103 protein-coding genes, 12 pseudogenes and 1 other annotated feature (2 of these 116 running past the window's edge) are annotated in these 112,619 nt (G+C 66.4%); of the genes and pseudogenes, 33 read left to right on the plus strand and 82 right to left on the minus strand.

Features of this window, described 5'->3' with window-relative positions:
* Positions 1-429: pseudogene (locus tag JL101_RS29410) on the minus strand (IS256 family transposase) (its annotated part extends 600 nt beyond the left edge of the window); the annotation flags it as partial.
* An 88-nt stretch (positions 430-517) separates the two neighbouring features.
* Positions 518-1,749, minus strand: a protein-coding gene (locus tag JL101_RS29415) for an IS3 family transposase (RefSeq protein ID WP_228435572.1) whose coding sequence is annotated in 2 segments (ribosomal slippage) — positions 518-1,458 and positions 1,458-1,749 — 1,233 coding nt in all. Because the reading frame shifts where the segments join, the coding sequence is not laid out codon by codon here.
* Positions 1,349-1,465 (minus strand) — a sequence feature (AL1L pseudoknot). Its footprint overlaps the gene before it by 117 nt.
* 350 nt (positions 1,750-2,099) lie before the next feature.
* On the opposite strand from JL101_RS29415, the pseudogene JL101_RS29420 reads away from it, so the two are divergent.
* Positions 2,100-2,504, plus strand: a pseudogene (locus tag JL101_RS29420) (transposase); the annotation flags it as partial.
* Positions 2,505-2,594: 90 nt separating this feature from the next.
* On the opposite strand, the gene JL101_RS29425 reads toward JL101_RS29420, so the two are convergent.
* The 7 genes from JL101_RS29425 to JL101_RS29455 all read right to left on the minus strand — a co-directional run bounded on the left by JL101_RS29425 (position 2,595) and on the right by JL101_RS29455 (position 11,365).
* Positions 2,595-4,373, minus strand: coding sequence for a family 16 glycosylhydrolase (locus JL101_RS29425; RefSeq protein ID WP_203103181.1), 1,779 nt, complete (start codon positions 4,371-4,373; stop codon positions 2,595-2,597).
* Between the two features lie 746 nt (positions 4,374-5,119).
* Entirely contained in the window at positions 5,120-6,007 is an 888-nt protein-coding gene (locus tag JL101_RS29430; protein ID WP_203103182.1) for an IS3 family transposase, read from the minus strand.
* Positions 6,004-6,303: a transposase gene (locus JL101_RS29435; protein WP_203103183.1), complete on the minus strand. Its 300-nt coding sequence runs from the start codon at positions 6,301-6,303 to the stop codon at positions 6,004-6,006. Before JL101_RS29435 ends, JL101_RS29430 begins: the two co-directional genes overlap by 4 nt.
* A 57-nt stretch (positions 6,304-6,360) precedes the next feature.
* A complete protein-coding gene (locus tag JL101_RS29440; RefSeq protein ID WP_203103184.1) occupies positions 6,361-7,881 on the minus strand; it encodes a nuclease domain-containing protein in 1,521 nt (506 codons plus the stop codon).
* Positions 7,859-9,301 (minus strand): AAA family ATPase, encoded by a 1,443-nt coding sequence (locus tag JL101_RS29445; protein WP_203103185.1) that lies wholly within the window; start codon positions 9,299-9,301, stop codon positions 7,859-7,861. The genes JL101_RS29440 and JL101_RS29445 overlap by 23 nt, the downstream gene beginning before the upstream one ends.
* A gap of 229 nt (positions 9,302-9,530) precedes the next feature.
* Entirely contained in the window at positions 9,531-10,154 is a 624-nt protein-coding gene (prfH, locus tag JL101_RS29450; RefSeq protein WP_228435575.1) for a peptide chain release factor H, read from the minus strand.
* Positions 10,151-11,365, minus strand: coding sequence for an RNA ligase RtcB family protein (locus tag JL101_RS29455; protein ID WP_228435576.1), 1,215 nt, complete (start codon positions 11,363-11,365; stop codon positions 10,151-10,153). Before JL101_RS29455 ends, prfH begins: the two co-directional genes overlap by 4 nt.
* 323 nt (positions 11,366-11,688) lie before the next feature.
* Here JL101_RS29455 and JL101_RS29460 point away from each other — a divergent pair, with 323 nt between their 5' ends.
* Entirely contained in the window at positions 11,689-12,006 is a 318-nt protein-coding gene (locus JL101_RS29460; protein ID WP_203103187.1) for a hypothetical protein, read from the plus strand.
* A gap of 287 nt (positions 12,007-12,293) precedes the next feature.
* Here JL101_RS29460 and JL101_RS29465 read toward each other — a convergent pair whose 3' ends face one another.
* Genes JL101_RS29465 through JL101_RS29480 form a run of 4 tightly spaced genes read right to left on the minus strand, consistent with a single transcriptional unit; the run spans position 12,294 to position 17,439 of the window.
* The gene (locus tag JL101_RS29465; RefSeq protein ID WP_203103189.1) at positions 12,294-13,175 is read right to left on the minus strand and encodes a hypothetical protein; all 882 of its coding nucleotides are present in this window, start codon (positions 13,173-13,175) and stop codon (positions 12,294-12,296) included.
* Complete coding sequence (locus JL101_RS29470) at positions 13,168-13,563, minus strand: hypothetical protein (protein WP_203103191.1); 396 nt, start codon at positions 13,561-13,563, stop codon at positions 13,168-13,170. The genes JL101_RS29465 and JL101_RS29470 overlap by 8 nt, the downstream gene beginning before the upstream one ends.
* Positions 13,564-13,573: 10 nt before the next feature.
* Positions 13,574-16,093 (minus strand): polynucleotide kinase-phosphatase, encoded by a 2,520-nt coding sequence (locus JL101_RS29475; RefSeq protein WP_203103193.1) that lies wholly within the window; start codon positions 16,091-16,093, stop codon positions 13,574-13,576.
* On the minus strand, positions 16,084-17,439 hold the full coding sequence (locus tag JL101_RS29480; protein WP_203103195.1) for a 3' terminal RNA ribose 2'-O-methyltransferase Hen1: 1,356 nt from the start codon (positions 17,437-17,439) through the stop codon (positions 16,084-16,086). The genes JL101_RS29475 and JL101_RS29480 overlap by 10 nt, the downstream gene beginning before the upstream one ends.
* Before the next feature lie 351 nt (positions 17,440-17,790).
* On the opposite strand from JL101_RS29480, the gene JL101_RS29485 reads away from it, so the two are divergent.
* Positions 17,791-18,072: an antitoxin MazE-like protein gene (locus JL101_RS29485; protein ID WP_228435577.1), complete on the plus strand. Its 282-nt coding sequence runs from the start codon at positions 17,791-17,793 to the stop codon at positions 18,070-18,072.
* A gap of 1,105 nt (positions 18,073-19,177) precedes the next feature.
* Positions 19,178-19,594, plus strand: a complete 417-nt coding sequence (locus JL101_RS29490) for a hypothetical protein (protein ID WP_203103197.1) — start codon at positions 19,178-19,180, stop codon at positions 19,592-19,594.
* Positions 19,595-20,389: 795 nt separating this feature from the next.
* Here JL101_RS29490 and JL101_RS29495 read toward each other — a convergent pair.
* Complete coding sequence (locus tag JL101_RS29495) at positions 20,390-20,575, minus strand: hypothetical protein (protein ID WP_203103198.1); 186 nt, start codon at positions 20,573-20,575, stop codon at positions 20,390-20,392.
* A 3-nt stretch (positions 20,576-20,578) separates the two neighbouring features.
* The gene (locus JL101_RS29500; RefSeq protein WP_203103199.1) at positions 20,579-21,271 is read right to left on the minus strand and encodes a hypothetical protein; all 693 of its coding nucleotides are present in this window, start codon (positions 21,269-21,271) and stop codon (positions 20,579-20,581) included.
* An 848-nt stretch (positions 21,272-22,119) separates the two neighbouring features.
* Here JL101_RS29500 and JL101_RS29505 point away from each other — a divergent pair.
* Together JL101_RS29505 and JL101_RS29510 are read left to right on the plus strand one after the other, a co-directional pair.
* Complete coding sequence (locus JL101_RS29505; protein WP_203103200.1) at positions 22,120-22,566, plus strand: hypothetical protein; 447 nt, start codon at positions 22,120-22,122, stop codon at positions 22,564-22,566.
* A 421-nt stretch (positions 22,567-22,987) separates the two neighbouring features.
* Positions 22,988-23,395 (plus strand): hypothetical protein, encoded by a 408-nt coding sequence (locus JL101_RS29510; protein ID WP_203103201.1) that lies wholly within the window; start codon positions 22,988-22,990, stop codon positions 23,393-23,395.
* Positions 23,396-23,594: 199 nt separating this feature from the next.
* Here the strand turns inward: JL101_RS29510 and JL101_RS29515 are convergent, their stop codons facing one another.
* Together JL101_RS29515 and JL101_RS29520 are read right to left on the minus strand one after the other, a co-directional pair.
* A complete protein-coding gene (locus tag JL101_RS29515) occupies positions 23,595-25,001 on the minus strand; it encodes a DUF6745 domain-containing protein (protein ID WP_203103203.1) in 1,407 nt (468 codons plus the stop codon).
* 6 nt (positions 25,002-25,007) lie between these two features.
* Positions 25,008-25,343, minus strand: a complete 336-nt coding sequence (locus tag JL101_RS29520) for a hypothetical protein (RefSeq protein ID WP_203103205.1) — start codon at positions 25,341-25,343, stop codon at positions 25,008-25,010.
* Positions 25,344-25,792: 449 nt separating this feature from the next.
* On the opposite strand from JL101_RS29520, the gene JL101_RS29525 reads away from it, so the two are divergent.
* Both JL101_RS29525 and JL101_RS29530 read left to right on the plus strand, forming a co-directional pair.
* Positions 25,793-26,698, plus strand: a complete 906-nt coding sequence (locus tag JL101_RS29525; RefSeq protein ID WP_203103207.1) for a 3'-5' exonuclease — start codon at positions 25,793-25,795, stop codon at positions 26,696-26,698.
* A 305-nt stretch (positions 26,699-27,003) separates the two neighbouring features.
* The gene (locus JL101_RS29530; protein WP_203103209.1) at positions 27,004-27,417 is read left to right on the plus strand and encodes a hypothetical protein; all 414 of its coding nucleotides are present in this window, start codon (positions 27,004-27,006) and stop codon (positions 27,415-27,417) included.
* Positions 27,418-27,616: 199 nt separating this feature from the next.
* Here the strand turns inward: JL101_RS29530 and JL101_RS29535 are convergent, their stop codons facing one another.
* The 9 genes from JL101_RS29535 to JL101_RS29575 form a co-directional block, all read right to left on the minus strand.
* Positions 27,617-28,420, minus strand: a complete 804-nt coding sequence (locus JL101_RS29535) for an SDR family NAD(P)-dependent oxidoreductase (protein ID WP_203103211.1) — start codon at positions 28,418-28,420, stop codon at positions 27,617-27,619.
* Positions 28,421-28,454: 34 nt separating this feature from the next.
* On the minus strand, positions 28,455-29,990 hold the full coding sequence (locus JL101_RS29540) for an FAD-dependent oxidoreductase (RefSeq protein ID WP_203103213.1): 1,536 nt from the start codon (positions 29,988-29,990) through the stop codon (positions 28,455-28,457).
* A 98-nt stretch (positions 29,991-30,088) separates the two neighbouring features.
* Positions 30,089-31,375, minus strand: coding sequence for an NAD(P)/FAD-dependent oxidoreductase (locus JL101_RS29545; RefSeq protein WP_203103215.1), 1,287 nt, complete (start codon positions 31,373-31,375; stop codon positions 30,089-30,091).
* 35 nt (positions 31,376-31,410) lie between these two features.
* Positions 31,411-32,142, minus strand: coding sequence for an HAD-IA family hydrolase (locus tag JL101_RS29550; RefSeq protein WP_203103240.1), 732 nt, complete (start codon positions 32,140-32,142; stop codon positions 31,411-31,413).
* A 154-nt stretch (positions 32,143-32,296) separates the two neighbouring features.
* Positions 32,297-33,019: an amino acid ABC transporter ATP-binding protein gene (locus JL101_RS29555; protein ID WP_203103217.1), complete on the minus strand. Its 723-nt coding sequence runs from the start codon at positions 33,017-33,019 to the stop codon at positions 32,297-32,299.
* A gap of 49 nt (positions 33,020-33,068) precedes the next feature.
* The gene (locus tag JL101_RS29560; protein ID WP_203103219.1) at positions 33,069-33,938 is read right to left on the minus strand and encodes an amino acid ABC transporter permease; all 870 of its coding nucleotides are present in this window, start codon (positions 33,936-33,938) and stop codon (positions 33,069-33,071) included.
* Positions 33,935-34,681 (minus strand): amino acid ABC transporter permease, encoded by a 747-nt coding sequence (locus tag JL101_RS29565; protein ID WP_211111302.1) that lies wholly within the window; start codon positions 34,679-34,681, stop codon positions 33,935-33,937. The genes JL101_RS29560 and JL101_RS29565 overlap by 4 nt, the downstream gene beginning before the upstream one ends.
* Positions 34,682-34,757: 76 nt before the next feature.
* Positions 34,758-35,621, minus strand: a complete 864-nt coding sequence (locus tag JL101_RS29570) for a transporter substrate-binding domain-containing protein (protein WP_203103221.1) — start codon at positions 35,619-35,621, stop codon at positions 34,758-34,760.
* 87 nt (positions 35,622-35,708) lie between these two features.
* Positions 35,709-37,775, minus strand: a complete 2,067-nt coding sequence (locus JL101_RS29575) for an oxidoreductase (protein WP_203103223.1) — start codon at positions 37,773-37,775, stop codon at positions 35,709-35,711.
* 144 nt (positions 37,776-37,919) lie between these two features.
* Between JL101_RS29575 and JL101_RS29580 the strand changes: the two genes are divergently transcribed.
* Both JL101_RS29580 and JL101_RS29585 read left to right on the plus strand, forming a co-directional pair.
* Complete coding sequence (locus JL101_RS29580; RefSeq protein ID WP_203103225.1) at positions 37,920-38,816, plus strand: LysR substrate-binding domain-containing protein; 897 nt, start codon at positions 37,920-37,922, stop codon at positions 38,814-38,816.
* A 251-nt stretch (positions 38,817-39,067) separates the two neighbouring features.
* Positions 39,068-39,391 (plus strand): annotated as a pseudogene (locus tag JL101_RS29585) (IS5/IS1182 family transposase); the annotation flags it as partial.
* A 417-nt stretch (positions 39,392-39,808) separates the two neighbouring features.
* Here the strand turns inward: JL101_RS29585 and JL101_RS29590 are convergent.
* The 4 genes from JL101_RS29590 to JL101_RS29605 are packed head-to-tail and all read right to left on the minus strand — an operon-like array spanning position 39,809 to position 44,578.
* Positions 39,809-41,233: a class I adenylate-forming enzyme family protein gene (locus JL101_RS29590; RefSeq protein WP_203103227.1), complete on the minus strand. Its 1,425-nt coding sequence runs from the start codon at positions 41,231-41,233 to the stop codon at positions 39,809-39,811.
* A complete protein-coding gene (locus tag JL101_RS29595) occupies positions 41,230-42,054 on the minus strand; it encodes an enoyl-CoA hydratase/isomerase family protein (protein ID WP_203103229.1) in 825 nt (274 codons plus the stop codon). Before JL101_RS29595 ends, JL101_RS29590 begins: the two co-directional genes overlap by 4 nt.
* A 37-nt stretch (positions 42,055-42,091) precedes the next feature.
* A complete protein-coding gene (locus tag JL101_RS29600; RefSeq protein ID WP_203103231.1) occupies positions 42,092-43,330 on the minus strand; it encodes an MFS transporter in 1,239 nt (412 codons plus the stop codon).
* 6 nt (positions 43,331-43,336) lie between these two features.
* A complete protein-coding gene (locus tag JL101_RS29605) occupies positions 43,337-44,578 on the minus strand; it encodes an ABC transporter substrate-binding protein (RefSeq protein ID WP_203103233.1) in 1,242 nt (413 codons plus the stop codon).
* A 243-nt stretch (positions 44,579-44,821) separates the two neighbouring features.
* On the opposite strand from JL101_RS29605, the gene JL101_RS29610 reads away from it, so the two are divergent.
* Together JL101_RS29610 and acuI are read left to right on the plus strand one after the other, a co-directional pair.
* The gene (locus JL101_RS29610; protein WP_407697454.1) at positions 44,822-45,556 is read left to right on the plus strand and encodes a FadR/GntR family transcriptional regulator; all 735 of its coding nucleotides are present in this window, start codon (positions 44,822-44,824) and stop codon (positions 45,554-45,556) included.
* Positions 45,557-45,595: 39 nt separating this feature from the next.
* The gene (gene acuI / locus JL101_RS29615) at positions 45,596-46,588 is read left to right on the plus strand and encodes an acrylyl-CoA reductase (NADPH) (protein WP_203103237.1); all 993 of its coding nucleotides are present in this window, start codon (positions 45,596-45,598) and stop codon (positions 46,586-46,588) included.
* A 949-nt stretch (positions 46,589-47,537) separates the two neighbouring features.
* Here the strand turns inward: acuI and JL101_RS29620 are convergent.
* The 4 genes from JL101_RS29620 to JL101_RS29635 all read right to left on the minus strand — a co-directional run bounded on the left by JL101_RS29620 (position 47,538) and on the right by JL101_RS29635 (position 51,969).
* A complete protein-coding gene (locus tag JL101_RS29620; RefSeq protein WP_203103239.1) occupies positions 47,538-48,479 on the minus strand; it encodes a TRAP transporter substrate-binding protein in 942 nt (313 codons plus the stop codon).
* A gap of 217 nt (positions 48,480-48,696) precedes the next feature.
* Positions 48,697-49,428: an IS21-like element helper ATPase IstB gene (gene istB, locus JL101_RS29625; RefSeq protein WP_202681535.1), complete on the minus strand. Its 732-nt coding sequence runs from the start codon at positions 49,426-49,428 to the stop codon at positions 48,697-48,699.
* Complete coding sequence (gene istA, locus JL101_RS29630) at positions 49,415-50,932, minus strand: IS21 family transposase (RefSeq protein WP_203104602.1); 1,518 nt, start codon at positions 50,930-50,932, stop codon at positions 49,415-49,417. The genes istB and istA overlap by 14 nt, the downstream gene beginning before the upstream one ends.
* Positions 50,933-51,126: 194 nt before the next feature.
* Positions 51,127-51,969 (minus strand): Ldh family oxidoreductase, encoded by an 843-nt coding sequence (locus JL101_RS29635; RefSeq protein ID WP_228435585.1) that lies wholly within the window; start codon positions 51,967-51,969, stop codon positions 51,127-51,129.
* A 104-nt stretch (positions 51,970-52,073) separates the two neighbouring features.
* On the opposite strand from JL101_RS29635, the gene JL101_RS29640 reads away from it, so the two are divergent.
* Positions 52,074-53,051 (plus strand): IS1595 family transposase, encoded by a 978-nt coding sequence (locus JL101_RS29640; RefSeq protein ID WP_203104508.1) that lies wholly within the window; start codon positions 52,074-52,076, stop codon positions 53,049-53,051.
* Here JL101_RS29640 and JL101_RS29645 read toward each other — a convergent pair whose 3' ends face one another.
* The 3 genes from JL101_RS29645 to JL101_RS29655 form a co-directional block, all read right to left on the minus strand.
* Positions 53,052-53,570, minus strand: a complete 519-nt coding sequence (locus JL101_RS29645) for a hypothetical protein (RefSeq protein WP_203104506.1) — start codon at positions 53,568-53,570, stop codon at positions 53,052-53,054. It lies immediately after the preceding gene.
* 17 nt (positions 53,571-53,587) lie between these two features.
* Positions 53,588-53,881 carry an Ldh family oxidoreductase gene (locus JL101_RS29650; RefSeq protein ID WP_203104504.1) on the minus strand — a complete coding sequence of 98 codons (294 nt, stop codon included), beginning with the start codon at positions 53,879-53,881 and terminating at the stop codon, positions 53,588-53,590.
* A 117-nt stretch (positions 53,882-53,998) separates the two neighbouring features.
* Entirely contained in the window at positions 53,999-54,550 is a 552-nt protein-coding gene (locus tag JL101_RS29655; protein ID WP_203104502.1) for a hypothetical protein, read from the minus strand.
* A 638-nt stretch (positions 54,551-55,188) separates the two neighbouring features.
* Between JL101_RS29655 and JL101_RS29660 the strand changes: the two genes are divergently transcribed.
* Entirely contained in the window at positions 55,189-56,310 is a 1,122-nt protein-coding gene (locus tag JL101_RS29660) for a Kelch repeat-containing protein (RefSeq protein WP_203104500.1), read from the plus strand.
* Positions 56,311-56,522: 212 nt separating this feature from the next.
* On the opposite strand, the gene JL101_RS29665 is transcribed toward JL101_RS29660, so the two are convergent.
* Positions 56,523-57,128 (minus strand): GNAT family N-acetyltransferase, encoded by a 606-nt coding sequence (locus tag JL101_RS29665; protein ID WP_203104498.1) that lies wholly within the window; start codon positions 57,126-57,128, stop codon positions 56,523-56,525.
* A gap of 199 nt (positions 57,129-57,327) precedes the next feature.
* Here JL101_RS29665 and maoP point away from each other — a divergent pair, with 199 nt between their 5' ends.
* Positions 57,328-57,582 (plus strand): DUF413 domain-containing protein, encoded by a 255-nt coding sequence (gene maoP, locus JL101_RS29670; RefSeq protein WP_203104496.1) that lies wholly within the window; start codon positions 57,328-57,330, stop codon positions 57,580-57,582.
* Positions 57,583-57,820: 238 nt separating this feature from the next.
* Positions 57,821-58,243 carry a VOC family protein gene (locus JL101_RS29675; RefSeq protein ID WP_228435578.1) on the plus strand — a complete coding sequence of 141 codons (423 nt, stop codon included), beginning with the start codon at positions 57,821-57,823 and terminating at the stop codon, positions 58,241-58,243.
* Between the two features lie 27 nt (positions 58,244-58,270).
* Here JL101_RS29675 and JL101_RS29680 read toward each other — a convergent pair whose 3' ends face one another.
* On the minus strand, positions 58,271-59,404 hold the full coding sequence (locus JL101_RS29680; protein WP_203104623.1) for an IS630 family transposase: 1,134 nt from the start codon (positions 59,402-59,404) through the stop codon (positions 58,271-58,273).
* 35 nt (positions 59,405-59,439) lie between these two features.
* On the opposite strand from JL101_RS29680, the gene JL101_RS29685 reads away from it, so the two are divergent.
* Positions 59,440-59,727, plus strand: a complete 288-nt coding sequence (locus JL101_RS29685) for a LexA family protein (protein WP_203104621.1) — start codon at positions 59,440-59,442, stop codon at positions 59,725-59,727.
* A 45-nt stretch (positions 59,728-59,772) separates the two neighbouring features.
* On the plus strand, positions 59,773-60,951 hold the full coding sequence (locus JL101_RS29690) for a DJ-1/PfpI family protein (RefSeq protein ID WP_203104204.1): 1,179 nt from the start codon (positions 59,773-59,775) through the stop codon (positions 60,949-60,951).
* A 52-nt stretch (positions 60,952-61,003) separates the two neighbouring features.
* On the opposite strand, the pseudogene JL101_RS29695 reads toward JL101_RS29690, so the two are convergent.
* The 16 genes and pseudogenes from JL101_RS29695 to JL101_RS29770 all read right to left on the minus strand — a co-directional run.
* Positions 61,004-61,249, minus strand: a pseudogene (locus JL101_RS29695) (BBE domain-containing protein); the annotation flags it as partial.
* Between the two features lie 153 nt (positions 61,250-61,402).
* Complete coding sequence (locus JL101_RS29700; RefSeq protein WP_203104200.1) at positions 61,403-62,749, minus strand: HupE/UreJ family protein; 1,347 nt, start codon at positions 62,747-62,749, stop codon at positions 61,403-61,405.
* 128 nt (positions 62,750-62,877) lie between these two features.
* Positions 62,878-64,350, minus strand: a complete 1,473-nt coding sequence (locus tag JL101_RS29705) for an NHL repeat-containing protein (protein ID WP_203104197.1) — start codon at positions 64,348-64,350, stop codon at positions 62,878-62,880.
* A 479-nt stretch (positions 64,351-64,829) separates the two neighbouring features.
* The gene (gene gspD, locus JL101_RS29710; protein ID WP_228435579.1) at positions 64,830-66,929 is read right to left on the minus strand and encodes a type II secretion system secretin GspD; all 2,100 of its coding nucleotides are present in this window, start codon (positions 66,927-66,929) and stop codon (positions 64,830-64,832) included.
* A 435-nt stretch (positions 66,930-67,364) separates the two neighbouring features.
* Positions 67,365-67,856 (minus strand): hypothetical protein, encoded by a 492-nt coding sequence (locus tag JL101_RS29715; protein ID WP_203104191.1) that lies wholly within the window; start codon positions 67,854-67,856, stop codon positions 67,365-67,367.
* 80 nt (positions 67,857-67,936) lie between these two features.
* Positions 67,937-68,635: a type II secretion system protein GspM gene (gene gspM, locus JL101_RS29720; RefSeq protein ID WP_323374750.1), complete on the minus strand. Its 699-nt coding sequence runs from the start codon at positions 68,633-68,635 to the stop codon at positions 67,937-67,939.
* The gene (locus JL101_RS29725) at positions 68,523-69,734 is read right to left on the minus strand and encodes a PilN domain-containing protein (RefSeq protein WP_203104186.1); all 1,212 of its coding nucleotides are present in this window, start codon (positions 69,732-69,734) and stop codon (positions 68,523-68,525) included. Before JL101_RS29725 ends, gspM begins: the two co-directional genes overlap by 113 nt.
* Positions 69,735-69,841: 107 nt before the next feature.
* Positions 69,842-70,492 carry a prepilin-type N-terminal cleavage/methylation domain-containing protein gene (locus JL101_RS29730; RefSeq protein ID WP_203104184.1) on the minus strand — a complete coding sequence of 217 codons (651 nt, stop codon included), beginning with the start codon at positions 70,490-70,492 and terminating at the stop codon, positions 69,842-69,844.
* Positions 70,489-70,929, minus strand: a complete 441-nt coding sequence (locus tag JL101_RS29735; RefSeq protein WP_203104181.1) for a type IV pilus modification PilV family protein — start codon at positions 70,927-70,929, stop codon at positions 70,489-70,491. The genes JL101_RS29730 and JL101_RS29735 overlap by 4 nt, the downstream gene beginning before the upstream one ends.
* Positions 70,910-71,371 (minus strand): GspH/FimT family pseudopilin, encoded by a 462-nt coding sequence (locus JL101_RS29740; RefSeq protein ID WP_203104179.1) that lies wholly within the window; start codon positions 71,369-71,371, stop codon positions 70,910-70,912. The genes JL101_RS29735 and JL101_RS29740 overlap by 20 nt, the downstream gene beginning before the upstream one ends.
* Positions 71,358-72,563, minus strand: coding sequence for a type II secretion system F family protein (locus tag JL101_RS29745; protein ID WP_203104177.1), 1,206 nt, complete (start codon positions 72,561-72,563; stop codon positions 71,358-71,360). The genes JL101_RS29740 and JL101_RS29745 overlap by 14 nt, the downstream gene beginning before the upstream one ends.
* Positions 72,564-72,565: 2 nt before the next feature.
* A complete protein-coding gene (locus JL101_RS29750) occupies positions 72,566-74,224 on the minus strand; it encodes a GspE/PulE family protein (RefSeq protein ID WP_202685574.1) in 1,659 nt (552 codons plus the stop codon).
* A gap of 226 nt (positions 74,225-74,450) precedes the next feature.
* A complete protein-coding gene (locus JL101_RS29755; RefSeq protein WP_203104175.1) occupies positions 74,451-75,101 on the minus strand; it encodes a prepilin peptidase in 651 nt (216 codons plus the stop codon).
* A 25-nt stretch (positions 75,102-75,126) separates the two neighbouring features.
* Positions 75,127-76,110, minus strand: coding sequence for a type II secretion system minor pseudopilin (locus tag JL101_RS29760; RefSeq protein WP_203104173.1), 984 nt, complete (start codon positions 76,108-76,110; stop codon positions 75,127-75,129).
* Between the two features lie 60 nt (positions 76,111-76,170).
* Positions 76,171-76,308: pseudogene (locus JL101_RS29765) on the minus strand (IS6 family transposase); the annotation flags it as partial.
* Positions 76,309-76,370: 62 nt separating this feature from the next.
* A pseudogene (locus JL101_RS29770) lies at positions 76,371-76,856 on the minus strand (IS6 family transposase); the annotation flags it as partial.
* 50 nt (positions 76,857-76,906) lie between these two features.
* Here JL101_RS29770 and JL101_RS29775 point away from each other — a divergent pair.
* The 4 genes and pseudogenes from JL101_RS29775 to tnpC form a co-directional block, all read left to right on the plus strand.
* Positions 76,907-77,902, plus strand: coding sequence for a hypothetical protein (locus JL101_RS29775; protein WP_203104206.1), 996 nt, complete (start codon positions 76,907-76,909; stop codon positions 77,900-77,902).
* Positions 77,903-78,333: 431 nt separating this feature from the next.
* A complete protein-coding gene (gene tnpA, locus JL101_RS29780; RefSeq protein ID WP_228435581.1) occupies positions 78,334-78,708 on the plus strand; it encodes an IS66-like element accessory protein TnpA in 375 nt (124 codons plus the stop codon).
* Positions 78,705-79,052: an IS66 family insertion sequence element accessory protein TnpB gene (gene tnpB / locus JL101_RS29785; protein ID WP_203104169.1), complete on the plus strand. Its 348-nt coding sequence runs from the start codon at positions 78,705-78,707 to the stop codon at positions 79,050-79,052. The genes tnpA and tnpB overlap by 4 nt, the downstream gene beginning before the upstream one ends.
* Before the next feature lie 63 nt (positions 79,053-79,115).
* A pseudogene (gene tnpC, locus JL101_RS29790) lies at positions 79,116-80,537 on the plus strand (IS66 family transposase); the annotation flags it as partial.
* Between the two features lie 90 nt (positions 80,538-80,627).
* Here tnpC and JL101_RS29795 read toward each other — a convergent pair.
* From JL101_RS29795 to JL101_RS29810, 4 genes are all read right to left on the minus strand, one after another.
* Positions 80,628-81,638, minus strand: a complete 1,011-nt coding sequence (locus JL101_RS29795; protein WP_203104167.1) for a tyrosine-type recombinase/integrase — start codon at positions 81,636-81,638, stop codon at positions 80,628-80,630.
* Positions 81,631-82,593 carry a tyrosine-type recombinase/integrase gene (locus JL101_RS29800; RefSeq protein ID WP_203104165.1) on the minus strand — a complete coding sequence of 321 codons (963 nt, stop codon included), beginning with the start codon at positions 82,591-82,593 and terminating at the stop codon, positions 81,631-81,633. The genes JL101_RS29795 and JL101_RS29800 overlap by 8 nt, the downstream gene beginning before the upstream one ends.
* Positions 82,590-83,840, minus strand: a complete 1,251-nt coding sequence (locus JL101_RS29805) for a tyrosine-type recombinase/integrase (RefSeq protein ID WP_203104163.1) — start codon at positions 83,838-83,840, stop codon at positions 82,590-82,592. The genes JL101_RS29800 and JL101_RS29805 overlap by 4 nt, the downstream gene beginning before the upstream one ends.
* A gap of 77 nt (positions 83,841-83,917) precedes the next feature.
* Positions 83,918-84,984, minus strand: a protein-coding gene (locus JL101_RS29810) for an IS630 family transposase (protein WP_203104661.1) whose coding sequence is annotated in 2 segments (ribosomal slippage) — positions 83,918-84,498 and positions 84,498-84,984 — 1,068 coding nt in all. Because the reading frame shifts where the segments join, the coding sequence is not laid out codon by codon here.
* A gap of 308 nt (positions 84,985-85,292) precedes the next feature.
* On the opposite strand from JL101_RS29810, the gene JL101_RS29815 reads away from it, so the two are divergent.
* Entirely contained in the window at positions 85,293-85,724 is a 432-nt protein-coding gene (locus JL101_RS29815) for a hypothetical protein (RefSeq protein ID WP_203104613.1), read from the plus strand.
* On the opposite strand, the gene JL101_RS29820 is transcribed toward JL101_RS29815, so the two are convergent.
* Positions 85,702-86,721, minus strand: a complete 1,020-nt coding sequence (locus tag JL101_RS29820; RefSeq protein WP_203104615.1) for an IS1595 family transposase — start codon at positions 86,719-86,721, stop codon at positions 85,702-85,704. The genes JL101_RS29815 and JL101_RS29820 overlap by 23 nt on opposite strands.
* Positions 86,722-86,906: 185 nt before the next feature.
* Between JL101_RS29820 and JL101_RS29825 the strand changes: the two are divergent.
* Both JL101_RS29825 and JL101_RS29830 read left to right on the plus strand, forming a co-directional pair.
* A pseudogene (locus tag JL101_RS29825) lies at positions 86,907-87,122 on the plus strand (transposase domain-containing protein); the annotation flags it as partial.
* A 1-nt stretch (position 87,123) separates the two neighbouring features.
* Complete coding sequence (locus tag JL101_RS29830) at positions 87,124-87,345, plus strand: hypothetical protein (RefSeq protein WP_203104643.1); 222 nt, start codon at positions 87,124-87,126, stop codon at positions 87,343-87,345.
* 13 nt (positions 87,346-87,358) lie between these two features.
* Here JL101_RS29830 and JL101_RS29835 read toward each other — a convergent pair.
* From JL101_RS29835 to JL101_RS29855, 5 genes and pseudogenes are all read right to left on the minus strand, one after another.
* Positions 87,359-88,562, minus strand: a pseudogene (locus JL101_RS29835) (ISNCY family transposase); the annotation flags it as partial.
* A 122-nt stretch (positions 88,563-88,684) separates the two neighbouring features.
* Positions 88,685-89,674, minus strand: a complete 990-nt coding sequence (locus tag JL101_RS29840) for a transposase (protein WP_407697456.1) — start codon at positions 89,672-89,674, stop codon at positions 88,685-88,687.
* A 200-nt stretch (positions 89,675-89,874) separates the two neighbouring features.
* The gene (locus JL101_RS29845) at positions 89,875-90,123 is read right to left on the minus strand and encodes a hypothetical protein (protein WP_203103798.1); all 249 of its coding nucleotides are present in this window, start codon (positions 90,121-90,123) and stop codon (positions 89,875-89,877) included.
* A 155-nt stretch (positions 90,124-90,278) separates the two neighbouring features.
* On the minus strand, positions 90,279-90,680 hold the full coding sequence (locus JL101_RS29850; protein WP_203103796.1) for a response regulator: 402 nt from the start codon (positions 90,678-90,680) through the stop codon (positions 90,279-90,281).
* 256 nt (positions 90,681-90,936) lie between these two features.
* A complete protein-coding gene (locus JL101_RS29855; protein WP_203103794.1) occupies positions 90,937-91,650 on the minus strand; it encodes an IS6 family transposase in 714 nt (237 codons plus the stop codon).
* A gap of 79 nt (positions 91,651-91,729) precedes the next feature.
* Here JL101_RS29855 and JL101_RS29860 point away from each other — a divergent pair.
* The 5 genes and pseudogenes from JL101_RS29860 to JL101_RS29880 form a co-directional block, all read left to right on the plus strand.
* Positions 91,730-91,882, plus strand: a pseudogene (locus JL101_RS29860) (IS481 family transposase); the annotation flags it as partial.
* Positions 91,883-92,258: 376 nt separating this feature from the next.
* Complete coding sequence (locus JL101_RS29865) at positions 92,259-93,707, plus strand: DUF6880 family protein (RefSeq protein ID WP_203103790.1); 1,449 nt, start codon at positions 92,259-92,261, stop codon at positions 93,705-93,707.
* Between the two features lie 196 nt (positions 93,708-93,903).
* Positions 93,904-94,584 (plus strand): LuxR C-terminal-related transcriptional regulator, encoded by a 681-nt coding sequence (locus JL101_RS29870; RefSeq protein WP_228435582.1) that lies wholly within the window; start codon positions 93,904-93,906, stop codon positions 94,582-94,584.
* An 89-nt stretch (positions 94,585-94,673) separates the two neighbouring features.
* A complete protein-coding gene (locus tag JL101_RS29875) occupies positions 94,674-94,859 on the plus strand; it encodes a hypothetical protein (protein WP_203103788.1) in 186 nt (61 codons plus the stop codon).
* A gap of 52 nt (positions 94,860-94,911) precedes the next feature.
* Positions 94,912-95,145 (plus strand): hypothetical protein, encoded by a 234-nt coding sequence (locus JL101_RS29880; RefSeq protein WP_203103786.1) that lies wholly within the window; start codon positions 94,912-94,914, stop codon positions 95,143-95,145.
* 268 nt (positions 95,146-95,413) lie between these two features.
* Here JL101_RS29880 and JL101_RS29885 read toward each other — a convergent pair whose 3' ends face one another.
* On the minus strand, positions 95,414-95,749 hold the full coding sequence (locus JL101_RS29885; RefSeq protein ID WP_203103784.1) for a hypothetical protein: 336 nt from the start codon (positions 95,747-95,749) through the stop codon (positions 95,414-95,416).
* A gap of 104 nt (positions 95,750-95,853) precedes the next feature.
* On the opposite strand from JL101_RS29885, the gene JL101_RS29890 reads away from it, so the two are divergent.
* Both JL101_RS29890 and JL101_RS37020 read left to right on the plus strand, forming a co-directional pair.
* Entirely contained in the window at positions 95,854-96,795 is a 942-nt protein-coding gene (locus JL101_RS29890) for a LysR family transcriptional regulator (RefSeq protein WP_211111312.1), read from the plus strand.
* A 1,070-nt stretch (positions 96,796-97,865) separates the two neighbouring features.
* Positions 97,866-97,994 (plus strand): annotated as a pseudogene (locus JL101_RS37020) (hypothetical protein); the annotation flags it as partial.
* Between the two features lie 34 nt (positions 97,995-98,028).
* Here the strand turns inward: JL101_RS37020 and JL101_RS29900 are convergent.
* The 11 genes from JL101_RS29900 to JL101_RS29950 form a co-directional block, all read right to left on the minus strand.
* Entirely contained in the window at positions 98,029-99,363 is a 1,335-nt protein-coding gene (locus tag JL101_RS29900) for an ISL3 family transposase (RefSeq protein WP_203103782.1), read from the minus strand.
* A gap of 167 nt (positions 99,364-99,530) precedes the next feature.
* The gene (locus JL101_RS29905; RefSeq protein ID WP_203103780.1) at positions 99,531-100,979 is read right to left on the minus strand and encodes a sensor histidine kinase; all 1,449 of its coding nucleotides are present in this window, start codon (positions 100,977-100,979) and stop codon (positions 99,531-99,533) included.
* Positions 100,980-101,156: 177 nt separating this feature from the next.
* On the minus strand, positions 101,157-101,828 hold the full coding sequence (locus JL101_RS29910; RefSeq protein WP_203103778.1) for a LuxR C-terminal-related transcriptional regulator: 672 nt from the start codon (positions 101,826-101,828) through the stop codon (positions 101,157-101,159).
* A gap of 1,042 nt (positions 101,829-102,870) precedes the next feature.
* On the minus strand, positions 102,871-103,539 hold the full coding sequence (locus JL101_RS29915; protein ID WP_203103776.1) for a hypothetical protein: 669 nt from the start codon (positions 103,537-103,539) through the stop codon (positions 102,871-102,873).
* A gap of 4 nt (positions 103,540-103,543) precedes the next feature.
* On the minus strand, positions 103,544-104,581 hold the full coding sequence (locus tag JL101_RS29920; RefSeq protein ID WP_203103774.1) for a hypothetical protein: 1,038 nt from the start codon (positions 104,579-104,581) through the stop codon (positions 103,544-103,546).
* 62 nt (positions 104,582-104,643) lie between these two features.
* Positions 104,644-104,889 carry a hypothetical protein gene (locus JL101_RS29925; RefSeq protein ID WP_203103772.1) on the minus strand — a complete coding sequence of 82 codons (246 nt, stop codon included), beginning with the start codon at positions 104,887-104,889 and terminating at the stop codon, positions 104,644-104,646.
* Positions 104,890-104,894: 5 nt separating this feature from the next.
* Positions 104,895-105,395, minus strand: coding sequence for a hypothetical protein (locus JL101_RS29930; RefSeq protein ID WP_203103770.1), 501 nt, complete (start codon positions 105,393-105,395; stop codon positions 104,895-104,897).
* 546 nt (positions 105,396-105,941) lie between these two features.
* Positions 105,942-106,154 (minus strand): hypothetical protein, encoded by a 213-nt coding sequence (locus JL101_RS29935; RefSeq protein WP_203103768.1) that lies wholly within the window; start codon positions 106,152-106,154, stop codon positions 105,942-105,944.
* 116 nt (positions 106,155-106,270) lie between these two features.
* On the minus strand, positions 106,271-106,678 hold the full coding sequence (locus JL101_RS29940) for a hypothetical protein (protein WP_203103766.1): 408 nt from the start codon (positions 106,676-106,678) through the stop codon (positions 106,271-106,273).
* 156 nt (positions 106,679-106,834) lie between these two features.
* Positions 106,835-107,734, minus strand: coding sequence for a hypothetical protein (locus tag JL101_RS29945; RefSeq protein WP_203103764.1), 900 nt, complete (start codon positions 107,732-107,734; stop codon positions 106,835-106,837).
* Positions 107,735-107,805: 71 nt separating this feature from the next.
* Complete coding sequence (locus tag JL101_RS29950) at positions 107,806-108,159, minus strand: P-loop NTPase family protein (protein ID WP_203103762.1); 354 nt, start codon at positions 108,157-108,159, stop codon at positions 107,806-107,808.
* A 100-nt stretch (positions 108,160-108,259) separates the two neighbouring features.
* Between JL101_RS29950 and JL101_RS29955 the strand changes: the two genes are divergently transcribed.
* Positions 108,260-108,427 carry a hypothetical protein gene (locus JL101_RS29955; protein WP_201076663.1) on the plus strand — a complete coding sequence of 56 codons (168 nt, stop codon included), beginning with the start codon at positions 108,260-108,262 and terminating at the stop codon, positions 108,425-108,427.
* A gap of 103 nt (positions 108,428-108,530) precedes the next feature.
* On the opposite strand, the gene JL101_RS29960 is transcribed toward JL101_RS29955, so the two are convergent.
* The 5 genes and pseudogenes from JL101_RS29960 to JL101_RS29980 all read right to left on the minus strand — a co-directional run.
* A complete protein-coding gene (locus JL101_RS29960) occupies positions 108,531-109,061 on the minus strand; it encodes a hypothetical protein (protein ID WP_203103760.1) in 531 nt (176 codons plus the stop codon).
* A complete protein-coding gene (locus tag JL101_RS29965; protein WP_203103758.1) occupies positions 109,058-109,819 on the minus strand; it encodes a hypothetical protein in 762 nt (253 codons plus the stop codon). Before JL101_RS29965 ends, JL101_RS29960 begins: the two co-directional genes overlap by 4 nt.
* Positions 109,820-110,083 carry a hypothetical protein gene (locus JL101_RS29970; protein ID WP_203103756.1) on the minus strand — a complete coding sequence of 88 codons (264 nt, stop codon included), beginning with the start codon at positions 110,081-110,083 and terminating at the stop codon, positions 109,820-109,822.
* 698 nt (positions 110,084-110,781) lie between these two features.
* On the minus strand, positions 110,782-111,318 hold the full coding sequence (locus JL101_RS29975) for a dihydrofolate reductase family protein (protein WP_203103754.1): 537 nt from the start codon (positions 111,316-111,318) through the stop codon (positions 110,782-110,784).
* 100 nt (positions 111,319-111,418) lie between these two features.
* A pseudogene (locus tag JL101_RS29980) lies at positions 111,419-112,619 on the minus strand (IS256 family transposase) (it continues 45 nt past the right edge of the window).

Here is a 112,619-nt window from a genome sequence, read left to right on the forward strand (position 1 = left end):
CGACACCGCCGACTTCGAGGTGCCGTCGCCCCGGGCCGAGGCGACATCGCCATCGGGCAGGCGAACCGAGCGCCGGAACCGCCGGGTCGAGACGTTGATCAGCATCTGGTTCATCGCCCAGCGGCCCAGCCAGTCCTCGCGCTGGCCCGCGGCGAGGCTGGGAAGCTCCAGCTCCTGCTGGCCATCCGGCGTCCGAACCCGCGGCCGGTCGATGTCGACCCGGCCGCCATGAAAAGCCACCGGGCTCCTGGCCTTTCCCCAGCGGCGACCCTGCCGGTCCTCATGGCGCTGGTGGCGCTCGCCGCACAGATCGGCGGCCTCTTCCTCCAGAAGATCCTGGAACGCTTCGATCCCCGCCAGCAGACAGAAATTCTCAAAGCTGCTCCGAACCTCCTGGAAGGCCGCCTTGGCAGCGTGACAGGATGACATGGCTAGCCTCGGGCTTCTGTGACGGCGAGGTCGGTGTCGTCGGTCGCCTTGAACCGCACCGGGATTCCCGGAGGCCGATTTGGTTGATTCACGCCGCCCTGGCGCCGTCCTCGGTTTGAGCATAGTAGCGTGCTTCGGCCTCGGCGGGTGGAATGTTGCCGATGGGTTCGAGCAGGCGCCGGTGGTTGAACCAGTTGACCCATTCCAAGGTGGCGAACTCGACGGCTTCCAAGTTGCGCCATGGCCCTCGGCGTCGGATCACCTCGGTCTTGTAGAGGCCGTTGATCGTCTCGGCCAAGGCGTTGTCATAGGAATCGCCGACGCTGCCGACCGACGGCTCGACACCGGCCTCGGCCAAGTGCTCGGTGTAGCGAATGCTGACATATTGCGACCCGCGGTCGGAATGGTGGATGAGGCCGCTGCCTTTGGCCGGACGGCGGTCGTGAAGCGCCTGCTCCAGGGCATCCAGGACAAATCCGGCGTGTGCGGTGCGCGAGACCCGCCAGCCGACAATCCGCCGGGCAAACGTGTCGATGACGAAGGCCACGTAAACGAAGCCTTGCCATGTCGCCACAAACGTGAAATCCGCGACCCACAAGGCGTTCGGGCAGGACGCCTGGAACTGGCGGTTCACCCGGTCGAGCGGACACGGTGCCGCCCGGTCGCTGATCGTCGTCCGCACCGTCTTGCCGCGTGTCACCCCCTTCAGCCCCATACGCCGCATCAGCCGGGCCACTGTGCAACGCGCCACGTCAAGGCCTTCCCGCCGCAACTGCCGCCAGACCTTCCTGACCCCGTAGACCTGGAAGTTCCCGTCCCAGATCCGCCGGATAGCCACGCTGAGTTCCGCATCGCTTCGCCAGCGGGCCGGCGCCTTTGACGGGTCAGTCCGCAGGGCGGCATGGGCGTGATAAGTTGACGGGGCGATCGGCAGCACTTTGCAGATCGGCTCGACCCCGTGGACGGCGCGCTGCTCGTCGATGAAGGCGATCATTTCCTGAACGGGCGGTCGAGCTCCGCCTGGGCAAAATACGCCGATGCCTTGCGAAGGATCTCGTTCGCCTGGCGCAGTTCCCGGACCTCGCGCTCCAGCGCCTTGATCCGCTCCTGCTCGTCCGTCGTCGGGCCGGGCCGTTTCCCCTGGTCGCGCTCGGCCTGCCGGACCCAGCCCCGCAGCGTCTCCGCCGTGCAGCCGATCTTCGCCGCGATCGAGCTGATCGCCGCCCACTGCGACGCGTGCTCGCCTTCGTGATCGAACACCATCCGAACCGCGCGTTCGCGGATTTCAGGGGCGTACTTGGGTGATGCCTGTTTCGTCATGATGACCCCAGTCTCTCAAGAAATGGGGCCTCCGGTAAACCCGGCGCGGTTCACCTCATCCGGTGCGCAGGAGATCGGTTGGCGGCGTTGCTGCCGGATCGGTGTCACGTATTCGTAGGACTGAGCCAACACGCAGCCACTCAGCCGGGTCGTCTCGAAATGCACCCGGATCCTGACTTGGGGGCGATCTTGCGCGCGGCGTCCCATCGGCGCCTCCGCTCCTCGGCCATCTGACGGCGGACAGCCGATCCCATATTAACGGCGCCGCCGCGTAACCGTCACCCTCCTCCGCGCGGAAGAGGGCGATCAAATACGACAAAGGGCTCAAAGGGCAGTTTTGCAATTCTGTCCGGGGCGCGCTGGCCTGGCGGTTGTCGATCACGATGGAGGCCGGGTTCTGCGTCGAGGCGGTTAAGGAAGCCATGGCCCGCCATGGTAAACCGGAGATCTTCAACACCGATCAGGGCGGCCAGTTCACCAGCACGGTGTTCACCGGCCTGCTGACCGACAACGCTATCGCCATCAGCATGGATGGTCGTGGCGCATGGCGCGACAATGTGTTCGTGGAGCGACTCTGGCGCTCCGTAAAATATGAAGAAATATACTTGCGCGCCTACGACACAGTAGCCGAGGCGCGAAATTCGCTCGCCAGTTACTTCAGCTTTTATAACGCCCGCAGACCACATTCCAGCCTTGGCCGGCAAACACCCGATCAGGCCTATTTCACCCCGCTTCCGCAGATCGCGGCAGCCTGAACCCGGCAGGCGCTCAATTTATCCGCCGAAAAACCCGTTCAGACAAACGGAGCCACCTCACTGCTCACTGATCGCTTGGATCCGCCCACCTCACATGATGTCGTACTGTCCGACGGCGGAAAAGTAGGACGCATCACTGTCCACACTCAGAGTGCCGTTCCAATACATGGCGGACTGGCCAGCGATGACGTCACGATCGTCCAGAGCCCCTCTGTCATAGCTAACATTGTCATCGCCGGGCGCGACGAGGTGACCATTTATTGTGATGTCATGGATATAGAGATTGCGGTCCTGACCATTGATCATGATATCGTTAACGAACTGCACCTGTACCTTGTGGGGATGCTCCGTGCTCACTTTAGCGGTGTAGGTGTAAACATTGGCCGATGCTCCAGCGGTGCCTTCGCCCATTTCCTTTCCATCGATCAATAATTTGAAGTGAGCGTTACAATCGTCAACAGAGGTGCCATAGGCATTAATTGTAATCACCACAGGTATATGGGACGGAACAGTTGCCGTGCCTGGTTCGGATGTGACTGGCACCCATTGGGAATGGAATTGTTTAGCGGTTAGTGAGGAAGACTGAACATTAAGAAACTTCAGCGTTTCGCCATCAATTGTGAGCAGGGTGTCCGAGCCTTCTTGGGTCATCTGCGCCTCTAAAGCAGCGAAGCCAGCCAATTCATAGCCTTCGAGTCGCACAACGTCGTTCAAGCGAAAATCACGGATAACGTCGCCCGCTTGCCCCTTCCTAACAATGAAGGTGTCCGCACCGCCGCCGCCTATGAGGATATCACTTCCAGGGCCTCCATCGATTACATTAGCTTGGGCGTTGCCCTTGATGCGATCACTGAAGACAGACCCCGTCACGTTCTCTATGCTGACAAAAAAATCACCTTCGGCATGCCCTCCCATCGCCACCTTGGCCTGCAGATCCACTGAAACGGCTCCTGTAGATCCAGTGTAGCTGACAGTATCTATGCCGACTCCACCATCAAGGATATCGCCGCCCATGCCTCCAATCAACAAATCGTTGCCGGCCTTACCTGACAGCCGATCAGCGCCCGTACTGCCGACGAGCGTGTTGCTTCCCGCTGTGCCGATGCGGGTGACGGGCTCGACGAGAATGCTCTCATAGGCGCGCACATAATCGATCCTCATTTCCGCAGGGAATACCGTGGATTGGTCTGGATTACCTCCCCAGTTGCCTCCAACAGCCAGATTGAGGAGCATGTACATTGGAACATCTACAAAATTGGGCTGTCGGAAGGTCGTCGCACCATCGACATACCAAACGATCTCGTCGGGCGTCCATTCAAGACCATAGGTATGAAAGCCCTTTGCCGTGTCGATTCCATAGTAGCTGGTTCCTACCTTCGGCGAATTGGGGCGATGAACCGTTTGATAGATGCGCGTTGTATCATCGCCGAGAACTTCGAAAACGTCGATCTCCCTGTTCCCGTAGTTACCGTCACCGACGAGCCAGAATGCAGGCCATAATCCCTTACCAACCGGAAGTTCTGCTCGAATTTCAAAGTAGCCATAGGTCTGGATATGAGAGCTGGTGAGTAATCCAGAAGTGTAGGGCATCCCATTCAGATCCATCTTCAACGCCGCCGACGTCGGCTTAGCTTCAATGGTCAAAATGCCGCCTGATACGTTAAATGGGTTTACCCCCAACAGCTGCCCAGAGCTCCCTCTATACGTCGGGTCTACGTAGATCTGACGTTCCTGGTTTCCTTGTAATGTTCGCAATCCCCCCCACTGAAAAAAATTAGTATTCCAAGAAATGCTTGGGAAGCTTGCATTTTTATTGTTGAATTCGTCGGAGAAAGCAATTCTATAGCCATCTAGACTCTTGATAATCATCAAGCTTCTCTTTGCGCTTGTGGGTCAATACAATAATGATTGACTACAACTGACTACTAAAAGGTAAAAAAGGGCAATTATCTAAAAAAGCTCTATGTTTGCGGTGCGGCACTGCGAGTGCGGCTTGGTCAATGTGCCGTCGCTATGCCAGTCTCCCTTGATTTGGCGTAATTGCTTGTATGGGGTTTTTGGTGTCAAGCCGGTAATCGTTGTCGGGCTCCGTCAGTTCGGTTGCGCTACAGGGCTGGTCGCCGGGTCAAGAGCGCGCCCGGTCGGCGCGTCAGCGCCGAGTGGTGCGGCGCGCTCTTGAGGCGGACGCCGGCCCGGAACACGCTGCTGTCTGCTCCGAAAGCCCATCGGCTTTCGGAGCTGCCTCGCGGCGAGCAGTTTTTTTACTGTCGGTCCGAGGGGAGCCCGCCATCGGGCGCGGATCATCGCGCCGCAACCTTGTATCCGGTGGGCCTCGATGGACCCGAACCATGATGCAGCCATGCGCATCGGGGCGAAGCTCCGGGGCGGCGGACCCATTCTCAACGGTCGGCACTATGGCCATGCAGTTACGCGGGACCCCGCCACCTCGGATCCTGACCAGCGCTCCGTCACGTCAGGCCGACGGAACGCTGAACTTCTCCGGTCCGCTCGACATCGACGGTCATGCTGCCGGACGCAGGACAACGCCCTCCGGCACCGTCCCGGTCGTGGCAAACTGACCTTGCCCCGCCAGACCGGACCAGTGGCAACGTTTGTCATGCAGCCGCTTGGATCAGCATTTCCGCATGAGCCTGGGCCGGCGTCCTGTAGTCGATCCCGGAATGGCGGCGTTTCCTGTTGTAGAAGATTTCGATGTATTCGAACAGCGCCGCCTTGGCCTCGGCACGGGTGCGGAACTGCGTTCGATGAACCAGCTCGGTCTTGATCGAGCTGAAGAACGATTCCATCGGTGCATTGTCGTAGCAGTCGCCCTTGCGGCTCATGGATGCCTTGATGCCGTAGCGGTCGAGGATCTTCCGGTACGGTCCACAGGCGTATTGGACGCCGCGGTCGGAATGATGAATGAGGTCTCGGGGCGGTGTGCGATGCTGGATCGCCATCATCAGGGCATTCTCGCACAGCGAACTCCTCAGGTGATCGGCCATACTCCAGCCGACGATCTCGCGGGTCGCCATGTCCTTGACGGCGGCCAGGTACAGCCAACCCTCGTCAGTCGGAATGTAGGTCACGTCGGCCAGCCAGATCGTGTTTGGGCGATCAGCCTCGAAGGCACGCTGGAGCAGGTTCGGGGCGATGCCATAGCCATGCCGGCTGTCGGTCGTGATCGGCGGCCGCTTCCTGCGCCGGGGTGGCCGAATGGCGTTCTCCCGCATCAGCCGGGCGACCCGCTTGCGGGCGATGCGGACGCCGTTGGCTTGCAGTTCGGCATGGACGCGCGGAGCCCCATAGCGCTCGCCGCTGTCCTGGAAAATGCCGCGGATTTGGCCGACGAGGTCGGCTTCGGTGCGGCTCTTCGCCGCTCTGGCCTGATCGCCGGCCTGCCAGTCATGGAACCAGCTGCGCGCCACGCCCAGAACAGCGCACAGCAGGCGGATCGAATAGGTGGCGCCGTGGGCGGAGATGAAGGCGAGCTTCGCTTTCATGCTTTCTCCGCCCACCTGGCGAAAAAAGCTGAGGCTTTCCGCAGGATCTCGTTCTCTTCCTGGAGCCGCTTGTTGTCGCGGCGCAGCTGCTGCAGTTCGGACGTTTCCGCCCGGCGTCGCGCGACCGCCTCCGCCGATCCGGCGGCCTGCTGTTCCAGACGCCAGGTCTTCACCTGTGTCGCCGCGACACCGAGTGCCTGGGCAACACTGCTGAGCGTCTCGCCGGGTTCATCCAGCCGGGCAACCGCCGCTGCCTTGAACTCCGCCGTGTACCGGCGACGCGTCTTCTTCGTCATAACCTTCCTCCAGGTGGTTCGTAAGCTTACCACCTGGTCCGGTCTGGCGGGGCAAGGTCACCCGTCGCCGAACCATTCATCCGGACCGGGATAGAGGATCGCCGCCAGCTGCACGGGCCGCGTCCCGTCGGGGCTTCGGATCGCGTCCCTGTAAGCGTGCATCTTGTCGATGTCCTCCTTCTTGGGACGGCCATCCCCGCAGGGAGTCCCGGCGTCACCGGACAGCTTGTATTTCGGATCGAAGATGAACAGGGACCGCTTTCCCTGCTTCTGGACTTCAATGGTGATGTCGGGAATTTGATCATAGCTGACGCTGCGGAACCCGGAAGCACCCCGGCGCGGGAACGTCCGCTGCGGCGTCAGTGTCACAATTCGCCCATCGGTAGCCTGGAGGACCAAAGCCGGCTCGCCGTTCGGCAGGAGCTTGACCAGCCCACTTTCCAAAGGAGAGTGGAGCCTCTGCCTTGTCACGTGCATGCCCTCCTGACCTGCGGCGTCAAGCAGGGCGGCAATCAGGGTAAGGATGCCCCATGCCTCGTACAGGAAAGGAACGCTCTCCACAGGGGCGTCGAGAGCGGGATGGGACACCTGAACGCCGGCGGATCGCCGGAATGCCAGGAAGCCCTCCAGCCCGGCCCTGTATACCGGCCTTCTGAGAAGGACCATTGTCAGGCGCGTGGGTGGGGAGGTCAGGCGACCCGCGCCGTTCAGGAACGATGCGGCATGACGGGCCCGCGCGAAGCCTGCCGCCAGCGTATCCAGGTGCTCGGAGATCCCGGGATCGATCGACGGGGACGCTGCGATCCAGCGACTGACTCTCCGCAGGCGCAGGTGGACCTGGTCCCGGAAAGTCCGCAGGAGTCGGTTCTCAAAGGTGTTGAAGTCGTACTCGACCCGGGAATCTACGACTTTCAGCGGACGCCGGTCCGCCGAGATGTTGGCGGCTCTGCGGAAAGCTGCCGGCAGGTCCGCCGGCGACGGTCGGCGGGCTCGCTCCGCGGGCACCCAGGGCCGGAAATCGGCCAGCACCGCATGGGGATCACGGGCTGCCTCATGGAGGATCCTGATGATGCCGGGGCGTTCGCCGTCACCTTCAAGAGCCCGGCGCACATGCTCGATCTCCTGAGCCAGGGTGACCATCCGCGGCGGGCGCCATGCCAGCCCTGCGTAGGCGCCGAGCCGGTCGAGGGAGAGGGCGATGGAGGCCGGCAGACCGCATTCCAGATCATCGAGCATCGCAGCGAACGAGGCGCCGTCGATTTTGGCGGGTCTTATCCGGAGCAGGCGCGACCAGTGTTCAGCCCTCAGGCGGATTTCCAGAAGCCAGCAGCCGGAGGGAGCACGATCCCAGGATGCGGCGATCCGCTCCTCGCCCCCGGACAGTTCCAGGCGGACCGGCATCGGGCGGCCATTCAGAGTTACCCGGACCGAATGCCATTCCGCTGCTGCGATTCCCTGCAGGAGAATAGTCGCCGGCTCCCATTCCCGCGGTTCATCCGCTGAAACGCCTGCAAAGGTGCGGAACCGAATGTCGGGGGCGAACGCAGCCGCATGCTCAGAAGAAGGATACGAAGCCATGTGCCTGGTATCCTTCATATATCAGGCGCGCCCGATCCCTGCTCAGCGGAAGGTCGTCACCGCATGCTTCCATCAGCCGCATGAGGGCATCGCCGACCCGGCTGTCGTTGCCCTTGATCTTCGGGAGAATCTTCTGGAGCACCTGTTCGTCAAGCGCCTCGGGCCAGGCGACACCGAGTTCCGATGATCTCCTGATGTAAGCGCCGATGTCATCGAGCACTCGGAAGGCGAAAGGAGCGACATGGGCAACGGCGTCCCACACGGCCATGAGCCTGGCGCTGTGGGCGGAGTTTCCCAGGTGCTGCACAAGCGCCTCCCGCGGACTGCCCAATTCTATCAGTTGTGCGCGGTCGAAGACCTTATCCGCGAATCCATGTGTGGTTTCATCGACGTTGACGGTCCCCACGAACAGCAGGTTAGGAGGGAGCATCACTGACCTTCCGGGAGCGACCTCGATTTCCACTTCACCGCTGCTGCTGCGCTTTCGCAGTTCCATAGCCGACAGAAACCGGGCGAAGTAGTGCTCGACCCTTGCCAGGTTCATTTCGTCGAGGATCAGGTGGAAGGGGCGTCCAGTCCGTCCCTGTTCCCGTGCCTCGCGCCAGTCGCGTGCAGCTTCATCGAGGAAGAGGGAGAACGCCGTGGCATGGAACGCGCCGTCCAGCGGGTTCAGATAGCCGAGCAGATCCTCATTGGATGTCCAGTTCGGGGCGACGGGAACCACGAGGTGCCGTGCGCCGGAATGGTGAGCATACAGTTCGGCCAGCCAAGTCTTCCCCGTACCGCTGACACCGGCAAGGATGACAAACCCGCGGGACTTGAGAGCAATGTGGTATCGCCTGACCACTGCTTCGGGAAGGCGCAGGCCAGCGCTCGTGATACGGGCGAAAAGGTCAGGGAACGAGGGTTCCGGCAGCGTTTCTGTGCGGCTCTCCTCCATCATCAGGCTTTCGATGATGTCCCTGCGGACTTCGCATATTTCCTGAAACCGCCAGCCGGGGGATCCGCCCGACTTCTTCGGCAGGGTTCCGGTCCACCAGCGGACGCCGATGCGGTGGCGGAACTTGGCTGTGGGCTCGGCCGTGTAGCCGCTCTCGACCAGGCCGACCGCAAACACGACGCCCGCATCATCGCCGGCAACTACGACGTCCCCCGGCCGCAAGGAAGAGAAAAGTCGCAGTTCGCGAATGCGGGAGTTCCACTGATGTCCGCCTTGTGTCGTCAGGGCATTGGCCAGCCCATCGAGCCCTGCATGAGCGGAAATGTCGGCCAGGGGAGCAGCAATGGCGGCGACGGATCCAGCAAGCCACTCATTCATGCCGGTCGTGGGCGGCCTAATCCGGACCACGAGGCATCGGGAAGCGGGATCGACCGCCGACAGAAGTTCGGCAGCGATCGACGGATGGTTGGTTTGCAGCATTGAGGTTCTTGAGAAGCATTCCGGGATAAGTTTTCGGCGCATGGGCATCCGCGATGCGCCTGCTGAAGTTCCAGGAAGCATAAAGAGCAATGGATGACCAACAGCTTAATTTCCTTAGGCGAATACCGCCCGATCGTTTCTCAGCCACGAAAATAGACCGTAGAAACAAAATGTAGTACATTTTAGGGGCATTTCGGGTGAATGATAAATTGTACCGGTTGCAGCCAACTCACGGCGCCCGCCGCGTGAAGCGCTCGCCCACGTAGATCCGCACCGGGTTGCCGCGTTCCAGCGCGTCGTGGCGGGACCAGCGCTCGCGCCCGGCGGCCCGGTCGGCCTCGCGTTTCAGCCCGTCCAGCGCCGCGGCCAGCCGCGCCGATGCCAGCGCGCGGTTGCGGTGCTGGCTGCGCTCCTCGCGGGCGAGCGCCACCGTCCCGGTCGGCAGGTGCGTGATCCGGACCGCCGACTCGGTCGTGTTCACGTGCTGGCCGCCGGGACCGGACGATCGCAGGGTCTCGATCCGGAGATCCCGGTCGCTGAGATCCGGGGACGGGGGCGGCGGCGAGAGCCTGGAGACTCCGACGAACCAGTTCTTGCGTCCCCAGCCCGGCCGGAGCGGGCTCGGACAGATCCACTGGACGGTGCCCTCCCAGGAGCGCGCCAGGGTCTCGGCGCCGTCTCCCCGCAGCGCGACGAGCGCCGACATCAGGCCGTGCGGCGCCGTCTCCGCCCCGATCACCTCGGCCGCGACGCCGGCCTCGGCGGCCTCGGCGAGCAGGATCCTGGACAGGCCCGCCACCGCCATCCGGCACTCGGCCGGCCCCCGCCCGGCCGTCAGCAGCAGCCAGGTCATCGCCGCCGCCCGGCGTCGCGGGCCTCCCGGCGCTCCCGCTTCCAGCCGCCGCGGTTCCCGCGGGTCTCGTCGCTGGCACCCTGCGAGGTCTTGAACGTGACCACCGGCCGGAACGCAGCGATGACGGAGACCAGGCCCGCCGCCTCGAGGTCGCCGACCACCGAGGAAGCGTCCTTGTAGCATTCCGGGGCCTCCTCCCAGAGCAGCAGCTCGTCGCCGCAGACGACGCGCCCGCCGAACGGGTTGCGCTCCAGGTCCTCGCGCCGGTAGAGGCCCTTGAGCTTGCCTTTCGCCTCGTGGCGGGCGAGCTTGCGGCCCGCCCCGTGCGCCAGCGACCGCAGCGCATCCTCCCGGCCCGGGTCCGGCCGGACCAGGAAGCTGAGGTCGCCGCGCGAGCCCGGGATGACCACCGGCCCCCGGTCCGCCGGGGCGGCTCCCTTGCGGTGAAGCCAGCACGCGCAGCCGTCGATCAGCGCCGCCGTCACGCTGTTGTGGCAGACGTCGAGGACGTGGACTCCCCCGGCGCCGATCGCGTCCAGCGCCCGGCGGGCGCACAGGTCGCGGTTCGCCTCGGCCCAGCGGACGGCGCGGTCGTGCGCCGCCAGGTACTCCGCGCCCTCGGGCGAGCCGGGCGCAGCACCCGCCGCCCCGAAGCGGGCGGCATGGCGGCGCAGGACGGCCTCGCCGAGGCCGCGCGAGCCCGAGTGGGCGATCACGCACAGCCGGTCCTCCGCGAGGCCGAGCGCCGCCAGGGCGTCGCGGTCGCGGGTCTCATGGACCTGCTGGATCTCGATGAAGTGGTTGCCGCGGCCGGGCGTGCCGAGTGCCGCGTCGTGCTCGGTCGGCTCCAGCCCGCGCTCGGCGAGCCAGGCGGCGGTGTCGCCCTCCCAGGGCCGGTCGATGCCGTCGAGCCGGCCGGCCAGGCGCTCCGGCCGGGCCTTGCGGGCGGGCAGGTCGGTCGCCCACAGCGACATGCCGCAGCCGATGTCGGAGCCGACCAGCGACGGGTAGACGGCGCCCTCCGACAGGAACGCGGCCCCGACCGGCGATCCCTTGCCGGGATGGAGGTCGGGCATGCCGACGCTGAGGCGCATGCCGGGGAACTTCGCGACCTCGTCCAGCTGGCGCAGGGCTTCGCCCTCGATCCAGGTGGACGGGGACGCGATCACGCGGACCGCAGGTCCGCGCTCGGTGATGACCGGATTATTCATGCTTCCCCTCCAGGCAGGGATTGGTGCTGCCGGCGGCCAGGCGCGATGCCCGCTTCGCCGGTGCTGCGGTTGACGACGGCCCCTCTTGCCAGGCTCGATGCGAGGCTACGCAGTTCCGGCTCCGAGCCGGCGGGACGGGCGCCGCGAGGTGCCTGCCCCGGCTGACCGCCCTGGTCCTGCGGCTGCCGCGGCCGGGGCTGAGGGAACTGGGCCTTCACTGGGGGTGACCAGGGCGCCCGCTTTACCCGGAGCAGCCCGCGCGTCATGATGACAGCCGGGCGTTCCCGGCGTCGGGGAGCGGCCGGCGTGAACAGCAGGGGCGAATGACGACGGATGCTGGACGCGACGGCATACGGGATACCGAGTCCGCTCCCCGGACGCCGGAGATTGCCGGCGATGTGATCCTGCGTCTCGGCGGCGAGGTTCCCGAACCGGTCACCCTGATCAGGACGCTGTCCGGCTGGGGCCTCGGGCTGCGGGCGGCGCATGAAACCGCCGGTCGCCTCAGCCGGGGCGAAACCGTCCCGCTCGGCCTGACAGGTGCGCCGGCCCGCGACGACCAGAGGCGCATCCTGAACGGGCCGGGCATCGGCGCCTCGTTTCCCGAAGCGTCCGCAGGTCCGGGCGGGAACACTCCCTGAAACCGGCAGCGTGCCGCGCGCCCGGTGCCCGGGCGAGGCCCCGGGCCGGCATGTCACGGGCAGCCGAGGGGCCGCACCGCGACGGCATGCGGCATCGGCCGGCCGTCGGAGACGATGTCGTTCGCCCCGGCTCATCACCGGGCGGACCGCAGCACCGGCTGCGGTTCGGAACCGGACCGCCACGGCGTTCCTGAGGCCGGGACCGGAATCGTCGCCGGCGCTTTCCGGGATTGCCGGGCGCATCCGTCCGGCAGCGGGGCATGGGGTGTCCAAATGCTCTCCGCCTGTCATCGGTCGACGAACGCCAGCAGCGTCGCTGCCAGCCGGGAGTGCGCGTGGGTGAGGAACTGTGCGGAGCAGGCGACGGAGATGTCCTCGCGACCGGCAACGTCCCCGATGACGTCCCGGACCGATCCGATGGCGGCATCGAGGTGCCGGAGGGTGCAGTCCTCCGTCATGACGGCGCTGATCAGGGCGCGGCTCGTTCTTCCAAGCCCGATGCCGAGTGCTTGCGCCTGCTCCGCGATCAGCCCGCCGGCATCCCCCGCCAGGCCGGGAGCCACGGTGGCGCCGAGCGCGAAGCCGTCTCCTCCCGGGAACACGACGTCATCGAGGTCGGCCATGTCGATCCCGATGCAGCCGACGCCGCGCGCGGGCCCGATGAGGGCGAGCATGGCGACCGCCAGGGCGGCCTCGTCGCCTCCTGCCTGGCAGGGAACGCAGATCCGGGCAAGCCGGGGCGCCGCCGGCCCCGGCCAGGACAGGCCGTCCCGGTCCGACGCGGCGAAGACGGCGGCACGCGCACCGGCTGCCGCCGCTGCCCGGGCGCGGTCGATGACTTCGGGCAGGGCGTACCAGCCGGTGCTGTCGACCGCGAACACCGCAAGGGCCGGCCGCACCCACTCTTCATCGCGGTCGTCCAGGACAAAGCCCGGAGTCTTGCTGATTTCCTCCCACGGGACGGCGAGCGGCGAGGCCGCGACGGCGCGGGCGGCACGGGACGCGGCCTCGCCGAAGCCGGACAGCGGGATGCGCTGCAGCCATTCGGTCGCCTCCAGGAAGTGACGGTCCCCAGGGAATGGCCGGGGCAGGGTGCCCGCACCAAGGCTGGCAGCACCGCCGCCCGCCGCCAGCCATCCAAGGACCGTCCGGCGGCCGAGTTCAGTCATCAATCGCACCCGGTGCGCCTATGGTATCGCGGAGGATCGGCCTGGGCACGAGATTGTACAGCTCGATTACCTCCTCCGTGACAATATGGCGGCAGCGCATGAGGTCGAGGAACTCCGTCCCGGTCTCGCCGACGATGGCCTGGGCGTCGAACTCGAGGTGAAGCGTGTGCCTCAGGTCGTTGAAGCCGCGGATGCCGATGCCGGTGAGCGGCCGGTCCGGCTCCGCGCCGGCGCCGTCCGCCAGTTGCTTCATGCCATGCATCAGGACGGCCAGATCCTCCTCGTCCATGTCGGCGTCCGGACGCCCCAGCGCGTCACGGCGCCGGTAGGTTTCCGGGCCGACCGCGACGTAGCGGCGCGCCTTGACCTGCAGATAGACGAAACCCACTCTCTCCTCCTCAAAGCCGCGGGTCGACCGGCTCGCTCTCCAGCGCGAGCACGCCGAAGACGCATTCATGGACGCGCGCGGGCGGCTCACCGGCGACGAAGCGCTCCAGTCCCTCGACGCCCAGCGCGAACTCCCGCAGCGCCAGCGAGCGCTTGGCGCCCAGGCCGCGGGCGCGCAGCCGCTCCAGGTTCTCCGGGAAGTCGTATTCCGGCCCGTAGATCAGGCGCAGGTACTCGCGGCCCCGGCATTTCAGCGCCGGCTGCACCGGCCCCCGCGCACCCGCGGCGACGAAGGCGGCGGGCTTGACCACCATGCCCTCGCCGCCGGCGGCCGTCAGCGCCTCCCACCAGGACACCGCGGCGGCGCAGGACGCCGCGTCATCGAGGTCAACCGAACGCCAGGCGGTCGGCGCGAACGGCGCGCCGGTCGCGGCGATGTCGCCGAGCGTCTCCATGTGCCAGGCATGGTCCCGGTCGACATGGGTTCGGCCCTCGGTCGCCAGCAGGTGGAAGGGCGCCAGCCGGAGATCCTCCACCGACCCGACCGGCCAGCAGTAGCGGCGGTAGGCGTCGGTGAAGGCCCGCGCCGCCGCCGCCCGCCGTCCGGTCCGGTCGGCCAGCGCCGCGACGTCCACGCCGCGGGCCGCCGTCCGGGCGAGCAGCGCTTCGGCCTCCCTGAGGCCGGCCCGGGCGGCGGCGCCGACCGGGGCGTACTGCCCGGCGAGCAGCGCCTGCGCCTTGGCGGACCACGGCATCAGCTCGGCGTCCAGGCACACCCAGTCGGTCCCGAACCGGTCCCAGAACCCGGTACGCCCGAGGGCTGCGCGCACCCGGTCGAGCAGCGCCTCCTGGAGGGACGCATCGGCGAAGAACGGCCGGCCGGTGCGGGTGTGGACGATCCCGGCGGCGCCGCCGGCGCCGAAGCGCCGCCGCGCGGCATCGGCGTCGCGGCAGGCGATCACGACGGCGCGCGAGCCCATGTGCTTCTCCTCGCAGACCACGTGGCCGATGCCGGTGCTTCGGTAGTACGCGAAGGCCTCGGCCGGGTGCTCGAGCAGCGCCGTGTCCCGGGAGGTCTCGGAGGGCGACATGGTCGGCGGCAGGTAGATCAGCCACCGGGGGTCGGCCGCGAACCGGCTCATGGTCTCCAGCGCCGCCGCGGCGTTGTCCTCGCGGATCGTGACGGTCCGGTGCAGGCGGGTCCCGATGATGCGCTTTCCCAGCACGTCGCCGATGTCGAGCGTGCCACCGTCGGCATCGCCGTCCCGGAGCGGCCGGACGGGCTCGCACCAGGTCCGGGCCGCCGGCACCGAGACCAGCTGGCGCTCGGGCCAGCGCAGCGCCGTCAGGCGACCGCCGAAGACGCAGCCGGTGTCGATGCAGATCGTGCGGTTGACCCAGCGCGCCTCCGCCACGGGGGTGTGGCCGTAGACCACCGATGCCGCACCCCGGTAGTCCCGCGCCCAGTCGTGGCGCACCGGCAGGCCGAACTCGTCGCTCTCGCCACTGGTCTCGCCGAACAGGGCGAAGGCGCGGACGGCGCCCGACGCCCGGTTCTGCATCGACTCCTTCATCCCGGCATGGGCGACCACCAGCCGGCCGCCGTCGAGCACGTAGTGGCTGACCAGGCCGTCGATGAAGGCCGCGGCCCGGCTCGCGAACTCCGGCGGCTCCGCCGCGAGCTGCGCCAGGGTCTCGGCCAGCCCGAGGGTCGGCTTGACATTGCCGCCCTTGAGGGCGCGCAGCAGCTTGGCCTCGTGGTTGCCGGGCACGCACAGCGCGTCGCCGGCCCCGACCATGCCCATCACGAGGCGCAGCACCGCGGGTGCCGCGGGGCCGCGGTCGACCAGGTCGCCGAGGAACACGGCCTTGCGCCCGGACGGCGGCACCACCCGGGGCTCGGGTCCGTCCTCGACCGCGTAGCCGAGGTCGCGCAGCAGCCGGACCAGCTCGTCGTGGCAGCCGTGGACGTCGCCGATGATGTCGAAGGGCCCGGTCTCGGAGCGCCGGTCGGTCCACAGCGGCCGGCGCTCGATGTCGGCCGCGTCGGCCTCCTGCGCGGACGCCAGGCGGTGGACGAAGCGGAATCCTTCCCGTCCAAGGCCCTTGAGCGACCGGCGCAGTGCCGCCGCCTGGTTGCGCACGACGTGCGGGCCGAACTGGCGGTCCGGCCGGCTGAGGTTGCGCGCATGGCAGACCTCCTCGCCGACGTCGAACACGATCGCGACGGCGAGCGCGTAGTGGGCCCTGGCCAGCTCGACCAGGCCCCGCCGGTCCTCGGCACGGACATTGGTGGCGTCGATCACGGTCAGGCGGCGCGCCGCGAGGCGATTGGCCGCGATCAGGCGGAGAACCTCGAACGCGGCGGGCGTGGCCGCCTGGTCGGTCTCGTCGTCGGAGACCAGGGCGCGGCAGGCGTCGGAGGAGACGACCTCGGTCGGCTGGAAGCAACGGCGCGCGAAGGTCGACTTGCCCGAGCCCGACGGCCCGACCAGGAGCACCAGGGAGAAGTCCGGGATGCTCAGCTGCATCGGGTGAAGACTCCCATCTGGGTCGGCGGCCCGAGCACCGGATCGGGCTCGCCGACCGGACTGAGCCGCACGGTGTAGCCGAAGCGGGCGCAAACCCCGTCCGCCCAGGCGTGGAACTCGTCCCGGCTCCACTCGAAGCGGTGGTCCGGGTGCCGCATCGTGCCGGCGGCCAAGGTCGCGAACCGGCCGTTGTAGTCCCGGTTCGGCGTCGTCAGGACGATCGTGCCGGGGCGGGCGGTGCGGAAGACGGCCTCCTCGAACGCGGGCAGCCTCTCCGGGTCGATGTGCTCGACGACCTCGACCACCGCCGCCGCGTCGAAGCCGGCGAGGCGGCGGTCCCGGTAGGTCAGCGCACCCTGCTGGAGCCTCACCCCGGTCCGCGCGCCGAGCCGGCGGCCGGCGCGCTCGAGGGCGACCGGCGAGGCGTCGACGCCGACGAGCGAGGCATACCGGCCCTGGTCCGCGAGACGCCGGAGCAGCCGGCCCTCGCCGCAGCCGAGGTCGAGCACGGTGGCGGCGCCGCAGGCCTCCAGTTCGGCGGCCACGGCGTCGAGGCGCAGGTCGTTGAGGCGGATCGGCGCCTCGAGCGCGTCCTCGCCGTCGCCGGCCCGGACCGGCGCCTCTTCCGCGTCGAGCCGCAGCAGGGCGGCCGCGGCGAGGCCGTGCTGGTGGCGCAGGTAGCGCCGCGCGATCAGGTCCCGGTCCGGGTGGCCGGCCAGCCAGCCCTCGCCCCGGCGCAGCAGCTTGTCGACCTCGTCGGCGCCGACATAGTAGTGCTTGGCGTCGTCGAGCACCGGGACCAGGACCGCCAGGTGGGTGAGCAGGTCCGCCAGCCGGCAGTCCGCCCTCAGGGTTACGGCGTGGAGGCAGCCGGGACCCCACTCCGGGTGGACCGGATCGAGGGGCAGCGGCTCGGCCCCGACCTCGTAGCCGAGCGGGTCGAACAGCCGGCGGACGATGTCGGCGCCGCCGCGGCACGACAGCGGCACGATCCGCGCCTCCAACGGCAGGTTGGATGCCGCGAGGCCGGGCCTGTGGGCGCAGCGCCCGCCCAGCGCCGTGCCCAGGGTCCGGGACAGGGCGACGCTGAGGAACGAGGATGCGACGTAGGGCCGGTCGCTGACGTACTGGTCGAGCGGCCCGGCGCCGTCGCGGCCGCGCACCAGCGCCACCGGATCGACCTCCAGCAGCAGGGCGAAGGTGCAGCGGTCGTCGCCGGCATCCGGGTAGAACAGGTGCGCCGTGCCGAAGCTCAGGCTTTCCTGCTGCGCCCTGTCGGGATGCTTGTGCAGCAGGAAGCCGAGATCGGTCGCCGGCCGGCGGGTCGTGCTCAGGGTCAACAGCATGCGCTCACGCTCCGCGGCTGCCGGGGGGCTGCCGACCGCAGGCCGGCTCCCGGCCGGCGGGCCGGGCGTGCCCGGTCCCGGTGATTCTCGGTGCGCGTGGTAGGACGTGTGTCAGGATGGGCTCCGGCGCGACGGGGATTGATGCTCCGGCGGGCGCGGTACTGCCCGCCGTCGATCCCATGCTGTCACGATCGCTCCAGCCGTCAAGCGGCCGGGCGTCAGGATCTGACGTAAGGGGCCAAGTGCACCGGGAGAAAGGCGGGACAGCTCCTTGCCGGCGGCCGGAGCCGCGATCTCCCGCATCCCGGCCCGGACCGGTCGGCCGCACGCCGGCTTCCGGGTATCCGCCGTGTGGGAGACGCAAGCCGTCGCAGGATCCGGCCGGCCCGGAACCCCTTGAGGGAGCAGGGACTGCGCCCCGCCACCCAGTGGGTGCGGGAGGTCCGGTCCTTGGCGTTCGAGGCGGAGGCGCGGCGCCAGCCGCTGCTCGTTTCCCGAAACCCGCATGGCGACGAGGACTGCCGAATCAGCGGAAGCGGTTTCGATATCAGTCTCCCGATCAATGCCCATGGCACTGCTTGGGAGGGTTTTCGGTTTCCGGATGATCATGCCGATCATCCGGAAACCGTATGATATCGCCGGTGGTCAGGACCAGGAGTACGGCGGACCCTCCTGCGGGGCTGAACGGGTACCCTTTTCGTTGTCGCAGTCCCGCCGGTAGATCAGGGGGCAAGGCAAGTCATGGGTCGTCCTCGAATTCGTCATCCGCCGGCTCGCCGTCGGGGAGGTCCGGTATCGGTTTCCGGAGGCCCGCGGCTATCTCCGCGCGAACCGCGCGCAGGCTCGGGGGATAGCCCCCCACCGCCTCGATTTCGCCGATGCACCCCCAGCAGTCGCCGCCGCAGTCCGATGAGAGCGGGTCGGACGGCTGGTTCAGCCGGCGCCCGCACATGATGCATGCGTCCTGGTTCATGAAAACGGCCGACTTGGTTCACAGTGATGTCGGGATGCCTTGCCTGCGGGGCCCGACGCCCGCCGGGCGGGCCGCGACGCCGGATGCGCCCCGGCAAGCCGGGTCCCCCGCTCAAACGTCCGAAACGTTTCGCGAACCCGGGGCCGAGACAGCCCCGGCCGGCAGTCTGGCAAGTATCGGAGCGCGGTCAAGCCATGCCGGGAGCCCTGCCGGGCGGGCTGACCGGGGCGCGATCGAAAAGACAGCCCGGGCGGAGCCGCGGCAGGTCCAGGGCAAGCGGAGCGCGGCCGCCGGAACAGCACGGAGTCGTCCGGGCCTGGGCTGTATCGGTTGCGGGCGTCGGGCGCCCGGGTGGTGACGATGGTCTGCCTTGCGGCGTTGGCGAGCCCTTGCGCGATGCCGGCAGCACGTTCAGGATCATCCGCGCCTGGGGATCGGACTCCGGCACAGAGGCCGGCGGCCTGTCCGGATGGGGCCGCGCCGCGTCGCTGTCGTGGACCTGGGCCGACAGGACGGAATGCCCGTCCTGCCGCAGAGGCGGCGGGGGTTTTCTGCCGTTGCATGAAGGATTCCTCCCGGTTTACCGCAGGCGCTCATGCTGTCACGATCGCTCCGGCCGTCAACCGGCGGTGCGCCAGGATCTGACGCAGGGTCTGTGCCGCCAGCTCCCGCTGCGGTGTAAAGCGTGCTATGACGGGGCGGCGTTTCCACGCCGAAGCGTGACCCTGGGTTTACCCCGACGACCGGCATCAGGCCGGAAAACCGATGCACCACATCTTCCCCGACCATGCCCTTCTTCGCCGGGAGTGCGACATCCTTCTCGCCGTCATCGGCTGGCCCGAACGCCTCGAGGACTTCAGGCGCTGGATGGCCGATGCTCATCCCGAAGCGGATATCGAGACGACCTGCTTCGACTATCTGCCGTTCGGCCCGCTGGCGGAGATCGTGTTCGATAACTACGACGTGATCCTCCGGATCCGCTTCCCGACGGAGGCCGAAGCGCGGCGGTTCGAGGAGCTCTGGCCGACGCGCGGCCTCGCGGCCGGGCCCTATGCCGCATCGTGGCCCGACCGCGGCCCAACGCCGGTAACGTGGAAGCCGCTCCGGCCGGAGCTCCTGCGTCGCATCGCGGAGATGGGGGAGAGACGGAAGAAGGCCGCCGGCGGCAGCGATCCCGCTTGAGGCGGGACCCGCCGGGGTTCGGCGACCCCGAGCGTCCGTCCGTCATGGCCTTCACGACGTCAGCATCTTCGGGATCACCGTACGGCATCCTCCCGGTCACGCCGGAGGCGCGGCTCAGGGCGCGCCCGTTCCAGTGCATGGCCGGGAAGAACGGCAGGGAGCCGGGGAAGGATGCCGGCGTGCCCGCCGGCTCCCCGTGGTCCATCGCGGCTTCGCCGGCGGATCCGGGCTTCGAAGCAGGGGCCGCCGGCAGGAGGCAAGCCAGAAAGCGCGGGGGCCGGCAAGCCCGACGCGTGGGTCCCTGCCGGCCGCGGCTCGCACCCGGACCGCCCGGAAGGCGCGTCCGCCGGATCCATTCCGGCTGAGGCTCATGATCGTTCCGATGGATCCGGGCGGCAATCCGGAGGGGATCCGCCTGGCCGTTGCGCGGTCCTGACGGTTGACTGTCTGCCCCTGCTCGGCAGCGATCCGCCGGGCATATTCATGGCGGGCCGGCGGAGATACCGGCACTGATCGGCATGACCGGTCCAAGGCCGGCGAATGTCGTACAGCAGGATCCGGCCCGGCGCTCCAGCCGGCACGAGGATCCCGCCGTCGGCGTCGGCTCGATGACGTCATGCCGCCGCATCGGCTGATCCGGGGGCCAGGCCCGGCCGGCGGGTTCTTCAGGAAGCCGCGGGACCCGCCGGATCGGACACAGTTCCCGCCGTCGTGCAGGACGTCCCTGCGAAACTGCGGCACGGAGCCTGCCGGCATCATCGGCAACGCGGTCTCCCGTCCATCCCGTGCCGCGTTTCAGCGGTACCGGGCCATGGCGGCGGCTGCCTGGGCCCAGATCGCCGCCAGGAGACAGCCGCATTCCAGGCTGAGGGTTCCCGGTTTTCCCCGGACGGGCGCCGCAGGCTCGAAGCGCGTCTGGAGACCCAGTGCGCGATCCTGCAGGCGGGCGCAGACCGCGCTCCGGACGAGGTTGCGCAGCATGCGCTACAGGGCGCTGACCTCGTTTCCGTGCGTGCGCGCCGCCGATGGTACCTTACGACCGGGGCCGAACAGCTGCCGCCAGCGCACCTCCGGCGGGAGGAAGGAGGTCTTGTCCGCGGGTTGCCTGAGCAGCTTTCGCCGGTCTTCCCGGGACAGGCGCCAGCTGAAGGTCTCCTCGCCGATCCCGACGAACTCCCGCATGGCCCCGACGTCGCGTGAGCGGAGGATCGCATCGATCTCCAGGCACTTGCCCAGCGCGAAAGCCTCGTCCCGCCACAGCGATACCGGCTCGCCATGGACGAGCGGCCATCGGCCGGCTTCGGGTCCCTCCGCCGCCCGGTCCGCTTCGGCTGGCCCGATCGGGGTGCCGCCGGCATCCACGGGAACGATCGCCTCGCCGAATGCAAGGCTTCCTGTCCTGCCGGCGAACGCGCGCACCGCCTCGACCGTCGGGGGCAGGGCGGCGAACTCCCGGTAGAGGTCGGGATAGTCCAGCGGCGCGTACTCATCCAGGGTTTCGTGCCGGCACGTCCTGCCGAAGGCTGAAAGGACGACCAGTCGATCCTCGGGTGATTTGCCCGACCAGCACCCGCGGACGGCCTCCTCGAACCTCGCGGTCTCGGCCGGATCGCCAGTCCGGCCGGGCAGGGAACATGCCAGTTCCGCGAGCGGGACGCCGAAGCCGAGCGCGGGCAAGGGGACTGCTTCCGCGGCGTCATGGGGGGCGGCCGGTCTCCACCACCGAAACCCAAGATCCTTCAGGTCCAGCAGCATGGCGGTATTCCCTGGATTGGCTTCGGGTTCCTGCAGACGGCCGGATCCTGTCGATGCCGGTGCCGGAAACTCAGCGGCAGGCGTGCCGGAGGTCTCGGCCGGCATCCTGCGGACCGTCAGGGCATGTCCCGAAGGTCGGGTTCGGCCGGTCCATCATCGCCTGCCGGGCCGTCAGAAATTGACGGGCCGGCCGACGCGAAGGCGCGGAAGCCCGCCGGAAGAGGCCGTCCGGGCGCCGAGTTCACCCGGGAAACCCGGGAAGCCCGACTCATCGAGGCCGCCGCTCGGATAGTGACAGGCTCGCCGGGTAAGCCCTCGACCGATCCAGGGTCATGTCGCTCGGGTTCGTCGCGGCGGAGCCGGGTCCTGACGGCCGGCGGGCAAGGAACAGGGGCGCCGTGATCGGTTCCGACGCCTTCCGGGTTCGGGACCGGAATTCAGGGGTGGGGCCAGGGCACGGGCGGGCGGCGAGACAGGCGCCCGACCGGCGCTACGGCCGGGCACCGGGCCGATCAGGGGCAGGCGGCCCGCGACGCCGGATGTTCCCGGAAGACCGGGCCCCCCGCTTCAACGCCCGAAGCGTTTCGCGGACCGGCACCGATGCTGTCACGATCGGGTTTCCGCGACTAGCCTGAAGGAAGATCGATGTTTACAGCGGCGGCCGCGCCGGTGAGGATACTCTGCCCGGCAGAAAACCGTGGCGCGCTCAGTAGCGGCCGGCCCTGACAGGCAGGATCCTGCTCAGCAGCCGGCTGCCGGCCGGTAAATTGATGCGTCATGCCTTTCGCGATCATGCCATCGTCCGCATCGGGAGCGACGTCTTCCTCGCCGTGCTCGGCTGGCCGCCGAGCCTCGAGGCATTCGACCGCTGGATGGCGCACACCCATCCCGGGGCCCGTGTCGGCATCACCGAGTTCGATTACCTGACGTTCGGCCCCCTCGCCGGGATCGTTTTCGATCACTACGACGTGATCTTAAGCGTTCGCTTCGCGTCGGAGGGCGAGGCGCGGGAATTCGAGGCGCGCTGGCCGACGATCGGGCCCGCCGCCCGGCCGTCTGCCGCGCTGTGGCCGGATCGCGGGCCGACACCGCGCCGATACGAGCTCTACGAGCCGCACTTCCGGCGCAGGAGGGCCGACTGGAAGCTCCGGCGGGCCGCGCGCGGCGAAGCCGCCGATCCCGGTGAACCCGGACCGGACCTGTCGCGCGGATCATGAAGCGTCGGGCGCCCGGTGCATACGAGACGGTGTATGGCCGGCCTGGCCCCGCAGCACCTTCACCCCGCAGGGCACCCCTGCTTCTTCCGGCGCGGGAGCCGGCGGCGTTCTTCGATGCGATGAGCCTGGCTGTCGGCCGGTGATGCCGAACCCGGCGAAGGGCTCGACGCCGCAGGGTGCCGTCGGTCCGTCCTGTCGCCGGAGCAGGGCGCGGCTGCTCTCCCGTCCGCACCGGGCAGGGCGGCGTACCCGACGACGGCGTGATGGCCGCGTCGCCGTGGCCGGGCCGGTGACGTGATCGTCGACCGGCGGAATGCAGGGGTGTTCCCGGCTCTTTGCCTGGACCGCGGGGTATCGCCGCGTCCGGTTCTGACGCGGCGCCGACGATAAACTCGGCGAAACTTCGGAAGGGGAGCGCGTGATGGATCACGTTCGGCGAACGGAACCGGCCCGGGCGGCGCCCGCGGCCGATCCGGGGGCGGACGAGGGCGGACCGCCGGAGGGAACGAGCGGGACCATTGCTCATGTGCATCGGCGGGACGCGGCGCATGAGGCGGAGTTCACCCGACCGAGCCCTGTCGTCGCCACCGCCCCCGTGGAGTTTACGCGGCCGCGGGACGCCGCCGGCTCCTGCCGCGCGCGGATCAAGGCCGCCGCGGAACGGCGGGGCTATATCCTTGATCCCGACGACACCAGCCTGACCGGCGGCGTGCGGGTGACACCCGCCGATCTCCTCCGGGCCGCCAGGGAACCGCCGGTGGCTCGCTACACGATCACCGACGACATGACGGAGGATGATATCCACCGGATGTCGTTTGTGGACGACTGAACTCCGCGGCCCGAGCCGTGTGCGGGCGGGAGGTGATGCGCAGGCATGATGCCGGCAGACTGATCGGCCCGGGTGCGGTTCGCGACGGCTTTCCTCCCCGTCGGCCGGATGACGACGCCGCAGGAGAAGCCCCCTGACGCTGCCGACAGGCGTCCGCCGCCCTGACCGACCCGGATGTTTTCGGTGGGACGTCGGCGCTCTAGCTTTCCACGGCAGGATGGTAGGCTCCCGCCGTCCTCCCGAACGTCGCGGCGACCGCCTCGTGCGCCGTCGCGACATGTGGCGGAACGGCGAGCCAGTAGCGCCGCCGGGAGCCGTCCGGGAGAATGGCGGGATCCTCCACTTCGACGAAAACGCTGGGGTCTTCCCTCCGGCCGAGGACGTGGAGCCGTCCGAAGCGGTCCTGCTGCACCGGGCGGGAGCGGAGCACCTCGAAGAACCGCGCCGTCCCGAAGGCCTTGATGGCTCCCGTGCGGCGGGGCGCATCGGGTATCCGGGTCAGGTAGCGCGCGAGCAGCCGGTCGCCGGCCCGGGCCGGCAGGAGCCGCAGGACGGCCGCGAGGACTCCCCGGTACCCGAGCCAGTCGAACACGGCGCCGTGGGCATGGCGGCCGGGCCCCGGCGCGCCGTGCTCCGTCGGGAACGTCAGCGGCGCATTGGCGGGAAGCACCACCGCGATGCCGTCGAGCACGCACAGGGCGTCTGCCGTCCGGTCGATCATGACGGCGGCGTTCAGGATCTCGGGCAGTTCGGCCTCTGCCCTGTTCTCAACGCCGAGCCGGGCGACCTCCCAGCCCGGCCCGAACCGGGCCACGGCGCGACCCAGCACGGGGCGGACATCGTGCCAGAAATCGGCGGCACGGGTTCCCTCGCGCTGGATGAGTTGGGCGGTCTCCACGCGCCTGGTAGGGGCGAACGCTTCCGGGCCGGCACGCCGCGGCGGCGGAGCGGCAGTGTCGACGGAGACCAGGGCCGAGGCCAGCCGATGCTCCACGATGCCGAGAACCGGCTCGCCGCCGCGCAGCGGCACCGGAGCGCCGAGATCGGCGGCGATCTCGCGACGGCGCCAGCACGGCCAGAGCACGATGCCGAGGAGAACCACGATCACGATCGCCTGGCTTGCCATGGCGGCGACCGCCAGGGCTGCGGTGACCGGTCCCGGCACGAAGGCGAGCGACGGCGGCACGGTCGCACCGAGGCAGAGGAGCAGGCCGGCAAGGCGCCAGCCGATGCCGGGCGTCGCTTCGGTCCGCCTGTTCCCGGTCTGCACCGGCATCAGGGCGATGAAGATCAGCATCGGCAGGGACATCAGGAGAGTGCCGCCATCGAGAACATGGCCGATCCTCTCCTCCGGGCCGGAGAAAGCCGTCGCCGCGAGGGCGGTCGTGACCGCGAACATGAAGCACAGCGCGAACAGATGAACGATCGCCAGGCTTCGCCGCGGGCCGGTGCGCGCGGTCGCGGCGGCGCAGACCACGCTGCACTCGGCGGCGTTGCGGGCGGTGACGACGACGGGAGGCTTCAGGTGGCACGCCGCGTAAAGGCGTCGAACCGCGTCGTCAGGCGCTCTGGCCGTCGATCGGGGGCCGTCCATCAGGAGTGCCAAGGCCGTTCAGTCCAGCACGGGGCGGACGGCCGCGAGGCCCGGGTCGAACTCGCGCTGACGCACGACCCGGTAGGTTCCCTGCGGAAGATCGATGAGCGCGTGCTCCTCGTGGACGAGGCGCGCGCCGTGGAGCCCGACCACGAGATAATCCGGGGCTTCGTCCGGCACGGCGGCGAGGCTCCAGGCGGCGACATCGGAACCCGGGGCCAGGACGTGCGACCGGGTTCCACCGCGGCCGGGTGCCACGAGCAGCGGCTGGCCGGCCGGCGGCCATTTCGGCATGGCGTTCGTCGGCACGGCATCGACGCGTTCGAGAAGCACGTCACCCTGTCGGAACTGCATGCGGCATCCTTTCCCGGAGTCCTGGCCGATCATCCTACCGCCGGCCGTCCGATCGCCGCGAGGTATCGATCGTATAGGCGGGCCGGAGCAGGCCGGGCCGGCACGGCAGCTGGAACCTGGTGTCGATGTCCCGTGACCAGCCGGCCGGATGGCTGACCGGTCAGGTGCGGCGGGCGGCTCGGGAACGGCGGCGTTCCGTCGGGGCCGGGAAATCCGGCAGTTCGGGTAAGGAAAGCCTGTGGGCAAGGCGAGAGCGGCAGGCGTCGCAGGACAGCCGGATGGGACGTGAGAGCGCCGGCTCGGCGCAGGCCCCGCCGGCTTGCCCTGGACGGCGCGGGTTCAACCAAGTTTTCATGCTCCATATGCCATGTTCGGTCGTGTATTGGTTGCTGGTCGAACGGTGGCCGGATGCGTCTGGCCCGTGAGCCGACACAGAGAGGAGCGCTGCCATGACCCCGGCCGAAATGGCCGCCGCCCTGGAGGACACCGGCCGCTACCGCGTCTTCGACGTCTACCGGCAGACGGACGGTTACGGCGACCTGCCGCCGGATGCGACGGTCTGCCGGCTGCTCTACGTCGACACGGAGACGACCGGCCTCGAGCACGACGCCGAGATCATCGAACTGGCGGCCGTGCAGGTGGAATACGACCCGTCGACCGGCAGGCTCGGCAGGATCCTGGCTGCCCGTTCGTGGCTGGAGCAGCCGGCCGGCGGCGCCGAAGTGCCGGCGGAAGTGACCGCGCTGACCGGCATCACCACGGAAATGGTCGCCGGGCAGCGGATCGACGACGCGGCCGTGCTCGACCTGCTGGCCGCCTCGAACCTGGTGGTCTCGCACAACGCGTCCTTTGACCGCCCGAAGCTCGAGGCGCGGCTGCCGGCTTTCGCGGCGAGGCCCTGGGCCTGCACGGCGGCCGAGATCGACTGGAAGGCCGAAGGCATCGGCTCGGCGAAGCTCGACTATGTCGCCTTCCGCATGGGCTTCATCTTCGCCGGGGCGCACCGCGGCGAGGTCGACTGCCTGGCGGGCGTCGAGGTTCTGAGCCGGACGCTGCCGGCGACGGGAACGCTCGCGATGGCGAGCCTGCTGGCGCGGGCACGGACGCCGACGTCGAGGGTATGGGCGATCGGCAGCCCCTTCGACGCCAAGGACGTGCTGAAGCGGCGCGGATACCGGTGGAACGACGGGTCGATCCCGGGCAGCGCCAGGGCATGGTACCGCGACCTGCAGGATGATGGTGCGGATGCCGAACTGGAGTGGCTGAGGGCGAATGCCGGCTGCACGGGCGTTCCGGTCCGGCTGACGGCGCGGGACCGCCATGCCGCGAGGGCGATGCTGATCCCTTACGGCTAGGCGACATAGGGATCGGCATCTAAGCCCGGAACAGAGGATCCGGGATGGACTGGAAGCAGGTGCGCCGCCGGTTCTTAACCCGGCTGAGGCCCGGAGGCTTACCGCCAATGGAAGGGGGGCGCACCCAGGCTTGAAGTGACGCAGGCCTGCTCCGATGTCAAAGTGTCTGCGGCGCATGCGGCTGTTTTACGGAAGGTTAGCGAGCGAGGCGTAACGTTTCCTGCATCATGCCTTCCGGAGGGGACTGTTGGCCGCCTTCCCGGGTCCGGAGATATGGGTGCCTCATACGGGTTGAAGGCGGAAGCATGCCTCGCATCATCCAGCATATCGATCAGATCGCGCGTCAGAAGCAGCGTGACGTGCTTTCGATCATATTTGGCGTCGGCACCGATATCACTGAGGACTTCGTTGATTGGTCGGAAACAGCGATTTGGCAGGAGGTTACGGGCTGGCTGGATGAACAAGGAATCCAATGGTATCCGTGTGGCGGCATGGCTTCAGAGAACTGCCTGGAGTCCTATCGCGGTCAAATCTATGTAGACATTCCTTATGATGCGGAAAACGCGGATTACAGAAGGCTGAGGGATTATTTCGAAAACCCCGATGGAACGATGCGGATATCAGGCGTTACACTGTGTTATCTGTCGCTCAACGTCGCAATGCGGAATGCTCACCACGATGAACCGGGCTTTTGGGAAAAATGGGCTAAAGACTTCTGAGCCGAACAAGCTTCCTGCAGGCATTGGCCCTCTGTCCGGATGCAACAAGGTTCCTTCCATCCACCGACCGTCTTCCCCCGCCACTCATCTCAAAGTACCATCCGAGCCAGCATCGCCGGGCAGCCCTGTCTGCGAACAGAGATCAATCTGCAGAAGCCCGACTGAGTACTCCATAAGATCTCATGCTCTCGCTCGTCGATCAGTCGTTCCATCTGAACTGTGTCGACATTCCACCATCTATAGTAAGTGTCTGTGCGGTTATGTTGATTGCGCCCGGACCGGCAAGAAAGACAACCGCATTCGCGACATCCTCGGCAGTCACAAGGCGTCCTAGAGGGTGTCGCGCGCAAAGCCGCTTGAATGCGTCATCTTCAATGTTTTTAGCCGTAGTTCCCGTGAGCGTAGTGCGCAGGAGATCGGTATCTACGAAACCGGGTGCCACGCAGTTCACACGGATCCCATCCTTTGCATGGTCGATGGCAAGAGTGCGCGCCAAGGTCGTGAGGGCCGCTTTGGCGGTTGCATAGGCGGCTCGATCCGGCGGCGTCACGTGAGCCCATATCGACGACACGAATATGATGACGCCACCGTGCTTGGTCTGCCGCATCAGGGGAATCGCTGTCTTGGCGCAAAAGAACGCTGCTCTCAAGTTCAAATCCATGCAGCGGTCCCAATCCGCCATGGACAGCGTCTCCCCATTGCCCAGAAAGGCGCCGCCCGCACAGCAGACTAGAAGATCGAGACCCTTGCTGCGAGCGCTGGTTCTGCCAATCGAGGTGGAAATCGCCTCCTCATCGCAGACATCGGCGACTTCTGGATGGATGGTGAGATTACCCGACGCGACGCGGCCGCGGCAGTCAGAGACGCTTTTCTCGCTCTGGGAGGATGCAGTGACCTCGTACCCCGATTTCGCGAGGGCCTGCGCTATCGCCCATCCGATTCCACGAGTACCACCTGTAACATAAGCACTATGCCGTACCTGCTCGTCATCTGGGTTTGCCACCACGGCCTTCCTCCTTAGCATCAGAGAATTGACGTCAGTTCCGGGTAATGTGCAGTCGCCTCGTCATGCGCTCGCGGTATCCGTGGATCTCATCGGCCATACGGGCATCGGACCAGCCACTCGCCCGGGCGACCGTGCGGGCCGCAAGCTCCACATCGTCGCCGATGGGATTTTCCGACCATGCCAGGCCGGTTCGGCGGAACATCACATCCTCGATCGTCACCGCATGCTCCGCCTGAACAGCACGTTGCATCCAGGCACGACGTTCGTCGGCCGTGCTCCGGCCGCTCTCGAGCGGCACGCTTGTTGACGCATAACTCGGGCGAGCCGTCGACTGACTGGGCGAAAGCCTGTCCTTGATGGCACGATATGCTATCTCCCCCGCGGACCGGTGGGTCATGATCGGGCCCGCCGTCATGGCGAACATATTGGGAGCACCTTCCTGCGTGAAATCGTGCAGTTCGCGCGACCGAGCCCCCATCGGCTGCGCCGGATCGTATGTCAGCGGCCTGACGCCGGACCAGCCATAGATGATATCGGAGCGCTTCAAACCGATCGTCGGCAGCAGGTGGTTGGCCTCCCCCAGAAGAAACTCGAATTCCTCCTCCGTCGGACGCACATCATCGGGATCGCCCTCATAGAGGGTTTCCGTCGGGCCGAAATAGTGCAGTCCCCGCCAGGGCACGCAGTAGAAGGGCTCGCCCCGGCGATTGAGCGTCGCGATCCCGTAATCGGCACACTCCGGCGGCAGGCGGACCACGATGTGCGAGCCCTTCGTGCCGGTGGTCCGCCGTTTGATGCGGGCGTTTGAAACCCTGGCGTTGACGCGGTCGATCCACAAGCCGCTCATGTTGAAGATGGATCGCGCCGTCACGGTCGCAGGATGAGCGTCAGGATCCAGCGTGTCACCAAGCCTGACCTGCCAGAGATCGCCCTGGCGGGCGACCTCTCGGGCCTCGGTGTAGTTCCGGACGCTGGCGCCGAGGCGTTCCGCATCGAGGATCGCGTCCACCGCAACCCGCTCGGGCCAGTCGAACTGGAATTCATCGAACATCGCGACCGACATCAGACTGCTCTTGTCGCGCAAATGCTCGAGCAGAGGAGTCGCCTCTGCTTCGGATGCGGGAACACGCCGGTAGTTCAGCGGGACGTCGCCGCCGCCCAGCGTCCGGAGGAGGCCGAAGGCGGCATCGATCTGCCATGTGCTGTAGGGGCTGTCCTTGTAGAGCGGAAAGCAGAATTTCAGCACGCGGACCCGGTCCGGCGTGTCCCTGACAAACTGCGCCCGCGATCGCATCGCCGCCCTGGCCATCTTACAGGCATTCGCAAACCGGCTCGGATGGCGTGCGAATTCCCAGGCCGACTTCCCGGGGGCAAGGTATCGGAGCCCGCAATGGAGCAGGCGGGAGGACCGTCCGCTCGCTCCCGTGGCAAAGTCGCTCTTGTCCACCAGAAGAACCGAGTAGCCGGCGGATGCCAGCTGCTGCGCGGTGCTTGCCCCATTCACGCCGCCGCCGATCACCGCTGCATCGAAAAGCTGGCCCTCAAGTGACGACAGAACTGAACGCATGCTAACCTCCGCAGTGGAAGAGAGTGGGCGCCGGCCGCCGCGGCGGCGCCTGAACCTTGTGTCGAGAACCGCAGGGAAGCAGGCAAACACCCGCCCCATCACCGGCCGATACGGTCGAGGAACTGGTACCAACCGGCAACCAGCCGGACGGCCGGTTCACGAAGGGCATAGAACGGTATGGTTTTTACCCGGTCGGACGAGAGAAGTGCCAGATCGGGCTTGCCGCCGAGTGCCAGGTCGGCGACGTACTGGCCCATCAGGCAAGCGGCGGCAACGCCGCTGCCGTTGTAGCCGAGAGCATACACGGTCCTGTCGTCGAGGCGGCCCACATGGGGAACGGCGTCGAGCGTCATGCCGACGAGCCCCGACCAGCGATGGGTGACCGACTTTCCTTCAAGCTGGGGAAAAAGTCCGATCATTGCACGGTAAAGGGCATCGAAGGCGGCCCCGGAGTCGCTTTTTCCGAAAGCACCCCGCCCCCCGAAAAGCATCCGGCCCTCCACCTTCCGGAACCAGCGCATCATGCGCCGGGTTTCGGTATAGCTGCGCCCTGCCCGCATTACCGCATCGTCCAGGACCGGCCCAAGATGCTCCGTGGCAATCATGGCGCTGCGAAACGGGATCAAGGTTCGGCTGACCGCGGACGTTGCTTCCGTCAGGCTGGAGTAGGCGTTGGTGGCCAGCACCAGGCGGCGCGCCCGCAGCGTGCCGGTCGCTGTCTCCACCAGAACAGCGTCGCCTTCCGGGCGTATCCTCAGGGCGGCGCTGTGCTCGAATATGTCGACACCCCGGCGGCGCAGGCCGGCGGCCATGCCCCTGACGAAGTTGAGCGGGTGGATGACGCCGGCATGCTCGGACAGAGCGCCGCCGACAAACCCCTTGGAGCCTGTTTCTTCCGCAACCTCATCGGCCCCGAGGATGCGGATCGACCGGTCGCCGAAGACAGACCGCATGGTTTCCGCCTCGCCGGCCAGGGATTTCAGCGAGACGGCGTTATGGGCGCAGCGGAGATTGCCCGTCAGGGAAAAACCGGCGCTGCCGATCCCGTATTCCCCAACGAGATCCGCGACTTTGTCGACGGCTTCGTGGCCGAGATCTGCCATTCGGCGCGCGGTGTCGAGCCCATGGGCTTTCGCGATTGCCGGGATCGGCAAGCGGAATTTGCTGGAGACGACGCCGCCATTGCGCCCGCTGGCACCCCACCCGATCTCATTTGCCTCCAGGACAACCGGTTTCAGGCCTTTCCCGGCGAAACTGTGAGCAGCGGAAAGGCCTGTATAGCCGCCCCCGATGATCGCCACATCGGCGTGCTGATCGCCCTTCAGCCGGGAGGGCGGCTCTGCCGCTTCCGCCGTCTCGGCCCACAGCGACAACGGCCATGCCATGGGAAGGCTGCCCTGCCCTGAGAACGCTGCCACGGTCAACCCGGGGACTGCGTCGGCCTGCGGACAGGTTCGCCGGCCTCGACCGCGTCCGCGAGTTCGGCAAGTGTCGCGAAGTGGAAGTCGGGCTTGGTGAGTTGCTTCGGCTCCGGCGTCCCGCCGAACCCGTCCTTCCCCATCCGGCGCTCTATCCAGCACACCGCATAGCCGAGCTCCTTGGCGATGCCTATATCGTGGTATTGGCTCTGGGCGACGTGCAGGATCTCGTCCTGTTTGAAGCCGAAAGCCGACTGTCGACCGCGATTGAAGGCGAAAAACTCAGGACGCGGCTTCGGCACCCCGGCCTCGTCGACCGTAACGCTGTCATGGAACGGATGACCGAGCGTGTGTGAGTAGCAGGAGAAGGCGACACGATCGGCATTGGTCATGGCCACGAGCCTGAAGCGCGACCGCAGCCGTTTCAGCGCCTCGGCGGAATCCGGGAAGGCCGGCCACTGCAGGACCGCCAACTGGAAAGCTTCCGCCGCACTCTCGTCGGCCCGCAGCCCGAGTTCCCGGGCGACATGCCGATAGACATCGCGCATCGAGCGGCTCGAACGGCCGGGATAAAGATCGCGGGCCGCGACGTAGGGTTTGAAGATCGCGTCATCGGACAGATCCCTGGCGGCTTCTCCGCCGATGTTCCGGACGCCATCCAGGACGCCTTTCTCGAAGTCGATCAGTGTTCCGACCACATCGAAGGTGAGGACCTTGAACGCACTGAATGTCATGTTCACGTGACCTTTCTCATTGCACAGGTGATTGCCCGCTCCGGGCTGCATGACCCCGTTTGCCATTGTCACTGGCATGGCTGAAGGTACCCGTTTGCCCGATTAGCCGACCAGGAACTGTATGCTGGGGCCAAGGCTGATACGATCAGTCGGCCTAAAGGATCTGATTCAAGAACTCCCGCGTCCGCGGGTCGCGGGGGTTGGAGAAGAACTCGGCCGGCGGCCCGTGCTCGACGATCACCCCGCGGTCGGTGAAGTAGATGTGGTTCGCAACCTCCCGGGCAAAACCCATCTCGTGGGTGACAAGGATGCAGGTCATCCCTTCCTCGGCCAGTTCCCGGATCGTGAGCAGGACCTCCTTCACGGTTTCCGGATCGAGTGCCGCGGTCACTTCGTCGAAGAGAATGACGTCCGGCTCCATCGCGAGAGATCGGGCGATGGCGACCCGCTGCTGCTGGCCGCCGGACAGCTCTCCGGGGTACTGATGCTCTTTGCCCGACAGTCTGACCTTCTTGACCAGTCTTTCGGCCCGCGCCCGAACCTCTTCCTTGGATTGCTTGAGCACGTGGACCGGCGCCATCATGATGTTCTCGATCGCGGTTTTGTGCGGAAAGAGATTGTACTGCTGGAACACCATCCCGACCTTCTTTCGAAGCTCCAGCTTGTCAAGATTGGGAACGTTGACCTCCTGCCCTTCGACCTTGATGGACCCGCTCTCGAATGGGGTCAGGGCATTGATGCACCGGATCATTGTGGATTTGCCGGAACCGGAAGGACCGATCAGACAGACCACCTGGCCTTTGAATACGTCGAAACTCACGCCCTTCAGGACTTCGACGGCACCGTAGGACTTGTGGACATCGCTGACCGAGATCATCGGCTGTTCCGGTGTCCAGGTTTGGTTGGTGTTCAACGTTCCAGTCTCCTCAAATCCGTACCGCGTACCGTCGTTCCAGCCGGGTCGTCAGGCGCGCAATCGGGTAGATATAGGCGAAGAACAGCAGCATGATCGATCCGTAGAAGGGGATCAGCAGTTCTTCCCGCGCGCCGGCCGCCTCCATCGCCGCCTGTGCGTTTCCGACCGCTTCCTGCACGCCGAGGATCGACGCGATCGGCGTCGAGAGCGTGAGAATGGCGTACCAGTTCATCCAGGGCGGGATCATCCGTTTGACGCATTGCGGCAGGATGATCATCCAGATCGTCTGCATGCGGGAGAAGGCGAGGCTTTCCGATGACTCCCACTGGCCGTCGGGAATGGAGCGAATGGCCCCGCGCACGATCTCCGAGATGTTGGCCATCACGGGCAGCGAGAAGCCCACCGTCGCCTTGATCCATCCGGATATGAAATATGTCTCGCCGGCAATGCTGATCTGTGACGGGCTCAGGAAGATGATGGCGAACAGGATGACCAGCCAGGGCGTGTTGCGGAAGATCTGCGTTACGAACCACGAGATCCTCCGGACCCAGCTGATTACGGAGATCTGCATCAGGCCGAGAAAGAGGCCGAAGACCGTTGCCAGCATCATGGCCAGGAAGCTCATGACCAGATTCAGGACGAAGCCCTGGAGAATGAACGGCATCCACTGCAACAGCGTCTCGATCGGCCCGGAAACCCCCGGATCGCCTGTAGTCTGCGCCTCGGCCGCCGTGATCGAGGCGGCCAGGATGAGGATCAGCGCGCATCCCGGCCATAGGGGCAGTGAGGAGAGAAGCGAAGGGTGTGTTTCCCGGGATCGCCGGTGAACTTGGCGAACGGCCGCATCCAGGCCCGGGTCCAGATAGGGGGGCCGGCTCATCGACCATATCCCGGAAGCGACAGCCGGCGTTCCAGCTTGTGCATGCCCCAGGCCAGGATCGCGACGACGATGTTATAGTACAGGAACAGCACGAGCATCATCTCCGCGACATTTATGTTGTCCGACCAGATCTGGTTTGCGGCGTACGTGACCTCGGGTACCGAGATCGCATAAGCGAGGGAAGTCGTCTTCAGCAGGCTGATCAGATTGGCGTTCAGCGCCGGCAGGCAGATGCGGAGTGCCAGCGGCAGGATGACGTGGATGTAGGATCCGAGACGCGTGTACCCGAGCGCGTCGGCCGCTTCTTTGGTTGCCGTTGGCACAGCCTCGATGCCGGACCGGAAAATCTCGACATTGAAAGCGCCGCCGAAGCATCCCAGCGCAATGACTGCCCACCCGAAGGCGCTGATGACCGGCTCATAGTAGCCGCCGGCATCGATCTGTGGCGTGAAGGCGCCCAGGCCGAAGAAAAAGAACAGCAGCTGGACGAAGGGCGGCGTGTTCCGGAAGAATTGGATGTATCCGGCCACCACCGTCCGGAGCAGCCTCGACTGCGCGCCCTGAGCCCAGGCACCGATGATGCCGATGATGATGGAAAGAGTCAGGCAGGCAACGATCAGTTGAAGCGAAAGGACGATGCCCTCGAAAAGACGCTCCCATTCGAACGGATCATACAGGAAGACAAAGTTGATCCCGGTCGTCTCGTACAACTCGCGGAACACTGGCGCGATTTCTTCAAACAACCGCCTTCTCCCGCTTCTCTCGCATCAATTGAAGCTAAGTTCGGGGGATGGTGACGTGCCGCTCCCCCGACGACCGTTACTCGGCCAGATGGCTCCTGTCGTACGAGAATTTTTCATGCTGCTCCCTCAGCCAGGTAGCAGGCTCGATGTTCCAGGTCTTCGCAAGCTCGAGGAACCTGCCCGACGCGTGCCAGCCATAAATCATTCCGGACATCATCTTGCCAAAGACCTGATCCTTTTCCGCCAGCGGGACCGCGATTCCCCACACGCTCTGGTGCTGCGTCTCGAGCGGCATGACGTAGCCTTCCCACTCGTTGGCTGCCAGGGACTGCTGGATCGTGATGTCGTCGGACAGCCAGGCGACGCATTTGCCGCTGCGAAGAGCCTGTTTCGTTTCCGTGTTGCCCGGGAACGACACGATCCGCGGCCGGTAGGCGCGCTCCACGAGGTTGTTGTAGAAGAGCCCCTGCTTGGCGCAGACCGGCTTGCCCCTGAGATCTTCCCAAGCCGATATGGCGCCCTCCTTGAAGAGAACGTTGGCGCCGGACGTCCAATAGTTCGGCTCCACGATCCCCACCGCCTTGCGGCGATCCGGCAGGTCGGACATGGCACCGATGATCAGATCGATCTGTCCCTGTTGCAGGAACTGCATGCGGTTGGCGGATTCGATCACGACCAGCTCCAGATCGACCCCCATCACATCGGCGACTTCCCGGGCGAGATCGGGCTCGATGCCGACGATCTTGCCGCTCGGATCGCGGTATGACCAGGGTGGCAGCGCGCCCTGAACGCCGACGCGCAGGACGCCGCGGTCAAGGACCTCCTTGAAGTGCTCATTCGCCGCCTCGGCGCTTTTCACAGGGGAGAGTGCCGCTGTCAAGACAATGGCGCTGGCAGCCATTGCCTTCAGCCACCGAAACGACCTGATGCTGTGTATCATGGTACTTCCTTCCTCTCTGGGGGGGCGGATCAGGGGTGCGTCCTGGCTCAGGGAATGCCTGATAATTGTGCGGATCGGAGCGGCGTGCTACATCAAATTGCATATGCGAAGGGCGTCGAGCATTGCCGAATGGACGTTGCGGCTCGCGACAGCGTCGCCGATCCGGTGGAGTTCGAAACGGGCATCGGGACGAAAGCTTCTCGGCTGGGGACGGTTGTGTAGCAGTGCATCGATATCCGTGACCCCGTCATTGACCGACTGCTCGCGCAACTCGTGGTACAGGTCATCTGCAGGTATCGTGCCACGTTCGACGATTATCTGGTCCGCGGTCCGTTCGAAGCTTCTTGCCGTCATCGTATTGCGGAACGTCGCGGCGATCCTGTTCCCCCGCCGGCGCACGCTCACGATCTCGGCCTCGAACGTCGCCGGGATCTCCAGTTCGTAGAGGCGCTTTTTCCAGGTGGCGCGCTCGGCATAGGTCAACTCCTGGCCGATCTGCGGATCGATGGAGACGAGATGCACGCTGCGACCTTCCATCGCTGCCATCTCGACAGCTTGCGCCGCCGGGTTGCGGCCGGTCCCGTCGTAGACGATGATCTCGGGCGCCAATGGGACGGTTCCTCCCAGCGCATCCCACACGCTGGTGCAGTGCTCGGCGCCGTCAATCCAGTCAATGTCGGGCAAGCCGCCGGTTGCAATGATCACGATATCCGGGTTCTCGGCCAGGACATCCTCGCGCTCGGCGTAGAAGTTGGTGCGAACGAGCACGCCGAGGCGATCCAGCTCGGCGACACGCCAGTCGATGATTCCGCCATAATCGCGCCGCCAGCTGCCGCGGGAACCGAGAAGCAACTGCCCGCCGACACGGTCGGCCGCTTCGAAAACCACTACATCATGACCGCGCTCGGCCAGGATGCGTGCGGCCTCGAGCCCGCCAGGCCCGCCGCCGACCACGACGGCCTTCCTGGCCGGGGCCTTCGCGCGCTCGATGATCTGGGGCAGCACTGTTTCCCGGCCCGTTGCCGGATTGTGCAGGCAGTGCGGTCGGTAGGGCGACTGGCAGTGCGTGGCCCCGACGCAGGGGCGGATGCGGTCTTCCTGGCCGGCCTCGAGCTTCGCGACGATGTACGGGTCGGCTATATGCGCCCGCGTCATGGCGACCATATCGAGCAGACCCTCGCGGATCGCGTGGCGTGCGGAGGAAATGTCGGAGATGCGGGCCGCGTGGAAAACTGGCAGGTTTACGGCACGCTTGAATTCCCCGATCCGCTTGAGCCACGGCGCGATGGGAGAGGCCATGCCCGGAAGGATGTCGCTGACGAGCGTTCGCTCAGTATCCATGGAGCCGTAGAGCGCGTTGAAAAAGTCGATCGTCCCTTCACGCTCAAAGATGTGAGCGATTTCCAGGCAATCGTCGAACGCCAGGGCATCGCCCTCGCCCCCTTCGTCGACCGAGAGCCGGAGCCCGGAGATGAAATCGTCTCCCGCCTGCCTCCGGATCTCCTCAAAGACCATGAGCGGGAACCGTACCCGGTTTTTCAGCGAGCCGCCGAAGCCGTCGGTCCGCCGGTTCGTCTTGGGCGACAGGAATTGGCCTATCAGGTGGCCGCTGGCCAGTGTTTCCAGCCCGTCCAGCCCGCCTTCCCTGCAGCGTCGCGCCGCCTGTCCGTAAGCTTTAACGACCCGGTCGATGTCGTGCCGATCCATCTCCTTGGGAAAGCTCCGGTGCAGCGCCTCCCGGACGGGAGACGGTGCTATGGTTGGCAGCCATTTGTCGGAATAGGGCTCCCCTCGGCGCCCGAGGTGGGTAATCTGGATCATAAGAGCCGCGCCATGGCGGTGAATGCGCTCAGAAAACTCCTGGAAGAAAGGAATGATATCGTCCGCACCAACATTTAGTTGCCTAAATATGTTAGGGGAGTCCGGAGCGATATTGGATGAACCGCCGAACATCGTCAGCGCAATCCCTCCTTTTGCTTTTTCCTCGTGATAACATTGATAACGTTCTTTGGGAAGACCTCCTTCCTCAAGACCACTCGCGTGGCTCGTGCTCATCAGTCTGTTCTTGAGCGTCAGATGTTTTAGCTGAAAGGGCTGGAGGAGCGGGTCACTAGTGCTGATCCGATGCGCTTTCTGCTGTTCGTAAGCCGTCATTTCAACTAGCCATCTGGTATGTTTCGCAAAACCATGCTTGTCGCTGCCTCCAAGAATCGACGCCCTTTTCTGTACAGTCAAATCACTAATCTTGGCTCGGCTATGCATAACTGTTATACCGCTTGTTTAATCAGGAGGTTGGCAATGAACATTCGGCAATTGGAAGCTTTTCGAGCAACCATGATGGCGCAGACGACGATCGGGGCCGCCGAACTGCTCGGCGTGTCCCAGCCCGCCATAAGCCGCCTCCTCACGCAATTGGAGGCTTCACTCCGTCTGACGCTGTTCGACCGAACGAGCGGGCGATTGCAGCCCACGCCGGAAGCCAGGCTTATCTATGAGGAGATCCAGCGCACCTTCGCATCTGTCGACAAGATCCGTGAAATCGCGCGTGAGCTCCAGCTGGCCAATACCGGGATGGTTTCACTGGCGTCGCTCCCGGCCCTGGCAAGCGGGTTCGTGCCTGCGGCGATCGGCAGGTTCGTCACGAAGCATCCCGAAAGCCAGATATCGCTTAGAATACAGATGTCACCGCGGATCGAAGAGCTTGTGGCGGCTCAGATCGTCGATTTCGGCCTTGCCGAATACCCTTTCCAGCGCGCCGGTGCCGAGGTCGAGGAATTTTGCTCAGTACCCCTGCGGCTCGCAGTGCACTCGACGCATCGTCTGGCGAGACATAGGGAATGCTCACCTCCAGACCTGCAAGGTGAGAGGTTCATCTCGATGACCCACAACAATGTCGGCCGCAAGCTTGCCGATGACATATTCCAGCGCGCCGGGGTTCAGCGAAAACTGGTGCTTGAAGCACAGATTTTCAGTGCAGTGGCAGCCATGGTTTCGATGAACCTCGGCGTTGGGTTCATTGATCCTTTCACCGCCTATGACTACCGGGATCGCGGCATCGTGGTGATCCCGTTCTACCCGAGCGTGATACTGCGGATCGGTCTCCTGCACCCGGTTCACAGGCCTGCGTCCAGAGTCACGCGGGAATTCGTCTCATGCCTTAAAGCTTATCGCAAGGAAGTCCTGAGCCGCGTCTGAGTTCTGTTGCGGCATTGATGGGCATTGACGTGAACCTGTTCGCAGGCAGAATGTGCAGACCCATGCTGATCGGGACACTACTTTGAGCTGAAGGAAGGCTGACGCGCGGGAGAGCAGCGGGCTATGTCTGCGACCATCGTCAACCAACGTTGGCGCATAAAACGGCCTGCGCCTGGCGGTTCGGGGCCTTGACGAATATGGAGGCCGGCCCTCTGAAACTGAGAGCCGCATGCCGTACAAGATCAACCGGAGCCGTCGCCATAAGATGCCCGGACGATTTCCCGCCACCCGCCGCGGTGATCGTCCCGCCGCGGTCAACGCGGTGCCGGGCGACAAGGCGCGAACAGCTCCGACCCAGCGCGACCTGCGCATCCTGCTGAACCGGGGGCGCGGCGGCTCGGCTGGCAGAAGGCGGTCGGATATGGCCGCCGCTCCCTTGGAGAGGTCGCCATGCTGCGCTACCAGGTCGTCAACGGCCGAAGTCTCCGGGCCCGGACTCTGCCTAGCCAGCCGGTCGAGGCGAACCCCTCTGTGCCAACGTCGGATGCAAAGTTCTCAACAGCATGACCAAACTCGTGCAAGGTCACCCGAGCAACACATCCCGAGGTCGAAATCCGCCCTACAGACGAATTTCGCACCAGTTGCGACAGGCGCGGCTCGGTCGGTGCCATCCCGGCGCCGGGATAGCGATTCCGGTTCGCACGCGGTTTTACGCTCGCTGCCGGCATCAGTGCCGGCCTGCGCGAGAGCCTAGGCGTTCTAGCGCCGGGCCCGGGTTTTGCGGCAGCAGGACAACGGGCACCCGGCAGCCCGGCTCCCCCAATCCGCCAGCCAGGTGTCCTGGTCGGCGAGGACGGCCAGCCGATCGCGCCACACGGTATCGGGCATGGCCCACCGCGGCCGTGCCGGGGTTCCCCGATCACCGCCGGCAGCGCCGCCGCGAACGGGCGGGCTGACGGTGGGGCTCCGGCCTGCAGGATCGTCCACGCGTCTCAGCCGTTCTTCGCGCCTTGTGCAACCCAATCCCGCAATGCTCCGCGATCGGCCTTTCCCGTCCGCCCAAGCGGCAGCGCGGCCGAAAAATGGAAGACGTCGGGGATCTTGAAGCGTTCGATCCGTTCGGCGGCCCAGTCGGCCAGCGACCGGGCGTCCACCGCCGCGCCGGCGCGCGGCACCACCATGACATGCAGCCGCTCGCCGAGCAGCGGATCGGGCACGCCAGCTGCCAGCGCCGCGACCACGTCGGGATGGCTGCAGAACAGCCTGTCTATTTCCAGCGGCGCGATCTTGTTCCCCCCGCGCGAGACGATGTCCTTCGCCCGGCCCGCCAGCTCGACGGTACCGTCGGGGCGCCGGCGCGCCAGGTCGCCGGTACGGAACCAGCCATCGGCGAAGGAGGCGGCGGTCAGGTCGGGCCGGTCCAGATAACCCAGCATGCCGTACGGCGTGCGGATCAGCAGTTCCCCGGCGCCGCCCGCACCGGCGTCGGCCGGCTCGGCGATCCGGAACGCCACTCCGGGAGTGGGCATCCCGATCGTGCCGGGAGCCGCTGCCCGCAGGTCCGGCGTGACGCAGAAATCGCAGGATCCGGTCTCGGTGAGCCCGTACAGGTCGTACAGTCCGGCCGCCGGGAAGGCCTCGGCGATCCGGGTGCCCAAGCCCTCCCCCAGCGGCTCGCCGCCGGTCAGGATCCGCGTCAGGTCCGGCGCGGCCGGCGGCGGGGCCGCCTCGGAGAACAGGGCGCGCAGCATGGTCGGCACGAACGCGGCCGTGGTCACGCCGGACCCGAGCGCCGCCCGCGCCGCGGCGGGAGTGAACTTCGGCATCATCGTCAGCCGTCCGCCAGCCAGGACGGTGACCAGCGAGACCCAGATGCCGAAGATGAAGGTGACCTGCAAGGGCAGCAGCGTGTGCGGGCCGTGCGCGATGCCGAGCACCGACCGGAGCACGTCGAGCTTTCCGGCGAGCCTGTCGTGACCGATCACGACGCCCTTCGGCGCCCCGGTCGAGCCGGAGGTGAAGATCACGAGCGCCGCCCCGTCGAGGAGAGCGCGTCCGGGCGGCGGCGCGTCGGCGACCCGCGCCGCCTCGCCGGTCGCCCCGTCGAGGACCAGCCGGACGCCGGTGGCCTCGCGCAGGGATTCGAGTACCCGGCCCGGCGTCGTCGCGTGCACCGGGACCGCAACCGCCCCGGCCCGCCACGTTCCGAGCAGGGCGGCGAAGTCCGCCGCGCGGTTGCCGACACTGACCAGCACGGGCTCGTCCGGTCCGATCCCGTGCCGTGCGAGTTCCGCCGCGACGGCACCCGCCCGTGCCAGGATCCCGCCGGCATCGAGCCGGCCGCCGGGATCCTCGACGATCGCACCGGACCCCCGCTCCAGCCCGTCGTCCAGCAGGGATGCCAGCCGGCCCGTCATTGGCCGGACCCTCCCGGGAACCGGCCGTCGCGCCAGGCGATCGCCGCGCGCAGGCCCCGGGCGCGGGCGATCTCCATGAACTCCCGCTTGTCGGGCGAGCCTTCCCCCTCGATCTGCAGGTCGATGTCCAGCGCCGCCTCCAGGGCCTCGCCCATGCCCATGATCTCGAAGGCCCGGTTGATCGCCCGCTTGGTCTGGCGGACCAGGTTCGGATCGATCGCCGCGATGTGGCGGGCCGTCCGCTGCGCCTCCTCCAGGAGCCGGTCGGCCGGCACCACGCGGTTGACCATGCCGATCTGCAGGGCACGGTCGGCGGGGATCCGGTCCTCTCCGGTCAGGATGATTTCCTTGGCGATCTTCGGGCCGACGATCCAGGGCAGGATCATCACGACGATGCCGGCGCCGAACTTCAGTTCGGGCTCGCCGAACACGGCTTTCTCGGACGCGACGGTGATGTCGCAGGCGAGCGCCAACTCGCAGGCTCCCGCCAGGCAATGGCCGTTGACGGCGGCGATGGTCGGCTTGGACAGGCGCCAGAACCGGATCACCGGATCGAAGTCGTTGCGCAGCAGGGTTCGCCACTGCGCCATTCCGGACGGCCGCTTCTCCATCTGTTCCTTGAGGTCGAAGCCGGAGGAGAAAGCGGATCCGGCGCCGGTCACCACCACCGCCCGGATGTCGGGATCGGCTTCGACCTCGTCGAGCGCCCGGTCGATTTCCCGCAGCATGGTCTGGTTGATCGCGTTGAGGCGATCCGGCCGGTTGAGCACCAGCGTGGCGACCCCGTCGCCCTTTTCGAGAAGGATCGTCGCGTAAGTCATGGAAGAGGGTTCTCCGGGGTGGGACGGGTCGGGATGATCATCGCCTGCCTCCGGCGATGGCGAGGGCGGCGGGGTCGGCCCGGAGGCGCAGCATGGCGACGATGCCGAGGAACGGGCCGATCGCGAGCACCGTGAAGGCGAACGTCCAGCCGACCAGGTCCACGACGAAGGGCAGCAGATGGATGCTCGCCAGCGTCAGCAGGAAGCCGATGCAGGTCTGGACCGTCAGCATGGTGCCGACCAGCGACCGGTCGGACAGTTCCGCGACGGTCGCCGAGAACTGGCCGCTGTCCGCGATGATGCTGATACCCCACACCATGCCGACCGCCACCACCAGCGCCGGCGGTCCGTGGAACAACAGCCCGATCGTCAGCGCGCAGACGCCGCTGACGGCCATCGACGCCGAGGTGACCAGCGTGCGGCCCCAGCGGTCAGCCAGCCACCCCCCGGCCAGCGCGCCGACGGCCCCGGCGCCCACCGCGGCGAAGGTCGCGAGTTTCGCCGCGGTCGAGGAATCCTCGCCGAGCGTCTGCGCGAAGCTTGCGTGGATGAAGACGCCGAACCAGGCCCACATCGCGTAGAGTTCCCACATGTGGCCGAGATAGCCGAGATTGGCGAGCCGCAGCGGCCGGTTCCGCCAGGCTTCCAGGGCGTTGCCCAGCCGCAACGGCGGCGCCTTGGCGACATTGGGACCGATCTGCGCGAAGATGATCAGCACGCCGGCCAGCGTCGCGGCAGCCGAAGCCGCGATGTACGGCACCCGCCAGTCCACGCCGCCGAACGCGGCCAGCAGGTGGGGCGAGGCGGAACCCAGCGTCAGCGCGGCGATCAGCAGGCCGATCAGCAGGCCGAGGTCGCGCTGCGCCCAGGTGCTGGCAAGCTTCATGCCGACGGGATAGACGCCCGCCATGCACATGCCGGTCACGAAGCGGAGCAGCGGAACCATGGCATCGATCGGCTCGAAGGCGAGTATCGCGACGTTCGCCGCCGCCGCGACCAGGGCCGATCCGCAGAACAGCCGACGCAGGTCCAGCCGGTCGGGCAGGCTGAGCAGGGCGCTGACCAGGGTCCCGGCGACGAAGCCGGCCTGGACGCTGCTGGTCAGCAGCGCCTCCTGGAAGGCACTGAGGTTCCATTCTTCCCTGATGCCGGCGAGCGACGCCGTCGTGGCGAACCAGACCGACATCGCCGCAACTTCGCTCACCAGCAGCAAGGCGAGGGAGAGGGTCTTGCCGGCCGGCCATGCGGTTGAAGTTTGCCCGTCGAGGCTAGCCATCTCCGATCACTGCCCCGTCGCCGCGGACCCGGCCAGCGGACAGCCGCTGTCCTTCAACGGCCGGAAGGCCTGATCGCCGGGGATGGTGCTGACCACATTGTAGTAGTCATAGGGCTGCCTGGCCGCCGACGGCGATTTGACCTCGAACAGGTACATGTCGTGGATCTTGCGCCCGTCGATCCGAATGCTGCCCTTGCCGAACAGCGCGTCATCGGTCGGCATCGCCTTCATGGCCTCGACCGCGTGGCGGCCGGACCGGGCCGCGGCCTTGTCCGGCATCGCGGCAACCGCCTTCATCCAGTGTAGGATCGAGGCGTAGGTGCCGGCCTGGTTCATCGTCGGATACCGGTCGCCGGTGCGCTTGACGAACCGTTCGGTCCAGGCGCGGGTGCCCTCGTTCAGGTCCCAGTAGAAGGCCTCGGTCAGAAGCAGTCCCTGGGCGGTCTGCAGGCCGATCGAATGGACGTCCGTCAGGAACACCAGCATCCCGGCGAGTTTCTGCCCGGCGTCGGTCAGCCCGAACTCGGCCGCCTGCTTGACCGCGGTGATGGTGTCCCCACCCGAATTGGCCAGCGCCACGATCTGCGCCCCGCTGCCCTGCGCCTGCAGAAGGAACGAGGAGAAGTCGTTGGTCTGGAACGGCGCCCTGACCTGACCGGCGATCTCGCCGCCGTTCGCCGTGATGATCGACATCGCGTCGCGTTCCAGCGCGTGCCCGAAGGCGTAGTCGGCGGTCAGGAAGAACCAGGTCTTGCCGCCGCCCGCGATCACCGCCCTGGCCGTGCCGTTGGCGAGCGCCCAGGTGTCGTAGGTCCAGTGAACGTTGTTCGGCGTGCAGGCTTTGCCGGTCAGGTCGGACGTGCCGGCGCTGGCGATCAGGAAGACCTTGTCCTTCTCCCGGGCGATCTCGGAGACCGCGAGGGCGATCGACGAGGTCGGCACGTCGGCGACCACGTCGACCTGGTCGCGGTCGAACCATTGGCGCACGATGTTCGCGCCGACGTCGGGTTTGTTCTGGTGATCCGCCGACAGGATCTCCACCCGGAACCCCTTCGCCTCGGGATCGAAGTCCTCCACCGCCATGCGGGCGGCCTCGACGGATCCCAGGCCGGCGATGTCCGAATAAAGCCCTGACTGGTCGTTGAGCACGCCGACACGGAAGACCGGCAAGGCGTCATTCTGGGCCTGTGCCGGCGCGATCGTTGCCAGAAACACCGCGGCAAGCAGGCTTGCTGTCCTGAAGTGCATTTCCTGATTTCCTCCCTATCGGAGATGCGCGGGCCATGCTCCCGCCATCAACCCGCATGAGGCCGGCCTCGCCTGTTCCCCGGGGCTTCTCCGTGCCCGGCATTGGACCGGCTGGGCTCAGGCTCGCTCTGCCCTGACCTATTTGTCAAACAAATAATGGTTTGACTTTTTTCGGCGCCATCCGCAAACCTGTGCTACGGTGCCCGGAAGACTGAGACGGCGGGGATGCGGGAGAGAATGGGCATGGAGTTCAAGGACGTGGTCACCGCCAGTGCCGCGCGCCAGATCGCCGAGAGCATCCGCTCCGCGATCCTGGACGGGCGGCTCAAGGTGGACGAGCGGCTGCCGACGGAGGAAGAACTGGCCCAGCAGTTCGGCGTGTCGCGCCCGACCGTGCGCGAGGCGTTGAAGCGCCTGGCGGCGCAGCACCTGATCCGGTCGCGCCGTGGCCCGACGGGCGGCAACTTCGTCGCCAGCCCGGCGCCCGAGGAGGCGGCCCTGTCGCTGGCGAACGCCACGACGCTGATGGTCGCGGTCGGCGACTTCGGCCTGGACGACGTGGCGACCGCCCGGCTGGAGTTGGAATCGGTTTGCTGCCGGCTGGCCGCCCGGCACCGGTCCGACGCCGACCTGGAGGCCATGCGGCGCGAGCTGGGGCGCCAGCGCGACTCTACCTTGACGGACGAGGAGTTCTGCGCCTCCGACGTGCGGTTCCACCGGGCGCTGGTCGATGCGACGGGGAACGCGCTGCTGCGCTTCGTCATGCATTCGGTGGTCGAGGCGCTCCAGCCCGTCAGCAACATGATCATCTTCCGCGTACGCGACCGCCAGACCATCGCGGATTTCCACGAGCGCGTCCTGGATGCGGTGGAGCGGCGCGACGGCGAGGCCGGCGTCGCCGCGCTCCGCGACCTGATGGCCTATATCCGCGACCGCTACCGCGAGGCACTTGAACGCCGGGCCGAGCGCGCCGGCTGAGCCGACCGTCACGAACATCAGCAAGGGGAGAAACCGCCGATGACCGACACGACCTTCCGCGCCCTGGTCGCGGACCAGAAGGACGGCGCGCAGACCGTCGAACTGAAACGCTGGAGCGACGCTGATCTGCCCGACGGCGATGTGACCGTCAGGGTCGCCTGGTCCAGCCTCAACTACAAGGACGGGCTGGCGCTGACCGGCAAAGGCCGCATCCTGCGCAGGTTTCCCATGGTGCCGGGCATCGACTTCGCCGGGACGGTGGTCGAGTCGGCCTCGCCCGACTACAGGCCGGGCGACGGCGTGGTCCTGACCGGTTGGGGCGTCGGCGAGAGCTGGTCCGGCGGCTTCGCCGAGCGTGCCCGGGTGAAGTCGGACTGGCTGGTGCCGCTCCCCGACGGGCTGGATGCGCGCCACGCGATGGCCGTCGGCACGGCGGGCTTGACCGCCATGCTGTGCGTCATGGCGCTGGAGCGCCACGGCATCGATCGCGCCCGGGAGGTGTTGGTGACCGGCGCCGCGGGCGGCGTCGGCAGCGTCGCGGTGCGGCTGCTCGCCAACCTGGGCTACAAGGTCGCCGCCTCGACCGGCCGGCCGGAACAGGCTGACTACCTGAGATCGCTCGGCGCGGCCGTGATCGTCGATCGCGCCGAGTTGGCGCAGCCGTCGAAGCCGCTGCTGTCCGAGCGCTGGGGCGGCGCGGTCGACACGGTCGGCAGCACGACGCTCGCGACCGTGCTGGCGGGCACCGTGTACGGCGGCGCGGTCGCAGCCTGCGGGCTCGCGGGCGGTCCGGACCTGCCCGCCACCGTGATGCCCTTCATCCTGCGCAACGTCGCCCTGCTCGGCGTGGATTCCGTCAACTGCCCCCGGGAGCGCCGGATCGAGGCCTGGCAGCGCATCGCGCGGGAACTGCCGCCGGAGAGCCTGGACGCGGTCACGACCGAGATTTCGCTCGAGGAACTGCCGGCCAAGGGGGCCGAGATCCTGAAAGGCCGGATCCGCGGCCGTACCGTGGTCCGGGTCGGCGGCTGACGCCGGGGCTGCTCCGGCGCAGGGAGGGATAAGAGCGGAGCGCCATCTCATCAACGCCACGAGGGTGTCCGGATGCGATACGTTATCGGTGCTGTCGACGGTCGACCGGACGACGGCTTTGATTTTGGTGCGGTCGCCTGAACTGGGTGGCTGGCAGCTCTCCAGGTTCCGGTGCCGCAGGTCGAACCGATGTCGGTGCGTGCGACCGTCGAGGTCGCCACCGGGCGACTTCCGAACGCTGAACGTCAACAGCCTTCGTGGGGACCCAAATCCGCTTTCAGGAATTGGGCGGAAGGCTGTTGACGCCCGCGACTATGATATCCTGACGGCTTCCTGGTTTGATTATCAAACCAGGGTGCACTCCCGGCGAGGGACCTTCAAACCTTACTTCCCCATAGCCGGAAACACACAAGCACCTTGATGACGGTGGACCGCCAGACTCCTGCCTGGGAAAGCGATGCGTGTCCGCCGCCATGATGGAAAGCCAGGATGGCGTGCTCCGCGTCACCCTGTCAGCCCGGCAACGTTCATCCCCCGGGACTGTGATTGGGGCAAAGGCAGTGCACTCGCCGGGCCGGCATCTCTTCCGGTTGGCGGTGGCAACTGGAGGAAAGCCAAGAGGGTATTCATCAGGTAGGGTCAACAGGGTTTCGCCCACGCGCCGCTTGTGTGCGCGGGGTCCCGCGAACCCTGTTGACCTCGACCCTGGACGGGCTGATCGCCACGCGGTGGCTGCTCCGCTTACGGACGCGTCGGGAAGGCGGGCCGCGCCGGCCTCTCCATTGGTGGTGCGCGATCATGGCCGGGGACTGCCAGCCGACTTCGACGTGCAGGCTGGCGGTAACCGGGGCACGCCGCAGGGTAATGAGATGAACGGTCTCCGCATCTGGGCACTACGGTGCCGGATGACGAACAAGCTCCCCCTCATCACGCTGACCTGCGCCCGGCTCTACATCTCGGCGGCGATCGCGGAGAGCAGATCCATTCCATACTTCTCGGCGAAGGATTCGCGCAGAGGATCCTCGACGATCTGCCGGAACCGGGTGGTGTCGATTTCCTCGATCACCTCCATGCCCGCCTCCTTCAGCCCGGCAATGATCTCGGCAACCTGCTTCGCGTTGAGATCGCGCTGGTAAGCCGCCGTCTCGCGCGCGGAGTCGATCAGGATCGTCCGGTACTCCGCCGGCAGGCTATCGAACTTACGTTTGTTCATCACGAGGATAAGGGGCGAGTAGGCGTGGTGAGTGAGGGTGAGATACTTCTGGATTTCGTAGTACTTGGCCGCCCACAGCACCGGTAGCGGGTGCTCCTGGGCATCAACGGCACCGGTCTCAAGCGCGGAGTAGAGCTCCGAGTAGGCCATCGGCACCGGATTTGCGCCCAGGAGTTCGAATGCCTGGATGTGGAAGGGGTTGGGGGTGGTCCGGATCTTCAGGCCTTTGATGTCCTCATGCGAGCGGATCGGGCGCCTGCTGTTGGTCATCTCGCGCCAGCCGTTCTCGAGGAAGGCGAGGCCCTGGACGCCGTGCGGGGTCAGCTTGTCGAGCACACTCTGGCCGACCTTGCCATCGAGCACGCGGTAGGCATGCCCGGCATCGCGGAACAGGAACGGCAGCTCAAGCGCCGCCGTCTCACCGACGAGGCCGTTGAAGGTGGTCGATCCGGACTGCACGATGTCGATGATTCCGCCGCGCAGCAGATTCAGCGCCTGGGGGCCAGCGCCGAGCCCGCTGTTCGGATAGACGGTGATCTCGATGCCGCCGTTGGTGCGATCCTTCACGAGTTCGGCGAACCTGGTCGCCGCCAGATGTTGAGTGGACTCGACCGCTACCTCATGGGCCAGCTTGAACTTGTACTCGGCGCCGGAAGCCGTGCTGGCCAGCATGGCCATGGAGCCGATCACGAGACCTAGATGTCAATCGGCTTCGAATAACCAGCCAGCATCGGCGTCCAATATCCAACCATTCTTTTGGTTGTAGAACCTCTTGTCCAGGGAGTCCACGGGAGGGACCCGCGCGCGCCGCGGAGTGCCCGTCATGACCGACGTAGCGGCGCGTGTGGGAGGAAACCTGTGGGCCCCCCTGGACAAGGCACGGGCGGAAGGAAGGTCAGGAGCGGTTCTTGAACCGCCAGCTTTCGTTCCCGGTCTCCAGGATGTCGCAGTGGTGCGTCAGCCGGTCGAGCAGGGCGGCCGTCATCTTGGTGTCGCCCCCGAAGACGGACGGCCACTCGGCGAAGCTCAGGTTCGTCGTGATGAACACCGACGTCCGGGAATAGAGCTTGCTCAGCGTATGGAACAGCAGCTGGCCGCCATTCTGGGAGAACGGCAGGTAGCCGAGCTCGTCCAGCACCACCAGATCGACGCGGGTCAGCTGGTCGGCGAGCTTGCCGGCCTGACCGGCCCGGGCCTCGGCCTCCAGCCGGTTCACCAGGTCGATGACGTTGAAGAACCGGGCGCGCGCGCCGCGGCGTACGCAGTTGGCGGTGATGGCGATGCAGATGTGCGTCTTGCCGGAACCCGTTCCGCCGACGAACACGGCGTTGCGCTGGGTCTCCAGGAAGCCGCCGTCGTGCAGGTCGCGCACCAGCGCTTCGTTCACCGGGCTGGCCGCGAAGTCGAACTCGGCAAGCGTCCTGGCCAGCGGCAGCCTGGCCGCGCCGAGCTGGTAGCGGATCGAGCGCGCCTTCTTCTCGGCGCGCTCCGCGGCCAGCAGGTCGCCCAGGATCTGCTGGACGGTGCGCTGCCGCTTCAGGCCGTCGGCCATCACCTCGTCGTAGACCGCGCGCATTCCCGCCAGGCTGAGCTCGGCCATCATCGCCATCAGCTCATGCCGCTCCATGACAGCCCTCCCGTGCCGCGCGCAGGCCGTCGTAGCGCGCGCAGTCGGCGGCCGGTTCGATCGTCAGCGTCAGCGCCGCCGGCACTGCCACGGGCGTCGTCGGGGTGACGTCGTGGCGCCGGGCGAGGATGTTCAGGATGACGTCCCGGCTGTGCGTCCCGCTCGCCAGCGCCTCGCGGCAGGCGGCCTCCACCGCGTCCAGGCCGTCGGTCAGGATGGCGGCGAGAATGCCGACGAACTGCCGGTCGGCTTCGTCGGAGCGGCCCAGCCGGACCCTCACCTTGGCCAGGGCCGCAGGCAGCTCCCACTGCCGGAACGGCGCCCCGTTGCGCAGCGCGCCGGGCTTGCGGGCGAGGACCGGCAGGTAGTGCAGCGGATCGTAGATCGTGTGGCCGTGCCCGAAGGCCCGCCGGTGCTCGGCCACCACCGTGCCGTCGCACCACGCCACGAGCCGGTCGGCGTAGGCGCGCACCTGCACCGGCTTGCCGGCCGCCACCGCCGCCACGCTGTAGCGGTTGCGCTCGAAGCGGATCAGGCAGGTCTTCGACGCGCTGGCCGTGATCTCGTGGAAGCCGTCGAAGGCATTGGCCACGGCGACCAGCGCCGGCCGCTCCGCCTCGAACACCGCCCACACCGTCCGGTCGGGGAACTCGGGATGCGGTGCGGTGCGCGCCCACGCCTCCACGGCGTGGCGCAGCCGCTCGTTTACTTCCTCCAGCGTTGCCGCCCGCAGGCGTGGGGTGAACAGGCGCTGGCGCAACGTGCCGACCTGGTTCTCGACCTGCCCCTTCTCCCAGCCCGAGGCCGGCGTGCAGGCCACCGGCTCGACCAGGTAGTGCGAGCACATCTGGGCGAAGCGGCGGTTGAAGCGCCGCTCCTTGCCGACGAACACGGCGTCAACCGCCGTCTTCATGTTGTCGTAGATGCCGCGCTCGCACAGGCCGCCGTAGAACGCCGCGGCGCGGGCGTGGGCGTCGAACACCATCTCCTGGGTCTGGCGGGGGTAGACCGCCACGAACGGCATCCGGCTGTGGCACAGGCGCACGTGGGCCACCTGCACCTTCGTCGTCACCCCGTCCAGGACGATCCACTCCTCCGCCCAGTCGAACTGGTAAGCCTCGCCCGGTGCGAAGGTCAGCGGCACGAATGCCTCGGCCGTCGTCGCCGGCTGGCGCCGCTTCCACCGCGTGATATAGCGCCGCACGGCGTCGTAGCCGCCCTCGAACCCGGCCACTGTCAACTGGTCGAAGAGCCCCCGGTAGTCGAGCCGGTCGCGCGCCGGCCGGCGGTCGTTCTCCGCGATCAACCGTTCCAGCTCCGCCTGGAACTGCCCCAGCTTTGGATACGGCTGCCGCGTCCGCTCGTACCGCGGCGCCGTCTCACCAGACCGCAGGTACTTCGCCACCGTTTCCCGGTTGATCTTCAACGCCCGGGCGATGGCCCGAACGCTCCGCCCCTTCGCGTGCTCCCGCCGTATCCGCGCGATCGTCTCCACTGTCAGCATCCCCGCGTGCCACCCCCTCGTCCAACCAAGGGTGGTATTGTGCCAGATCCGAGGCGGCCGGTTATTGGACGCCGATCACCTCCGAAACTGGCCTACTGTTCCACGCCGATGCACACCTAGAAGCTTCATTCCTCTACCTCCCTGGTGATGCGCCCGTCTGGCGGCGGGCAACGGGTGACTTGACGTTCCGTGACCTAGAAAGCGGCCGGCATGACAAGGCCGAATCGCTGTGCCGTTCCACCGAGCCGTTGCACGGTATGCTCGGATAGGGGCACTCCCTGCTCGCGGGCGGCTGCGATGTTGCGCTCGGCCTGCTCGCCCGGCAGGCGCACTGGCATGCCTTCGCGCAACGGGGCATTGGCTTGGCAACGTTCAGTGAGATAATCCATCTGCTCGAGAAAGGCCTCGCGGCCGGCGAAGGCGTCCGGGTCGAGAACCTGCAGAAAGACGTTGCCGCCCCAGCGCTTCTCCGTGTCCTTGCGGCCAAGCCCGGACAGGCCCTGGGTGAGCGCCTCGACCATCAGCGCCAGGCCAAAGCCCTTGTGGCCATACTCGAGCCCACCGAGCAGCAAGAGACTGCCGCGCGGCTCCGTCTGCTCCAGGACGCGCGGATTCCGTGTCGGTCGACCCTCGCCGTCGAGCAGCCAGGGGTGCTCGAAGTCCTCGCCGGTGGCAGCCTTCTGACGGGTCATGGAGACCGTGGTGATCGAGGCGCAGATGTCAACCAGGATCGGCGTGTGGGTCCCGGGATAGCCGATGGCGAACGGGTTGGGCGTCAGCAGCGGCTCGCGCCCGCCGTAAGGGGCGACGAAGCCGAAGGCGGGATCCGAGGTGGCCAGGATGGCGACGAAGCCCCGGTCTGTCGCCTGCTTCACGAGCGTCGCGAGACAGGCGATGTGATGGCTGCGGCGCATCGCGAAGGTCATCACGCCGTGCCTCGCGATCCGCTCGAAGGCGATGTCGAGCGCCTGTTGGACCAGCCACAGACCCGGCAGGTAGTTGCCGTCCCAAACCATGACCGCGCCATTATCCCGCAGACATTCCCGGCATTATGGTGCTGTAGCCAAAGGCCACCGAAATGGGTGACGGCGAGTTCCTGGCATGATAGAACATATCAGGAACATTGATCGGGGGGATCGCCATGGCCGCCCATTTTCTGCTGTCTCCGCTGTGTCGCACGTTAAGCATTGCCGAGGTCGCGCGAATGAGTGAGGAAGAAGCGTGGCGGGCGTTCTGCAGGATCCGGTGGGCAGCCACTGGGGGCGATCCGGTCTGCCCCCGATGCCAGGGCATGGTCCACTACACCCGGTCGGCAAGGCGCAGGTGGATCTGCAAAAGCTGCGGCTACGAGTTCAGCGTCACCGCCGGAACCATCCTGGCCGACCGCAAGATGAGCTTCGGCGATCTGTTGCTGGCGATCTTCCTGTTCGTCAATGCGGTCAAGGGCTTGCCGGCTCTTCAGCTGTCCCGCGAAGTCGGCTGCGACTACAAGGTCGCCTTCGTGCTGCTGCACAAGCTTCGGGAGTGCCTGGAGGCCGAGCAAGCCCGGCATCTCCTGGGCGGCGAGGGAACCGAGTGCGAGACCGACACCGCCTACTTCGGAGGCTACAGCAAGCCGGCCAATCATCAGGACAACCGCCGTGATCTGCGGCTGGCGGAGAACCGGACCGGCAAGCGCCAGTGCGTCGTCGTGGTGCGCCAGCGCACCGGCGGGACATCGACCGCCGTCATCCCGGGCGAGTCGGCTGCTCCGGCCTTCGTCCGGCGCAAGGTCGAGCGCGGCGGCGTGATCCACGCCGATGAGGGAGCCGCCTTCGACGAACTGCACGCCCGCTACGTCATGGCCCGGATCAACCACGAGGAGGCCTACTCCAAGGACGGCGCCTGCACCAACCAGGCCGAAAGCTTCTTCAGCCGGATACGCCGGGCCGAGGTCGGAATCCATCACCACATCGCCGGCCTTTATCTCCGGCGCTACGCCGCGGAAATGAGCTGGCGTGAGGACCTGCGGGCGACCGACAACAGCCGGCTGACCAGCGAGGTCATGGCTCTGACCATGCGCCGCGGGCATTCGGTGGACTGGCGGGGTTACTGGCGGCGCCGACAGCACGCGGCCTGATCACCAGCCGGCCACCCTCCACCGGGCGTTCCAGCCATTCTCGGCGCCGACCCGCTCCAAAATGCCGCGTTGCCACTGCCGGCGGATGACGTTGTGGACCTTGTGCTGGAAGGCGACGGTGAGCTTCTGGTCGCCCTGGTCCATCAGACACTCGACCATGATGGTCCGCGCGACGTCCGCCGGCCTGACCGGTTCCGCGGCATCGCGGACCTTCTCCAGCACCCGGCGGGTCAACTCGCCTTTGCGGAAGCCCTCCTTCGAGCGCTTATGCCTGACCGCCGCCGGCATCGTGTCGCGCTCGGGTTCCAGGTGCCCAAACGTCTTCAGGGTCTCGGAAACCGCCGTGATCTGACGGCGCAGGCAGGTTACCGTGTCCTCCGCGACCACCAGATCGGCAGCGAGAGCGCTGCGCTTCTCCAGCAGGGCGCTGATCACGACCTCCGCTTGGCTCGCTGCCTGCTCGGAGGATTCGGGGAACGATCCAGCCTTGCCACCTGGTAAAGAAACTTCCCATGACATGATCTCCTCCCAATTACTTAAAGGTGAGGAGATAATACCGGGAATGAACCATTAGGCGAAATTGGTGGCCTTTGGCTACAGCACCATAATGCCGGACATTCCGGCTCGCCGTGAGGCGTCATCAGCCCCTTCTCGAGCTGATCGAGGTAGAGCGGGCATAGCGCCACCCCGTGAGTGTGGCGGCCCAGCATATCGGTCAGCACCAGAAGGCGGGCGACGGTCTGCGCCTTCCCGCCTTCCATTCCGGCCGCCGCCAGCAGATCGCTGGTGAAGCGGGTGAGCGGCTCAACGGGATAACGAACTTCGGTCATCCTGGCGGTCTCCTTCTCGGGGTTCGTTGATGATTGGTGCGTGCCGGCGTGCTCATTCTAAGTCTTATGATGCTGGATGGGGATGGCGCGTTCAGGCGCCGGAATCGAGTTGGACCTTCATCGTGTTTCCAGGATGCCGCTGTCTTCCCGGCGTGCCGCGGGCGCATGCGATGTGGAACTAGTCAAGAAACGACGGGGTCGTGACACCGGCATGACCAGGATGGAACGCAGCCCGGAACAGCCGCCGCTGAACGCGGTGGTCCCGTTGTCGGCGTTCTGGACGACTTCCCTAAGACCGCGCCGGATCAGCGCCTCGATCGCAGTGTCGGTTCTGGCGACCGCGGTGAAAACCTGGCGGGTTCCATGGGACGTCTCGACGTTGCCGAAGCGGACTTCGAGATGGCGCTGATCGTCCTCACAGCTGGGAATGAACGTCGAGTCCAGGGTCAGGGTGATCGCCGCCGCTGGAGATGCCGGCTCGGTTGGGGCTGCGTCACGCAGCCGCTCGCCGACCATCAGGGTGCGCCGGCGCACGGTCTCGGAATGGATCCCGGCATCGACCGGCAGAAGATGTTCAAGCTGGCCGGCGGCGATCCGACAGGGCATGAGCGCCGATAGATGGGCCCGCAGCTGGTCGGGCTCGGGCGCCGAGCGGCATGGGACGGCCAATCGACACCACCCTCCGCCCCGCCGCAGCCGGCGCAACGGAAGCGGGGCAACCGGAGCGTAACCTGGCCGAACGAGGTCGCAATCCGGTGGGGCCGGTAGTCCCTGACTTGGCAGAGGGGGGCGCAGGTCCGGCACGCCGGCCGCCGGGCGGCATGGTCCGGCTCTGCGCCGCAACGACGGCCTGTTGAACCTGAGGCACGAGCTGCTTGCCACCTACAAGGCTCAGGTCAGGACCCGCGAGGTCACCCAGACCGCCGGCACGGACGATCTCCACCACGTCGACGCTGCGGCTCGCCCCATCGCCTCCGGTTACTACCAGGCGCAAAACCCACCCCATCCTTGTTCTCCAGCCGCTGAAACGTACGACCGGTCATACCCTGTTCAGCCCAGCTCCCCCAATCTCGCCGGCAGTCCCGACCGTATGAGGCTTCACCGCGCTATCGTCCGCCGGCGCTTGTCCGCAGGTCACTGACTGGCGACAGATGGCTCCATCAGCATTCTCGGAGCCGGTGTTCAGTCATGCCCATTGCGGCCATCGAAACGTTGCGGAATGCTGCCAGTACCCGACAAGGATTGGCTCAGCATCCAGAGCATGCTGGTATCGTGTCACAGCGTCATCGGCAGGCAGGGAGGTCGTCATGGATCGCAGGACGTTCATCGGCGCAAGTATCGGCGCCTTCGCGCTTGGGGCTGTCCGGGGACAACCGTCCCAGGCGCAATCGGCTTTGCCGGAATTGCGACCCGCCGCGGACCCCTATGCTCGCCTCCAGGGTGGTACGCCGCACCATCTGACACCGGACCAGGAGGCACAGCGCGTTGTCGACAGCCCGGCTCCGGCTGGCCCGCCGGGCCGCTGGATCAGCCGCGCCGCGCTGCCGATCCCGCGCAGCGAAATGGCGTGGGCGGCTGTCACGGCGGAGCGGATGCATATCGTTGGCGGCTATGGGGAGGGTGCCGTCAATCGCGCCGATCACCATATCTACGACCCGGTGGCCGACCGCTGGTATGAGGGGGCCGCGTTGCCGCGCGGTGCCAACCATGTCGCGGTCGCGGCTGACGCCGGCCATGTCTACGCGTTTGGCGGGTTCATCGAGCAGAACCGCCGATCCGACACGAACGCCTACGTCTTCGACGTGGCCACCAACAGGTGGACCCCCCTTGCACCCCTGCCACGGCCGCGCGGGGCGGCGGCGGCCGTGGCGCTGAATGGCTCAATTCATCTGATCGGCGGCGCATCCGAACCGGCCAGCGAACGGGCGAGCGTCGGCTGGCACGAAGTCTATGACCCGCGGACAGATCGCTGGTCGGCACGCAAGCCGCTGCCGGGTGCGCGCGATCACGTGGGGTGCGTCGCCCATGCCGGCGCGATCCACGTCATTGGTGGCCGTTTCAACACGTTCGAGTACAACACCGAGCTTCACCATATCTACCTCCCGAACCGGGATACGTGGGAGACGCGGGCGCCGTTGCCGACGGCGCGGTCGGGACATGGCCTTGTCGTCTACCGCAACCGCCTCTTCGCCATGGGAGGCGAAGGCGGCATTCTCACCGGCGGGGTGCCGCGCCAGGCGAAGGTGTTCGGGCAGATGGAAAGCTATGATCCGGCCAGCGACACGTGGCAACATCATGCGCCTATGCCAACGCCACGTCACGCGGTCGGCGCCGTGACGATCGGCGACTGGATTTATGTGGCGGGTGGCGGCGCGGTCCTCGGGGGCTCCGTGCAGTCTGCCGTGCACGAAGCCTTCACCCTGGGGTGATGCTGTACTATGGCCCTGCTCATCCACCTGTCGATCTGACAACGAGAGAAACCGGATCGCTAAATCCCGTTCTGATGTGCCCTGAACGACTGCTCCTGGTGTAAAGATAACTCCAACGAAAGGGGCGGCTTCTGATCCAGAGCAATCCAACGCCGCCGTCGGCGGGGGTGCGATATCGAGGTTCGGAATGCGGAGAGAATGGAAGTTCATCTTCACTTTGCGGACAGACGCCGCCTCCGCCCGGATTTCGCCCAGTCATCACGGGCCAGAGCCCATTCGACCTCTTGCCACCCTCGCTTCACCATCCATTCCGGTCCGGCCCGACGGGCGGAGATGTCGGCGCCGAACCAGCGGGCGAGCTTCTCCACTCGCGTGTTGCCGCTGGCCGTATTGCCGACGATCAGATGCAGATCGAGATCGTGAAAGCCATGCTCAACCAGGGCGCTCATCACCTCGATCGCCAGGCGGTAGCGTCCCCAATCATCCGGGGTCAACTCGACCCCGAGCGTGGCCGTACCGCCATGTTTTCCCGCTTTGCGGAGGCCAGCGCAGCCACACAGCCGCCCTGTTCCCCGTTCGAAGATCCCCGCCTGAAAGTTCTGGCGCGGCACTTCCCGCTGCCAGGTGATGAAGAGGTCGAAAAGGTCCTGTGCTCTTTGTTCATCGGCTTGGCCAATGTCGTAGAGACGACGGTAGCGCGGATCGATCTGGTACGAGATGAACGCCGCACGATCCGTCTCCAGAAAATCGCGTAAGATGAACCGGGAGGTGTGGATGAGCATGGCTGTGGATAGCACGATCCGCACGCTCGCCGCCAACGGACTTCCGGCACGGCAGAGCTCCCTTCGTCTGCCAAGGTGTACGTGAAAGGTCGCTTCTGGCGAAAATCGGCTGTCTCTCCCGACGCCTAGCGCATGACCTGAATGGTCGGCTCTGGCACGGGCAGATGCTGGGCTCGATTTCGGGATGGTGTTACGCTACGTTCGGGCTCATGGGCACCTTGCGAAGCTTGATGGTATGCCGGCCCTGACCCGACGAGAGCAGGACCTGCTGCGGCGCAACCGACAGTTCTATCTCGATCTGGTCGAGGGGCGGCGGTTGCCCGAGACCGACGCCCAGCGGCGTTTCCTGGAGGTCGCCGCAGGACGCCTGCCGCCGGTGACGGAACACGAGCGCCTGTGGGTGCGATGGCGGCGGATGATCCGGGATAGGAATGTCCGGGCGCTCATGCGGCGGATAGGACCGAACGAGCCTTCAGGCCGCCGGTTGTGAGTTCGAGCGCATCCAACAGCTGGAACCCCGGGGAAGATCACGGCAGCGAGGGCTCGGCACATGCGATTGCCCGGCACATGCGATTGCCCGGCACATGGCGGTTGGCGGTATCCGGCCGATTTGCGTCATTGCATAAGAGGCGTAACGGCGGCAGGCTGTCGGTAAGGCATGTGCCCGGGATTCTACATTGATCGTTCGCTGACGGATGTAGGATTGTCCCTGCCGCAGGAGGAGCAGCATGCAGGCTCGCATGACCGTGTTGACGATCGGCGTGGATGACATGGAGAGGTCGGTCCGCTTCTACCGCGATGGACTGGGCTTTCCGACGATGGGAATAACGGGAGAACAGTACGAGCACGGCGCCGTGGCCTTCTTCGACCTCCAAGCCGGCCTCAAGCTCGCCGTCTGGCCCCGCGACAGCCTTGCCAATGACACAGGTCTCGCGAAATCCCAGCCTAGCCCGACGGAGTTCTCAATCGGGCACAACGTATCCAGCGAGGGTGAGGTCGATGAGGTTATGCGAAGGGCCGAACAGGCGGGCGCCCGGATCGTAAAGCCGGCGCGCAGGACGTTCTGGGGCGGCTACGCCGGTTACTTCCAGGATCCTGACCAGCACCTGTGGGAAATAGCCTTCAACCCCGACCTTATTCCCGACGACTAGTGGCTCGGCACAGTGGTTTTGATGAGTTCAGGCGGCTTGCTTGAGGGAGGGCTCCGGATCGGGATAGGCATGGCCCATCTTCTCACGCGCCCGCTCGGTGGTGAACATCCAGGTAATGCGGGCGCCCTCGGCGTTGCGCCGGCGCTGCCAGGCTGCCACCTCGGCCTCGAGGCGCTCGCGCTCGGCGATGCGGCGGTCCAGGCACTGGGAGCGCAGCACGCCGATCTCGATCTCGACCATGTTCAGCCAACTCGCGTGCTTGGGCACGAAGTGGAAGTCCAGCCGGCGCAGCACCCGGCGCGCCTCGCACGCCGGGAACGCCTCGTAGAGCGCCCCGGCCGAATGGGTTGACAAATTGTCCAGCACCACGCGGATCCGCTCGGCCTCGGGGTAGTGGACGTCGACCAGGTCGCGCATGCACGCGGCGAAGTCGCGCCCCGTGCGCCGGTCGGTGACCTTGACCGCGCGCCAGGGGCGGTGCGCGTCGAGGAACACGAACAGGTTGGCGGTGCCGTTGCGCCGGTACTCATAATCGAACCGCTCCGGCTGCCCCGGCGCGGCCGGGACCGGCTCGCGCGCCTCGCCGATCAGCTGGGTCGGGCTCTCGTCGAAGCACACCACCGGGCGCGCCGGGTCGGGCGCCTCGGCGTAGAGGTCGAGCACGTCCTCCATGCGCGCGACGTACTCGGCGTCGACGCGCGGGATGCACCACATGTCCCGGCGCCACGGCTTCAGGTCGTTCTCGGCCAGCCGCCGCCGGACCGTCTCGCCGGACACGGCGTCGTGCCCGGTCAACGCGACCAGCGCTCCCGCCAGCAGGTCGAGCGTCCAGCGCGCCCGGCCCTCGGGCGGCTCGGAACAGGCGGTCGCCACCAGCAGGGCCTCCTCCTTGCCCGACAGCTTGCGCGGCGCCCCCGGCCTCGGCCGTTCGCCCAGCGCGGCGTCCAGGTTGCCCGCGACGAAGCGGCGCCGGGTCCGGTGCACCGTGGCCGTGCCGACCGCCAGGGTGGCGGCGATCGCCTCGTCACCGTGGCCCGCGTCGGCCGCCAGCAGGATCTGCGCCCGCTTGACCTTGCGCACGGCTTGCCGACCCCCGCTGACCAGGGCCTGCAGCTCGGTCCGCTCGGCTTCGCTCAGATCCACGCGGTAGCGTACAGTCATCGGGCCTCCTCGACGCTCAAAGCCCCGACAACCCGATGGCCGCCGCGATGTCACAGCCCCACCCGGAACCGAATTTCACGCCCAAGCAAGGGCAGTATTTGGCGTTCATCCACGCCTACACCTGCATCAATGCCCGACCGCCCGCCGAGGCCGACCTGCAGCGCTTCTTCGGCGTCACCCCGCCCACCATCCACCAGATGGTCCTCGCCCTCGAACGCACCGGCCTCATCCAGCGCACCCCCGGTGCCGCCCGCAGCATCAGGCTGCTCGTGCCACCGGAGAGCCTGCCGGTCCTTCAAAGGCCCGAAGCCAGCTCATCATAATCACTGTGCCGAGCCACTAGCCTATGCGGGAGCTCGCTGATCGCCATGAACAAGCGGCTTTTATTGTGGAGCGGTTTGGGTGCCGCCACACTTCCCGTGATGATCGGCGCGGCTTGGATACTCTCGCTGCCGCCGGCGCCGCCTGCCGGAGCCGCACCGCCGATCGCGCAGGAAGAGGCCGATGCCACGATCGCGGCCCTGAAGCCGCCGAAGCGCCAGCGCCCGCGCCCGCGCCCGCTTATCGCGATCATCGGCGCTAATGAGGGCACTGAAACCACCGATTACCTCATGCCCTACGGCATCCTTCGGCGTGCCGACGTCGCCGATGTCTCGGTGCTCGGAACGAAGACGGGACTGGTAACGCTTTATCCCGCACTCGCGGTCGAGCCGCAGGCGACGGTTGCGGACTTCGATGCTCGGCATCCGGAAGGCGCCGATTACGTCATCGTCCCCGCCATGCGCCGCGACGACGACCCGGTGGTGCTGCACTGGATCAGGAGGCAGGCAACCAAGGGCGCGATCATCGTTGGCGTCTGTGCCGGAGCCAAGGTCGTCGCCAGTGCCGGGCTCCTCGACGGCAAGCGGGCGACGACCCACTGGTATTATCTTGAGGAACTGCGACACAAGCATCCCACGATCCAGTATGTCGCGGACAGGCGGCTGGTGGTTGACCGGGGCGTTGCGACGACAACGGGCATTACCGCGTCCATGCCTATGTCGCTCACCCTGATCGAGGCCATTGCCGGCCGAGACAAGGCCGAGGCGATCGCCCGGGATCTCGGCGTTAGGGACTGGAGCGCACGGCACGACAGCGATGCGTTCCAGTTCACGCGTCCATTCGCTTTGACGGCGATCGGCAACACCATCGCTTTCTGGAATTGGGAGAGGCTCGGCATAGAGCTTCGCCCAGGCCTCGACGAAGTGTCGCTCGCCCTCGTTGCGGATGCCTGGTCGCGAACCTATCGGTCACGTGCGGTGACGTTCGCCGACACCTCCAGTGCGATCGAGACCCGCAACGGCATCCGTATTTTCCCCGATCGGATTGCGACGAGTTGGCCTGCCGGGCAGCTGCTTCCGACGATCGGGGACCACTTGCCGGCACACGTCTTGGACCAGATCCCTCACGCGATCATGGCCCGTTACGGAAGGGATACAGCCAATCTGGTCGCCATGCAGCTCGAATACCAGGAACAGCGGGTGCTGAGGAGGTTCGAGGACAGGTGATGGCGGACGAAGCAACCGGCAGCCTTGGCCTCTCGGATCGTTGCGCCGAATGTCAGACTAACCGCGTGAAGCCGTCCGCACTCCAGCGTTCGCTACCCACCCCATGATGCACAAAGAAGAGGCCGTCGGGGTCATACTTGTCCTTCGCGGCAAGCAGTCTTGCGTAGTTCGATCCCCAGAAGGATTGCCGCCACGCCTCGTCGAAGAAGTCGCTCTCCGACACGTATGAACCGACCTCCGGGAGCACCCGGCGCACTTCGTTCATGGCCCTGTCAATGGCTGCCGCACCCCTGTTCGCCGTCAAGCGCGACAAATCCTCATCTCCCACCCAACAATCCAAGGATGCCGTCACGAGACCAGCTTGGCCTCTTGGCTGCAGGCAAACGCCGCCGGCAACCCTGCCGGCTTCCAAGGGCCTTGGAGCGCCGTTACGTATGGAGCCGGATCCTGCTCAGGCCCTGATGCGGGCGACTTCCCGCCGGCGCCTGATCAGCCACAGCGCGCCGTATGCCGCGAGTAGCGTTGCGATGGCCAGCAAAGTGACAACGGCGAAATTGACCTCGGGCCACTGGACGTATTCAAGGGCCGCCATCCGCTCGAGCATCCAGTGCCACGCGGTGTGCGCAACGAGAACCGAGAGGATCATGACGCCGGCACGCTGCGCAGGGACGGTCTTCAGCGACAGCGCCAGGACGGGCAACACGATCAGTAGGAACAGAAGCTGACCCAGTTCCACACCGACGTTGAAAGCCAGCAGGGACAGCAGAAAATGCCCGCCCGTGTACTGCAGGTCTTCCTGTAACACGAACGAGAACCCGAACCCGTGGATGAAGCCGAAGGTGCCGGTGATCAGCCATCTCCAGCGCAGCGCGGTTGCCGCCTGGCCATGGAGCCAGGTGCCCACAATGTTTTCCAGCGCCATGTAGACGATCGACAGGGCGATCAATGTCTCGATCAGCGGCGGAAACCAGTTTCCCTCCGGCACGGCGCCGGTGGCGGCGGCCAGCAATGTAACGGAGTGCCCCATAGTGAAAGCGGTGACTACGCCCACCAGCCGCCACATGTGTTCCAGCCTGAAGGGTAAGACCAGGCACAGAAGGAACAGCAGGTGATCGATACCTTCCAGAATATGGCCGAAGCCCAAGCTGACGAAAGTGAACGCGGCACGGTGCCAGCTCGGATCGAGTTCGAGCCAGCCGTGGCCACCATGGACTTGGTAGGCGCGAGGCTCGCCGCCGGGAGGGAGAAACTGCACGAACAGCTTCAGGCGTCCCGACAGGCCGGATCCCAGGAGAACATCCACTCCGAAGCGGGAATCGGGCGAGGCGGCAGAATAAACCAGTGCCACGTCGAAGTAACCCTGGTTCCAGAACAGGTTGCTCTGTGGCGGCAGGTCCGGTCCTGTCACGTGACTCCAGGCTGCCTCAAACGTGCCGAAGGCGTCCTCCGAGGGTTGCGAGAAGCGCGTATGCGCTATTGGAACGCCGAGACGCTCACCGTTCTCATAGAGAATGAAACTCTGCGTCACGGCCTGCACCAGTCGGTCGAGCGAGCCCTCGATACGGGCAAGGTCGAGGTAGCCGGGGCCCCGCTTGGGCAGGGCCATGCCTTCAAACAGGCTGAGTGGAATCCGGGTCACTGCCACGAGCCGGCCAGATTCCGGTCTGATGAAACTGTTGACAATGATCTCGTCGGGAACGTCGTGAGCGGCGGCAGGCCTGCTGACGAGCGGAGGAAGGAGCAGGGCCGCAAAAGCGAGGGCGAGCAACCATCGGACGGTCAGGTGTGGAATCGTCATGATATTCGGGACTTCTCGCGATGGTAGGTGAAACCACTGCAGCCGCGACCGTGAAACTCCCCGTCCGGTACGCCGGTGAGCGGCTGGACGGGGAGTTTCGTCAGGCTATGCGTTGCTGACCAGGCGGCTTACCGGGAGCGGCAGCCGCGCGCGCCGTACCGCACGAACTTCTGGATACGCTTTCCGGTATCCACCTCGGCGGTGTAGAGAATGCCTTCACTGTCTGTGGCTACGTTGTGCACCCAGTGGAAGTCACCGGCATTGCGGCCGTGCCGTCCGAAAGTGGACAGGATCTCCAGGCTTCTGCGGTTCAGCGTGTCGACGTGCATGTTGGTACCGTCGGCATTGTGCAGGCAGCTCTCATCGCGATCCGAAGAAGTGTCAAGATCCCACACCGACCCACTGCCCAGTGTCTCGGCGCGGATGAACTTCTCGGTCACGAAGCCGCAGGTGCCCTCGGTTCCGTTCGGGTTGTTGCACTCCTCGCCCACCTGATTCTTGCGGAACACTTGCAGGCGGTTGTTCGCCCGGTCGCAGACATAAACCAGGCCGTCGTGCGCGATGCGGACGCAGTGGACCGGGTTCCGGAAGTACGGGATTATCTCGTCACCCCGATCGTTCGCGTAAGGTCCCGCTGCGTCGGAAGCCGCGTCGTCCACCGGGTTCTGGCCATAGGCGCCCCAGTGACGCTTGTACTTGCCGGTCTCCGCGTCGACCACCACGATCCGGTGGTTGCCGTACCCATCAGCGATGTAAAGCTCGTTTGTCCGCGCATCAACTTCCATATCGGCCGGGTTATAGAGCTGAGGCGTGCCGTTGGAGGCACCGTCGGTGTCGTTGCTGTTAGCCGGTCCGCCGAAGCCCGGATCGCCAACCCGCAACAGGAAGGTGCCGTCGGCCGAGAACTTCAGGACATGGCTGTCCTCCCCGTGCGTCGCCGCCCAGGGGAACTCACCTTCGCCGCTGCCGTTACCGGCGATGTAGACGTTATCGTTATGGTCGACATAGATGCCGTGCTCGCCGGCCGGCCAGACGCAGCCGTCCTCCTCCCTGCACTTGCCGCCGATAAAGCCTGGGTCAGCTGGTCCACCCCAGGCCTGGAGCAGATCCCCGTCCTTGTTGAACTTCATCACCGCCGGCGCCGGAAGGCAGCAATCGGCAATGGGTCCAAAGGGTCGAGGATGTCCTAGCGCATTGATCGGCTCCCCTTCCTCGTTGGTTGCGTCCTCATAAGCGTCCGTCGCCCCAGCCTCATCGCTCGTCAGGGTTCGGGCGCGCTGAACGATCCAGATGTTGTCGTGGCGATCTACCGCGATGCCGCCAACCTGTCCCACGAGCCACTTGTTCGGCAGTTCCCGCGGCCAGCCGGGATCCACGATGAACCTGGGCCCGCGCCTGGCCGCGCCGTCCTCCGGCTCGGTTCGGTCGCGCAGTCGGTCGAGAAAGTCTCCGATGTCGCGGAGGTTCGGGAAACCGCCGTTGTGTGCGAGGCTAGCGGCCGCGTCGTCATCTTGCGCCGCAGCCGTGTCCGGCGCAAAGGCAATTGCCGCCGCGACGATAGCGGCGGTCGCACCGATGACGGTGCGCCATAAATTTCTCATTGTTTCCTCCCGTGGCGTTATAGGCAGGACTTGCCCACCAGATGTTTGTAACCGCAGGAATACTTCTTCCGAATAGCGAGCTTCGCGCAGTAACGCTGCGACTCGCCAAAGGTCCAACAGCAGAGAGCAGCCCGGGACCAGAATATAGAGAGGAACACACACTGCCCTCACCGCAGTCCTGGTCGGGAATGACGCAGGTCCGCTTAGATGATACTAATACTCTGGCAGGTTTGTGTCCCAAGTGCACAAGATATAACCACACCACATTTGTACAGTCAGCACCATGCCGTTTGTACATCTACCCCGGCAGGCGTGTCCTGCATCTTCTTGTGCAAACTCCCGATGTGAAAGGAAAACTGGATCTGGGACAGCCTCCTGGGTCGATGTGTTTGCGCTAACCGTAAATCGACCGGCAGATATGCAGAAAACGCAGACCCGGCACACAGGATCATGCAGCGCACGTTCTGCTGCTTGGAAACTCATTGCCGCCCAGTATTCGGAGGAGGCGCGTAGCCGGTACCTGGAATCATCCGGCCGGCGCCGTTCAGCCTGCGGCGCAGCTCGTCCGTCACCGCACGGGCCTGAGCGCGGTTGCCGATCACCCGGGGGGTCAGCAGGACCAGAAGCTCGGTGCGCCGACGTTGCGTGGTTGTCGTCTTGAAGAGATTGCCGAGAACCGGGATGTCCGAGAGGACAGGAATTCCCGTTACGCCATCGCCCAAGCTATCCCGGATCAGGCCGGCGAGCGCCACGCTCTCGCCATCCTGGACGGCCACGGAGCTCTGGATGGTGCGCTGCTGTATGACCGGCGCATCGATATTTGAGGAGTTGTTCGTCGCGACGTCGCTGACTTCCTGGGCAATGTCCAGGCTGACCAGCCCGCCGGCATTCACCCGGGGCGTGATCCGCAGGATGACCCCGGTGTCCCGGTACTCGATGTCATTGACGATCGGGGCATCCGGGTCGACCACGGAGACTGAGGAGCGCAGCGGGATCGGTACCTGATCGCCGACGCTCAGGCGCGCCGTCCTGTTGTCCAGGACGAGCAGCTGGGGTGCCGACAGAACGTTGACGTCGGTGACCTCGCTGAGGGCGTTCAGCACGACCCTCGCGTCGGTGCTGCTGTAGAGGAAGTTGAAGCCGGGAAACGCCGGACCGCCCTGGCCGGGATTGGCGAACAGCTGCGGATTGAAGACCTCGCCGGTCTCGTTGAACGAGAAGCTTCCGTTCCCCGCCGAGAAGAACCATTGCAGCCCATAGCGCAGCTGGTCGGTCAGGCTCACTTCCGCGATCGTCGCCTCGATCAGAACCTGCATCGGCACGATGTCCAGGCGCTGCAGCGCTGCCTCGATCATCCGAAAATCGGCCTCGCTGGCGAGGATCACCAGGGCATTGTTCACCTCGTCGGCGATGATGCGGATCTCCGGGTCGCCGGCCGGCGCTCCTCCGGGTCCGCTGCGGGCTGCCGTGCCTGGAAAGGGTTGCGGGGACTGGACCATGCCCGTCGGTCCACCCTGACCGTTTCCGGCTAAGCCGGAAGTCCCCCGGTCGTTCCGCAGTTGCGATCCGTCGGAACCGTCGATCGAGACCCCCTCTCCACCCGACCCCTGGCGGCTTCTCCCGCCACCCGCCGGGAAGGAGCCCAGGTCCCGCGACTGAAACCCGGGCGATACGGAGGGAAACCCGCCCGTCTGCGGCACTGCCGTCGTGAGTTCGCTGCCGAACAGCGGTGCCACGACGGACCCGAGCTCCGCCGCCCGTCCGTTCTGCACGAAATAGATGAAGATCCGACGGTCCTGAGCGTCGTCACCCAGATCGAGGATCTCGATCCACTGCCGGGCCTCGCTCAGCTGCCCCGGGGTCCTGGCTATCGCCAGGACGGCACTCAGGCGCTGGATCGGCAGGAAGCGAACTCCACCGGCGCCGGCGGAACCGGGCTGCGGTGCCGGCGCGCCCTCCTGGGCGGTGGTTCCGGTCGGACCATCGGGCTGGCTGAAGATCTGGGTAAGCTCGCCGGCAACGTCCTCGGGGTTGGCGCGTCTCAGGGGGAAAATGCCGAAGGACATTCCGGCCATCCAGTCGATATCGAAGGTTTCGACGAGGTCGACGAGATCCGCCGCCTCGCCTCCGGGACCGGCGAACACCAGCAGGTTCCGCACGGGATCGGCCACCAGCGACCGGCCTGCCGTGACGAAAGGCGCCAGGGTTTCCCGCAGCGCCTCCACGGCAGCATAGCGGACCGGAATGATGTGGAGACCGTAGCCGCGGCTCGCTTGGGCATCGGTGACGGCGACCAGGCCCGGGGTGATGCGGGCAACTGCCCGTTCCATCGGCTCGACCCGGTAGATGCCGTCCGTCCGGGTAATCGCAGCCCCCGCCAACGCCAGGAGGGTTTCGAGGGTCGGCATGATGCTCGCCCGCGGCACGGGGCGTCCGGTTCGCGCCGTGATCGTTCCCTGGACATTCGGGTCCAGGACATAAGTGAGGCCAAGGGTGTCGCCGAGGATGCTGTCGACCGCTTCACGGATATCCGTGTTGACGAAGTTGAAGCTGACTTCGTCGGCGCCGGTGACCGCCACGCCTTCGGGAGCGCCGCCGCGGCGTAGAAAATCGCCGGACCCGCGAATGATCCTGGGGCCGGGTAGGACCTGGGGCCGACGGTCCGGCGTGGCCAGACTCGCTTCAGCCGCGCCGCCGCGCCGCGCGGGCGCTGCCGAGGCGAGTGGCACCGGCGCGCGGGCGGGTCCGTACGCGGCCGTCTCTTCCCTAGGATCTCCCGGTTGTCTGGTGCAGGCGCATGCCAGCAGGAGTACGGCCAAGCTGAGAAATCGCGTGATCGCCTTGGAAACCGAGGAGGCTGGGACGGAAGCCAACGGGATAGTCCATTGTTATCATTATTGTTTTAGCTTCGAGATTTCGGTGGTGCGCCACATTGATGCTTAGCCAATTCAGGCTTCGAGGCCAGAACGCAAAGGGTGATGGGTCCGGCGAAGAGATTACAACTTTAGAAAGCGTCACGGCTGGAGCGCCGTGACATTCCCGGTCGCGAGTTCCCGGGGCCGTTCCCGCGGGCGGCGTGAGCGGTCCGGCTCCGGTGCCGGCGCCTCGATCCGCAGATCAAGTACGCGCTCGACGCTGCCGCGCCGGATGATGACGCGCCGTTGTTCGATCCCAACGACCCTCCATCCCTGTATCGTGTCCCCCACCCGCAGCCTGCGGGCTTTCTGATCCTTGGCCGGGGACATGAGTGCCATGCGGCTCTCCGGCGTGATCAGAATTCCCGAGATCACCACGCTCAACGGCTGCGCCGGCTCGCCGGTCTGCTCTCGCCGCTCCGGCGGGCGGCGGCTTGCGGTGAACACCGGCCGTTCGAGGATTTCCGAAAAATCTTCAAGCGCCCGTTCCGCCCAGCCAGCCTCGCTTTCCTGTACCCGAGCCGGGTCCGCGGGTGCCTGAGACGCCTCCTGCAGGGGCGGTATCGGGCCGATTCCGCTCAGGGCAAGCATATCCGAAACCAGCAGCCAGGATGCGGTGGCGAAGGCCGCGGCGGCGGCGCCAAGTGCCGCGAAACTCGGGCTCGAAGACCTCATTTTCCTGCCCTCCCCCTCAGGTACCCGGCGACATCGAGCCGGATCGCGAGAACGGGATCATTGTCGAGCTCCTGGCCAGCCTGGCTCCGGGCGGTTTCCCGGATCTCCATTCCCTCGATGAACAGCATCGGCCGCCCACTCTCCACCGCGTGAAGGACACGTTGGAGCGTTTCAATTCCCCCCGTGAACTGAATCCTGACCGAAACCTTCTGGAGATCCTCAACGGTCGCCGTCGGCAGGTTCTGCGCGGCGTTGACCCGTCCGCCGTTCTCCTGAACACCGCGCTTCACCTGCTCGACCAGCCAGGCGGCAGCCAAGGCATCGGTCGAGCCTTCCAGGTAGGATCCTGTGCCCTCGGGCTCCCGGTCGAAGTTCTCGACGGCGGCTCTGATACGCGGCACCTCGACCGCCATTCCTCGGTAGCGCGCCAGCATGGCCTGAAGGTTCGCGATCTGCTCGGCATTGCGCTCTTGGCGGGCGAGCGGCATGGCAACCGCCGTGACGTACACTGTACCAACGATCGCTCCCACCAAGCTGATTGCCGCGACCCGGCCGATGATCCTATCGAACCGGAGGTTCATGTCAGTTCTCCCGCGTTCGCTCGGAGAGACTTTCCCCGATTGCCGAGAAACGGGCTGAGATACTGAAGCGCTCGACGCTGGCGGCCCTGCCGTCCGGCACTTCGCCGTCGGCATCCTGCCAAGCGCCCCGCACGCCCCCGGCCCGCTCGAACGAGACCTGCGAGCGGAATTGGACATCCTCCAGCAGGTCGGACTCCTCCAGAAGGGCGATCAGGGCCGAGGCCTTGGCCGAGAAACCCGACAGGGACAGGGAGCCGGCGCGCATGTCAAGGCTGGCGAGCCAAGTATCATCGGGCAGCAGCCGGGTGACCTCGGACAGGATGTCGATGCTCGCGGGGCTCCGGCGCTTCAGATCCGCAAGGTACCGTTCCTTGTGGATCGCCGCATCGAGATCGGCCCGAAGCCTGTCCGCCTCCAGAGCCCGGACGCGTGCCGACGTCACCGCCGCGTCGAGTTCGGCGAGATGCCGTTCCTGCTGGTACAGCGGCAGGGAAGTGCGTGCCGCCACCAGTGCCAGAGCGATCGCCGCCAGGACAGCGGCCATTCGGTACCGCCGCCGGTTGGCCTCTCCGCCGGTGCGGGGGAGCAGATCGGTATACGCCTCGCCGCCCCACCCGGCCACTTCGAGCCACTCCGGCTTCAAGCCTGCGCCTCGGATCAGGTCGAGTGCCCAGTCGACGTCCGGCCGGCAGACGACGACGAGGTCGACCAGCAATGGCCGGCCGGTCGTCACGCCGCCGGCGCGTCGCCCGGAAACGATCCGGTAGTCATAATAAACATCCTCGGCCCTGAACGGCGTGAGCCGGTCCATCTCGAAGGACAGGACCTCCCTCAGGTTCTCGGCCGCCGCTGCAGGCAAGGTCACCGTGCGTCGCAGCGCCGTGCCCGCAGGAACGATCAGGGCCGTCTCGCACCGGCTGCCGGATCGGTTCCTTACCAAGTCGCGTATCTGCTCAGACACGGATATTGGGGCATGGTCGATCCGGGCGCCCGGGACCGGCCGGGGCCTATCGACCGATCCGAGAAACCGGCGGCGTCCGGCCCGGTTCGCGAAGACTCGAAGGCACTCCGGCTCCACCACCACTTCGAAGCAGCGGGAGCGGCGCGACAGGGCGCGGCTCAGGCGCCGGGGAACAAGCGCGGCCAGTTCCCCACCCCACCAGCGCAGGAAATTCCAGATACCCGATCCGATACGGCCGTTCCAGGGTCCCATGCCTGTCCCAATGCCTTTCACCGCGTCCAGGCGGTGAATTGTGATCTCATAAGCCGGGCGGCACAATATCCCCGATCCGCACTGCGCTGGCCCATCAGGTCAGGGCCCTATGGGGAGGAAGCGAGCCTGGGCGCCACTGATAGCGTCGGCCAGATCCTGCGGTCACCCTCGGCGAAGGCAAGCTCTAGCTTGACCAAGCTGGGGAGCCGGTCGTGGGCCAGCCATGCATCACGCCAGGCCGGATCCTCCCCGTCGCGCACCGCGCCGTAATATCCTATCCTGATGTTCCTCACCCCCCGGAGCAGGGCGCGGCTCCGCTCGGCTGCGTCGGGCGGCACGACCAGCCCGTCCGGACGGTAAAGCGCCCAATCCAGGGCCAGGCGCCCGTTGTCCGCCCCGGTATCCAGATAGATCCGAAAGAAGCCAATTCCGCCGACACCCAGTTCGGGCGGGAGGATGCTGAGGAACTGAAATCCCCTTGCCTCGCCCAGCAGGACCGCTCCGCTTGCCCGCGCGGACCGGTCTTCGGGAAGGAGCATCCGGCTCATCTGCCGACGCAGGAAGGTCTGTACCGCCTCGATCTCTCCAGCGTCCGCCGATCGGCCGGATCCAGTTTCCCAGGCCCGGGCTCCAAACCGGAGTCCCCCGAACGTGACCACCGCCACCAATCCCATCAGGGCGAGGGTCACCAGCATCTCGACCAGAGTGAAGCCGGCGGCTCCGCGATTTCGGCTGGTGACTGGCCGGACATTCCTCATCGGGCGGGTCCCAGCTTCACCGTCTGAAGCGTGATCGCCTGTGCCCGGCCCCAGGTCACCGTCACGCTGACTTGATATGGCTCGACAGCGAGAGTCCCGGCTTCGCCCGGATACGCGTCGGGGTACGGCTCGATACCAGCTTTCCAGCGAAAGCCGTCTGCGAATGCTCCCCCCGTCTCTCCCGGAACCAGGGGGATCGTGATGCCGACCTCATCCATCTTGCTGCGGGCATGCAGGACAGCGGCACCCGTGCCTTCCGCTGCCGAGATGCCCCGCAGGCTGGTCGAGAATGCCTGCAGGGCGGCCAGCAGCGCCATGCTCAGGATGATGAAGGCAACCAGGGTCTCGATCAGGGTGAAGCCCGGTGCGGCCCCCCGCGGCGCTCCCCGCCGGCCGGAAGCTCCCAGAAAGCGCGCGCTACTCGACAATCCGAACATGGCCGGTCAGCCAGTCGACGGTGACGGTATGGCTCGAACGGCCGGAAGACAGGCTTATCCGACCTCCGGTCGAGCTGCCGTCGGGAAAGAAGCGGATGCTTCCGGCGCGGTCGCCCTCGGTTTCCTGGGTGGCTGTCCGCATGGAGAAATCGAAGGTGCCGAGCTGCCGATTGTTCGGCCGGTATGAGAGAGTGTAAGTCCCGGATCCGACGTCCAGGGTCAGCGTCGTTTCGTCGTTGGACCGGATGGCCTGCCCGCGCGCATCGCGCAGCGCCGCGGCCAACTCGCCTGCGGCGGCGCGCTGCCGCAGGGACGGTGCCAGCCTTCCGAGATCGGGCAGGGCCAGGGCCGCGACGAGAGCCATGATGGCGAGGACGACGAGCATCTCGAGCAGGGTGAAGCCGTTCGCGATCGGGCCATGCGACGCCTCAGAACGCGACATTGTACGACCCCAGGATCGCGGAAAAAACGGAGGCGATGATCCCGGCGACCACGATGCCGAGAAGGACCGTGATGACAGGCACCAGAAGTCCCAGGACACGCTGGATCGAGCGCTTCACCTCCTCGTCGTAGATCTCGGCGATGCGGCCCAGCATTTCTTCCAGCTGGCCGCTCTCCTCTCCGATCCGGACCAGGTGGATCACCATCGGCGGGAACACGCCGGCGCGCGACAGCGGCTCCGCCAAACCCTCGCCTTTCTTGAGGTGACGCTCGACCCCGGCGAGCTTCCCGGCAACGGCGCCGTTGCCGATCGTCTCGATCGTCATGGCGAGCGCTGCCAGCAGGCTGACGCCGTTGACCAGCAGCGTTCCCAAAGTCCTGCTGAACCGGACCGCCTCGATCCTCGCGATCAGACCGCCGACCAGGGGAAGACGCAGCGCCAGCGCGTCGCGGCTCCGACGGAATGCCGGGCTGCGCATCGCCCAGCTGAGCGCCAGGACCGCCGAGCAGCAACCCAGTCCCAGGGCCAGCCACCAGGTCCTGAGGAAGTCGGACAGCCACAGGATAATCCGGGTGGAAAGCGGCAGTGCCGCGCCCGCCGCGTCGAACAGGGTGCGGAACTCGGGTATTATCAGGGTGAGGATGAGGATCACGGAAACAAATGCCGTGACGAGGACGAAGATCGGGTACTGGAGGGCTTGGCGGACCGTCTCCTCGAGCGCTTGGCGGCGCGCCAGCATCTCCGCGACCTGTGCCAGGACGGTCTTGAGGCTGCCGCCCGCCTCGCCGGCCCGAACCATGCCGACATAGACGCGCGGAAAGACGTCGCCCTGCGCCTGGAGGGCGTCCGCGAACGAAGCCCCGCCGCGAACCCTGTCGAGCACCCGGACGGTGAGGTCCCGGAATGCCGGCCTGTCGGTCAGTTCGCTGACCAGCGCCAGCGCCCGGTCGAGCGGGACCTCGGCGCGCAGCAGTGTCGCCAGTTCGCGGGTAAAGGGCAGCAGATCCTTGGTACCCTTCCGTTGCCCCCGAAGACCTGGCCTGGACCGGCGCGCGGAACCTTCCTCGGCGCGGATCGCCAAGCTTCCCTGGCGGCGCAAATGCTCGATGACGGCGCTCCGCGACGGCGCGTCGATATCGCCCTCGACGACCTTGCCCTCCGCCGTGACGGCCTTGAAGCGGAAGTTCGGCACCTTTACCCCTCCCGCGTGACGCGCAGGATTTCCTGGTACGAGGTAAGGCCTGCCAGCGCCTTCCTCATGCCGTCATCGAACAGCGTGCTCATGCCCTCCTCGACCGCGGCGCGGTGGAGGACGCGGCTCTCGGACCGCCGGAGCACGAGCTGACGTATGTGGTCCGACATGATCAGGGTCTCGAGGATTGTCGTCCGCCCCCTGTAGCCGGTACCGCCGCACTCCGGGCAGCCTGCGGGACGGTAGAGGGTGATCTCCTCATCCCCGGTGAAGCGCGCCAGACCAAGCTGGCCGGTCAGTTCGGGCAAGGCGCGGAAGGGCTGCCTGCAGCGCCGGCACAGGGTCCGGATCAGCCGCTGGGCGGAAACGCCGTTCAGGGTCGAGGTGACGAGATAATCGTCCAGACCCATGTCCACCAGCCGGGTGACGCTGGCGGCGGCGCTGTTGGTGTGCAGCGTCGACAGCACGAGGTGACCGGTCAGGGCTGCCTGGGCCGCGATCTGGGCCGTCGCCAGGTCGCGGATCTCGCCGACCAGGATGATGTTCGGGTCCTGGCGCAGGATGTGACGGAGTACATTGGCGAAATCCAGCCCGATCGCCGGCTTGACCTGGATCTGGTTGACGCCGTCGAGCTGGTACTCGACCGGGTCCTCGACGGTGATGATCTTGATCTCGGGCGTGTTCAGCCGGACCAGGGACGCGTAGAGCGTGGTCGTCTTCCCGCTGCCGGTCGGGCCGGTCACGAGGAAGATCCCGTCGGGCTGCTCGAGTCCGCGCAGATAGGTTTCCAGGTTGCGGTCGGCGATACCGAGGGCCGCGAAGTCGAGGGCGATCCGCTCCCGGTCGAGGGCACGGATCGCAATGGTCTCGCCGTAAAGCGTCGGCAGCGTCGACACACGGAGATCGATCGCCGAACCGTGCGCCGCGAACTTGATGCGTCCGTCCTGGGGCAACCGGCGCTCTGCGATGTTCAGCTTGGCCATGATCTTGATGCGCGACGTGATCGCCGCCCTGAGGCGGAACGGCGGAGAGTCGCCTTCGCGCAGCACGCCGTCGATGCGGTAGCGCAGTCGCAGTCTCGTCTCGAAGGGTTCCAGATGGATGTCCGTGGCACCGATCTCGATCGCCCGTGTGATGATCCGGTTGACCAGGCGGATCACGGGAGCCTCGCTCGCCAAGTCCTTCAGGTGCTCGACATCGAGCGCAAGGGTATCATCCTCGGTATCCGAGCAGTCTTCGTCGTTCGCCGCTGCGCCGGGCCGCGCATACAGCCGGTCGATCGCCCGCTCGAGTTCACTGGGTACCGCGACGCGCGGATCCACCGCGCACCGGGCGACGGTCCGCACCGCGTCGATGGCGAAGGCGTCGTGGGGATCGGCCATCGCCAGGATCAGGGTTTCACCGGCGAAAGCCAGCGGCAGGACGGCGGAATCGCGCAGAAAGCGCTGGCTGAGCTGATCCTCCAGGAGCGGCGCCTCGGGATAGTCCTGTTCGGCCACAAGCGGCAGGCCGCTGGTTTCGGCAATGGCCGAGGCCAGATCGCGTTCGGAGATCAGGCCCAACTTGACCAGGATGTGTCGGATCGGCTCGCCGCTGCTGGCACGGAGCCGAGAGACGCGCTCCAGGGATGCCCTGTCCAGCCGCCCGGTGCCAACCAGCATGTCAACCACCCGGTCATCGAGGATGGATTGTTCCTGCGCCGCCAGAGACATGACGTCCCCTGTCGTTCTTGTTCTTCGTTTCCCCGGTCGGGCGCGCATCGACCGCAAGCGAAACGCAGCGCTCCCGTTTTCCGAACAGGGTAGAAGGAACCCCCGCGCATTGCTACGCGCTGCACGGAATACCTCCAACGTCGGGAGGCATCCGGCGGAACTCGCACCCTCGGTGTCAGCCGATCTGCAGGGGTCCGTGCAGCCAGACGATCCAGAACCCGAGCGCGAGATAGGGGCCGAAGGCGATCGGAGCATCCCCGGTGCCGCAGCACCGGCTGCAGGAGGAAACAAAACTGACGGAAAGCGCCGTGATCGCGGCGATCAGGACCACGCTGGGCAGGCCAGCCCACCCGACCCAGGCGCCGGCGGCGGCCAGCAGCTTCGCGTCGCCGAGGCCGATCCCCTCGCGCCCCCGCAGCATCCGGTAAAGCCGGCGGATGGCGGACACGCTGGCGTATCCGGCGACGACCCCGATCCCTTGCGCCGTGACCGCGCCGGTCGTCAGCCACGACACCACCAGCCCGGCCGGAACCAGCGGCAGGATCAGAGGGTCCGGCAGCCAGTAATGCCTCAGGTCGATCATGGCCGCCGCGATCAGAACCCATCCAAGCGCGCAGCCGGCCCAGGAGAGCGGTTCCGGAAGGACGGCGCAGGACCAGAAAGCGGCTCCAAGGGAGGCGGCGGCTGCGCTGGCGAAGGATCGATCCGGGGGATCGTCCGGACTCCGATCATCGGTCGGCAGCTGCCCGAGCGCCACGGAAATCAGGCCGCCGGCCGTCAGGGAAAGGGCAGTGATGGTGAGATACATGCCTGCCGAAAAGGTCATGCCGTTTGCTTGTTCATGCGGTTCCTCACCCGTTCCGTGTCGGCACGATGGGACGGCCTGTGGTCCACCCCAGGACGCGGTAGGGCAGTTCCGGATCCCGGGAGCAGTATATCCGGGCGACACGGACATACCGGCCGCCGCCTGGCGTGGCGGCCTGGGCCCGTATGACGAAGACCTCCCGCTCCGAGGGTGCAATCCGTTCCCTGGTCGCGGAGCCCGGTCCCCGCAAGTCGCGCCCATATCCCGTGTCGCCATTTCTCGAGACATTTTCCGAAGGTGCCTCGCGGGCCGGGCGGGGGTCAGCCGTGAGGACGCGATCGAGTTCGGCACGCATGAAGCCCGTGACAGCGTAAACGACCTCGTCCGACGCCACATCCGGATCAAGCCGCGAGAGACGACTGTCCGCGGTGACATATGGCAGTATGCGCTGATACACCGCAGGCGTTATTCCGTCGACTTGCTGGAGTTCCTCCACGACGTCGAAGAACCTGTTTCCAGACGCCTCCGGATCGCGCATACCGGGGGCGGCCTGGGCCCAAGCTGTCGACGACCCGGGGCCAGGACGCCGGAACGACGTGATAGCTCTTGCCAGAAGGACTCCCTCCGCGGGCGTCATTCCAGTCGCGGTCATCAATCGGGCGAGTTCTTCCGCGGTGGCATGGTTGAGGTTCAGCAGACCGGCTTCATCCTGAACCGACAGGACGACCGTGCCGCCGCCGACGGGAATATCGAACGGCGTGCCGTCCTCAGGCAGGATCCTGATCCCCTGCGGATCGAGCAGCGCCAGGATGGCGAGGTGAACGCCGGCGTCGGCGGTGGCTTCGGCCTGCGCCGAGATCAGGTGATTGCGCGCCAAGGCGACACTGGTTCTGGAGTTTGTCGTCGCATTGGCGGCGATCAAGGCCAGCAGCATTATGGTCCATAAAACGCTCAGGAGCGCCACGCCGCGCTGGGACTCGGGTCGCGACGTTCGGCGGTTCATGCGCCAACCTGGAGTCTTGGGCGACATGCTCTTGACCGGGCTGCGGGCTCTGCACGAAGTAAACCCCTATTTCGGTGAAATTGGAAGGAACTGCCTCATGCACCGCTCGCGCTGGCGCATTGGTTGGTGCGAGTTCTCCGCGCAATTGTTCAGATAACGACTTTGCCGGTGTTCAATGTGCGGGATGGTCGTCCGCTTGGCCGCCGCGTAACTTTCCGGGGCATCGTCAAGTTGATGGGCGAAAGCTGAGGGTTGGGCGAGCTTGACGGCGCACAGGGTTGGTGGTGTTAGGCGGCTTGTTTGATGCCGCAGGCGTCGTGCCACGCCTCGAAGGTGCGGGTTCGCTCGGCACGGTAGTCTCGGTCGCTGGCAGGAGGTGGCGGGGCAGGAGGAAGAGGTTGTTACTCTGGTTGTGGGCGAACAAGAAGCGTTGGGCATGTCGGGCCGACTTGAACCGCTTCATCTGCCGTTCGCGTCGCCTTGTTGGCTGGTGCGAGTTTTCCGCCCGGTTGTTGAAGCCCTTGTGCTGGCGGTGCTCGACGCCCGGCATGATCTCCTTCTTGGCCGCGCCGTAGGAGCCCAGCTTATCCGTGATCATGACCCGAGAAGCCCAGCATTGCCGCTTCAGCAGCTTGTGCAGCAGCCGCTTGGCCGCCTTCTTGTCGCGCCGGTTCTGAACCAGAACATCGAGCAACGACTTCGTCCATATGCCACTTGTCTCCGGGCTGGGGCAGCCGCCGCCGGAGGATGTTGGCGAACTCCTGATCGAACTTGAGCCGGAGAGGCCGTTGCGGTTCTGACGGCGGTACCCATATCCGAGGCGATGAACAAGCTCCGCGGCTGCCTCCACTCGTCCGATGGCGTCCGCTGCGTGATGCTGGCGACCGGGAACCCTGGAGGGCCGGGGCACAACGCGGTGAAGGAGCGGTGGATCGACCCGGCACCGGGGGGCTTCTCCCCGATCCGTGATCCCGAGAGCGGCGAGACGCGGGTCTACATCCCCAGTCGCCTCGAGGACAATTTGGCGATGATGCGGAACGACCCCGGCTATGAACGCCGGCTAATGGCTACGGGGAACAGCCAGCTCGTGAAGGCGTGGCGGTACGGGGATTGGAACGTCACCTTCGGCGGCGCCTTCGATGACCTGTGGCGACCGGATCGGCATATCCTGAAGCCATTCCGTTTCCCGCCCGGCTTCACCTTCCACCGATCGTTCGACTGGGGTTCTGCCGCTCCCAGCGCCCTTCAGTTCTGGGCCATTTCGGACGGCACGCCCATCCCGGAGATGGGTGGGTTCGTCTTTCCCCGCGGCTCCCTGATCCTGTTCGGGGAATGGTACACCGTGGCGAAGAACGCCAACGGCACCGTCAAACCCAACGTTGGCCTTCGGTTGACCAATCAGGCACTCGGCAAGGGGATTGCTGGACGGTCTGCGGGTCGGACCTGGGCGGGCTGTGTAGCCGACCCGTCCATCTTCGCCGAGCCGGGGCGGGAGAGCATCCATTCCGACATGACCAAGGGCGCGCGCGAGATCGGGCAGACGCTCGACTTCAAGCCTGCCAACAACGACCGCATCACCGGCTGGCAGCGCATGCGCGACGTGCTGGAGAACGCGGCCGAGGACATCCCGGAGAAGCCGGGGCTGTGGGCCTTCGAGAACTGCATCAACTTCCTGCGCACCGTGCCGACCCTCCAGCGGGATGAATCCAAGCCGGACGACATTGACACCGATCAGGAAGACCACTGCGGCGATGCCGCCAGATACGCCGTAATGAGCAGGGAGCCACCGCGCATGAGGTTAGGTAGAACACGCCTGTAGTTTAACTAAGCCTGAAGCAATAAGTTTCCAGAACGGCAAAGCTCACTTTTTGGCGGCATACTGGGCCTCGAGACTGCGCAGGTAGGCCTGGGGATCGCGCCTGAAGCGGCTGCCTCTGGTCCGCTGCAGACGGCGAGCCCTGATGTCGGCCCGCAGGGCGAGCCAGCGGGTTCGATCAACCCCGGCCAGATCGGCGGCCTCGAGTGGCGCGAGGCGGGAGACCACCCAGGCGACCAGACGGGCGGGACCGCTGACCACGGTGGCCGAGGAGGCGGCGCGCCGACCGGTCGTGCGCCGCTGACAGTAGCGGTAGGAGCCGAACAGCCCTTCCAGCGTAACCGGCCGGTCCAGGCCGCCTTACAAGGACTTTGCTATCGAGATAGCTTACGTCGTTAACGACGTCGTTATGGACGTCAACAGCGAGGTGAGATATGCGGGTGGAGGTGCTGAGCAGGGGAGAGCGCCGGCGTCGCTGGTCATTGGACGAGAAGATGCGGATTGTTGCCGAGGCTGCCGCTCCCGGGTCCAGCGTCTCGGAGGTGGCCCGCCGGCATGACATCTCCCGGCAGAACATCTATCAGTGGCGCTGCGAGTTGAAGCACAAGGCTGTCCATCCAACGGGTAAGGCCTTATTCCTCCCGGTCGAAGTGACGGAGGACGAGCCGAGCCCGGGCGCTGGATGCGGCGGGGATGTGCCAGGCCACCCTGTCGAGATCGGGCTGCGCAGTGGCCGCACCCTCCGCTTTGCCGCCGACATTCCGGATCGCGTTCTGATGCGGCTGATCCGGGTCGCGGAGGCGGCATGATCGGCCCGGGCACCGGCGTTCGGGTTTATCTCGCCTGCGGGGTCACGGACCTGCGCAAGGGGATCGCCGGGCTGGCGGCGGTCGCGCAGGAGCATCTCCGGCAGGCCCCCGGCTCGGGTGCCGTCTTCGCCTTCCGGGGGCGTCGGGGCGACAGGATCAAGCTGCTCCACTGGGACGGCCAGGGGTTTTGCTTGTATTACAAGGTTCTCGAGCAGGGCCGCTTCCCCTGGCCAGCACCTTCGGACGGATCGGTACGGCTGACGGCGGCACAACTCGCAATGCTGTGGGAGGGAATTGATTGGAGACGTCCCGCCTGGACTTCCCGGCCGACGCGGGTCGGGTGACATTCTCTGGTCATGACTGAGGGATTACTGTTACCCGCCATGAAGTTCTGCTAAACTTGATCCATGCAGCCGCAGCCCGATGTTCTGCCCGACGACCCAGCCGCCCTGAAGGCGATCATCCTCGCCCAGCGTGAGGAGATGGCCCGCGCCAGGGCGTCGGCGCTGGCCTTCGAGGCCCTGGTCCAGGCGCTTCGGATCCAGATCGCCAGGCTGCGGCGGCAGCGGTTCGGACCGAGTTCGGAGCGGATCGACCGTGAGCTCGAGCAACTCCAGCTGACGCTCGAGGACGTCGAGGTGGCGATTGCCGCCAACGATGCTTCGGGCGAACATTCCGATGCCGATGACGCCGGGGAGGAGCCGGCATTACCGAGAGGCGAACCCCGCCGACGGGGTAAACCGCGCCTTCGCGACGACGCGCCGCGCGAGCGGATCGTGCTCGATCCCGGCGACCACTGCCCCGACTGCGGAGGCCCGCTTCGTCTGCTCGGCGAGGACTTGTCCGAGGTTCTCGAGTTCGTCGCGGCCAAGCTCAAGGTGATCGAGACCAGGAGGCCGAAGAAGTCCTGCCGGGTGTGCGAGAGGATCGTCCAGGAGCCGGCACCGCCCCGGCCGATCCGGCGGGGAATGGCGGGTCCCGCCCTGCTGGCCCATGTCCTGGTCTCGAAGTTCGACGATCACCTTCCCCTGTACCGCCAGGGCGAGATCTTCGCCCGGATGGGGGCCGACATTCCCCGGTCCACCCTGATCGACTGGTGCGGCCAGGCGGTCGCGACCCTGCGGCCCCTGACCGACCTGATCCGCGCCGAGGTCATGCGGTCGGACCGGCTGCATGCCGATGATACGCCGATCCGCGTCCTTGATCCGGGACGCCGCGCCGTCGAGGGCAAACCCCGCGGGGTCAAGGAAGGGCGGATCTGGGTCTATCTCCGCGACGACCGGCCCTGGGGCGGGAGCGATCCGCCCGCCGTGACCTACTTCTTCTCGCCCGACCGCAAGGGCGAGCACCCGCAGGCCCATCTCGCGGGCTTCGAGGGCGTGTTGCAAGCCGATGCCTACGGCGGCTTCAGGAAGCTCTACGAGCCGGGCGCCGAGGGCCATCGGCGCATCCGCGAGGCGGCATGCTGGGCTCATCTGCGCCGCGCCTTCCACGACGTCTGGAAGTCCACCGGCTCCCCGATCGCCTTCGAGGCGCTGGAGCGGATCGGCGTCCTGTACGACATCGAGCGCGAGATCACCGGACAGTCGGCTGAGGAGCGCCGCCGCATTCGGCAGGAGCGAAGCCGGGGTCTCGTCACAGCCTTCCAGGCCTGGTGCGAGGACCGGCTCCGGCGCATTCCCGGCAAGGGCGACCTGCCGACAGCGATGCGCTACTTCCTCAAGCGCGTCGAGGCCTTCTCCCTGTTCCTCGAGGACGGGCGCGTCGCCATGGACAACAACCCGGCCGAGCGGGCGATCCGGCCGATCTCGGTGGGCAGGAACTATGTGCAGCCGTCGATTATGTGCAGTTCGCCGGAGTTCCGGGGCCTGAGCCGGAGACACCACGGCGTTCCCGGTCCCAGGCGAACTGCCCATAATTCAGAGGCTCTGCAGGAACTGCATCAGCGGATCCGGCGGCCGGTACCGCGGCGCTCCGCCCTCCGGGGGCTGCAGATGGCTGAGAGCGTGCTCCTTCATCGAGAGGTCGGCCTCGATGTACATGTGCGTGGTCGCGGGGCTCTCGTGCCCAAGCCACAGCGCGATGACCGTGATGTCGACCCCGGACTGCAGCAGGTGCATGGCCGTGGTGTGCCGGATCGTATGCGGTGAGATCGATCGGCCGAGCAATTGGGGATGGCTCACCGCCGCGGCCTTGACGCACAGGGCAAGACGTTGGGTGACGTTCGAGCGCGTCATCGCCGTTCCGGCCCGGTTCGGGAACAGCAGGCTTTCGTCCGCCACGGGGGCGAGCCGTTTCCTCCAGGACCGCACCAGCACCGCGGTCGAGCGCCACAGGGGCACGCTGCGCTGCTTGCGGCCCTTGCCCCGGAGGTGAACGCAGGGCGACCCGTCGAGCACGGCGTCCCGGACGCGCAGGCCGATCACTTCCGAGACCCGCGCCCCGGTGTTGTAGAGCACGGTGAGGAGCCCACGGTCACGTTGGCCGGTCCAGGTGTCGGGATCGGGAGCCTCCAGGATGGCCTGGATCTCGTCACGGGAGAGGAACCCGAGCAGGGGCCGGTCGAACCGCTTCAGAGGGACGGACAGCGTCCTCTCGATGACGGGCAGCGCCGAGAGGTCGTGGTGCGCCGCGTACTTGAGGAAGGACCGGATGGCGACCAGGCGCGCGTTGCGGCTGCGCGCGCCGTTGTTGCGCTCCGTCTCCAGGTGGTCCAGGAAGGCCAGGACCAGCCCGACGTCCAGGTCGGTGAGGCTGATGGAGGTCGGCGCCTTGCCGACCTGCCGCTCGGCGAACCGGAGCAGCAGCCGGAACGTGTCCCGGTAGGCGGCGATGGTCCGGGGACTGACGTCCCGGTGCTGCATCAGGTGTTCGGCGAAGAAGCGCTGGAGCAGGGTCGCGAACGACGGCGGTGCGGCGGTCTCAGCCATGGCCGTCCTCCCCGAAGCCCGAGGCGAACCGCTCGAACCGCTGCCCGGCCGCGGCCATCAGCTCGGGCACGCCGCTGAGGTACCAATAGGTGTCGGAGGCCTTGGCGTGGCCGACGTAGGTCGTCAGCGCCAGCATGGCGTTGTCGATGTCGGCCCCCTGCACGTGCCACAGCAGGACCCGCCGGCAGATGAAGGTGTGGCGCAGGTCGTGGATCCGGGGCGCCGTATGGCTGCCCCGGGCGGTCCATCCCAGGGCGGCGCGAAGCCCTGCGAAGACGTAATGGACGGTCCGATCCGGCAGGCCGGCGCCCGACGGCGACACGAAGAAGAAGGCGTCGGGGTCGGGCGCGACGTAGCGTTGCCGCACTGCGGCGTACCGGCCGAGCGCCTGCGTGACCGTAGGATGCAGGGGCAGGAGCCGGGACTTGCAGAACTTGGTCCGCCGCACCGTCAGCCGGTTCAGGGTGAGATCGACGTCGCCGCAGCGTAGGTGCAGGGCTTCCGAGAGGCGCAGCCCCGTCGCCGCGATCAGGCCGAACAGCGTCTCGTAGGTGGCCGGCCGCAGCGTGCCCGGCGGGGGAAGCCGCCCGGCCGCCGCCACGAGGTCCGCGATCTCAACCTCGGTGTAGATGTGCGGCGTGAGCCGGCGGTGCGCCCGGCCGAACACGCCGGTGGCCGGGACCTCCGTGCCGGGGTCGGTCCGGGCGAGGTGCCGGGCGAACGGCCGGACGGTCTCCAGCCGGCGCGCCCAGGTGATCGGGGTGGCCCGCGTGGCCTGCCCCCGCGCCCAGGTCAGGATGATCCCGGACGTCAGCGGGCCGGTGTGGCCGGACTGGTCGGCGAAGCGGGCGAACGCCATCAGCTGGGTCCCGGAGATCTCGAGCGCGAACCCGAGGCGTCGGCGCTCGTCCAGGTAGTCCTGGACCAGGGACTGCATCGAGGGGGCCGGCGTCATGGCGTCCTCCCGGGCCAGGGCGACGCCACCGCCGCCAACCGGTCCACGTCGACCTTCGCGTAGATCGCCGAGGTGTCGAGGCTGCGGTGCCGGAGGACATCGGCGACCTCCTTCAGCGGCGTGCCGGCCCGCAGCAGCCGGCTCGCCATGCTGTGGCGGAGGATGTGGACCCGGGACCGTGTCCAGCCGCAGCGCCGATAGGCGTCCCGCGCCGCCCTCCGCACGACCCCCGGACCGATCGGCTCGTCGTAGGGGGCGACGTGGCGGACGAACACGGCCCGGTTCGCGGTCTGCGGTCGCTCGGCCTGGAGATAGTCGGCGATCGCCCGGCCGGTCTCCGCCGGCAGGGGAAGGATGTCGACGCGCCGCGACTTGCTGGCGGCCAGGCGCAGCGTGCCCGCGTGCCAGTCGATGTCCTCGAGGCGCAGCGCGACGACCTCGGCGGCGCGCAGGCCGAGGTCGACCAGGCAGCGCACCATGGCATAGGCCCGCCTGGACGACGGGAACGGCGGGTCGAAGGAGTGAAGCATCTGCTCGACCTCGGCCTCGGAGAGCGTTTCGGGCAGCGCGGCCAGACGCCAGTGGGCCGCGCTGGGAATGGCGCCGAGTAGCGCCTCGACCCGGTCGCCCGAGAGGGCGCGGAAGCGCAGGTAGCAGCGCAGGGCGCCCCCGATCACGGCGACGGTCCCGGCGCTGCGCGGTTCGTCCCGTCCCAGGACGAACCGCCGGAGTTCATCCGGCGCGATGTCCGACGCGACGATGGGTCCGGAGCCGAACCGGCCAACCAGGAAACGGCGAAGGATGTTCACGCGCCCCTCGCGCGTGGTGGCCGCCAGCCCGCCGACCTGGTCCATGTACCGGTCGAAGGCGGCCAGTTCGGTTCGGAGGGGATCCGCCTTCCCGGCCCCAGCCGCAATCGCGCCACTGGCGCGCAGGACCACGAACAAGTGGGAGAGGGCGGCCCTGATCTCGTGCGGCATGCGGCGAACCGGCGCCGGGCAGTCGCACTTGGGCAGATGGTCGGCGAGGAAGCGCCGTGCGGTCATCTCGTCGATGCGGTCCAGGCCGAGCTGCTCGGCGGTTGCCCAGTGGGCGAAGTGGGCAACGCAGTAGACATAGATGCGCGCGGTACTGACCGCGTAGCGCCTGCCCAGGAGATACGAGCAGTACCCAGGAGCGTACGGCCCGAGAACGCTGTCCATGAGCCAGCTGCGCGTCTGCGGCGGCACGATATTGACTTCATCCATGACCATCTCCTGCAAAGGGGGAACCGCCTCACAGGAGAGCACCAGGATTATGCACAGTGCGACTCATACCAAGAGCTCTAAAGATTGACCTGTGCCCAGTCGCGGGTAGCGATGCTCTGGATTTTCCCCTGGGTTGAGGCGAGAACATTCCAGGCGTTGCAGCAGGCATCGAGGATGTCCTGGTATTTTGGGAAGACCCTGTTGCTGAGGTAGTTCTGTCGCAGGAACTGCCAGATGTTCTCGACTGGGTTCAACTCGGGAGCATAGGGCGGCAGGTGGAGTAGGGAGATGTTGTCCGGAAGCTTCAGCTTCCCGCCGTCCTGATGCCATCCCGCGCCGTCCAGAGTGAGTACGGCGTGGTGGCCGGGCAGGACAGAGGCGCTGATCTCGACGAGGTGCCTGTTCATCATGTCGATGTTCACGGTAGGCAGGACGAGTGCGACGCCGACATCGCGGGCCGGGCAGACGGCGCCGAAGATGTAGGCCCACTCGTAGCGGAGGTCCCTGGGCCGGCGTGGCCGGCTGCCCTTGGCGGCCCAGACGTATGTCAGGGTTCCCTGCTGGCCGACACGGGCTTCGTCCTGCCACCACAGTTCGACCGGTTTGTCGCGGGCGTGCTCCGGGATCGCACCGGCGACCAAGTCGGCAAAGTTTTTTTATGCGCCTCAAGGGCATGGCTGTCCTGGTTCGGGTGCTGCGGCCGGGCCGACAGGCGCACGAAGCCGAGGCGGCCGAGGAGCGTGCCGACGGTCTTCACGGCAATCCTCACGCCGAATTCCCGCTCGATGCGCGCGGCCAGATCGCAGCGGCGCCACCGCACGACACCGTCCACCTCGGGGGTCGGCCCTGTGCGTACCCAATCGGCGACCACCTCTTCCTGCTCCGGTGTCAGCAGGGGAGTGCGTCCCGGCGCCTTACGGTCCGACAAGCCCGACGGTCCCTGCGCATTATAGCGATGCACCCAGTCCCGCAGCGTCTGCCGGTCCATCCCGGTCGCGCGTGCCGCGGCCTCGCGGGACGAGCCCTCCAGCAACAGCGCAATCGCCAGAAGCCGCCGAACTGCATCGGCGTCCGATGTCCGTGTCGCCCGCAACCGAAGCTCCGCCGCTCCAAGCTCAAGCCGTGTCAGCGCAACCGCAACCATCCTCAACAATCCATCGCCAATTTCCAACGATGGATCGAATCATACTTCCTCAAATTTGGGAATCCCGGAACCGTAACTCACGAGTCACGCTCTTCGGCCCTTGGTATCAGTCCGAATACCGTCGAAAGTCTTGCAGTCCCTCGCCGCCAGCGCAGAGGTCAGGCCAAGGATGGCGATAATCGACGGCTGCACATAGTTCCTGCTATGGATAGATTCGCGGTCTTATGTAGCAGACACCACCAGTACCGACTTGCCCGGAAGGCTTCGCCCGAGGACCATATCCTTTTCTGATCAAGGAGATAAGGGACATGGCCGAGGCGCATGTTGTCGCCGCCCTGAAGGACAAACGGGCCGAGTTGTCCGGCGTCATCGCCGATCTGGAGAAGCGGATCGGCCAACACCGGGCTGATCTGCTGCATGTTGACGCTGTCCTGCGGCTGTTCGCGCCCGAGTTCGAGCCGGCGGCGATCGCGGCGAAGGCGGTACGACGGCACAATGGCTGGTTCAGGCCGGGCGAACTGGCCCGGATGGTGCTGGACATCCTGCGCATGGCGCCGGCGCCGCTGGCCATCCGGGAAATCACGGTCCAGGTGATGGAGCGCCGTGGCCTGGATCCGGACGACCGGCGGACGGCGGAACTGCTGCGCAAGCTGGTCAACAACGCCCTGAACCGCCAGGCGACCGACCTGGTCGAGCGGCTCCAGGACGGCTCCCTGGTCAGCTGGCAGGTGCGCGCCTGATCAGGCGGCTGCGCTGCCAATAGCCGCAGAAGTCCACCGACGGGCGGGTGCGGGTGACCAGGACGATCACCAGGCGGACCTGCAGGCCGTTGCTGTCCCGCCGGTGATCCTCCTTCCAGGAGGCTTCCTGGGCATAGCGGATCAGATAGACCCCGGAGATGCGGTGATGATGGCCCATTTCGCCCCGGCGGAGCCGGGCAAAGCAGGCTTCCGCCTGGTTGGTGCAGGCCTCGGCGTTGGCATACTCGACCGAGTGGTTGATCCGCCGGGTGTCGAACCGGGCATGCAGCGCGTTCCAGGCCGGGGACTCGTCCGCATGCACCGTCGTGGCACGATCGACCCGGGCCTTGATGAAGCCGAGGGCCGCATCCTCGCTGTCGAACACCGCCGGGACCGTGCCGCCCAGACTGGTGCCGGACAGCGCGCGTTCCCGGATCACCACGACGACCTGGCGCCTGCCGCTCCGGTTCTCCGCCAGGCGCCGATCCTTGCGGTCCTCCTTCCGGTTCTCGGGCCGGACGTATCCGCCGACGTAACAGCCGTCGATCTCGACATGCCGCCCGGCGCCGCCGAGCTGCCGGTTCCGGAACTCCGCCGCCATCGCTTCCCGGATCTTGTGGGCCAGCACGAAGGCGGTCTTGTACTGGACGCCGAGGTCGCGGGAGAGCGCCAGCGCGGCCTTGCCCTTGACTTCGTCGCAGAAGATCACGACCGCAGCCAGGTAGTCGCGGATTTCCAGCTTGTGGAACGCGAACAAGGTTCCCGAGGTCGGGCTGAAATCCCGGCGGCATGCCTTGCAGCGGAACCGCGGCGCTCCGCTGGGCCGTGGACAGGCCCAGCAGGTCGGACAGTCGCAGTGCGGGCACACCGGCGCTCCGTCGCTCTCGGGCCAGCGGATCGTACGGAACATTGTCCAGGCCTCATCCTCGTCCATCCGAAGCACCTGCTTCAGGCTGATCGTCCGGGCGGCGGCGGTGAGGAGAAAGTGCTGCGACATGGGCGAACTCCGGTCCGATAACCGCCCGAGCGTACCGAAACGGGGCAGTCAGCGATGCTGTTTGTTCGTGTTATGTTCTTATTTGCCGCCTCCCCATATCCATCGCGCTGAACCCCTCGCAAGTTATCCTGCAGTCGATCCCCACTTGGTGGCGTCTGCTACATAAGACCGTAGATTCGCATAGCAGAAAGAACTATCTCTTCGCCGGCTCGGACGCCGGCGGCGCCGTGATCGCGGACGCGATGACGATCATCGAGACGGCCAAGCTCTCGGGCCTCGACCCCGAGGCCTATCTCGCGGCGGTGCTCGACCGCATCGGCGACCATCTGGTCAGCCGCCTGCACGAACTCCTGCCCTGGAACTGGGCCGCCACCGAGGCTCTCCGGGCACAAGCCGCCTGACATGGCCGCGATCAGCTCCGTCTTCACCATCGCCCGCGTCGCCGAGATGCTCGGTGAGGACGAGGATCTGCTGCACGAGGTCAATCTCGACATGGAACCCGAGGACGGTGTCCTCTGGATCTACGGCGTCCGAGGCGAGGAAGTCCTGGCGTTCACTGCCTTCGGCATCGAAAACCTGCGCGACCTCATCCCCCTCTACAAAAAACCCGCCCCTGGGTCTTGAGCGGCCGGTTACCTTCCAGCGCATTGTTGGTGCCCGGCAGATCAGCGACGGTATGGCAGTGGAACAGGCCGGGGCGATAGCTGCGGGTCACCTTGAGGAAATGGCCGACCGCCTCGCACAGCCCGCCGGCCCGGGCGCGGTGCCGGGACATCGCGCCGCACAGGCCGTCCAGTCGCCGGGCCACCGCCGACGCCGGCAGCGCCTCGGTGTTCCTGATGATGTGCGCCGCCCGGTGTACCCAGCCGAACGCCCGGGCGATGTCCGGCCACAGATGCTCGGTGTCGCCCAGGGCACGGCCGACCAGCCGGCTCAGCGCCTGGACCTGCCGGTCGTCCCCCCCTTTGCCGCGACCCGCTGCAGACTGTCCGACACCGCCTCCAGCCGCGCCTTCAGCGTCAGTCCGGCAGCCTCCAGCGGCACCCGGCCGTCAGCGCCCAGGGCGCTGCGCACCGCGGCGCAGTAGCCGCGGATCAGATCGCCTCCGGCGTCCTGACCGGCCTCGGCCGCGCGTTCGATCGGCCGGATGCCGCGGACGCGTTTCTTCAGCTCTTTCTTGGCGTGCCGGTCGGCCTCGAAGATCGGACGCGCCGCCTCGCGCAGGTAGTGGAAGTGGCACAGCTGGTGCGGCACGCCGGGCAAGGCCCGGGCGACCGCGGTGCGGATCGAGCGCTGTCCGTCGCTGACCACCCCGGCCACCGGCACGCCGGCGAGTTCGGCGGCCCGGCGCAGCAGCGGCTCCAGGTCGGCGGATGTTACCGACAGCAGGGCCCTGGCCAGCACGACGGTGCCGGACAGGCAGTCGCGGATCACCCACAGCACCTCGTGGCCCATCTGCGGCTGCAGGCCGTCGATCGCCAGGATGACCCGGCCCTGGTCCTTGAACCGGGCCCGCAGCCGGTCGGGATCGCCGGCCGCGGTGGCGACCAGTTCGTCGTAGCGGTCGAGCAGATTGGTGACGCTGCGCTGGGAGATCGCCACGCCGCGCCGGACCAGTTCGGCGTGGATCTCCGGCACGCTGGCCCGGGCGCCGTAGCGCTGCCGGCCGACCAGGGCGATGACGTCCAGGCCAAACTCCTGCTGGGGCAGCGCCAGCGCGCCTTCGGCCTCCGGTCGGAACGCCCGCAGTCCGGATTGACGCAGCGCCGGACCCTGAGCTGCAGGCCGAGCAGCCCGTCCAGGGTCACCACGGTGCGTCGGCTGATGTATTGGCAGTGCAGCCGACCCCCGCAGTCCGGGCACTGTCGTGTCACCGTCTCCAGGATCCGCCACCGCGTCGGCAGCGGCCGCATCGACTGCCGGCCCATTCTCCCGCCTCCCCGTTCACAACCTCACTGCGCTCTCAACAGAAAGTCGGCTTTGCCGTTCTGGTTTTTTCGGCGGGCGTCTGGTTCGTTTGGGCGTCCCACCGCCCGGTGGAGACGGCCGTGTAGATCGCCAAGGCCATGACCAGGAGCAGCCGGGCGAGACGGTCGGGATGCTGGATCTGGGTGTCCTCGACGCCGAAGCCGCGCGACTTGAAGTCCGAGAACATCGGCTCGATGGCCCAGCGGGCGGAATAGTCCAGCGTCTTCAAGTACCCCGGGACGGCGGACATGGCGATGATCCAGGGCTCGGCGTGGCCGGGATCATGGATGACGCCGATGTTGGTGGTCGCCTGGCGCGCCGTCAGCCGCACACCTTCCAGTGCGAAGGCGCGGTCCTTCGCCAGTTGGCCGGTCAGCCTCCGGCCTTCGGCGTCCCGGACGACCAGGTTGCCCTTCAGCCGCAGGCGATAGTCCCAGCCCCGATCCTGGCACCAGCCGATCACGTCGGCGGTGCCATAGAAGCGGTCGGCCATGAGGCAGACGGCGGCGTCTTCCGGCACCAGCGCCACGGCCGCATCCAGCAGCGCTTTCTGGATCGTGAACCCGATGGCGCCCTCGGTCGCCTCCACCCGCCACAGCAGTGGCAGCGCTCGCTCGCCCTGGCGGACCGCCAGCATCAGCACCTGGTGGCGGTCGTTGAGCTTGGACTGGTCCAGGATCAGCACCAGCGGTTCGCCCACCGCGGCCAGCGCGCCCAGGACCTCGCGGGCGAAGGGCGCCATCACCGCGTCCGGGTCGATCGACGGGTTCTTCAGGACCCGCTCGATCCACTGGTAGCGCATGTCGATGCGCTCGGCGTCACGCGGCAGCCCGGCGGCCAGGTCCATCAGGTTGGCGCTACGCACGTCGAGCATCGTCGCCACCAGCAGCGCCAGATTGTTGCGCTGGGTCTTGCGCTGTCCGGGCAGAAGCCGCTGGAATTCGAGGGAGATCCCTTCCGTCAGTACCTTGATGCCGTCCACGATCCGAATCCGCTCAAGAGGGGGCGGATCCCTTGAATCACATGGCGATTCCGGCGGTCAACACTCTTCTGTCAGAAACTGATGGATGGCGAGAGTTTTCAGTTTACACATAAGATGATTTTTAGAAATAATTGTCAATTTGACTGTGCATCTTAGGTAGCCTCTGCTTTCTTGTAATGAAATGGCATCTGCATGGCAGGTTATTACGTTGCCTTAGTTATCCTCAGGCGCGCTTTTACACCCACACTGTTAGGGTTTAGATCCAGCCGACAGATGAAGCCTCTGGGCTGATAGTGCGCCACCACCTGAGCAGCCACAGCCTTGATGGTTTCCCTGCTTAGATCATAGCTGAAGGGGTAGGAGTTATTCTTGGTGCCTATCTTCTCCATCTTCTGATCCAAGGCGCGGATGACATCCAGGGCCAGCTGGTCCACCGGGCCTGTCATGATCAAGCCTTTTTCATAGCCTCGGTATGGCCAGCGTATCCCCAGAGAAGGGCGGCAGATCATACCCTTTTAGTTGTAATTATCTAAGACTTTCAGAGTAGGGGTATTCTCCCAAGGTTTGTCGGAAATGACTGTTGGGCCTCAGGTCCCCTGCACCGGATCTACCTGCTTTGTAAAATGGCGGTCACAGAATCCAGAACAGTGCTCTCCGCAACGGGTTTGATGAGGATGTCCGAGGCCATCTCACGTCCTTCCAAGGAAGCTCGCTTGTAATCGCCAGTGATGAAGACGACAAGGACACCGAGCGGAGCCAGTTCAGCGGCGACGGATATTCCGTCGACAACACCGCTGAGATCAATGTCAACCAGAGCCAGGGCGGGTAGATCCTGGTACGCCATCTCCAGTGCCTTCTCAGCCGTGTAGGCCGGGCCGACCACCGAATAGCCCGCATCTTTGAGCATTTCCATCCATCCCAGCGCGATCAAGGGATCGTCCTCACACACCAGAATGCGGGGGGTGATGGAGTACTCTTCCTGGAAGAGAGGCTTCAAGACAGCGGACATCAAAAATCTTCCCTTCATATCTCATCCAGTACGATACGGGCGCTCTGATTAAGAATGTCTTACCACTATATTGCGATTATGCTGGGCATGATCTTCATATTAATAGAAAAATAACATATACAATTTGATAACTTTGCGTGGCTTTTGCCTGTGTCGGGAAAGATCCAAGCCGAATTGCCTGTGCGGATAGCAACTCGTGGAGGGTTCTGTTGCAAAGTTTTGATGGAGACAAAGCTGCCGCAGGTATAGATCATCCTCAAGCGGCAACGTCGAACAGCGCGTTCACGAAGGCGGCTTGGGCGACGATGTCATCCCCGCCGATCCCTTTCACCTGACCTTTTCTCATCATCGCCAGAGTTTCATAACCAACCAGGGTGCGCCACGCGGTCCGGAACCTCTTGAAGCCCAGGCCGGGCCGGACCAGCCGCTTTACTCGCCGGTGATCTTGTTCCACGATGTTGTTGAGATACTTGACCTGGCGCAGCCTGGCGAAGCGCCAGAGCCGCTTGTCCCATTTCAGGTCGGCCAGGGCCTTGGGATAGGCGGCATTCCTGTCGACCGTGATGGTCCGCGGGTCGACCGTGTTCGGCCGGGCCAGCGCCTTCCGGAAGAACCGTTTGGCGGCTGCGGCGTCGCGCCGGGCGCTGAGCCGGAAGTCGATGGTCTGGCCGCGGCTGTCGACCGCCCGGTACAGGTAGACCCAGCGGCCCTTGACCTTCAGATAGGTCTCGTCGACCCGCCACGAGCCATTCGTCGGGCGCAGATGCGGCCGCAGCCGCTTCTCCAGTTCCGCGGCATAGGCCTGGATCCAGCGGTAGAGGGTTGTGTGGTCGACGGACACGCCCCGGTCCCGCAGCATCATCTCGAGATCGCGGTACGAGATCGGGAACTGCAGGTACCAGCGCACCGCCCACAGGATCACTTCCGACGAGAATTGCCGGCCCTTGAACGGACGTTCCCGCCTTGCCATCCCCGGTATGCTCCTGCCGTCTCCAACCCGGCCCTTCTACCCGATCAGCCGGCCGTTGCAAACCTCGCAACAGAACCCGATCGAGCAGCTGCAGGCCGACCTGGATGCCTGGATGCGCGAGTACAACGAGATCAGAACCCACCAGGGAAGATGGTGCTTCGGCAGGACACCGATGCAGACCTTCCTTGACACCGTCCCCTTGGCCAAGGAGAAGATTATTCAGGTCGCGTGACCTCCAACACGTTTGACCTGCCGGACACCCGCCACGGCAGGACAGGCTGTCAGACCCAGTCCATACTTCTACATGTCATATCTAGCGCTATCTGGCCACCTGCAAGGGCGTACGTACTGCCCTGGCTGTTCCTGTCGGAGAGCGGGCAGCCGCTGCACGGCAGTCGGGGAACTCCTTGATTACAGTGGTAATCCGAGCCTAGCTGGCACCGACTCACTCCCAATGGTCCATCACTTATGCGGGTTCGCCCTGGCCGACAGGAGGCACGACCTAAGGCTGATCCAGGACTACCTTGGACATCGCGATCCTAGGCACATGGTGCATTACACTCGGATCTCAGGCAGCCGGTTCGAAAGCATATGGAGATACTGACGGCATGGCGTCGAAGAAGACCCTCAACCAGGACAATCTTGCGGCGCTGGGCCCGGAACGCCTCGCCGCCATCCTCATTGATGTCGCGGCCGGCAATGCCGAAATCAAGCGCCGTCTGCGCCTGGAGCTGGCCGAGCGGACCGGCGGGGGCGACGCTCTCGCCGCCGAAGTCGGTAAGCGCCTCACCGCCCTGCGGAACGCCCGATCCTTCGTCGACTGGCAGAAGCGCCGGGAATTCCTGAAAGATCTCGATCAGCAGCGAGTGATGATCGTCGACCGGATCGCCCAGACCCGGCCTGACCTGGCACTCGACCTGATGTGGCGGTTCATGGATCTCGCCGAGCCGGTCTTCAATCGCGTTGACGACAGCAACGGCTCGGTCGGGGACGTCTTCCACACGGCCTGCGACAATCTCGCGACCATCGCCGTGATGGCGCGGCCTGATCCGGCGAGCCTGGCGCACCGCGTCTTCACGGCTCTCTCGAAGAACGACTATGGCCTGTTCGACAACCTGGTGCAGGGGATCTTTCCGGCGCTCGGCGAGACGGGCGTCGACCGTCTCAGGACAAGGTTGACCGAGGAACTGACCTCCCGGCCTGGTGGAGGAAACAAGCGGGATCGGGACGCCGATGCCTTCCGTCGGGCCCTGCAGGCACTGGCGGACAGCGAGGGCGATGTCGATGGTTACATCGCGCTGATCCCGGTGGAGGATCTCGATCGTCCATCCATCAGCGCAGCAGTTGGCCGCCGTCTTCTGGCTGCCGGTCGGGCGAAGGAAGCCTTTGCCGCCCTAGAACGGGCAAAGCCGAAGCAACAGGCGGACCGATCGCGCCAGTATGACGAACTCTATGACTTAGGATACCTGCGCGGTCATGATGATGTCTGGGAGGAGGTCTACATCGATGCACTTGACGCGAATGGCCAGGGAGAGCGCGCCCAGCAGCTCCGCCGGGCGGCGTTCGAGGAGCGACTTTCCTCCGGGAGCCTGCGTGCCTACCTGCAGAAATTGCCGGACTTTGAGGACGTCGAGGCCGAGGACTGGGCCATGCAGCACGCCCTCGGCTTCAGGAGCTTCCCGGCGGCGCTGTACTTCTTCCATCAATGGCCCAACCCGGCCTACGCCGCGCAGCTCGTGCTCGATCGCGCTTCCGAGATCGACGGCAACGCGTACTATCTGCTGGATCCGGTGGCACGCCAGATCGAAAGCCGGCACCCGCTGGCCGCGACCCTGCTGCGGCGTGCCATGATCGATGACACGCTCGATGGTGCGAAATCGTCCCGCTACAAACATGCCGCCCGGCACCTTCTCGAATGCCAGTCCCTTGCCACGATGATCCGGGACTATGGCGCGTTCGAAACCGACGAGGCCTTCACCAGCCGCCTTCGCGCCGGCCACGGTCGGAAGACCGGCTTCTGGAAGCAGGTCGCCGAGGTGTCTGGAACGCCGCGCTGATCAGGTCGGCCATTTTGCACAGCCCTGCCGGTCATTCGGCCGCATAGGCAGGGTCACTGGGTAGCCAAAGTCACCTAGCACCATTATCTCACGATAAAGTATTAATTTCATCTTTGTTTCACACCAAATTGCGACCATTCTTTCTCCAACGCAGCATCGAACGCGCCAGGGCAGACCATGCCGGATCACGCGGACGATGATCATCAACGCATTTGGAGAAGCCGCCATGACGTCGTCCCGCACCATCCTGATCGAAGCCAACCGCCTGTTTCGCCAGGGCCTTAAGCATTTGCTTGCCGACACCCGCTTCGCGGTCGAGGCGGAGTACAGCGCCACCGGGCAAGCCGTCGATGGTGCGGTTGCCTCGGGTCTGGTGATCGTCGGCGAGGCTGGCGATCTGCAACAGCTTCGGAGCGCCTACCCGGAAGCCCGCATCGTCGTGCTGGCCAGCGACTTCGCGGTGGATGCTCTGCGCGATGCCATGAATGCCGGTGCCGACGGCTACCTGATGAAGGACGTGTCGCCGGAAGCCCTGCTCCAGTCCCTGGAACTCGTCAGGATGGGCGAGAAGGTTTTCCCGACCAACCTGGCTGCCATGCTGTTCGACATGAACGTCATTGCACCGCAGCACTCGGTCCGTGGCCTGTCTCCGCGTGAGCAGGAGATCCTTCAGGCGCTGGTGACCGGATCCAGCAACAAGCTGATCGTGATCAAGCTCGGCATCACGGAAGCGACCGTCAAGGTTCACCTGAAGACGCTGCTGCGCAAGATCGACGTCAACAACCGCACCCAGGCCGCCATCTGGGCGATGAACAACGGCTTCACCGCCGAGGGCGCACCTGTCCCTACCCGTGATCTTTATGCGGTCTCCGCCTGATCCTTTCCTGAAAATTCTCCGACACTGAAACGGAAGCCGGCCAGGTCCTTGGTGGAAGCGGGCGCCAGGCAAATATCGCAGGAGGAACCATGCTGACGCTGGGTTCAAGAGCAAGATACCACGATCACGACTGCATCGTTGTCGGCCGCACCATCGAGGCGCATTCCCGCTACGACCTTCTGTTTCCCGCGTCGCGCCGGATTGAGCAGAATGTACCGGAAAGCGATCTGGAGAGCTGCCCGGTCGATCCCTTACTTCAGCCGACCGTGCCATGAGCGCGAATGTGACTACCCAGCATGGCAGTCGGCTCCGCAAGGATCGGGCATCATGAGCGAGGAGCCCGGCCTCCAGGGCGTTCCGGCGGGCATGCGCCCTGTCGTTCAGTACTTTATCGGGCGCCTGCTCATGCTGAGAGAGCGGCTGACCTATGAACAGTGGAGCACTTTCGACCGGAGCGCCGATATGATCTGCAACAGCATTCTCAGGCGAATGCCAGTCGATCATCCGGAATCGGCAGTCTGGGACAACCGCTGCAAGCGCGACCAGGACACTTTGCGGTGATCCCCGGGAGACGCTTCGAATTACCAGGCTTCCTCCCCCGGGTCATGCTCGTTGCTTATTCAACGACATGCGGTTGATCTCGGATACTGCCGGGTCGGGATAGGTATCCCACAGCGTGCTCTGGTGGAAAGTCATCAGGCGCTCGGGCCTGTCAGCTTTCACGGATCGATTTCGGGCCGGGATGTGCCGGTGAGCAGCAGGGTGCCGTTCCGGATCATGCGCGGATCCGCTCGGCGACCTGCTGCAGTAAGAACTTCGACAACCGATCTCAATTGGTAACTGCCGTCTGGTGAACCAGCACCTGATCACCTCGTCGGCTGATCTCGACTACGTTTGGTGCGACACTGCCGACACGGGGGCTGGAGAGCACGACGCTCTGGTTTGGGGCAAGAACGGCTTCAAGACGCACGGGCGTGCCGGCCTCACTCTGCGCAACGGTGGCGACGACCCGGAAGCCATTGGGCTCGACGGTGTAGTACGCGATCCCGGACACGTCGCCGAGGTCGATGCTGCGGCCCTCGACGGGCCGGAGCCCGTCCGCTTGGGCGGCGCCGGCGACTGTCAGGGCAAACGCGGAGGCGATGATGGTGCGATGGATGGCCATTGTGATCTCCTGGGGTTTGATGCCGGACACCGAGTTCGATGCGTTTTCCGTTGCCCTGGTAGATGGTCCGCTTATCATCATCGATCAAATAGATCGGATCGATAATGAACATCGACCACGTCAATTTGAGCCGCATCGACCTGAACCTGCTCGTTGCTCTCGACGCGCTGCTCACCGAGTGCAGTGTCACGCGTGCCGCCGCCAGGGTTGGCCTTGGCCAGTCGGCCATGAGCCACAACCTCGGCCGCCTGCGCACGCTGTTTGGCGACGAACTCCTGACCCGAAGCTCGGAGGGCATGCGCCCAACACCCCGGGCACTCGCCCTGGTCGACCCTGTGAGGATCGCCTTGGCCCAGATTACCACTCTGGTGTCACAGGACAGGGTGTTCGACGCCCGGACTGCCGATCGGCTGTTCCGGATCGGCCTGCCGGACAGCGTCGAGGTGCTGCTGGGTCCGGCGCTGCTCGCCCATTTCTGCGAGGCAGCCCCGGGCATCCGGCTGCGCCTGTACACCATCGACCGGCTCCTCGATGAACTCGATGCCGGACGTCTGGATCTCGCCGTTGGGATTGGGGATCTCACCGACGGCGCGATGCACCACAAGCGGCGCCTGCTCTCCACTGACACCTACCTGTGCATGTTCAATGCTGGCAGGGTAGGCATTTCGCCGCCGATCTCGCTTGAGGATTACGTGCGGCTGCCGCACGTGTTGACAAGCCTGCGCAAGGGCGAACGCGGTGTGGTGGATACGGCCCTTGCCGAACTTGGTCTCACCCGCACGGTCGCCCTCACGACGCCGCGTTTCGTGGCGGTGCCGTTTCTCGTGGCGGGATCTCCCGTCGTCACGACCATGCATGCCAAGTTGGCGCGCTACTTCGCCGCCGCCCTCGGGCTCAGCCTCAGCCCGGCGCCGGTTGATCTCCCGGAGATTTCTTTCTCACTCCTCTGGCATGCATCATTCGATCAAGATCCGGCGCATATGTGGCTGCGGCGGACCGTATTGCACGTGGCGGCGGAAGTGGAGCGGGAACACGGATCTGCCTGATACCGAAAACTGGGCAGGAGGATTTTACTACAATCTTCAAACCGGCAGTACAGTGCAGTACGCAAACCAAGGCTTTTTCCATATCACCCTTCTGCGGCTTCAAGGGAATGGAGCTGCACCCCAGCTGTTAGGATCGAACTGTTTCAAGAAGCTTCACCATTAAACTCCCACTGGCCGATCGGCTCGCGGCCGCTCTATCCAGGAGAACACCGAAGTTCTTGACGTGTCGCTGATGTTCAATGATCCCATCAAATCAGAGAAATGGGCTGCGGGGAACTAACTGCTAGGCTCTATGTTCCCAATGATCGTGCAGGATATCGAGGAATGCTCCAGAGCACTGTGGAACTAGATTGATGACGCTCATGGGGCCGGTGCTCTATTTTCGTGGTGCTGAGGCCGGCGCGTGGCGCCTTTCGGCTCTGCTGGTGGCGCACGTAGAGCCGCCGCCGTTGCTGACCAGGACCTGCCGTGCAATGCCGCTGCGCCTTGCCGAGCGATGCGGCTGCAGCCTCTGGCGCTACGACTTCGCCTTACCGACATGCAGCTCGCCTTGCTGTCACGAGTACAGGGTGGGAGATCAGAGCTGGCACATTCATCTGCCGGCCACGGGTGCCCTTCGGATGGCCTACGTGGCATGCAATGGGACGGAGGTGAAGAACCTCTGGACCTGCGGGCGGGAGCGCAACGAGCGTTGGCTGCACCTGGCGGTGCAACGTGGCACGGCACTGGGGTGACAAGCCGCCTGACGATCGCAGACCATATCCATCGGGTCGATCCGGAACGATCCTCGATACGCCCTGCGTCCTCGACAGCAAGGATGAAAACGTCGATCGCTAAGCCTGTTGCTGCCAGCGCTCAGGCCGGTACGCTATCGCAGACCCCGCGTGAGCGACATCGGGAAAGTTCTTGCCAGGCCGACCCATACAGCTGAAGTCAGCCGTTTCGTCGTAAGCGATGCGAGTGCACCCTTCTTTCCGGAACCGGGTCTGTGAGCGAGATTACGCGCGGGTTCACGGGGCACGGAGGGGGCGATGGAGGATGGCGTCAGGCTTCATCCCAGGCTTGAAGCCATGGATGAAGACAGGCCGTATCGGCGGGTCGAGGTGATCACGGGACGGCGTCAACGGCGCGTGTGGACGGCGCAGGAGAAGGCGCGCATCGTGGCGGAGAGCGCAGTGCCGGGCGTCAACATCTCCGAGGTCGCGCGGCGGAACGGAGTGAACCGCGGCCTGCTCACGGTCTGGCGCCGGGAGGCAGGAATCTCCGCTCCGTTTCATCGATCTCATCAGCATCGGCGACAACCAACCATGCTGCCCGCCGGCCGCTTGGGGTTTTCCATGCCGGCATCGATCCAGCGGACTGAGGTGTGGCGGCTCGCAACCGGCGGAGCCAGTCCCGCACGGTGCTCGCTCCGCCGGCAAAGCCACGCTCGCGGAGTTCCCGCCAGAGCCGAACCCCATTGTGGCAGCCTTCGTCCCAGCGCCGACGCAGATAGTCGCCATGAACATCGACCGTGCTGTCTCCGGACGGCTGCTGCCAGCTCGGCAGCCGTCCGGCTTTCAACCAGTCGTGTACCGTGCCTCGGTCCAGACCGAGAGTGCGGGCGATCCGGCTCCTGGACCAGCCTTTCGCATCCAGGGCGACCACCTCGTCGAAACGAGCCTGCCGTGCTGCCTGCTTGTCCAGGCTGTGCTGCTGACGCGTTGTCAGGGGTCTGGGTAAGACGATGGAAACCGGCGGACTTGCTGGTTCCACGGGTACTGGATCCGGTAGCGCCAGCGCTGTGGCAGCCTTTGTGGCAGCGCGGATATCCCGATGGTGACGGTTGAGAGCGTTGCCCACGGCGTCGCCCAGATTGCGCAGCAGGTGGAACCGGTCGGCAACCTGGATCGCCTGCGGAGCGCCGGTGTGAACGCCGTCGGCAAAGGCTCCGGCCCGGTCGCGAGCGACGATCTCGACGCCGGGATGCGCCTTCAACCAGGCGGCGACGGTCTCAGCCGTGCGGTCGGGCAGCAGGTCGATCGGCCGGTTGGCACGCTCGAGATCAATGATAATGGCGCCGTAGCGCCTGCCACGGCGCCAGGCCCAGTCATCGATGCCGATGACGCGCGCCGGCAGCGCCGGTTCGACCGGAACGGCCCGGATCAGACGCAGCAGGGTGTCGCCGCTAACCGGCATGGCGAGCCGGCTCGCCAGGCGGGAGCCCAGTTCGCCGCCCGCACCCAGCGCCAGGGAACGCTGGACGTCGGCGAGCCGGACGGTGCGCCGTTTGCGATCCGGCACCGCCGCCGACAGGCGCTCGGCGAAGATCCGGCGCGGGCAGTCCGATTGGAGGCAGCGGAAGCGGCGGATCTGGAGGGACAGTGAGACGATGCGCCCCATCAGGGGAAGGTCGGCGACACGGCGGATGTAGCGGCCGTGAACCCGTCCCGACGGCATGGCGCACATCGAACAGCAGGCGGTCAGGTCAGCCGATCGGGCATGCACGGTGACGAGCCCGGAATTGACCTCGACACGGTCAACGACGATCCCGTCCGGCAACAGGGACAACAGGGGTTCGGTGATCAAGAGCGATACACGTTGAGAGGGAGCTGATGCCCTTTATGTGAGCATCCCAGCAGCTCTCCGCATCAAGCTCCACCGAGTTTGCGGAAGGGCCCCTTTTACTTCGCCCAAGTTGCCGGAACTTCATTCGCCGTTGACAGCAGTAGCCCTTCGTCATCTCCGAACCGGTATCATGCCGTGCTGCGAGGACGACCCTTTGCGACGGAATTCCCCTGTACGGCCGGCTGTGGGTTACCCTCTGCCGGGAGCGCGCGTTCGGGCGGCAGCTCGACCGTCACCTCGGTGCCGATAGCGGGCTCACTCGACATCCTGATCGTGCCGCCATGACTCTCCACCAGCTGGCGCACCAGCGGCAGTCCCAACCCGGTCCCCTGGGCCGGACGCGCCCGCTGGCTGTCGGACTGCTCGAACGGCAGGAAAACGCGCGCCAAGTCCCCAGCCGGGATGCCGATGCCGGTGTCGGTGACGATGACGACCGTGCGGCCGTCGGCGAGCGTCTCCACCGCCACCTCGATCCGACCGCCCGCGGGCGTGAACTTGACCGCGTTGGAAAGCAGGTTGTCCAGGACCTGGCGGAGCCGCAGCGGGTCGCCCAGTACCATCACGCCGCCGGCGACCGACGTGAGATCGACCGTGACGCCGGCGGCGCTGGAGGCTTCCCGCAGCCCCCGGATCGCCTCGGCCGCCAACCTGTCCAGGGCGACCACTTCTTCCCGGAGCTCCAGCTTGCCGGCGTCGAGCTTGGCCAGGTCGAGGATGTCGTTGATCAGCGCCAGCAGGCGCTGGCCGGACAGGTGGATGTCGCCGACATACTCCGCCTGGCGGCCGGGCAGACGGCCGAAGATGCCGCTCGCCAGCGCTTCCGAGAAGCCGAGGATGGCGTTCAGCGGCGTGCGCAGCTCGTGGCTGACATTGGCCAGGAAGTTGGACTTGGCCGTGTCGGACCGCACGGCCGCGTCGCGTGCGATGACGAGGGTCTCGCTCAGGTCCCGGAGCTGCCGGTTGGTTGCCTGGAGCTCCTTCTCGGAGCGCATGTGGCTGCGCATCAGCCATGCCAGCGCCCCCACCAGAACGATGAAGCCGGCGCCGTAGCCCAGCAGCTTCATCTGGAAGACGCTGACCTGGTGCTGTAGCCGCCCGACCAGCGTGTTCTGCTGCTCTCCCATGGCAAGCTGCATGCGCCAGTGGATGGCCACCGCCTCCTCGGCCCTGCGGTCTGCCATTGCCCGGAAAGCGGCCGGATCGGACCGGAGCAGCGGCAGGTCACGGTCGATCCGGTCGAGAACCCGCCGGATTTCCGCCGCACCGGCCTCGCGCCCGGCAGCCCAGGTGTGCCACCCGGCGCTGTCCGGCTCCGGGAAGGCGTTGAGCCGGGTGAACACGTTGTCGAGGCGGAGCTCCACCTCCTCAATGACTTCCGGCTGACTGCCCGGCTCAAGGTCACGGACAGCCACCTGGAAGCGCAGCAGATCGGCGGAGAGTTCGCCATCGTACCGGTCCCCCGCACCACTGGAAACCTCGACCGAGCGCTGGATCCCGATCAGGTCGGGGATCAGCATCGGCATGCTGCACAGCACCAGCACGAAGGACACCGTCCAGACGATCTTGCCCAGACCCATGAGAGACTTCCCATGCCTGCGGATCAGCACAGGATGCATCAGGCCCATCAGAAATGTGCGAAACCTGAGGGATTATGCTTTACGGTCAGTTAAGACTGTGTGAAGCCGGGCTCGTGCTCCCTCGGAAGGCCATGCAGCGGGTCGTAAGCCGCGGGCACGGGGATGTCCCGCTGCGTGTCAGGCGGAGACCAGCTGAAGGCCGCGGGTCGGTGTGCCCGAGCTTTCCGAGAAGCCGTTGTTCATGGCCCAGATTGCCGCCTGGGTGCGGTTGTTGACGTCGATCTTGCGCAGCAGGGTCTTCAGGTGGACCTTGACGGTCGCCTCGGTGATGCCTAGCCGGATCGCGATCAGCTTGTTGCTGGCCCCCGTGACCAGCAGCTGCAGGATCTCCTGCTCGCGGGGCGACAGGCCGCGGACCGAGTTCAGGGGCGACGGTGCGCTGCTGATGTCGAGCAGCATCGCCGCGAGGTTGGTCGGGAACACCCTCTCGCCCAACATGACCAACTGGAGCGACTGGATCAGCGCTTCCGGCGAGACGTCCTTGCTCAGAAAACCGTCCGCACCGGCCCCCATGGCGGCGCGCAGCACATCGACCGACAGGTCGCCGGCCAGCACGACGATCCGGGCTGCGGGATAGGCATCCCGGAGTTGCTGCAGGTCGGTCTCGATCGTCACCGACTGTCCCGTGATCACCAGCTCCGGGGTTCCGGCAGCCTCTCCGGCAGACAAGGCCAACTCGACCGTGCTGAACTCGGCACCCGTCTCGAAGCAGGTGCCGGAAAGCAGATGCTTCAGGCCCTGGCGGAACAGCCGGTTGGGTTCGATCAGGATGGTGCGGGAAGACGTCATGGCGGCTCTCCAGATGCGTTGGTGATCGAACGGCTGCTGGCTCCGAGGCGGTAGGGTACGGCGCGTTCGATGCTGCGTTGGAGAGACACTGCCCGAAAAATGTCACGCAATAAAGAGAAAGTTAATACTTTGTCGCGGATAAATGGTTCTATGCGGACTGCTGGATCTGCCAGGATCGCTTCAGCCTTTCAGCCTGATCGACCACTCTTATTGCGCAGGGGTGGTCGACGAAGAGCATAGGTCGCTGTCTTCCACGCCTGGCTTCCCAACGGTCGATAACCCTTCGTTAACCCTGATCCGCTAGAAAAGCCAAGCCGGCCAGTTCCCTCCTGTTATGGTCGGTAAAGTGAAGTAGACCTCTTCTGTGGTTCTTACAATTAGCTCGCTTGGGCGACGGGACGAAGGTAGCACGTCCCGTCGTTCAGTGTGCCTAGCCGGCGTCCTCCCAATTCGTGTAGGGATGATGCCACTCACTGCCGGTAGCCGCCGCGTGAGTCAGTCGAGCCGGGCCATCGAGCACGGCGACACAGGCCGCCACGGTTGTACGTCAATCCTGTTCGCGGGGACCCGCCTGCACAAGCGAGGCGCGGAAGGTGGGCGGAACAGGATTGATGCCCACATCCGGAAGACATCCTGCTTGGCCTCCCTTGGTTCCAGAATGGAACCGGGGAGATGCCCATCGGCGAGATCCTTAGATCTCCACTCTCATCACAGTTGACGGCATCATTTTGCGCTCTTCACGGCCATCTGACACGCCTCTCCCGTCGCTGTCATGTCTGCAGAAAAGTAGCTGATGCATCGCACGACAACCCCCTGCAGGGCAGGATCTGTGAACCGCACCGAATTTGCCGGAGGCCATTCGGATTGAGTCAGGTCGCCATAGCGGCGTCCTCGGCCTGAGCATGACAGCCGACAGGGAGATGCCTGGGTGCTTGGCACTGCCCGGGCAACCCCACGCGGTCAGCAACCCGTGCGTATGAGTTATGATCTGGGCGCGGCGGGACCGGAAACTGGCACAGCCCGGACTGACGCCGATGCCCGGTCACGCCTCCGGAGGCCCGAACAGCCCGACCCCGGCGATGCGCCGGGCGACGACCGGCACCCAGCGGTTCAGGTCGTGCCGGTTCGCGGGGCTGAGGCTGGGGTCGCGCCGCAGCGCCGCCCGAAACCAGGTCTGCCGCACACCCGGTCCTGCCCGCTCCAGCGCCGCGATGCACTCCGGCAGCGACCCTGGTCCGGCCCGGGCGCGCAGCCTGGCCTCCAGCGTCGTCAGCAGGTCGTAACGTCGGCGCCGCCGCTCGATCGCGTCGCCGAGAGGGCCGCGGAAATCGCCGACGGTCGGCATCCGCCGCCATGCCCAGCGCTCCCAGATCGTCCGGTACGCCCGCATCCACAGGTCGCGCGGCCACGCCGCCATGACCTCGGCGTCCAGTTCCAGCGCGCGCCGGTCCAGCAGATCGAGCCGGTGGCGGTCGGCCAGGGTCACCAGGGCATCCACGATCTCGGCCGGGCGGCCCGGCTCCAGGTCCCGGCGCGCCTCCGCCACGGCCACCCCGAGTGCTTCCCGGAACGTCTCCGGGATCTCCACGGCGTCGAGCCAGAACGGTTCCCGCGCGGTCCGCGCGGCAAACGCGTCCACGTCCTCCGCTGGTGCTGTACCGGCATCGCCGGCCGGCGCCGTGCCGGGGGCAAGGGGGATCACATCGCCCACGGCGTCAGCCCTCCATCCAACCATCCACGGCTTCGCCCCGGCGCGCCATCATGCTGGCCAGCACCTCGCGGCCGAGCGCCGCGTTGCGTTCCCGCTGCTCCGCGTAGTAGCCGCGCGGCGCCGGCCGCGGCGGCGGGGCCTGGGTTTCGCGGGGCGGCACGGCCGAGGCGACCGGACGGCGGCCCGGCGCGCGCTCGGCCAGCGCCCAGCGGCGCCACGCCGCCGAGGGATCGGCATAGCGCAGACCCCGCGCCCGTGATCCGCAGACGAACACCTCGGTCATGTACCGGGCGTCCAGGTCGGGCCGGTGCCCGGCGAGCCAGGCGAGATCGCCGGCGTCCGGCTGCCAGTCGGCCGGCACCGGACAGTTCCGGTCGTCGCCGCCGTTCGGCACCGCGACGCTGCCCGGTGTCTGCTCCCGGCAGTGACAGCTCACGCACCGCAAGTTGGCGTCGCTGGAGGAATCGTTGTTCAGGAGAGTCTGTTCCCGGTGTGCGCCGTCCGTCACACCGGCTGGTGCCGGAACGATCACAGCCTCCGGTGCGGGCGTGACCGGCCCGGTCACGTCAGGCGCCGCGGGTTTCGCCGGCGGGGGCCCGGCCGGTGGCGGATAGTCCCCCACGGCCGCGTCCTGGCCGCCATCGCGCGCCGCGCCCCGCGCGCCGCCGGTGGAGGGACCGGGCCTGGGCTTGCCGGAGGTATCGGCGGCACCGTCCTCCGAGCCGGCGAGGTCGGGCAGGTGGTAGCGGCAGGCCAGGTTCCAGCCGTCGCGGTCGGCCCGGTACTCCTTCTCGACCAGCCCGCCGGGCTCGCACAGCCGGGCGAGCACGCGGCACACCCACTCGCGCGAGCGCCGGAGCAGGCCGGCCAGCGTGCGCTGGCGCACGACGCACACGCCGTCGGGGCCGGCATGCACGGCGAGAACTGTCAGCACCGCCAGTTCGTCGACGCCGACGCCGGGGTCCTCGAGCCAGCGTGCGGGCACACGGGCGAAACGTCCGGCAGCGGCCGGGGCGGAGATGTCGGCGTGGTCGGTCGGCATGGTGACCTCCATGCGGTTTGGGGACTGCCGCGCGGGACCCGGGCGGGCGCGCGGCCGGGGACTCATCGCCGGGCGCTGGACGCCGGCCGGGCGGCGAAGTAGCGGCAGGCCGGCGAGCCGGGATCGATCGGGCTGCCCTTGCGGCCGGTCAGCGCCCTGTACTTTGCGCAGACGAAGCGGGGTCCGTCGGGAGACTGGTGGACGCAGCCGGAACAGCGGGCGCCCTGCGGGCCGGTGCCGGGGAACGTCGCGTAGCAGCCCATCCTGGCCTTGCCGCCGACGTTCAGCAGGGGATACGTGTTCTCCATCGTTGTCACTCCGCGGCGGCGTGAACGGCGGCGACATGCCGCCGGAAAGCGCGCAGGCAGTCCCTGACCCGGTTCTTCCACGCCGGATCGCCGTCCAGGATGTCGATGCCGAGCCGGTCCAGCATGGTGGTGTAGGGATGCCAGTCCGGTCCCCCGATCCCGGGCTGGGCAAACGGCGCGTGCGCCACGACCAGCGCCGCCGCCTGGATCTCCTCGCCGGTCGCCATCTCCAGCTCGACATCGTTGGCCAGCGCGCACGCCTCCTCGATGGACAGGGGGAAGGTGCCGGCCGCTCCCGGCGAGCGGGGGTGATAGTCCCGGCCGAAGTGGTTCGCGGCCGCGGTCACGAACCGGCTGAAGGAGAACCCGAGGATGGTGGTGGAGCGGACCCGGAGCAGGAGACAGTGCCGGCCCGCGACCGGGCAGGTCAGCAGCCAGCCGACCAGCCCGGCGCGCACGCCGTCGGCCAGGAGGCGGCGCTGCGTGCAAGTCAGGCGATATGCCATGGCGAATCCTCCGGCCAGGACGTCCCGTCGGCGACGAAATCGCGGACGCCGGATTTCCACATGTCGCGGTCCTTGCATTTCCGGCAGATGCGGTTGGCGGGGCCGGTACTGGCGAACGGATGGCCGCACGAGAGACAGCGTCGCTCTCCCTGTCTCTGGCGGCCGGACTCTACCGGGGCCGGTACGGTCGTGCCGAAGTCGGGTCGGACCATGGGTCACCCCTCCCTGGAATGGAGGATTACGGGCAGGGGAGGGGCCTTCCGAACAGCGGGCATCGGAGCGGGGCGGACATCGAAACCTGCGGCGCGCAGGTCAGCGGCGACGTCGTCCCAGCGGCTGCCGGGTGCGACCGGGACGTAGACGATACTGTGGGCCGGAGGATCGGCGGCAGTCCCCGTGAGGCTGCCGCCGGGCGAGCGGCACGGCCTGGACAGGAACGGGCGTGTGCGGTACCTGTGGGTGTTCATCGCGTTGAGCACGTGGGGAACTCCGGTTGGAAGACCGGAGCGGGGTGTGTTCGCAGCACATCCCGCACCGGCCAGTCGATCATGGAACAGCTATGGCGCGGGGTACCGTGCGGGCGGTGCCAATGGCCTCCTTTCCGGCGACCCAGACCTCATGAGCCGAACGGACGGTCCGCTCCGAAACCGCGCCGATGATCTCACCCCGCCGGGCCGCGGGCGGCGCGACGCCGTTCCCGCGGGCAAAGGGAGAACCAATGGATGTATCGAAGCTGCCTGTACTGTCGATGCCGTTCATTGTCATCTCCATGGCAGAATCTGCCACCATAGTTGAAGATCTAGGTTATGGTTAAACTCAAAAAAGTATTCCCTGGAATGTCATGCATGAGGTTAGTCAGGCGTACATAGGCGTATTTATTTGTATTCATCATCGTGAGATTTGTGAATACTAGTCTCTTTGATTGACCTTGCCAATACGGGATTGACTCTGCCAATACGGTTTCTTCGCGGGGGGCGGCGTCGGTGCCCTGTCCAGCCTGCCGAAACCAGCAGCCGTCCCCACCGAGAGCCCCACTCAGGCCTGCGCCCGAGATCGGTTGGGAACATCGCCTCCAGTGGCGTCGGGTCCGCCCACACGTCGCCGGCCTCGGGCAGGCGCATCGGACCCGTGGCGATCAGGCGCATGACCAGGGCTTTGGCCCGTTGGCGCTCCTCACTGTCCGCAATGTCGAACTCCTTGCCAAGCAACGGCACTTGCATGGCCGTGTCCTCGTGGACGGACAGGGCTTCGGCACGGGCCGCGCCGTCCGGTGCTGCTTCCATCACCCCGAGTTGATTCCGGGCCCGGCCAGACCGGCGCGCCAAGTGGTCGATCAACGGGGCTTTGGAGGCCAGCGCCGCCGCCGAGTACCCAGGTGAGGGCGGGAGAGCACGGTCGTCAGCTGGCATATCGCGGGACCTCGATATCGGCTTTCAGCCTCAACGTCCGCGGCAGGCTATTGGGGGAAGCCGGCTCAGGAGTCGGTTCAGTTCAGCGCGGGCCGCCTTGATGTATCGCCGGTCTGCGTCGCCGGGGTCGAGGCGGCCGTCGTCGGGTACAGCACGGGCCAAGGGCGGTCGGAGCTTCCCGGTAGCAGCCGTGCGCTCGATGGCCGCGGCGTGTCCCGGGTCGGCCTCCCGGACCTGTCCCAGTTCCGCCCCATGGCAGGCAAGCCAACGCTCGCGCGCCTCCGCCGTCGGCAAGGCCGTGAGTTCGGCGACCGCCAACCGGGCCCAGGCACCGATCAGCGGGTGGCCATCGGCATCGGCAACCATAGACAGCCGGTTCTCCGCAGCGGCACCATCGGGCGAGTCCTCACGCGGTGTCGACGGGGAGGTGGCCACGGGGGCCTTGAAGAGTGCGGCGACGATCTGTCGGTGCGCAAGGCCTGGCTCAGTCCCGAATGCCCGCGCGTCTTCTACCGGCAGCACACCGATGCGGTACAGGACGCACCCGGGCAGCGTGTCAGGGCCGCGCTCCAGGCCGGGGGCGCAGACTGGACGCGACGGTTTCCTGCCGCCAGGGTGGCCGAACTCGGCCGCCTCCACATGCCCCGCCTCGGTCATTCCGGCTTCACTGTATGGGGGGCCGGTTGCGGCCACGACGGCGTCGATGCCGGCCAACCGGTAGCCGGCAAGCGCATTGGGTTGGGAACTGTGCAGCGACCTAACCCAGGCGGCGATCTCGACGATGGCACTGGCGATCATGGGCGGCAGTCCGGAGGGGCCGACACCCGCCGCTCCAGAGGTTGTCTCCTCCAGGACCGGTGCCGCTCCTGTCCTCGCTGTTGCGCCGGCGCTGCCCAGGCGATAGATGATGTCGTGTTCCTTGCGGGTCATCGCGGGAACTCCGGTGTCAGGCGAAAGCCGGGAGAGTGCTTGACCCACTCTCCGGCGCCGGGTTGGATGGTTCAGGCGGCGGAGGTGAGGGAGGCCGACATCAGGCGACGGAGAGCATTTTCGACACCCTCGGCGAAACGGCCGTCGGCGTGGCCGCCGACGTTCATTTCAGCGAGGAAACCGGCGGCGTCGCGCTCCATGTCAACCGCGAAGTCGATGGCGTCCTCGGCATCGACGACCTTGCGGTCGATCTCCTCGTAGCCGTAACGGCCGGTATGGGGTGAGTAATCGTTGTAAACGGCGCGGAGTTCGACCAGACCGGAGTCCAGCATGTGGGAATCGAAGGCCACGTATCGGTTATCTTCACCAATGGAAACCAGCGGAGCATCGATGGGCTCTGCTTCGAGGTTGACGATGTGCTGCACATTGCCTTCCTTTGCAAACGATGAAACGCCGCGAGATGATGTAGCCATTATACAGCATCTATCGGCATCTAATAGCATCTATAAGCATCTCGGAGGGTATATGCCAAAAGCATCGGCGCCGAAGGGGCCGGGAATTACACTCAGGCTTTCACAGGAAGTTCGCGACGCTCTTGAAAAAGCATCCGCTGATGATGGACGGCCAATGGCTCATTACGTCGAGCGGGTCCTGCTGGCCGATCTCAAGGAAAAGGGCTACCTTCCTAAATAGACTCTCGGCTTACGGATTTTTCTTTCTAAAGCTGCAAATGTGCTGACTGAGATCTTATTGGTTTCTACCCTGTAGCTATGGGCCATCACGACCAACGTGTCGGTCAATGTTTGGGAGCCGCGCCCGGTCCATCGAGCCAGAGCGGCACGAGGCAGGCGTTTCGACCATTGCTCGCCCAGACTGCGCTGCCGCGGCACTTCTCCAAAGCGGCCTTTACGTCGTTGTTCCGCATCAGGGGGAGCCACGTCCTCGCCGCGTTCGCGTCATTGCGCAGGATCACCGAAATCTCCGTCCCAAGAGCCGCCGCTTCGTGCCGCCCCGCCCAGTACCCGCCGGCGAAGGCGAGCAGCGCACAGGCCACCAGCAGTCCAGCCGCCCCGAGCACCATGGCGAGGTCGAGGCGCCGGACGATCCGGCCGGCCTCGGCGGCGGTACTCGCCGCCGCGGCCTCGCAGACCCGGCGGATCAGTTCGGCCTCGCCCTCCGGCGTCAGCCCGCGCACCCCGCCGACCGCCTCGCGCGCCGCCTCCGCCGTCCGCGTCGCGGTCAGCAGCGCCAGGCGGAGCGGGCTGTCCGGCCGCATCCCCGCCCGGGCGCAGTACTCCTCGACGCGCCCGACGGCGCCGCCGGTCACGGCAGCCAGGCCGAAGCGCCCACCCGGGCGCGTTTGGCCTCCAGGTCGGCCAGCCAGTCCTCGACCATGAACTGCTCGACCGGATCGATCTCGATCCCGTCGCCCGCCGCCGCCCGGTAGAAGCCGGCGCCGAGCGTCCTCAGCGCGTCCATGCACGCCAGCCGGGTCATCAGCAGCGGCACAGCGCCGGCGCCGACCATCGCCTTGAAGCCGGGATCGCCGACCGTCCGCTCGAACGCGCCCGCCACCGTCCGGCCTTCCCGGATCACGCCCTCGTTCAGCACCAGCAGACACCGCGCGGGACGAAAGTAGCCCGCCTCCCAGATCGACAGGACGTGCCGCAGGTCCTCCTCCTCCGGCCCCAGGAAATACAGCGCCAGCGGCTCGATGCCGCGCCGGGCGCAGAACTCGACGAGCCGCAGGTCGCGCCCGTACTCCTGCAGGACCCGGTCGCCGCCGCCGAGATCGAGCACGGCCGAGCGCTTTTCGCGGATCATCCGGTTCAGCACCCGGGCCAGCCAGGCCTTAATGTCGGGCAGTTCCCCGGTGGGCGGGGCCAGCGCCTCGTCCGGAAACAGGCCGGCCAGCGTCCTCGACCGCACGTCGCCGTCGGCCACGATCACGTCGCGGCCCTGATGCCGCGCGCGCCAGACCAGCTCGGCGAGCCCGGTGGACTTGCCGCCGAACCCGCGGCCCAGACCCACCGCGAGGACCGGGACGGGAGTGGGGGCGGTTCCCTGATCATCGCCGTTCGCCATTCAGCTCCTCCTTCCGCTCCGCTCGTTCATTTCGGCCACCAGCCGTGCCAGGGCGTCACCGGCATCGGATGCCGCCGGAGAACCCCGCGCCTCCGCGCGCGGCGCGGCCCGTCCCTGCGCCATCGCCCGCCGGACGCGCCACCAGGTCTGCCGCGCGGTCTGCGGCCGGGGCGGCCTGCCGCTTCCGTCGGTCAATCCCATGCGGGTGAACGCGTCGGCCAGCCTTCGCCAGTTGGGCCGGACCTCCCCCAGAAGCGTGGACATTTCGCCGTGGTTCGCGCGCATCCACTGGTGGAGTGACGACCGGGTCCCCGGCGCCCCGGAAAGCGCTGCCCGCAGTTCTGCCATGGCATCGTCGCGCCGGGGCATCGGTCACCTGTCTCGCCAGCGTCGAAACAGTGTAGAGGCACGTGTCCGGGAACCGTCAGGGACTCATCAGACATACGCCGTATGGCTGCATCGCACCTGTCGAGGTTGCGTCACGGGATCGTGTCGCGAGCGTTACAGCACCCCGTATCCGCAAGAGAATGCTTGTCAATCTTCCACCGCGTCCAGGAGATCCCGGAAACCGGCACTGACCGGCCTGAACCCCAACGGCCTCTCCCGTCCGAACCGGTGTCGACGACCACCCAGCTCCGCGCCGTCGTCGCTGAAGGACCCGTTGCCACCGGCGCCTCCAGGGTACTCGGGTGACGGCACGGACCGGTGACAGGCAAGCCCACCATCAGCGGGATCTGGAGCAGGTTTCAGTGCCAGGACACGGTGTCGGTGATACTCATCGAACGCCGGTTCAGAGCCAGGTGCCGACACCAGAAAGCGAAAGCGGGTGGCGCTGATCTCCCACGGTCCCCGTCGGTCTGCGCGGCGATCCGATCCGTGAGGACCAGTGCCACCGCCAACAGTCCCATCCACGTGACCACGGCCGTCCCAGACTCCGGTTTCAAAGTCGCTTCTATGTCGGGTCAGTCCGCGCGCTCGTAGACCAGATTCAGGGCGCTCTTTGCCTTGGTCTCGCACTTGACGAGCCGAAGCTTCAGCTCGCCGGTGCCCTGCGGAAAGAGCGGAATGCCGTCTCCCAGAATGACGGGGATCACAGCCATCTCGAGCACGTCGATCCTGCCGATCCCGATCATGGACCGAACGACCTGGCCGCCGCCCTCGATCCAGACGCGGCGATAGCCCCGGGCCTCCAGCTCGGCGGCGACGGCGGCTATGTCACCGGAGCGGGGCTCCACGCCGGCCGGTGGCGGGTCGTCCAGCGGCCGTGTCGTCAGGACAACTGTAAGCTTGCCGGGGTACGGCCAGTCGCCGAAGCGACGGAGGGCGTCGTACGTTCCACGGCCCATCAGGATCGCGTCGACGCCAGCGAGAAAGGCGTCGAACCCGAAGTGCTCAGCCGGGTAATCCGCCGCCAGCCAGTCGTCGACAGACCCGTCCGGGCGGGCGATTCTGCCGTCCAGGGAGACGGCGATGTGGCAATGCCAGATCGTGCGATCCATGAAACTGCCCTCCATTGCGCCCCCACTTGCAGATCGGTCGTGTCCGAAGGTTGGTGGAAATTGCTGAGGGCGCATTCTCCTGAGCTTCAGGGTCGTCGGATCAGGCGGCGAGGTCAAGCGGCTGGTCGGCGGGAGCGACGTGCAGGGTGTCCCAGCCGTCAACGCGGCGCAGGGTGATCTGGCCGCTGGCGAGCAGGGCCCGGAACAGCATGCAGGCGGTCTCGGCGCACGGCAGCAGGCACTGCGTCTTGATCCGGCGCTTGAACTCCTCGTGCAGCCGCTCGATGGCGTTGGTCGTCCGGATCGACTTCCACTGGTCGGGCGGGTAGAGCAGGAAGGTGAACAGGTTTGATCCTGCTTCCTCCAGGCTGGCGGCGACCGCCGGGCACCTCAGCCGCCGTTTGGGTCCCTGCGCCCAAACGTTCGCACGAACGCCTTCCGGCTGGCTTCGACCTCCGTCACCGTCGTGCCGTAGATCATGTCGGTGTAGTCGGCGCTGATCTCGTCGTGCAGCTTCTTGGGCGCGTGGGCCACGAGAGTCCTGTGCTTGTGCAGCGTTGCCGCGGCCCGTCCGGCCAGAGGGCACTCAGCGCCGCCTCCAGGCCCGAAGCGCCGTCGATGATCAGAAGGTCCGGCGTAGCGAGCTTGCGGGCGATCAGGTCGTCCAGGAAGGCCTGCCAGGACGAACGCATGCGTTCGCCGCTCTCGCCGCCCATGTTGCGCAGGCCGAGAAGCACCTTCTGGCCGTCGCGCCGGACACCAAGCGCCACCAGCACCGAGATGCCGGTGGCCCGCTTGTCCAGCCGGACCTTGACCACGGTGCCGTCCAATATGATGCGCACGATGTCGTCCTGCGACAGGTCGCGCTTCTGCCAGGCTTCCCAGTCGCCCTGGACCTTGCGCCAGGCCCGGCTGACGGTGTCCTTGCCGACCGCCCCGCCGAACAGCGCTCCCAGGGCGCGGCGGACCCGGCGGGTGTTGGTGCCGGCCAGGTAGATCGCGGCGACCAGCGCCTCGGCCTGTCTGGTCAGTCGCTTGTAGGCCGGCAGCGTCCGGTTGCGCCATTCCCGGGTCGTGCCGTCGGCCCCGGCCAACCGGGCGCGCGGAACCGACACGGTGGCCGGGCCGAACGTGCCGAGGACCTGTCGGTCACGATGGCCGTGGCGATGCCCCTGGGGCGGTCCGGCGCGCTCATACCGCCCGCGGTTCAGTGCCGCGTCCAGCTCGCTCTCCAGCATCGCCTCGATGAACGAGCGGATCCGCTGGCGCACGCCGGCTTCCAGCGGATCAAACCACTCATC

It is taken from the genome of Skermanella rosea (assembly GCF_016806835.2).
In the GTDB taxonomy this organism is placed as follows: domain Bacteria; phylum Pseudomonadota; class Alphaproteobacteria; order Azospirillales; family Azospirillaceae; genus Skermanella; species Skermanella rosea.

Coding starts and splice junctions, on each gene's coding strand:
- JL101_RS29425 (WP_203103181.1), bottom strand. CDS start 4,373: ATGATTATCAAGAGTCTAGATGGCTATAGAATTGCTTTCTCCGACGAA.
- JL101_RS29430 (WP_203103182.1), bottom strand. CDS start 6,007: ATGAAAGCGAAGCTCGCCTTCATCTCCGCCCACGGCGCCACCTATTCG.
- JL101_RS29435 (WP_203103183.1), bottom strand. CDS start 6,303: ATGACGAAGAAGACGCGTCGCCGGTACACGGCGGAGTTCAAGGCAGCG.
- JL101_RS29440 (WP_203103184.1), bottom strand. CDS start 7,881: ATGGCTTCGTATCCTTCTTCTGAGCATGCGGCTGCGTTCGCCCCCGAC.
- JL101_RS29445 (WP_203103185.1), bottom strand. CDS start 9,301: ATGCTGCAAACCAACCATCCGTCGATCGCTGCCGAACTTCTGTCGGCG.
- prfH (WP_228435575.1), bottom strand. CDS start 10,154: ATGACCTGGCTGCTGCTGACGGCCGGGCGGGGGCCGGCCGAGTGCCGG.
- JL101_RS29455 (WP_228435576.1), bottom strand. CDS start 11,365: ATGAATAATCCGGTCATCACCGAGCGCGGACCTGCGGTCCGCGTGATC.
- JL101_RS29460 (WP_203103187.1), top strand. CDS start 11,689: ATGACGACGGATGCTGGACGCGACGGCATACGGGATACCGAGTCCGCT.
- JL101_RS29465 (WP_203103189.1), bottom strand. CDS start 13,175: ATGACTGAACTCGGCCGCCGGACGGTCCTTGGATGGCTGGCGGCGGGC.
- JL101_RS29475 (WP_203103193.1), bottom strand. CDS start 16,093: ATGCAGCTGAGCATCCCGGACTTCTCCCTGGTGCTCCTGGTCGGGCCG.
- JL101_RS29480 (WP_203103195.1), bottom strand. CDS start 17,439: ATGCTGTTGACCCTGAGCACGACCCGCCGGCCGGCGACCGATCTCGGC.
- JL101_RS29490 (WP_203103197.1), top strand. CDS start 19,178: ATGCACCACATCTTCCCCGACCATGCCCTTCTTCGCCGGGAGTGCGAC.
- JL101_RS29495 (WP_203103198.1), bottom strand. CDS start 20,575: ATGCTGCGCAACCTCGTCCGGAGCGCGGTCTGCGCCCGCCTGCAGGAT.
- JL101_RS29505 (WP_203103200.1), top strand. CDS start 22,120: ATGCGTCATGCCTTTCGCGATCATGCCATCGTCCGCATCGGGAGCGAC.
- JL101_RS29510 (WP_203103201.1), top strand. CDS start 22,988: ATGGATCACGTTCGGCGAACGGAACCGGCCCGGGCGGCGCCCGCGGCC.
- JL101_RS29520 (WP_203103205.1), bottom strand. CDS start 25,343: ATGCAGTTCCGACAGGGTGACGTGCTTCTCGAACGCGTCGATGCCGTG.
- JL101_RS29525 (WP_203103207.1), top strand. CDS start 25,793: ATGACCCCGGCCGAAATGGCCGCCGCCCTGGAGGACACCGGCCGCTAC.
- JL101_RS29530 (WP_203103209.1), top strand. CDS start 27,004: ATGCCTCGCATCATCCAGCATATCGATCAGATCGCGCGTCAGAAGCAG.
- JL101_RS29540 (WP_203103213.1), bottom strand. CDS start 29,990: ATGCGTTCAGTTCTGTCGTCACTTGAGGGCCAGCTTTTCGATGCAGCG.
- JL101_RS29545 (WP_203103215.1), bottom strand. CDS start 31,375: ATGGCATGGCCGTTGTCGCTGTGGGCCGAGACGGCGGAAGCGGCAGAG.
- JL101_RS29550 (WP_203103240.1), bottom strand. CDS start 32,142: ATGACATTCAGTGCGTTCAAGGTCCTCACCTTCGATGTGGTCGGAACA.
- JL101_RS29555 (WP_203103217.1), bottom strand. CDS start 33,019: ATGATCTCGGTCAGCGATGTCCACAAGTCCTACGGTGCCGTCGAAGTC.
- JL101_RS29560 (WP_203103219.1), bottom strand. CDS start 33,938: ATGAGCCGGCCCCCCTATCTGGACCCGGGCCTGGATGCGGCCGTTCGC.
- JL101_RS29570 (WP_203103221.1), bottom strand. CDS start 35,621: ATGATACACAGCATCAGGTCGTTTCGGTGGCTGAAGGCAATGGCTGCC.
- JL101_RS29575 (WP_203103223.1), bottom strand. CDS start 37,775: ATGACGGCTTACGAACAGCAGAAAGCGCATCGGATCAGCACTAGTGAC.
- JL101_RS29580 (WP_203103225.1), top strand. CDS start 37,920: ATGAACATTCGGCAATTGGAAGCTTTTCGAGCAACCATGATGGCGCAG.
- JL101_RS29590 (WP_203103227.1), bottom strand. CDS start 41,233: ATGACGGGCCGGCTGGCATCCCTGCTGGACGACGGGCTGGAGCGGGGG.
- JL101_RS29595 (WP_203103229.1), bottom strand. CDS start 42,054: ATGACTTACGCGACGATCCTTCTCGAAAAGGGCGACGGGGTCGCCACG.
- JL101_RS29600 (WP_203103231.1), bottom strand. CDS start 43,330: ATGGCTAGCCTCGACGGGCAAACTTCAACCGCATGGCCGGCCGGCAAG.
- JL101_RS29605 (WP_203103233.1), bottom strand. CDS start 44,578: ATGCACTTCAGGACAGCAAGCCTGCTTGCCGCGGTGTTTCTGGCAACG.
- JL101_RS29610 (WP_407697454.1), top strand. CDS start 44,822: ATGGAGTTCAAGGACGTGGTCACCGCCAGTGCCGCGCGCCAGATCGCC.
- acuI (WP_203103237.1), top strand. CDS start 45,596: ATGACCGACACGACCTTCCGCGCCCTGGTCGCGGACCAGAAGGACGGC.
- JL101_RS29620 (WP_203103239.1), bottom strand. CDS start 48,479: ATGGCCATGCTGGCCAGCACGGCTTCCGGCGCCGAGTACAAGTTCAAG.
- istB (WP_202681535.1), bottom strand. CDS start 49,428: ATGGAGCGGCATGAGCTGATGGCGATGATGGCCGAGCTCAGCCTGGCG.
- istA (WP_203104602.1), bottom strand. CDS start 50,932: ATGCTGACAGTGGAGACGATCGCGCGGATACGGCGGGAGCACGCGAAG.
- JL101_RS29640 (WP_203104508.1), top strand. CDS start 52,074: ATGGCCGCCCATTTTCTGCTGTCTCCGCTGTGTCGCACGTTAAGCATT.
- JL101_RS29645 (WP_203104506.1), bottom strand. CDS start 53,570: ATGTCATGGGAAGTTTCTTTACCAGGTGGCAAGGCTGGATCGTTCCCC.
- JL101_RS29650 (WP_203104504.1), bottom strand. CDS start 53,881: ATGACCGAAGTTCGTTATCCCGTTGAGCCGCTCACCCGCTTCACCAGC.
- JL101_RS29660 (WP_203104500.1), top strand. CDS start 55,189: ATGGATCGCAGGACGTTCATCGGCGCAAGTATCGGCGCCTTCGCGCTT.
- maoP (WP_203104496.1), top strand. CDS start 57,328: ATGCCGGCCCTGACCCGACGAGAGCAGGACCTGCTGCGGCGCAACCGA.
- JL101_RS29675 (WP_228435578.1), top strand. CDS start 57,821: ATGCAGGCTCGCATGACCGTGTTGACGATCGGCGTGGATGACATGGAG.
- JL101_RS29680 (WP_203104623.1), bottom strand. CDS start 59,404: ATGACTGTACGCTACCGCGTGGATCTGAGCGAAGCCGAGCGGACCGAG.
- JL101_RS29685 (WP_203104621.1), top strand. CDS start 59,440: ATGGCCGCCGCGATGTCACAGCCCCACCCGGAACCGAATTTCACGCCC.
- JL101_RS29690 (WP_203104204.1), top strand. CDS start 59,773: ATGAACAAGCGGCTTTTATTGTGGAGCGGTTTGGGTGCCGCCACACTT.
- JL101_RS29700 (WP_203104200.1), bottom strand. CDS start 62,749: ATGACGATTCCACACCTGACCGTCCGATGGTTGCTCGCCCTCGCTTTT.
- JL101_RS29705 (WP_203104197.1), bottom strand. CDS start 64,350: ATGAGAAATTTATGGCGCACCGTCATCGGTGCGACCGCCGCTATCGTC.
- JL101_RS29715 (WP_203104191.1), bottom strand. CDS start 67,856: ATGCTTGCCCTGAGCGGAATCGGCCCGATACCGCCCCTGCAGGAGGCG.
- gspM (WP_323374750.1), bottom strand. CDS start 68,635: ATGCCGACGGCGAAGTGCCGGACGGCAGGGCCGCCAGCGTCGAGCGCT.
- JL101_RS29725 (WP_203104186.1), bottom strand. CDS start 69,734: ATGGGACCCTGGAACGGCCGTATCGGATCGGGTATCTGGAATTTCCTG.
- JL101_RS29730 (WP_203104184.1), bottom strand. CDS start 70,492: ATGAGGAATGTCCGGCCAGTCACCAGCCGAAATCGCGGAGCCGCCGGC.
- JL101_RS29735 (WP_203104181.1), bottom strand. CDS start 70,929: ATGTTCGGATTGTCGAGTAGCGCGCGCTTTCTGGGAGCTTCCGGCCGG.
- JL101_RS29740 (WP_203104179.1), bottom strand. CDS start 71,371: ATGTCGCGTTCTGAGGCGTCGCATGGCCCGATCGCGAACGGCTTCACC.
- JL101_RS29750 (WP_202685574.1), bottom strand. CDS start 74,224: ATGCTGGTTGGCACCGGGCGGCTGGACAGGGCATCCCTGGAGCGCGTC.
- JL101_RS29755 (WP_203104175.1), bottom strand. CDS start 75,101: ATGACCTTTTCGGCAGGCATGTATCTCACCATCACTGCCCTTTCCCTG.
- JL101_RS29760 (WP_203104173.1), bottom strand. CDS start 76,110: ATGTCGCCCAAGACTCCAGGTTGGCGCATGAACCGCCGAACGTCGCGA.
- JL101_RS29775 (WP_203104206.1), top strand. CDS start 76,907: ATGAACAAGCTCCGCGGCTGCCTCCACTCGTCCGATGGCGTCCGCTGC.
- tnpA (WP_228435581.1), top strand. CDS start 78,334: ATGCGGGTGGAGGTGCTGAGCAGGGGAGAGCGCCGGCGTCGCTGGTCA.
- tnpB (WP_203104169.1), top strand. CDS start 78,705: ATGATCGGCCCGGGCACCGGCGTTCGGGTTTATCTCGCCTGCGGGGTC.
- JL101_RS29795 (WP_203104167.1), bottom strand. CDS start 81,638: ATGGCTGAGACCGCCGCACCGCCGTCGTTCGCGACCCTGCTCCAGCGC.
- JL101_RS29800 (WP_203104165.1), bottom strand. CDS start 82,593: ATGACGCCGGCCCCCTCGATGCAGTCCCTGGTCCAGGACTACCTGGAC.
- JL101_RS29805 (WP_203104163.1), bottom strand. CDS start 83,840: ATGGATGAAGTCAATATCGTGCCGCCGCAGACGCGCAGCTGGCTCATG.
- JL101_RS29815 (WP_203104613.1), top strand. CDS start 85,293: ATGGCCGAGGCGCATGTTGTCGCCGCCCTGAAGGACAAACGGGCCGAG.
- JL101_RS29820 (WP_203104615.1), bottom strand. CDS start 86,721: ATGTCGCAGCACTTTCTCCTCACCGCCGCCGCCCGGACGATCAGCCTG.
- JL101_RS29830 (WP_203104643.1), top strand. CDS start 87,124: ATGGCCGCGATCAGCTCCGTCTTCACCATCGCCCGCGTCGCCGAGATG.
- JL101_RS29850 (WP_203103796.1), bottom strand. CDS start 90,680: ATGTCCGCTGTCTTGAAGCCTCTCTTCCAGGAAGAGTACTCCATCACC.
- JL101_RS29855 (WP_203103794.1), bottom strand. CDS start 91,650: ATGGCAAGGCGGGAACGTCCGTTCAAGGGCCGGCAATTCTCGTCGGAA.
- JL101_RS29865 (WP_203103790.1), top strand. CDS start 92,259: ATGGCGTCGAAGAAGACCCTCAACCAGGACAATCTTGCGGCGCTGGGC.
- JL101_RS29870 (WP_228435582.1), top strand. CDS start 93,904: ATGATCATCAACGCATTTGGAGAAGCCGCCATGACGTCGTCCCGCACC.
- JL101_RS29875 (WP_203103788.1), top strand. CDS start 94,674: ATGCTGACGCTGGGTTCAAGAGCAAGATACCACGATCACGACTGCATC.
- JL101_RS29880 (WP_203103786.1), top strand. CDS start 94,912: ATGAGCGAGGAGCCCGGCCTCCAGGGCGTTCCGGCGGGCATGCGCCCT.
- JL101_RS29885 (WP_203103784.1), bottom strand. CDS start 95,749: ATGGCCATCCATCGCACCATCATCGCCTCCGCGTTTGCCCTGACAGTC.
- JL101_RS29890 (WP_211111312.1), top strand. CDS start 95,854: ATGAACATCGACCACGTCAATTTGAGCCGCATCGACCTGAACCTGCTC.
- JL101_RS29905 (WP_203103780.1), bottom strand. CDS start 100,979: ATGGGTCTGGGCAAGATCGTCTGGACGGTGTCCTTCGTGCTGGTGCTG.
- JL101_RS29910 (WP_203103778.1), bottom strand. CDS start 101,828: ATGACGTCTTCCCGCACCATCCTGATCGAACCCAACCGGCTGTTCCGC.
- JL101_RS29920 (WP_203103774.1), bottom strand. CDS start 104,581: ATGCCGACCGACCACGCCGACATCTCCGCCCCGGCCGCTGCCGGACGT.
- JL101_RS29925 (WP_203103772.1), bottom strand. CDS start 104,889: ATGGAGAACACGTATCCCCTGCTGAACGTCGGCGGCAAGGCCAGGATG.
- JL101_RS29930 (WP_203103770.1), bottom strand. CDS start 105,395: ATGGCATATCGCCTGACTTGCACGCAGCGCCGCCTCCTGGCCGACGGC.
- JL101_RS29935 (WP_203103768.1), bottom strand. CDS start 106,154: ATGAACGGCATCGACAGTACAGGCAGCTTCGATACATCCATTGGTTCT.
- JL101_RS29940 (WP_203103766.1), bottom strand. CDS start 106,678: ATGGAAGCAGCACCGGACGGCGCGGCCCGTGCCGAAGCCCTGTCCGTC.
- JL101_RS29945 (WP_203103764.1), bottom strand. CDS start 107,734: ATGACCCGCAAGGAACACGACATCATCTATCGCCTGGGCAGCGCCGGC.
- JL101_RS29955 (WP_201076663.1), top strand. CDS start 108,260: ATGCCAAAAGCATCGGCGCCGAAGGGGCCGGGAATTACACTCAGGCTT.
- JL101_RS29965 (WP_203103758.1), bottom strand. CDS start 109,819: ATGGCGAACGGCGATGATCAGGGAACCGCCCCCACTCCCGTCCCGGTC.
- JL101_RS29970 (WP_203103756.1), bottom strand. CDS start 110,083: ATGTCCACGCTTCTGGGGGAGGTCCGGCCCAACTGGCGAAGGCTGGCC.
- JL101_RS29975 (WP_203103754.1), bottom strand. CDS start 111,318: ATGGATCGCACGATCTGGCATTGCCACATCGCCGTCTCCCTGGACGGC.